Source organism: Prevotella communis (genome assembly GCF_022024175.1).
GTDB classification, from domain to species: Bacteria; Bacteroidota; Bacteroidia; order Bacteroidales; family Bacteroidaceae; genus Prevotella; species Prevotella communis.
The window spans coordinates 3,056,591-3,171,933 of the sequence record NZ_CP091794.1; the positions used below are offsets into that span (position 1 = coordinate 3,056,591).

Annotated in this window: 104 protein-coding genes and 8 tRNA genes (2 of these 112 running past the window's edge); 38 read left to right on the plus strand and 74 right to left on the minus strand. The window is 48.9% G+C overall.

The genetic code is table 11. From position 1 onward, the window contains the following. A protein-coding gene (locus tag L6466_RS12215) for a protein-disulfide reductase DsbD family protein (protein ID WP_237802705.1) crosses the window boundary here: on the plus strand, positions 1 to 841 show its final stretch. Its footprint begins 1,223 nt before the window's first position; the window shows 841 of its 2,064 coding nt (coding positions 1,224-2,064); its start codon lies off the left edge, out of view; it ends in the stop codon at positions 839 to 841. Positions 842 to 980: 139 nt separating this feature from the next. Here the strand turns inward: L6466_RS12215 and argC are convergent, their stop codons facing one another. Then, positions 981 to 1,952 carry an N-acetyl-gamma-glutamyl-phosphate reductase gene (gene argC / locus L6466_RS12220; protein ID WP_237802704.1) on the minus strand — a complete coding sequence of 324 codons (972 nt, stop codon included), beginning with the start codon at positions 1,950 to 1,952 and terminating at the stop codon, positions 981 to 983. Between the two features lie 140 nt (positions 1,953 to 2,092). Here argC and pyk point away from each other — a divergent pair, with 140 nt between their 5' ends. After that, positions 2,093 to 3,538, plus strand: coding sequence for a pyruvate kinase (pyk, locus tag L6466_RS12225; RefSeq protein ID WP_091851013.1), 1,446 nt, complete (start codon positions 2,093 to 2,095; stop codon positions 3,536 to 3,538). Between the two features lie 87 nt (positions 3,539 to 3,625). Here pyk and L6466_RS12230 read toward each other — a convergent pair whose 3' ends face one another. The 20 genes from L6466_RS12230 to rpsU form a co-directional block, all read right to left on the minus strand. Next, positions 3,626 to 4,828, minus strand: a complete 1,203-nt coding sequence (locus L6466_RS12230; protein ID WP_237794623.1) for an argininosuccinate synthase — start codon at positions 4,826 to 4,828, stop codon at positions 3,626 to 3,628. A gap of 7 nt (positions 4,829 to 4,835) precedes the next feature. Next, the gene (locus L6466_RS12235) at positions 4,836 to 5,453 is read right to left on the minus strand and encodes a GNAT family N-acetyltransferase (RefSeq protein WP_091814709.1); all 618 of its coding nucleotides are present in this window, start codon (positions 5,451 to 5,453) and stop codon (positions 4,836 to 4,838) included. Between the two features lie 21 nt (positions 5,454 to 5,474). Next, positions 5,475 to 5,951: an arginine repressor gene (argR, locus tag L6466_RS12240; RefSeq protein WP_091814713.1), complete on the minus strand. Its 477-nt coding sequence runs from the start codon at positions 5,949 to 5,951 to the stop codon at positions 5,475 to 5,477. Positions 5,952 to 6,105: 154 nt separating this feature from the next. Then, the gene (rpoC, locus tag L6466_RS12245) at positions 6,106 to 10,437 is read right to left on the minus strand and encodes a DNA-directed RNA polymerase subunit beta' (protein ID WP_091814716.1); all 4,332 of its coding nucleotides are present in this window, start codon (positions 10,435 to 10,437) and stop codon (positions 6,106 to 6,108) included. Between the two features lie 41 nt (positions 10,438 to 10,478). Then, positions 10,479 to 14,291 (minus strand): DNA-directed RNA polymerase subunit beta, encoded by a 3,813-nt coding sequence (rpoB, locus tag L6466_RS12250; RefSeq protein ID WP_091814719.1) that lies wholly within the window; start codon positions 14,289 to 14,291, stop codon positions 10,479 to 10,481. Between the two features lie 149 nt (positions 14,292 to 14,440). Beyond that, complete coding sequence (rplL, locus tag L6466_RS12255) at positions 14,441 to 14,821, minus strand: 50S ribosomal protein L7/L12 (protein WP_091814722.1); 381 nt, start codon at positions 14,819 to 14,821, stop codon at positions 14,441 to 14,443. 51 nt (positions 14,822 to 14,872) lie between these two features. Beyond that, positions 14,873 to 15,388, minus strand: coding sequence for a 50S ribosomal protein L10 (rplJ, locus tag L6466_RS12260; RefSeq protein WP_091814724.1), 516 nt, complete (start codon positions 15,386 to 15,388; stop codon positions 14,873 to 14,875). 20 nt (positions 15,389 to 15,408) lie between these two features. After that, entirely contained in the window at positions 15,409 to 16,101 is a 693-nt protein-coding gene (rplA, locus tag L6466_RS12265; RefSeq protein ID WP_091814727.1) for a 50S ribosomal protein L1, read from the minus strand. Between the two features lie 23 nt (positions 16,102 to 16,124). After that, complete coding sequence (gene rplK, locus L6466_RS12270; protein WP_091814730.1) at positions 16,125 to 16,565, minus strand: 50S ribosomal protein L11; 441 nt, start codon at positions 16,563 to 16,565, stop codon at positions 16,125 to 16,127. A 90-nt stretch (positions 16,566 to 16,655) separates the two neighbouring features. Beyond that, entirely contained in the window at positions 16,656 to 17,201 is a 546-nt protein-coding gene (nusG, locus tag L6466_RS12275) for a transcription termination/antitermination protein NusG (protein WP_091814733.1), read from the minus strand. Between the two features lie 19 nt (positions 17,202 to 17,220). Then, complete coding sequence (gene secE / locus L6466_RS12280; RefSeq protein WP_091814736.1) at positions 17,221 to 17,409, minus strand: preprotein translocase subunit SecE; 189 nt, start codon at positions 17,407 to 17,409, stop codon at positions 17,221 to 17,223. A gap of 19 nt (positions 17,410 to 17,428) precedes the next feature. Further along, positions 17,429 to 17,501: transfer RNA gene (locus L6466_RS12285), tRNA-Trp, on the minus strand. Positions 17,502 to 17,589: 88 nt separating this feature from the next. Further along, positions 17,590 to 18,774, minus strand: a complete 1,185-nt coding sequence (gene tuf, locus L6466_RS12290; RefSeq protein WP_091814739.1) for an elongation factor Tu — start codon at positions 18,772 to 18,774, stop codon at positions 17,590 to 17,592. A gap of 72 nt (positions 18,775 to 18,846) precedes the next feature. Further along, positions 18,847 to 18,918 (minus strand) — tRNA-Thr (locus tag L6466_RS12295). Between the two features lie 10 nt (positions 18,919 to 18,928). Then, positions 18,929 to 19,001: transfer RNA gene (locus L6466_RS12300), tRNA-Gly, on the minus strand. Positions 19,002 to 19,019: 18 nt separating this feature from the next. After that, positions 19,020 to 19,102, minus strand: a tRNA-Tyr gene (locus tag L6466_RS12305). Between the two features lie 49 nt (positions 19,103 to 19,151). Further along, positions 19,152 to 19,225 (minus strand) — tRNA-Thr (locus L6466_RS12310). A gap of 102 nt (positions 19,226 to 19,327) precedes the next feature. Continuing rightward, positions 19,328 to 19,627, minus strand: a complete 300-nt coding sequence (hpf, locus tag L6466_RS12315; RefSeq protein ID WP_091814743.1) for a ribosome hibernation-promoting factor, HPF/YfiA family — start codon at positions 19,625 to 19,627, stop codon at positions 19,328 to 19,330. A 37-nt stretch (positions 19,628 to 19,664) separates the two neighbouring features. Then, positions 19,665 to 20,543 (minus strand): tyrosine-type recombinase/integrase, encoded by an 879-nt coding sequence (locus tag L6466_RS12320; RefSeq protein ID WP_237802703.1) that lies wholly within the window; start codon positions 20,541 to 20,543, stop codon positions 19,665 to 19,667. 86 nt (positions 20,544 to 20,629) lie between these two features. Then, positions 20,630 to 20,821 (minus strand): 30S ribosomal protein S21, encoded by a 192-nt coding sequence (gene rpsU, locus L6466_RS12325; protein WP_028902393.1) that lies wholly within the window; start codon positions 20,819 to 20,821, stop codon positions 20,630 to 20,632. An 828-nt stretch (positions 20,822 to 21,649) separates the two neighbouring features. Between rpsU and L6466_RS12330 the strand changes: the two genes are divergently transcribed. The 5 genes from L6466_RS12330 (at position 21,650) to L6466_RS12350 (ending at position 26,869) form a co-directional block, all read left to right on the plus strand. After that, positions 21,650 to 22,399, plus strand: coding sequence for a helix-turn-helix domain-containing protein (locus L6466_RS12330; RefSeq protein ID WP_237802702.1), 750 nt, complete (start codon positions 21,650 to 21,652; stop codon positions 22,397 to 22,399). Positions 22,400 to 22,493: 94 nt separating this feature from the next. Then, positions 22,494 to 23,621 (plus strand): aspartate aminotransferase family protein, encoded by a 1,128-nt coding sequence (locus L6466_RS12335; protein ID WP_237802701.1) that lies wholly within the window; start codon positions 22,494 to 22,496, stop codon positions 23,619 to 23,621. A gap of 90 nt (positions 23,622 to 23,711) precedes the next feature. Next, positions 23,712 to 24,491 (plus strand): pyrroline-5-carboxylate reductase family protein, encoded by a 780-nt coding sequence (locus tag L6466_RS12340; protein WP_091818836.1) that lies wholly within the window; start codon positions 23,712 to 23,714, stop codon positions 24,489 to 24,491. A gap of 104 nt (positions 24,492 to 24,595) precedes the next feature. After that, positions 24,596 to 25,153: a helix-turn-helix domain-containing protein gene (locus L6466_RS12345; protein WP_091818844.1), complete on the plus strand. Its 558-nt coding sequence runs from the start codon at positions 24,596 to 24,598 to the stop codon at positions 25,151 to 25,153. Between the two features lie 48 nt (positions 25,154 to 25,201). Next, on the plus strand, positions 25,202 to 26,869 hold the full coding sequence (locus tag L6466_RS12350) for an AMP-binding protein (RefSeq protein ID WP_237794606.1): 1,668 nt from the start codon (positions 25,202 to 25,204) through the stop codon (positions 26,867 to 26,869). A gap of 3 nt (positions 26,870 to 26,872) precedes the next feature. On the opposite strand, the gene L6466_RS12355 is transcribed toward L6466_RS12350, so the two are convergent. Then, positions 26,873 to 27,769: an AEC family transporter gene (locus L6466_RS12355; protein ID WP_237802700.1), complete on the minus strand. Its 897-nt coding sequence runs from the start codon at positions 27,767 to 27,769 to the stop codon at positions 26,873 to 26,875. A gap of 123 nt (positions 27,770 to 27,892) precedes the next feature. On the opposite strand from L6466_RS12355, the gene proB reads away from it, so the two are divergent. From proB to L6466_RS12380, 5 genes are read left to right on the plus strand one after another with little or no spacing between them, the layout of a single operon-like run. Then, positions 27,893 to 28,663 carry a glutamate 5-kinase gene (gene proB / locus L6466_RS12360; protein ID WP_091818833.1) on the plus strand — a complete coding sequence of 257 codons (771 nt, stop codon included), beginning with the start codon at positions 27,893 to 27,895 and terminating at the stop codon, positions 28,661 to 28,663. Further along, positions 28,657 to 29,913: a glutamate-5-semialdehyde dehydrogenase gene (locus L6466_RS12365; protein WP_237802699.1), complete on the plus strand. Its 1,257-nt coding sequence runs from the start codon at positions 28,657 to 28,659 to the stop codon at positions 29,911 to 29,913. Before proB ends, L6466_RS12365 begins: the two co-directional genes overlap by 7 nt. Before the next feature lie 37 nt (positions 29,914 to 29,950). Further along, positions 29,951 to 30,916 (plus strand): Rossmann-fold NAD(P)-binding domain-containing protein, encoded by a 966-nt coding sequence (locus L6466_RS12370; RefSeq protein WP_091818831.1) that lies wholly within the window; start codon positions 29,951 to 29,953, stop codon positions 30,914 to 30,916. A 22-nt stretch (positions 30,917 to 30,938) separates the two neighbouring features. After that, positions 30,939 to 31,991, plus strand: a complete 1,053-nt coding sequence (locus L6466_RS12375; protein WP_176756887.1) for a TerC family protein — start codon at positions 30,939 to 30,941, stop codon at positions 31,989 to 31,991. 9 nt (positions 31,992 to 32,000) lie between these two features. Beyond that, positions 32,001 to 33,026: a threonine aldolase family protein gene (locus tag L6466_RS12380; RefSeq protein WP_091818829.1), complete on the plus strand. Its 1,026-nt coding sequence runs from the start codon at positions 32,001 to 32,003 to the stop codon at positions 33,024 to 33,026. A 22-nt stretch (positions 33,027 to 33,048) separates the two neighbouring features. On the opposite strand, the gene L6466_RS12385 is transcribed toward L6466_RS12380, so the two are convergent. From L6466_RS12385 to rpmH, 6 genes are all read right to left on the minus strand, one after another. Then, a complete protein-coding gene (locus L6466_RS12385) occupies positions 33,049 to 33,714 on the minus strand; it encodes a NigD1/NigD2 family lipoprotein (protein WP_091818828.1) in 666 nt (221 codons plus the stop codon). A 74-nt stretch (positions 33,715 to 33,788) separates the two neighbouring features. After that, on the minus strand, positions 33,789 to 35,009 hold the full coding sequence (locus L6466_RS12390; RefSeq protein ID WP_237802691.1) for a 1-acyl-sn-glycerol-3-phosphate acyltransferase: 1,221 nt from the start codon (positions 35,007 to 35,009) through the stop codon (positions 33,789 to 33,791). Positions 35,010 to 35,012: 3 nt separating this feature from the next. After that, a complete protein-coding gene (locus L6466_RS12395; protein ID WP_091818826.1) occupies positions 35,013 to 36,002 on the minus strand; it encodes a D-alanine--D-alanine ligase in 990 nt (329 codons plus the stop codon). An 8-nt stretch (positions 36,003 to 36,010) separates the two neighbouring features. After that, positions 36,011 to 37,105 carry an RluA family pseudouridine synthase gene (locus L6466_RS12400; protein ID WP_091818825.1) on the minus strand — a complete coding sequence of 365 codons (1,095 nt, stop codon included), beginning with the start codon at positions 37,103 to 37,105 and terminating at the stop codon, positions 36,011 to 36,013. Between the two features lies 1 nt (position 37,106). Beyond that, positions 37,107 to 37,751, minus strand: coding sequence for a PASTA domain-containing protein (locus L6466_RS12405; protein WP_091818824.1), 645 nt, complete (start codon positions 37,749 to 37,751; stop codon positions 37,107 to 37,109). Between the two features lie 223 nt (positions 37,752 to 37,974). After that, entirely contained in the window at positions 37,975 to 38,130 is a 156-nt protein-coding gene (gene rpmH / locus L6466_RS12410; protein ID WP_091818823.1) for a 50S ribosomal protein L34, read from the minus strand. A 196-nt stretch (positions 38,131 to 38,326) separates the two neighbouring features. On the opposite strand from rpmH, the gene efp reads away from it, so the two are divergent. The 6 genes from efp to L6466_RS12440 all read left to right on the plus strand — a co-directional run bounded on the left by efp (position 38,327) and on the right by L6466_RS12440 (position 44,049). Beyond that, a complete protein-coding gene (gene efp / locus L6466_RS12415; protein ID WP_091818822.1) occupies positions 38,327 to 38,893 on the plus strand; it encodes an elongation factor P in 567 nt (188 codons plus the stop codon). Positions 38,894 to 38,926: 33 nt separating this feature from the next. Continuing rightward, the gene (locus L6466_RS12420; protein ID WP_091851037.1) at positions 38,927 to 40,027 is read left to right on the plus strand and encodes a glycosyltransferase family 2 protein; all 1,101 of its coding nucleotides are present in this window, start codon (positions 38,927 to 38,929) and stop codon (positions 40,025 to 40,027) included. Continuing rightward, the gene (gene radC, locus L6466_RS12425; RefSeq protein ID WP_237802688.1) at positions 40,024 to 40,713 is read left to right on the plus strand and encodes a RadC family protein; all 690 of its coding nucleotides are present in this window, start codon (positions 40,024 to 40,026) and stop codon (positions 40,711 to 40,713) included. Before L6466_RS12420 ends, radC begins: the two co-directional genes overlap by 4 nt. A 22-nt stretch (positions 40,714 to 40,735) precedes the next feature. Then, a complete protein-coding gene (locus L6466_RS12430) occupies positions 40,736 to 42,877 on the plus strand; it encodes a M3 family metallopeptidase (protein WP_237802687.1) in 2,142 nt (713 codons plus the stop codon). Positions 42,878 to 42,961: 84 nt separating this feature from the next. Beyond that, positions 42,962 to 43,282 carry a metal-sulfur cluster assembly factor gene (locus tag L6466_RS12435; RefSeq protein WP_091818818.1) on the plus strand — a complete coding sequence of 107 codons (321 nt, stop codon included), beginning with the start codon at positions 42,962 to 42,964 and terminating at the stop codon, positions 43,280 to 43,282. A 2-nt stretch (positions 43,283 to 43,284) separates the two neighbouring features. After that, on the plus strand, positions 43,285 to 44,049 hold the full coding sequence (locus tag L6466_RS12440; protein WP_091818817.1) for a UDP-2,3-diacylglucosamine diphosphatase: 765 nt from the start codon (positions 43,285 to 43,287) through the stop codon (positions 44,047 to 44,049). Between the two features lie 90 nt (positions 44,050 to 44,139). Here the strand turns inward: L6466_RS12440 and L6466_RS12445 are convergent, their stop codons facing one another. The 4 genes from L6466_RS12445 to folP form a co-directional block, all read right to left on the minus strand. Continuing rightward, positions 44,140 to 45,330, minus strand: a complete 1,191-nt coding sequence (locus tag L6466_RS12445; protein ID WP_091818816.1) for an acetate kinase — start codon at positions 45,328 to 45,330, stop codon at positions 44,140 to 44,142. 133 nt (positions 45,331 to 45,463) lie between these two features. Then, positions 45,464 to 46,474, minus strand: a complete 1,011-nt coding sequence (gene pta, locus L6466_RS12450) for a phosphate acetyltransferase (protein ID WP_091818843.1) — start codon at positions 46,472 to 46,474, stop codon at positions 45,464 to 45,466. Between the two features lie 99 nt (positions 46,475 to 46,573). Then, complete coding sequence (gene cdaA, locus L6466_RS12455; RefSeq protein WP_237802686.1) at positions 46,574 to 47,350, minus strand: diadenylate cyclase CdaA; 777 nt, start codon at positions 47,348 to 47,350, stop codon at positions 46,574 to 46,576. A gap of 9 nt (positions 47,351 to 47,359) precedes the next feature. Beyond that, positions 47,360 to 48,151 (minus strand): dihydropteroate synthase, encoded by a 792-nt coding sequence (folP, locus tag L6466_RS12460; RefSeq protein ID WP_237802685.1) that lies wholly within the window; start codon positions 48,149 to 48,151, stop codon positions 47,360 to 47,362. Between the two features lie 141 nt (positions 48,152 to 48,292). On the opposite strand from folP, the gene L6466_RS12465 reads away from it, so the two are divergent. Further along, on the plus strand, positions 48,293 to 49,636 hold the full coding sequence (locus L6466_RS12465; protein ID WP_091818842.1) for a UDP-N-acetylmuramoyl-tripeptide--D-alanyl-D-alanine ligase: 1,344 nt from the start codon (positions 48,293 to 48,295) through the stop codon (positions 49,634 to 49,636). Here the strand turns inward: L6466_RS12465 and L6466_RS12470 are convergent. Then, positions 49,631 to 50,695, minus strand: a complete 1,065-nt coding sequence (locus L6466_RS12470; protein ID WP_237802684.1) for a pectinesterase family protein — start codon at positions 50,693 to 50,695, stop codon at positions 49,631 to 49,633. The two genes, L6466_RS12465 and L6466_RS12470, sit on opposite strands and share 6 nt — an antisense overlap. Before the next feature lie 67 nt (positions 50,696 to 50,762). Next, a tRNA-Phe gene (locus L6466_RS12475) sits at positions 50,763 to 50,838 on the minus strand. Between the two features lie 149 nt (positions 50,839 to 50,987). Between L6466_RS12475 and L6466_RS12480 the strand changes: the two genes are divergently transcribed. Continuing rightward, positions 50,988 to 51,060: transfer RNA gene (locus tag L6466_RS12480), tRNA-Pro, on the plus strand. Between the two features lie 169 nt (positions 51,061 to 51,229). On the opposite strand, the gene L6466_RS12485 is transcribed toward L6466_RS12480, so the two are convergent. Next, a complete protein-coding gene (locus L6466_RS12485) occupies positions 51,230 to 51,439 on the minus strand; it encodes a hypothetical protein (RefSeq protein ID WP_237794584.1) in 210 nt (69 codons plus the stop codon). A gap of 468 nt (positions 51,440 to 51,907) precedes the next feature. Continuing rightward, positions 51,908 to 53,713, minus strand: a complete 1,806-nt coding sequence (locus L6466_RS12490) for a helix-turn-helix domain-containing protein (protein WP_237802683.1) — start codon at positions 53,711 to 53,713, stop codon at positions 51,908 to 51,910. 466 nt (positions 53,714 to 54,179) lie between these two features. Between L6466_RS12490 and L6466_RS12495 the strand changes: the two genes are divergently transcribed. Further along, on the plus strand, positions 54,180 to 55,415 hold the full coding sequence (locus L6466_RS12495) for a VapE domain-containing protein (RefSeq protein WP_237794575.1): 1,236 nt from the start codon (positions 54,180 to 54,182) through the stop codon (positions 55,413 to 55,415). A 116-nt stretch (positions 55,416 to 55,531) separates the two neighbouring features. Beyond that, positions 55,532 to 55,972 carry a DUF6078 family protein gene (locus L6466_RS12500; protein WP_237802682.1) on the plus strand — a complete coding sequence of 147 codons (441 nt, stop codon included), beginning with the start codon at positions 55,532 to 55,534 and terminating at the stop codon, positions 55,970 to 55,972. Between the two features lie 15 nt (positions 55,973 to 55,987). Here the strand turns inward: L6466_RS12500 and L6466_RS12505 are convergent, their stop codons facing one another. Together L6466_RS12505 and L6466_RS12510 are read right to left on the minus strand one after the other, a co-directional pair. Next, a complete protein-coding gene (locus tag L6466_RS12505; protein WP_237802681.1) occupies positions 55,988 to 56,908 on the minus strand; it encodes a helix-hairpin-helix domain-containing protein in 921 nt (306 codons plus the stop codon). Between the two features lies 1 nt (position 56,909). Beyond that, complete coding sequence (locus tag L6466_RS12510; protein WP_237794566.1) at positions 56,910 to 58,307, minus strand: sodium-dependent transporter; 1,398 nt, start codon at positions 58,305 to 58,307, stop codon at positions 56,910 to 56,912. A 96-nt stretch (positions 58,308 to 58,403) separates the two neighbouring features. Between L6466_RS12510 and L6466_RS12515 the strand changes: the two genes are divergently transcribed. Next, positions 58,404 to 58,814, plus strand: a complete 411-nt coding sequence (locus L6466_RS12515; protein WP_237802680.1) for a VanZ family protein — start codon at positions 58,404 to 58,406, stop codon at positions 58,812 to 58,814. Here the strand turns inward: L6466_RS12515 and L6466_RS12520 are convergent. The 19 genes from L6466_RS12520 to L6466_RS12610 form a co-directional block, all read right to left on the minus strand. Further along, positions 58,787 to 59,272 (minus strand): CYTH domain-containing protein, encoded by a 486-nt coding sequence (locus tag L6466_RS12520; RefSeq protein WP_091818802.1) that lies wholly within the window; start codon positions 59,270 to 59,272, stop codon positions 58,787 to 58,789. The genes L6466_RS12515 and L6466_RS12520 overlap by 28 nt on opposite strands. Positions 59,273 to 59,275: 3 nt before the next feature. Further along, the gene (locus L6466_RS12525) at positions 59,276 to 59,425 is read right to left on the minus strand and encodes a hypothetical protein (RefSeq protein ID WP_176944324.1); all 150 of its coding nucleotides are present in this window, start codon (positions 59,423 to 59,425) and stop codon (positions 59,276 to 59,278) included. Positions 59,426 to 59,451: 26 nt separating this feature from the next. Further along, positions 59,452 to 60,573, minus strand: coding sequence for a peptide chain release factor 2 (gene prfB / locus L6466_RS12530; protein ID WP_091818801.1), 1,122 nt, complete (start codon positions 60,571 to 60,573; stop codon positions 59,452 to 59,454). A 3-nt stretch (positions 60,574 to 60,576) separates the two neighbouring features. Then, positions 60,577 to 62,385, minus strand: coding sequence for an AMP-dependent synthetase/ligase (locus L6466_RS12535; protein ID WP_237802679.1), 1,809 nt, complete (start codon positions 62,383 to 62,385; stop codon positions 60,577 to 60,579). 66 nt (positions 62,386 to 62,451) lie between these two features. Further along, positions 62,452 to 64,503 carry a beta-galactosidase gene (locus L6466_RS12540; protein ID WP_237802678.1) on the minus strand — a complete coding sequence of 684 codons (2,052 nt, stop codon included), beginning with the start codon at positions 64,501 to 64,503 and terminating at the stop codon, positions 62,452 to 62,454. Positions 64,504 to 64,625: 122 nt separating this feature from the next. Next, entirely contained in the window at positions 64,626 to 66,122 is a 1,497-nt protein-coding gene (locus L6466_RS12545; RefSeq protein WP_091818798.1) for an L-fucose/L-arabinose isomerase family protein, read from the minus strand. Positions 66,123 to 66,234: 112 nt separating this feature from the next. After that, positions 66,235 to 67,563 (minus strand): cell division protein FtsZ, encoded by a 1,329-nt coding sequence (gene ftsZ / locus L6466_RS12550; RefSeq protein WP_091818797.1) that lies wholly within the window; start codon positions 67,561 to 67,563, stop codon positions 66,235 to 66,237. A 32-nt stretch (positions 67,564 to 67,595) separates the two neighbouring features. Next, positions 67,596 to 69,035 carry a cell division protein FtsA gene (gene ftsA / locus L6466_RS12555; RefSeq protein ID WP_237796629.1) on the minus strand — a complete coding sequence of 480 codons (1,440 nt, stop codon included), beginning with the start codon at positions 69,033 to 69,035 and terminating at the stop codon, positions 67,596 to 67,598. A gap of 22 nt (positions 69,036 to 69,057) precedes the next feature. Then, positions 69,058 to 69,792 carry a cell division protein FtsQ/DivIB gene (locus tag L6466_RS12560; RefSeq protein ID WP_237802677.1) on the minus strand — a complete coding sequence of 245 codons (735 nt, stop codon included), beginning with the start codon at positions 69,790 to 69,792 and terminating at the stop codon, positions 69,058 to 69,060. A 24-nt stretch (positions 69,793 to 69,816) separates the two neighbouring features. Further along, positions 69,817 to 71,196, minus strand: coding sequence for a UDP-N-acetylmuramate--L-alanine ligase (murC, locus tag L6466_RS12565; RefSeq protein ID WP_091818795.1), 1,380 nt, complete (start codon positions 71,194 to 71,196; stop codon positions 69,817 to 69,819). 9 nt (positions 71,197 to 71,205) lie between these two features. Continuing rightward, positions 71,206 to 72,318, minus strand: coding sequence for an undecaprenyldiphospho-muramoylpentapeptide beta-N-acetylglucosaminyltransferase (murG, locus tag L6466_RS12570; protein ID WP_091818794.1), 1,113 nt, complete (start codon positions 72,316 to 72,318; stop codon positions 71,206 to 71,208). After that, complete coding sequence (locus tag L6466_RS12575; RefSeq protein ID WP_091851094.1) at positions 72,315 to 73,592, minus strand: FtsW/RodA/SpoVE family cell cycle protein; 1,278 nt, start codon at positions 73,590 to 73,592, stop codon at positions 72,315 to 72,317. Before L6466_RS12575 ends, murG begins: the two co-directional genes overlap by 4 nt. A 2-nt stretch (positions 73,593 to 73,594) precedes the next feature. Beyond that, on the minus strand, positions 73,595 to 74,926 hold the full coding sequence (murD, locus tag L6466_RS12580; RefSeq protein ID WP_091851097.1) for a UDP-N-acetylmuramoyl-L-alanine--D-glutamate ligase: 1,332 nt from the start codon (positions 74,924 to 74,926) through the stop codon (positions 73,595 to 73,597). Beyond that, positions 74,923 to 76,194 (minus strand): phospho-N-acetylmuramoyl-pentapeptide-transferase, encoded by a 1,272-nt coding sequence (locus L6466_RS12585; RefSeq protein ID WP_091818791.1) that lies wholly within the window; start codon positions 76,192 to 76,194, stop codon positions 74,923 to 74,925. The genes murD and L6466_RS12585 overlap by 4 nt, the downstream gene beginning before the upstream one ends. A gap of 31 nt (positions 76,195 to 76,225) precedes the next feature. After that, positions 76,226 to 77,680 carry a UDP-N-acetylmuramoyl-L-alanyl-D-glutamate--2,6-diaminopimelate ligase gene (locus L6466_RS12590; RefSeq protein ID WP_237794550.1) on the minus strand — a complete coding sequence of 485 codons (1,455 nt, stop codon included), beginning with the start codon at positions 77,678 to 77,680 and terminating at the stop codon, positions 76,226 to 76,228. Positions 77,681 to 77,689: 9 nt separating this feature from the next. After that, a complete protein-coding gene (locus tag L6466_RS12595) occupies positions 77,690 to 79,819 on the minus strand; it encodes a penicillin-binding protein (RefSeq protein WP_237794547.1) in 2,130 nt (709 codons plus the stop codon). A 13-nt stretch (positions 79,820 to 79,832) separates the two neighbouring features. Continuing rightward, complete coding sequence (locus tag L6466_RS12600; protein WP_237802676.1) at positions 79,833 to 80,345, minus strand: FtsL-like putative cell division protein; 513 nt, start codon at positions 80,343 to 80,345, stop codon at positions 79,833 to 79,835. A 3-nt stretch (positions 80,346 to 80,348) separates the two neighbouring features. Continuing rightward, on the minus strand, positions 80,349 to 81,263 hold the full coding sequence (gene rsmH, locus L6466_RS12605; protein ID WP_237794539.1) for a 16S rRNA (cytosine(1402)-N(4))-methyltransferase RsmH: 915 nt from the start codon (positions 81,261 to 81,263) through the stop codon (positions 80,349 to 80,351). Between the two features lie 3 nt (positions 81,264 to 81,266). Then, positions 81,267 to 81,716 (minus strand): division/cell wall cluster transcriptional repressor MraZ, encoded by a 450-nt coding sequence (locus L6466_RS12610; protein ID WP_091818786.1) that lies wholly within the window; start codon positions 81,714 to 81,716, stop codon positions 81,267 to 81,269. 281 nt (positions 81,717 to 81,997) lie between these two features. Between L6466_RS12610 and glsA the strand changes: the two genes are divergently transcribed. After that, positions 81,998 to 82,819 (plus strand): lyso-glycine lipid O-acyltransferase GlsA, encoded by an 822-nt coding sequence (gene glsA / locus L6466_RS12615; RefSeq protein WP_237794532.1) that lies wholly within the window; start codon positions 81,998 to 82,000, stop codon positions 82,817 to 82,819. Between the two features lie 31 nt (positions 82,820 to 82,850). Then, positions 82,851 to 83,840, plus strand: coding sequence for a glycine N(alpha)-acyltransferase GlsB (glsB, locus tag L6466_RS12620; protein WP_091818784.1), 990 nt, complete (start codon positions 82,851 to 82,853; stop codon positions 83,838 to 83,840). A 74-nt stretch (positions 83,841 to 83,914) separates the two neighbouring features. Here the strand turns inward: glsB and dgt are convergent, their stop codons facing one another. Then, entirely contained in the window at positions 83,915 to 85,249 is a 1,335-nt protein-coding gene (gene dgt, locus L6466_RS12625) for a dGTP triphosphohydrolase (protein WP_237794530.1), read from the minus strand. 140 nt (positions 85,250 to 85,389) lie between these two features. Between dgt and dut the strand changes: the two genes are divergently transcribed. From dut to L6466_RS12645, 4 genes are read left to right on the plus strand one after another with little or no spacing between them, the layout of a single operon-like run. Then, on the plus strand, positions 85,390 to 85,824 hold the full coding sequence (gene dut, locus L6466_RS12630; protein WP_091818783.1) for a dUTP diphosphatase: 435 nt from the start codon (positions 85,390 to 85,392) through the stop codon (positions 85,822 to 85,824). Positions 85,825 to 85,850: 26 nt separating this feature from the next. Then, entirely contained in the window at positions 85,851 to 87,548 is a 1,698-nt protein-coding gene (locus L6466_RS12635) for a tetratricopeptide repeat protein (RefSeq protein ID WP_237794526.1), read from the plus strand. Then, positions 87,545 to 88,396: a lipoprotein insertase outer membrane protein LolB1 gene (gene lolB1 / locus L6466_RS12640; RefSeq protein WP_091818781.1), complete on the plus strand. Its 852-nt coding sequence runs from the start codon at positions 87,545 to 87,547 to the stop codon at positions 88,394 to 88,396. The genes L6466_RS12635 and lolB1 overlap by 4 nt, the downstream gene beginning before the upstream one ends. Positions 88,397 to 88,425: 29 nt before the next feature. Further along, positions 88,426 to 89,901, plus strand: coding sequence for a murein hydrolase activator EnvC family protein (locus L6466_RS12645; RefSeq protein WP_091818780.1), 1,476 nt, complete (start codon positions 88,426 to 88,428; stop codon positions 89,899 to 89,901). Here the strand turns inward: L6466_RS12645 and L6466_RS12650 are convergent. The 4 genes from L6466_RS12650 to L6466_RS12665 form a co-directional block, all read right to left on the minus strand. Beyond that, a complete protein-coding gene (locus tag L6466_RS12650; protein WP_237802675.1) occupies positions 89,891 to 90,955 on the minus strand; it encodes a M20 family metallo-hydrolase in 1,065 nt (354 codons plus the stop codon). The two genes, L6466_RS12645 and L6466_RS12650, sit on opposite strands and share 11 nt — an antisense overlap. Before the next feature lie 122 nt (positions 90,956 to 91,077). Continuing rightward, positions 91,078 to 92,241: a hypothetical protein gene (locus L6466_RS12655; protein ID WP_237802674.1), complete on the minus strand. Its 1,164-nt coding sequence runs from the start codon at positions 92,239 to 92,241 to the stop codon at positions 91,078 to 91,080. A 15-nt stretch (positions 92,242 to 92,256) separates the two neighbouring features. After that, positions 92,257 to 92,934 carry a hypothetical protein gene (locus L6466_RS12660; RefSeq protein WP_237802673.1) on the minus strand — a complete coding sequence of 226 codons (678 nt, stop codon included), beginning with the start codon at positions 92,932 to 92,934 and terminating at the stop codon, positions 92,257 to 92,259. After that, positions 92,931 to 93,428 carry an RNA polymerase sigma factor gene (locus tag L6466_RS12665; protein ID WP_237802672.1) on the minus strand — a complete coding sequence of 166 codons (498 nt, stop codon included), beginning with the start codon at positions 93,426 to 93,428 and terminating at the stop codon, positions 92,931 to 92,933. Before L6466_RS12665 ends, L6466_RS12660 begins: the two co-directional genes overlap by 4 nt. Positions 93,429 to 93,489: 61 nt before the next feature. Here L6466_RS12665 and L6466_RS12670 point away from each other — a divergent pair, with 61 nt between their 5' ends. After that, positions 93,490 to 93,585, plus strand: coding sequence for a DUF5053 domain-containing protein (locus tag L6466_RS12670; protein WP_237813112.1), 96 nt, complete (start codon positions 93,490 to 93,492; stop codon positions 93,583 to 93,585). A 176-nt stretch (positions 93,586 to 93,761) separates the two neighbouring features. Here the strand turns inward: L6466_RS12670 and tnpC are convergent, their stop codons facing one another. The 3 genes from tnpC to L6466_RS12685 form a co-directional block, all read right to left on the minus strand. Beyond that, positions 93,762 to 95,321, minus strand: coding sequence for an IS66 family transposase (gene tnpC / locus L6466_RS12675; protein ID WP_237793648.1), 1,560 nt, complete (start codon positions 95,319 to 95,321; stop codon positions 93,762 to 93,764). 63 nt (positions 95,322 to 95,384) lie between these two features. Beyond that, positions 95,385 to 95,768 (minus strand): IS66 family insertion sequence element accessory protein TnpB, encoded by a 384-nt coding sequence (tnpB, locus tag L6466_RS12680; RefSeq protein ID WP_237793647.1) that lies wholly within the window; start codon positions 95,766 to 95,768, stop codon positions 95,385 to 95,387. Then, the gene (locus L6466_RS12685; RefSeq protein WP_237802671.1) at positions 95,756 to 96,175 is read right to left on the minus strand and encodes a hypothetical protein; all 420 of its coding nucleotides are present in this window, start codon (positions 96,173 to 96,175) and stop codon (positions 95,756 to 95,758) included. Before L6466_RS12685 ends, tnpB begins: the two co-directional genes overlap by 13 nt. Positions 96,176 to 96,753: 578 nt before the next feature. On the opposite strand from L6466_RS12685, the gene L6466_RS12690 reads away from it, so the two are divergent. Together L6466_RS12690 and L6466_RS12695 are read left to right on the plus strand one after the other, a co-directional pair. Next, positions 96,754 to 97,575 carry a hypothetical protein gene (locus L6466_RS12690; protein ID WP_237802670.1) on the plus strand — a complete coding sequence of 274 codons (822 nt, stop codon included), beginning with the start codon at positions 96,754 to 96,756 and terminating at the stop codon, positions 97,573 to 97,575. Next, positions 97,572 to 97,970, plus strand: coding sequence for a hypothetical protein (locus L6466_RS12695; protein WP_237802669.1), 399 nt, complete (start codon positions 97,572 to 97,574; stop codon positions 97,968 to 97,970). Before L6466_RS12690 ends, L6466_RS12695 begins: the two co-directional genes overlap by 4 nt. Before the next feature lie 162 nt (positions 97,971 to 98,132). Here L6466_RS12695 and recO read toward each other — a convergent pair whose 3' ends face one another. Continuing rightward, a complete protein-coding gene (recO, locus tag L6466_RS12700) occupies positions 98,133 to 98,888 on the minus strand; it encodes a DNA repair protein RecO (protein ID WP_091816421.1) in 756 nt (251 codons plus the stop codon). Positions 98,889 to 98,993: 105 nt separating this feature from the next. Between recO and L6466_RS12705 the strand changes: the two genes are divergently transcribed. From L6466_RS12705 to gyrB, 3 genes are all read left to right on the plus strand, one after another. Further along, positions 98,994 to 99,068: transfer RNA gene (locus L6466_RS12705), tRNA-Glu, on the plus strand. Between the two features lie 170 nt (positions 99,069 to 99,238). Next, positions 99,239 to 99,493: a 30S ribosomal protein S20 gene (rpsT, locus tag L6466_RS12710; RefSeq protein WP_091816424.1), complete on the plus strand. Its 255-nt coding sequence runs from the start codon at positions 99,239 to 99,241 to the stop codon at positions 99,491 to 99,493. 132 nt (positions 99,494 to 99,625) lie between these two features. Next, positions 99,626 to 101,602: a DNA topoisomerase (ATP-hydrolyzing) subunit B gene (gyrB, locus tag L6466_RS12715; protein ID WP_237802668.1), complete on the plus strand. Its 1,977-nt coding sequence runs from the start codon at positions 99,626 to 99,628 to the stop codon at positions 101,600 to 101,602. 97 nt (positions 101,603 to 101,699) lie between these two features. On the opposite strand, the gene L6466_RS12720 is transcribed toward gyrB, so the two are convergent. From L6466_RS12720 to L6466_RS12730, 3 genes are all read right to left on the minus strand, one after another. Continuing rightward, positions 101,700 to 102,578, minus strand: a complete 879-nt coding sequence (locus tag L6466_RS12720; RefSeq protein WP_237802667.1) for an AraC family transcriptional regulator — start codon at positions 102,576 to 102,578, stop codon at positions 101,700 to 101,702. 193 nt (positions 102,579 to 102,771) lie between these two features. Next, a complete protein-coding gene (gene buk / locus L6466_RS12725) occupies positions 102,772 to 103,842 on the minus strand; it encodes a butyrate kinase (protein ID WP_091816432.1) in 1,071 nt (356 codons plus the stop codon). 21 nt (positions 103,843 to 103,863) lie between these two features. Continuing rightward, positions 103,864 to 104,700, minus strand: coding sequence for a phosphate acyltransferase (locus L6466_RS12730; protein ID WP_237802666.1), 837 nt, complete (start codon positions 104,698 to 104,700; stop codon positions 103,864 to 103,866). A 98-nt stretch (positions 104,701 to 104,798) separates the two neighbouring features. On the opposite strand from L6466_RS12730, the gene L6466_RS12735 reads away from it, so the two are divergent. The 3 genes from L6466_RS12735 (at position 104,799) to L6466_RS12745 (ending at position 109,800) form a co-directional block, all read left to right on the plus strand. After that, the gene (locus L6466_RS12735; protein WP_237802665.1) at positions 104,799 to 106,313 is read left to right on the plus strand and encodes a glycoside hydrolase family 30 protein; all 1,515 of its coding nucleotides are present in this window, start codon (positions 104,799 to 104,801) and stop codon (positions 106,311 to 106,313) included. Between the two features lie 92 nt (positions 106,314 to 106,405). Then, positions 106,406 to 108,814 carry a beta-galactosidase gene (locus L6466_RS12740; protein ID WP_237802664.1) on the plus strand — a complete coding sequence of 803 codons (2,409 nt, stop codon included), beginning with the start codon at positions 106,406 to 106,408 and terminating at the stop codon, positions 108,812 to 108,814. Positions 108,815 to 108,927: 113 nt separating this feature from the next. Then, positions 108,928 to 109,800, plus strand: a complete 873-nt coding sequence (locus L6466_RS12745) for a helix-turn-helix domain-containing protein (protein ID WP_091816443.1) — start codon at positions 108,928 to 108,930, stop codon at positions 109,798 to 109,800. 1 nt (position 109,801) lies between these two features. Here L6466_RS12745 and L6466_RS12750 read toward each other — a convergent pair whose 3' ends face one another. The 5 genes from L6466_RS12750 to L6466_RS12770 all read right to left on the minus strand — a co-directional run. Further along, positions 109,802 to 110,410, minus strand: coding sequence for a DUF3109 family protein (locus tag L6466_RS12750; protein ID WP_237802663.1), 609 nt, complete (start codon positions 110,408 to 110,410; stop codon positions 109,802 to 109,804). Beyond that, positions 110,404 to 111,069 carry a uracil-DNA glycosylase gene (locus L6466_RS12755; protein WP_237802662.1) on the minus strand — a complete coding sequence of 222 codons (666 nt, stop codon included), beginning with the start codon at positions 111,067 to 111,069 and terminating at the stop codon, positions 110,404 to 110,406. The genes L6466_RS12750 and L6466_RS12755 overlap by 7 nt, the downstream gene beginning before the upstream one ends. Beyond that, the gene (locus tag L6466_RS12760) at positions 111,066 to 111,674 is read right to left on the minus strand and encodes a RasGAP domain-containing protein (RefSeq protein WP_091816451.1); all 609 of its coding nucleotides are present in this window, start codon (positions 111,672 to 111,674) and stop codon (positions 111,066 to 111,068) included. Before L6466_RS12760 ends, L6466_RS12755 begins: the two co-directional genes overlap by 4 nt. Then, positions 111,674 to 113,194 carry a 2,3-bisphosphoglycerate-independent phosphoglycerate mutase gene (gene gpmI / locus L6466_RS12765; protein WP_091816454.1) on the minus strand — a complete coding sequence of 507 codons (1,521 nt, stop codon included), beginning with the start codon at positions 113,192 to 113,194 and terminating at the stop codon, positions 111,674 to 111,676. Before gpmI ends, L6466_RS12760 begins: the two co-directional genes overlap by 1 nt. Positions 113,195 to 113,343: 149 nt before the next feature. Continuing rightward, on the minus strand, positions 113,344 to 115,343 hold the 3' portion of the coding sequence (locus tag L6466_RS12770; protein WP_284438425.1) for a TIM-barrel domain-containing protein. It continues 964 nt past the right edge of the window; the window shows 2,000 of its 2,964 coding nt (coding positions 965-2,964); the start codon falls outside the window, past its right edge; it ends in the stop codon at positions 113,344 to 113,346.

The window sequence follows — 115,343 nt, forward strand, 5'->3', positions numbered from 1 at the left end:
CCCCACGTGGCTGAAGCAGGCACCGAAGTCGGGCTCATGGATGACCACCCTGAAGGTTGTCCTTGGTTTCGTCGAACTGGCCTTTGCCTTGAAATTCCTCTCCGTGGCTGATTTGGCCTACGGCTGGCATATCCTCGACCGCGAGGTATTCCTCTCACTCTGGATTGTTATCTTTGCCCTGCTCGGAGCCTACCTCTGTGGCTGGCTGAAATTCCAGGAAGACGAGGTTGGCGGCGACATCCGCAAACCCATGCCCGTGCTGTGTATCATGGGCGGACTTGTATCACTGGCTTTCGCCGTCTACATGGTACCCGGTTTGTGGGGCGCCCCCTGTAAGGCCGTCAGTGCCTTTGCCCCACCAATGAACACACAGGACTTCAACCTCAATACCAAGACCGTTGAAGCACAGTTCACCGACTATGAAGCCGGTATGGCTGCTGCCCGCGCTCAGGGCAAGCCAGTCTTCATCGACTTCACCGGCTTCGGCTGCGTCAACTGTCGCAAGATGGAGGCTGCCGTATGGACCGACCAGCGCGTAGCCGACCGTCTCACCCGCGACTACGTACTCATCTCACTCTTCGTGGACGACAAGACACCACTGGCAGAACCTCTGGAGGTTACCGATGAACAGGGCAATACCAAGACCCTACGCACCGTGGGTGCCAAGTGGAGCTATCTGCAGAGCCATAAGTTCGGTGCCAACGCCCAGCCCTACTACGTCATCCTCGATCCCGTCACTGCCAGCCCCCTCAGTGGCAGTCGTGCCTACGACGAGGATATCCCCGCCTACCTGGACTTCCTCAATGGCGGTCTGGAGCGCTACCGCGAACTCACGAAATAACGACCAGAATTGCATATTCAACCAACGGCAAGAACTTTATAATTCTTGCCGTTTTCCATTTGATGTAACTGAACGCCTAAATAAAACGATAAAGGGGTGAACGAATTGTTCACCCCTATGATTTTATGTATATGTGCGTTTAGAATGCGCTGGCTTTGAGTCGGAGACCTGCGGTCTCGTCGATGCCGAACATGATGTTCATATTCTGCACGGCCTGACCAACGGCGCCCTTCAGAAGGTTGTCAATGCAGGAAATCATGAGGAGCTGATCCTCGTACTTCTCTACATAGACCACGGCCTTGTTGGTGTTGACCACCTGCTTGAGGTCGGGACTCTTAGTGACGAAATGGGTGAAGGCGGCATCCTTGTAGTAGTCGGCATAGATCTGCTGCACCTCTTCCAGGGACTTGTCGCACTTCGCATAGGCGGTAACGAAGATGCCGCGCGCAAAGCAGCCGCGCTGGGGGATGAACAGCACACGACCGTCGTAGCCGGGAGCCAGTTCCTGCACCGTCTGGTTGATCTCCAGCAGGTGCTGGTGGGTGAAGGTCTTGTAAACCGAACAGTTATCGTTGCGCCAAGAGAAATGGGTGGTGGCCCCGGGCTTCTGTCCAGCACCGGTGCTGCCGGTGATACCGTTGACATGGATATCGCCGCTGATAATGCCAGCCTTCAGGGCAGGCAGCATGGCCAGTTGGATACAGGTGGCAAAGCAGCCGGGGTTAGCCAGGTGCTGGGCCTTGCTGATGGTATCGCGATGGGTCTCAGGCAGTCCGTAAATGTAGTCGTGCGTGCCGGCAATGCGGAAGTCCTGTGCCAGATCGATAATCTTCACGTTGGCGGGGATGGTGTGCTCCTTGAGGAAGGCCTCGCTCTTGCCGTGGCCGAAGCAGAAGAAGACCACGTCGACCTGGTCGAAAGGCATCTGGTCGGTGAACTTCAGGTCGGTCTCGCCTACGAGTCCCTCATGGACGTCGCTCACGGGGTTGCCTGCGTTGCTCTCAGAATTGGCAAAGACGATCTCTGCCTGGGGATGGTTGAGCAGCACACGGATGAGTTCACCACCAGTGTAGCCTGCAGCTCCCAGTATTCCAATCTTTATTCTTTCCATTGCTGTTCTAGGTGCTAAAAATTGTTGTTTTTATGTTCGTTTGAGGCGCAAAGATACTAATAAATCTACAAAGTGGCAAACTTTGTGCCTGTTTTCCGAGGATTTTTTGTACCTTTGTACCAAATTCAAAGGTATTAGCTATGAAACAGACAAAAATCGTTGCCTCAATTAGTGACAGAAGATGTGACCCGGAGTTTATACGCGCGCTTTTCAACGCCGGTATGAACGTGGTGCGCATGAACACTGCACACGCTTCAGAGGAGGGTATCCGCCAGATTGTGAAGAATGTGCGGGAAGTGAGCCATCACATTGGCATCCTGATAGATACGAAGGGTCCTGAGGTGAGAACGACCGCCTGTGACGAACCGATTCAGTACAAGACGGGCGACGTGGTGAAGATTTTCGGACGTCCCGAGATGAACACGACGCACGACATCATCAACGTGACCTACGCCAATTTCGCGGCTGATGTGCATGAAGGCTGTCATATCCTCTTTGACGACGGTGCCATCGACATGCAGGTGATTGGCATCAGTGGTCCACAGGTGGTGGCCCAGGTGCAGAATGACGGTGTCCTGGGGTCCAAGAAGAGCGTGAACGTGCCCGGTGTGCACATAGACCTGCCTGCGCTCACCGAGAAGGACCGTAAGAACATCATGCTGGCCATAGAGCTGGATATCGAGTTTATTGCCCACTCGTTTGTGCGCTCGGCTGCCGACGTGAAGGCCGTGCAGGATATCCTCGATGCCAACAACTCAGATATCAAGATTATTTCGAAGATAGAGAATCAGGAGGGTGTCGACAATATCGATGAGATCATTGCAGCATCGTATGGTATCATGATTGCCCGTGGTGACCTTGGTATTGAGGTGCCCATAGAGCGCATCCCCGGTATTCAGCGCCGCATCATCCGTAAGTGTGTGCAGGCCAAGAAGCCTGTTATCGTGGCTACCCAGATGTTGCACTCCATGATTCAGAATCCCCGTCCTACGCGTGCCGAGGTGACTGATATCGCCAACGCCATCTATTACCGTACGGACGCGCTGATGCTCTCGGGCGAGACAGCTACGGGTAAGTATCCGGTGGAGGCTGTGACGACGATGGCGCAGATTGCCGAGCAGGCCGAGCGTGACAAGTTGCGCGAGAACGATATCGAGATCCCGCTGTCGGCCAACTGTGACATCCATGAGTTTATGTCGCACAGTGCTATCGAGGCTACAGAGAAACTGGGTGTAAAGGGTATTATCACCGACTCACTGACAGGTCTTACTGCCCGTTCGCTGGCAGCTTTCCGTGGTCCTAACCCTGTGCTGGCTATCTGTTACAACGACAAGCTGCAGCGTCTGCTGGCGCTGAGCTACGGTGTGATTCCCGTCTATCAGAAGGGTCATATCGACAGCGAGACATTGTTTATGGCCGCAGTACGTATGTTGCGCCAGAAGGGTTATGTGGAAGACGATGACAAGATTGCCTACCTGAGTGGTAACGTGCGTGAGTGCGGCGGTACGAAGTTCCTGGAGATCAATACAGTGAAGGAACTGTTCTGCAACAAGTACCGTTTCCACCTGCCCAAGGCAGAGGAATAAGTACGGGACATACATGAGATAACAAATCAACGGGGATGCATCACCAGATGCACCCCCGTTGTAGTTTTATGAACTCTTTGTGTCGGATCATCTCTTCTCGTCCTTGTGGATACCGTAGTACACGCGGAGTGGCGTAGAGCTGACCTTGATGAAGCCCTTGGCCTCGTCGGCAGTCCAACCAGTCTGGGTCTCACCATACTCGCCGAGTTTAGACTTCGTCAGGTCGTTGGCAGAATCGATGCCTACGGTCTCGAAACCGAAGGGACGGAGCTTCAGGATGGCGGTACCGGTGACATTGCGCTGAGAAGAGGTGAGCATCGCCTCGATATCAGGCATCACGGGCTCCAGGTACTGACTCTCGTGGAGGAACATGCCGTACCAGTTGGCCACCTGGTCCTTCCAGTACTGCTGCCACTTAGAGAGGGTTGACTTCTCCAGCAGGCGGTGGGCCTCAATGATGAGCTTAGGAGCGGCAGCCTCGAAACCTACGCGGCCCTTGATACCGATGATGGTATCGCCCACGTTGGCATCACGGCCGATGGCGTAGCTGGCACCGATCTCCTCAATCTTCTGGATAGCCTTGATCTTATCGTCGAACTGCTCGCCGTTGACAGCCACGATCTCACCCTTATCGAAGGTAATCTTCAGCAGGGCTTCCTGTTCCTTGGCCGTGACATGCTTCAGGTAGGCATCCTCGGGAAGGCCCTGAGTGGGGTCGAGCAGTTCGCCACCGCAGATAGAGGTGCCCCAGATACCTACGTTGTAAGAATACTTCAGTTTGGTGAAGTCGGCAAAGAATCCATGCTCATTGAGGAAGTCGACCTCTTCCTTACGCGTGAGCTTCTTGTCGCGTGTCAGGGTGATAATCTCCACGCCGGGAGCCATCACGAGGAAGGTCATGTCGAAACGGATCTGGTCGTTGCCGGCACCGGTAGAACCGTGCGCAATGGCATCGGCACCAATCTCATTGGCATAGCGGGCGATGGCGATAGCCTGGAAGATACGCTCACTGGAAACGGAGATGGGGTAACAGTTGTTACGCAGCACGTTACCGAAAATCATGTATTTCAGTGACTTGGCGTAATACTCCTGTGTGACGTCGAGGGTCACGTATTGCACGGCGCCCAGTTTGTAGGCGTTCTCTTCATTCTTCTTCAACTGTTCAGCGCTGAAACCGCCGGTATTGGCACAGGCTGCATATACTTCGTACCCGTCCTGGGCCAGTTTCATCACGGTGTAGGAGGTGTCGAGACCTCCGCTGAATGCTACTACGACTTTCTTCTTGCTCATACTTCTTTTATCTTGATTGTTCTTCTAATTCCTGTAAATGCCTGATACGTGAGAGTACGTCCTCACTGAGTTTGCACGGCAGGTGTTCTGTGGGGTCGAACAGCATGGCGGTGCAGATACAGAACTTGCGGTTGCGCTCTTTCAGCACGGGATAGTTCACACAGCCCTCGCAACCTTTCCAGAAGGCCTCGTCGTCGGTCAGGTCGCCGAAAGTCACAGGCTGGTAGCCCAGGGCGGTGTTCATCTTCATCACGGCGGCACCGCTGGTCAGCGAGAAAATCTTGGCGTGGGGCCAACGGGTGCGGGCCAGCGTGAAGGTGAGGTCCTTGATGCGCTTGGCGATGTGGAGACCGCGGAAATCGGGATGTACGATAAGACCCGAGGTGGTCACGTATTGTTGGTTCTCCCATGTCTCGATATAACTGAATCCAGCAAAGCGACCGTCTTTTGTCAGGGCGATAACGGCCTTGGCCTCGGCCATCTTCTTTGCTACATATTCGTGAGTGCGCTTGGCAATACCTGTGCCGCGTACCTTAGCTGCCTCGGCGATGGTGTCGAGGATGGTGTCTACATAGATCTCGTGCTCAGGACGGGCTACAAGTACTTCAATTTCTTCTTTTTCCATTTCTTATTTAAGGGTCAACATTTATTTCAAATTGGGGACGACCTCCTTCAGCGCCTCGGTGATTTCCCTGTGGCTCACGCCTTCCTTGATGACGATAAAGATATTGTCGTCGCCGGCAATGGTGCCCAGAATCTCGGGGATGTCGCTGCGGTCAATGTTCCAGGCAATGGCACTGGCATAGCCAGGACGCGTCTTGATGACGCCCATGTTGCCTGAGAAATTGATGCTGATGAAACCTGGCATCTGCATCATCTCGCGGACAGAAGAATGGGTGCTTACGCGCTTGTACATGGACTCGTTGGGGAGTACGTAGACGTAGTTGCCGCTCATGGTGGCAGCCTTGGCAACCTTCAGTTGCTTCAAGTCACGGCTCAGCGTGGCCTGTGTCAAGTTGAAGCCCTCGTTCTGCAGTGCGTTCAACAACTCTTCCTGACTACCCATCTGCTGGCTTGAAATAATCAGCCTCAATGCTTCCAATCTATTCTTCTTATCCTTCATATTGGTATATTTATTCAGATTTGCGATGCAAAAGTACAACTATTTTTGCATATATCCAAATTTTTATGCATAAACTTTGGCTTTTGTGCATAAAAAAAAGATGCGTCCGGTGAAGAACGCATCCTTTTTGAATATGAATTAAATATGTATACTTTTATTGCTCGTCGATCACTGCATCCTCGGCAAAGTCGAGCACGTTTTTGCGGTTAGCCTGCATACGCTCGTACTCCTCCTTGGAACCTACAATAATCTTCTCGAACTCACGCAGACCGGTACCGGCAGGAATCAGGTGACCGCAGATCACGTTCTCCTTCATACCCTCCAGGAAGTCCTGCTTACCGCGGATAGCGGCCTCGTTGAGCACCTTCGTGGTCTCCTGGAACGAAGCAGCCGACATGAACGACTTGGTCTGCAGAGCTGCACGGGTGATACCCTGCAGGATCTGAGTTGACGTTGCGGGCACTGCATCACGCACCTGAACGGTACGCAGGTCACGGCGCTTCAGTGAGGTGTTCTCATCGCGCAGACGACGGGCTGTTACGATCTGACCCTTCTGCAAGGTCTCAGAGTCACCGGCATCGGTAACCACCTTCTTACCCCAGATACGGTCGTTCTCTTCAGCGAAGTCGAGCTTGTCGATGATGTCGCTCTCGAGGAATGAGGTATCGCCCGGGTCGTTGATCTGCACCTTGCGCATCATCTGACGTACGATGATCTCGAAGTGCTTGTCGTTGATCTTGATACCCTGCAGACGGTACACGTCCTGTACCTCATTAACGATATACTCCTGCACGGCGGTGGGACCCTTGATGGCGAGGATGTCGCTTGGGGTGATGGCACCGTCTGACAGAGGTGTACCTGCGCGCACGGCGTCGTGCTCCTGTACCAGGATCTGCTTTGACAGAGATACGAGGTACTTGCGCTGGTCGCCAGTCTTTGAGGTAACGATAATCTCACGGTTACCACGCTTTACCTTACCCATGGTTACCTCACCGTCGATTTCTGATACGATAGCGGGGTTAGATGGGTTACGAGCCTCGAACAGCTCGGTAACACGAGGCAGACCGGCGGTAATATCACCACCCTTGGCAGCTGCACGAGGAATCTTGACGAGGGTCTCACCAGTCTTCACTGTTTGACCGTCCTCAACAACTACGTGACCACCCACAGGGAAGTTATAGGTACCAATCTTCTCACCGTTGGCATCGAGGATGTCACAGGTAGGAACCTTGGTCTTGTCCTTAGACTCGGTAACGATCTTTTCTGTCAGACCGGTGGTTTCGTCGGTCTCGGCACGGAAGGTAACACCTTCAATAACGTCGTTGAACTTCAGGGTACCTGCGTACTCGGTTACGATAACGGCGTTGAAGGGGTCCCACTGGGCAATCTTGTCACCCTTGGCAACCACGTCACCATTCTTGAAGTAGAGTGAAGAACCGTAAGGCACGTTGACAGTTGACAGCACAATCTTGGTGTTGGGGTCAACAAAACGCATTTCACCCAGACGGCTCACTACCATCTCACAATCACGTCCTTCCTCATCGAATGGTACGGTACGAACCTCTTCGAATTCGATACGGGCTGACTCGTACTTACATACGATAGTTGCGTTTGCTGCGGCGTTGGCAGCCACACCACCGGCGTGGAACGTACGCAGAGTCAGCTGAGTACCAGGCTCACCGATAGCCTGTGCGGCAATCACACCTACAGCCTCACCCTTCTGTACCATGCGGCGGGTAGCCAGGTTGCGTCCGTAACACTTCATGCAGACACCCTTCTTTGACTCACAAGTGAGCACAGAACGGATTTCAACCATCTCGATCTCAGCCTTCTCAATCATGTCGGCCTTAGCCTCGGTAATCTCCTCACCGGCAGGTACGATAACCTCACCAGTCTTGGGGTTCACCACGTCGTGCACGCTGACACGACCCAGGATACGCTCAGACAGTGAAGAGATAACCTCGTCGCCACTCTTCAGGGCTGTGCACTCCAGACCACGCAGTGTACCACAGTCTTCCTCATTGATAATCACATCGTGAGAAACGTCAACCAGACGACGGGTCAGGTAACCAGCGTCGGCGGTCTTCATGGCGGTATCGGCAAGACCCTTACGGGCACCGTGGGTAGAGATGAAGTACTCCAGCACAGACATACCTTCCTTGAAGTTTGACAGAATTGGGTTCTCAATAATCTGGTGACCCTCGGCACCGGCTTTCTGAGGCTTAGCCATCAGACCACGGATACCAGAGAGCTGTTTGATCTGGTCCTTACTACCACGGGCACCAGAGTCAAGCATCATGAATACGGCGTTGAAGCCCTGGTCAGCCTCGGTCATCTCCTTCATCAGGATGTTACCGATATCGTTGTTCACGTGGGTCCATGTATCGATAACCTGGTTGTAACGCTCGTTGTCGGTGATGAAACCCATGTTATAGTTGTCGGTAATCTGCTGCACCTCTTCATTACCCTTGGCGATAAGCTCTGCCTTCTCCTTAGGAATAATGATGTCGTCGAGGTTGAACGACAGACCAGCCAGGTAGGCCATGCGGTAACCCAGGTTCTTGATACCATCCAGGAACTCGCAAGCCTCGGCGAAACCTACGTTCTTGATAACGTCGGCGATGATGTCGCGCAGACTCTTCTTAGAAATAACCTTATTGACATAGCCTACCTCCTTAGGAACGATGCCATTCACGATGACACGACCTACAGAAGTCTCTACCTGATGACGTACCTTGATGCCGTCAACCACATCGTCAACCATCACCTTCACCTGGGCGTGCAGGTCGCACTTACCCTCGTTGTGGGCGATGATAGCTTCCTCCGGACCGTAGAATGAGAGACCCTCACCCTTGGCACCTGGACGAATCTTGGTGATATAGTAAAGACCGAGCACCATATCCTGTGAAGGCACGGTGATAGGTGCACCGTTGGCAGGATTCAGGATGTTGTGGCTCTGGAGCATCAACAGCTGGGTCTCGAGGATAGCCTCGTTTGACAGGGGAAGGTGAACAGCCATCTGGTCACCGTCGAAGTCGGCGTTGAACGCGGTACATGCCAGTGGGTGCAACTGGATAGCCTTACCCTCAATCAGCTTGGGCTGGAAGGCCTGGATACCCAGACGGTGCAGTGTTGGTGCACGGTTCAGCATCACGGGGTGACCCTTCATCACGTTCTCCAGGATATCCCAGATCACGGGCTCACGACGGTCAACGATCTTCTTGGCGCTCTTCACCGTCTTCACAATACCGCGCTCGATGAGCTTACGGATGATGAATGGCTTGTAGAGCTCGGCAGCCATCAGCTTAGGCAGACCGCACTCACCCATCTTCAGCTCAGGACCTACGACGATAACCGAACGGGCTGAGTAGTCAACACGCTTACCCAGCAAGTTCTGACGGAAACGACCCTGCTTACCCTTCAGTGAGTCAGAGAGTGACTTCAGAGGACGGTTGCTGTCGCTCTTCACGGCCGATGACTTACGGCTGTTATCGAAGAGTGAGTCTACAGCCTCCTGCAGCATACGCTTCTCGTTTCGCAGAATCACCTCAGGAGCATGAATCTCCATCAGGCGCTTCAGACGGTTGTTACGGATAATCACACGACGATAGAGGTCGTTCAGGTCGGATGTGGCGAAACGACCACCATCCAGGGGCACCAGAGGACGCAACTCAGGAGGAGTCACGGGCAGTATCTTCATAATCATCCACTCAGGACGGTTGATACCTTTCTCTACTGATGAACGGAAGGCCTCTACTACCTGCAGACGCTTCAGAGCCTCGTTCTTACGCTGCTGTGAAGAGTCGGTATTGGCACGGTCGCGCAGTTCGTATGACAGTGAGTCGAGGTCGAGCTGCTGAAGCAGGTCGTAGATAGCCTCGGCACCCATCTTGGCTACGAACTTATTGGGATCGCTGTCGTCCAGATAGTAGTTATCCTCTGACAGCTGATTGTCGATGATATCATTGTACTCCTCCTCAGAGAGCAGGTCGAACTTCTGTGAACCCAGCAGAGGATTGCCTTCGGCATCCTTGCGGCCCTCGAGGGCACCTGGCTGAATCACAACATAGCGCTCATAGTAAATGATTGCGTCGAGCTTCTTGGTGGGCAGTCCCAGCAGATAGCCAATCTTGTTGGGCAGGCTGCGGAAATACCAGATGTGGGCAATGGGCACTACCAGTTCGATGTGTCCGCTGCGCTCACGGCGCACCTTCTTCTCGGTCACCTCAACACCACAACGGTCGCACACGATACCCTTGTAGCGGATGCGCTTGTACTTACCGCAGGCGCACTCATAGTCCTTGGTAGGACCGAAGATACGCTCACAGAACAGACCGTCGCGCTCGGGCTTGTATGTACGATAGTTGATGGTCTCAGGCTTCGTAACCTCGCCAAATGAATTCTCAAGGATCTGCTCGGGTGAAGCAAGACCGATGGTAATCTTGGTGAAATTATTTCTTGTCTTTGAATCTTTCTTGAAAGCCATATTTCAAATTATCAATTTTCAATTTTCAATTATCCATTCACTTAGTCGAGAGTTACGCTCAGACCCAGACCACGCAACTCGTGCAGCAGCACGTTGAGTGACTCAGGAATGCCTGGTGTTGGCATGGGCTCACCCTTCACGATAGCCTCGTAAGCCTTAGAACGACCTACGGTATCATCAGACTTAATAGTCAGAATCTCCTGAAGCACATGGCTGGCACCAAAGGCCTCCAGTGCCCAGACTTCCATCTCACCAAAACGCTGACCACCGAATTGGGCCTTACCACCAAGAGGCTGCTGAGTGATGAGTGAGTACGGACCGATAGAACGGGCGTGCATCTTGTCCTCAACCATGTGACCCAGTTTCAGGAAGTAGGTGATACCTACTGTTGCAGGCTGGTCGAAACGCTCACCGGTCTCACCGTCATACAGGTGGGTAGAGCAGAGGCGTGGCAGACCTGCCTTGTCGGTCCATTCTGCGAGGTCTTCAAGTTTTGCACCGTCGAAGATAGGTGTAGCGAACTTCACGCCGAGACGCTTACCGGCAGCACCGAGGATAGCCTCGAAGATCTGACCGAGGTTCATACGAGAAGGCACACCCAGAGGGTTCAGTACCAAGTCTACGGGACGACCATCCTCGAGGAATGGCATATCCTCCTGACGTACGACCTTAGAAACGATACCCTTGTTACCGTGACGACCGGCGAGCTTATCACCCACACCGATCTTACGCTTCTTGGCAACGTAAACCTTGGCCATCTGCAGAATGCCTGAGGGCAGTTCGTCACCAATGGTGATGGCAAACTTCTTACGCTTCATCTCAGCATCCAGCAGTTTGTACTTCTTCATATAGTTGATGATGAGCTGACCGATAAGTTCGTTCTTGTGCTCGTCATTTGTCCACTTGTTGGTCTGGATATCACCGTACTCCAGGTTCTTCAGGGCTGTCATGGTGAACTTAGAACCCTTAGAGATAACCTCTGCACCGGTGTAGTCCTTCACGCCCTGTGAGGTCTTACCCTTTGTGAGCTCCATCAGCTTGTCAACCAGGATGTCCTTCAGGTCGTCAACCTTTGCCTGGTACTCCTCGTCGATCTTAGCCAGCACAATCTTATCCTGCTGCTTGGTCTGACGGGTCTTGATGGCACGGGCAAAGAGCTTCTTGTCGATGATGACACCACTCAGTGATGGGTTGGCCTTCAGTGAAGAGTCCTTCACGTCACCGGCCTTGTCACCGAAGATGGCGCGGAGCAACTTCTCCTCAGGTGAAGGATCGCTCTCACCCTTAGGTGAAATCTTACCAATCAGGATATCTCCTGGCTCTACGCGGGCACCGACACGGATCACACCGTTCTCGTCGAGGTCCTTGGTGGCCTCTTCGCTCACGTTAGGAATATCAGAGGTGAACTCTTCCACACCACGCTTGGTCTCACGTACGTCGAGTGAGTACTCGTCCACGTGTACAGAGGTGAGCACGTCCTCACGGACAATACGCTCGTTGAGCACGATAGCATCCTCATAGTTGTAACCCTTCCAAGGCATGTAAGCCACGAGCAGGTTACGACCCAGTGCCAGCTCACCGTTCTCAGTGGCATAACCCTCAGTCAGGATATCACCCTTCTTCACGCGCTGGCCCTTGTTACAGATAGGACGCAGGTCGATGGTCATGTTCTGGTTGGTACGGCGGAACTTAGGAATACGGTATTCCTTCATGGCGGGTTCGAAACTGACGAACTCCTCGTCCTCTGTACGGTCATAGAGGATGCGGATGGTTGTAGCGTCAACATATTCAATCACACCGTCACCCTCGGCGGTTACCATGGTACGAGAGTCTTCGCAGACCTGCTTCTCGATACCGGTACCTACGATAGGTGCCTCGTTGTGGAGCAGAGGTACTGCCTGGCGCATCATGTTAGATCCCATCAGTGCACGGTGAGCATCGTCGTGCTCCAAGAAAGGAATAAGTGATGCAGCGATAGAGGCAATCTGCTGGGGAGATACATCCATGAGGTTAACCTCTGTGGGAGGTACCACGGGGAAGTCGGCATCCTGACGACATTTTACGACAGGACGGATAAAGGTACCATCGTCGTTCAGAGGTGCGTTACCCTGACCGATGATGAAGTTCTCCTCTTCCTCAGCGGTGAGGTAGACGATACCGTCATCATTCAGGTTGGCCACACCATTCTCTACCTTACGGTATGGTGTCTCGATGAAGCCCAGCTCATTGATCTTTGCATAGACGCAGAGTGAAGAAATCAGACCGATGTTAGGTCCTTCAGGGCTCTCGATAGGACACAGACGACCATAGTGTGTATAGTGTACGTCACGAACCTCGAAACCGGCACGCTCACGACTCAGACCGCCAGGACCCAGGGCAGAGAGACGACGCTTGTGGGTCACCTCGGCCAGAGGGTTCGTCTGGTCCATGAACTGTGACAATGGGTTGGTTCCGAAGAACGAGTTGATAACGCTTGAAATGGTTTTTGCGTTAATGAGGTCCATCGGGGTGAACACCTCGTTGTCACGCACGTTCATGCGCTCACGGATGGTGCGGCTCATACGGGCCAGACCGATAGAGAACTGATTTGACAGCTGCTCACCAACGGTGCGCACACGACGGTTTGACAGGTGGTCAATATCGTCAACGGCAGCCTTTGAGTTAATCAGCTGAATCAGGTATTTGATAATCTCAATGATATCTTCCTTGGTCAGAACGCGGACATCCATCTCGGTGTCCAGTCCCAACTTCTTGTTGATGCGGTAACGACCTACATCACCCAGGTCGTAACGCTTGTCTGAGAAGAACAGGTTCTGGATAACTTCACGTGCACTGGCATCATCGGCAGGATCTGCATTACGCAGCTGACGGTAGATATAGAGCACAGCCTCTTTCTCAGAGTTACTGGGGTCTTTTGCCAGTGTGTTGAAGATGATTGAGAAATCCTGAGCCGTTGCCTCATTCTTGTGAACCAAGATAGTAGCAGCACCGCTCTCCAGGATGTCCATGATGTTATCTTCTGTAATCTCAGTCTCACGATCCATGATTACCTCATTACGCTCGATAGAAACTACTTCACCAGTATCTTCATCTACAAAGTCCTCGTTCCAACTCTTCAGCACACGGGCTGCGAGCTTGCAACCGATGACTTCTTTCAATCCTTTCTTTGTAACCTTTACTTCCTCTGCCAGGTCGAAGATCTGCAGAATGTCCTTATCGGTCTCGAAACCGATGGCACGGAGCAAGGTAGTAACAGGCAACTTCTTCTTACGGTCGATATAGGCATACATCACGTTGTTGATGTCTGTTGCGAACTCAATCCATGAACCCTTGAAGGGGATGATACGGGCTGAGTACAGCAGCGAACCGTTGGCATGTACGCTCTGACCGAAGAATACACCGGGTGAACGGTGCAACTGTGATACAACGACACGTTCTGCACCGTTGATAACGAATGTACCGTTGGCCGTCATGTAGGGGATAGGACCAAGGAATACATCCTGAATCACTGTACCGAAATCCTCGTGATCGGGATCCGTGCAGTAAAGTTTCAGTTTAGCCTTAAGAGGTACGCTATAGGTCAGACCACGCTCCAAACACTCGTCGATGGTGTAACGGGGTGGGTCAATATAGTAATCCAGGAACTCAAGTACGAAGTTGTTACGCGTATCTGTGATAGGGAAGTTCTCGGCGAAAACCTTATACAGACCGTCGTTCTTGCGTTCCTCAGGCGGAGTGTCCAACTGCAGGAAGTCCTTGAAAGACTTTAATTGTACATCGAGGAAATCCGGTAACGGCATCGGGTTCTTGACGCTGCCAAAGTTTACTCTGTTGTCTATTACTTTCGAAGTCATAAATGAATAATGTGGGTTATTGTTTTCTAGTGAAACTAGCTTTACTAGTCATACCTAGTTAAACTAGTTCTGACTAGAAGAGACAAGAAAATGGTCGGGAACCCTCTACTGGAGAGCTCCCAACCATAGTGTTATTGTTGTTTTCTGAATTACTTCAGCTCAACCACGGCACCAGCGGCCTCGATGGTCTTCTTCAGGTTCTCAGCCTCTTCCTTGCTCAGACCCTCCTTAACGGTAGCGGGAGCACCGTCTACGAGATCCTTAGCTTCCTTCAGACCAAGACCGCAAGCTTCCTTAACAGCCTTTACAACCTGCAGTTTAGCAGCACCGGCCTCTTTCAGGATAACATCGAAAGATGTCTTCTCCTCAGCTGCGGGAGCAGCGCCACCAGCAGCAGGACCAGCAGCTACAGCAACGGCTGCAGCAGCAGGCTCAATTCCATACTCGTCCTTCAGGACTGTTGCCAACTCGTTAACTTCTTTTACAGTAAGGTTTACCAACTCTTCTGCAATAGCTTTGATATCTGCCATTTTATTTAAATTTTTTAATTGTTTTTAATGTTAATGAATTTACTTTTTCGCTTATTTGTTACGCTCAGCGATAGCGTCAAGCAGACCGTGGACCTTGCCACCGGCGTTCAAGCCAGAAACAACATTCTTGATCGGCGACTGCAGCAGAGCCACAACTTCGGCGATAAGCTCGTTCTTGCTCTTGATAGCAACCAACTCTTCCAGTTTGTCAGCACCAACAAAGATGCTTTCCTCAGCATAGGCACCCTTCAATGCGGGGATACCTTCCTTCTTATATTCCTTGAGGAGTTTGGCGGGAACATTAGCTGTGTTTGCGAACATCACAGCAGTGTTGCCCTTCAAGCAGTCATACAGGGGAGAGAAATCAATCTCCGAAGCCTCAAAAGCCTTGTGGAGCAGGGTGTTCTTTACGACCACCATCTTGATTTCGTTCTTGAAGCACTTACGACGCAGGTCGCTTGTCTTCTCAGCATCCAGTCCGGTCAGGTCAACCAGATAGAAGTGAGGATACTGCTTCAATTTCTCTCCAAGTTCTACGATAATAGTATCTTTTATTTCCTTTTTCATTTGTCTAATCTTTTAACGAGTTATTCAACTGATTTAGGATCTACCTTGATACCCTTACTCATAGTGCTTGAAAGGAAGATACTCTTGATATAAGTACCCTTAGCAGCGGCGGGCTTCAGCTTGATAATCGTAGAGATAAACTCTTTTGCATTCTCAAAGATCTGATCAGCATTGAAGTTGATTTTACCAATTGACGTGTGCACGATACCGGCCTTGTCAACTTTAAAGTCAATCTTACCCTGCTTAACTTCCTTCACTGCTTTTGCAACGTCCATAGTAACAGTGCCACTCTTGGGGTTAGGCATCAAACCGCGAGGACCGAGAACACGACCCAAGGGACCCAACTTACCCATGCATGAGGGCATTGTAATGATTACATCAATATCGGTCCAACCGCCCTTGATCTTTTCGATATATTCATCGAGACCAACATAGTCGGCACCAGCTTCCTTAGCGGCAGCCTCCTGATCAGGAGTACAGAGGGCGAGCACACGAGTTACCTTACCAGTTCCGTTCGGCAGTGATACTACACCGCGAACCATCTGGTTGGCCTTGCGTGGGTCAACGCCCAAGCGTACATCGATATCAACAGAAGCATCGAACTTGGTTGTGGTAATTTCCTTCACCAATGCGGCTGCTTCCTTCAAAGAGTATGCTTTCCCTGCTTCAACCTTATCAGCTACCAACTTTTGATTTTTTGTCAGTTTACTCATTGTCTTAAAATTGAAGTTATTTGTTATTCACCAGGGAAATCCCCTTTTACAGTAATACCCATACTGCGAGCCGTACCAGCAATCAGCTTCATTGCAGACTCAATTGTAAAACAGTTGAGGTCAGCCATCTTGTCCTCGGCAATAGCACGTACCTGATCCCAGGTTACAGTAGCCACCTTCTTACGGTTAGGCTCTGCGCTTCCGCTCTTTACCTTGGCAGCCTCGAGCAACTGAACAGCTGCGGGAGGAGTTTTGATGACGAAACTGAATGACTTGTCGGCGTAGTAAGTAATAACGACAGGAAGAATCTTACCTGCCTTATCCTGGGTTCTGGCGTTGAACTCTTTGCAGAATCCCATGATATTGATACCCTTTGAACCCAATGCAGGTCCTACGGGAGGTGAGGGATTCGCAGCGCCACCTTTAATCTGTAATTTGATTAATCCAGCAACTTCTTTAGCCATTTCTGTTTGTTAATTTTGAATGATTTGCATATAAGTCGAAGAGTGGAAGCCTCTTAGACCGTATACTAGAACGGCGCACGTAACTACGCTCTATTCTTTCTCTACTTGATTAAATCCAAGCTCCAAAGGAGTCTTGCGTCCGAAAATCTTTACTGTTACCTTCAGCTTGCGCTTCTCAGCATTAATCTCTTCAATCACACCGCTGAATCCACTGAAAGGACCATCGGTCACCTTAACGGCCTCATCAAGGACGTAAGGTATTGTAACCTCTTCCGTGCGGATAGCAGTATCTTCTACTGTACCGAGGATGCGGTTGATGTCAGCCTGACGAACGGGGCTAGGATTATCCATACCACCGAGGAAGCCAAGCACATTAGGAATGAAGCGGAGTGTGTGAGCAATCTCACCATCGAGACGAGCTTCCACAAGCACATAGCCAGGGAGGAACAATTTCTCCTTGACTACACGTTTGCCATTACGCAGCTGGGCATATTTCTCTGTGGGCAAAAGAATCTGACCGACTGCGTCAGCCAGAGCCTGATTATTTTTCATCAATGCCTCTAGATACTCTTTTACTTTGCCCTCTTTTCCGCTAACAGCTTTCAGGACATACCATTTCTTTCCAGTCTCTGCCATTTCCTATCTCTATAGTGTATTAGCCTGGATATACCAAACTCATCAATTTCTCAAATGTCAAATCCATGCCGAACACCACCAAGGCAATAATAACTGATGCTGTCAGTACAAGCACTGCACTGCCAGTCAATTCCTTCATCGTCGGCCATGTTACTTTGTGAGCTAACTCATCGTAGCACACTTTGCAATAGTTGAAAAACTTCTTCATCTTCTATTCTTTCTTTTTGCACGGGAAGGAGGACTCGAACCCACGACCCTCGGTTTTGGAGACCGATGCTCTACCAACTGAGCTATTCCCGTAAGTAAGCCCCCACCCGTAAGCGGGGGCTTGATTTTTATCGAATCCTAGTAACAACTAGCTTTCGCTAGTCTTACTAGTTTCCTAGTCTTAGTCTTCGTATACCTCTGTGATCTGGCCAGAACCTACAGTACGACCACCCTCACGGATAGCGAAACGCAGACCCTTGTTCAGAGCAACGGCATAGATCAACTCAACAGTAATCTCAACGTTGTCACCAGGCATTACCATCTCAACACCCTCTGGCAGAGTGATCTCACCGGTGCAGTCCATGGTGCGGAGGTAGAACTGAGGACGATACTTGTTTCCGAATGGAGTGTGACGACCACCCTCTTCCTTCTTCAGTACGTAGATAGAAGCCTTGAACTTCTTGAATGGCTTGATCTGTCCGGGATGGCAGAGCACCATACCACGCTTGATCTCGTTCTTGTCGATACCACGGAGCAGCAGACCTACGTTATCACCAGCCTGACCCTCATCCAGGATCTTACGGAACATCTCGACACCAGTTACAACTGAGTTCTTGTCCTCACCAAGACCGAGCAGTTCAACAGCATCACCAACGTGGATAACACCAGTCTCGATACGACCAGTAGCTACAGTACCACGACCTGTGATTGAGAATACGTCCTCAACAGGCATCAGGAAAGGCTTGTCGGTAGCACGAGGAGGCTCCTGAATCCAAGTGTCGCAAGTATCCATAAGCTCCATAACCTTCTGCTCCCACTTCTCAACGCCGTTCAGAGCACCGAGGGCAGAGCCACGAATGATAGGAGTCTCATCCTCGAACTCATACTGCTCCAGAATCTCGCGGACCTCCATCTCAACGAGCTCCAGCATCTCCTCATCCTCAACCATATCACACTTGTTCAGGAATACAACCAGACGGGGAACGTTTACCTGACGAGCGAGCAGAACGTGCTCACGAGTCTGAGGCATAGGACCGTCAGTTGCAGCAACTACGAGGATAGCACCATCCATCTGAGCAGCACCAGTTACCATGTTCTTCACATAGTCGGCGTGTCCCGGGCAGTCCACGTGAGCGTAGTGACGCAGCTTGGTCTCGTACTCAACGTGAGCGGTGTTAATAGTAATACCACGCTCCTTCTCCTCGGGAGCATTGTCGATCTGGTCGAATGACTTCACCTCAGAAAGACCAGCCTTAGCCAGTACAGTGGTGATAGCAGCGGTCAGAGTTGTCTTACCGTGGTCAACGTGACCAATAGTACCGATGTTTACGTGCGGTTTGGTGCGCACAAATGTCTCTTTTGCCATTGTTTTTTGTTTTTATAAAATTTGTTTATATTACGTGTTGTTTTTGCTCCTCCTTACAATCCTCAGAGAGAGAGCTGTAACTGAGAGTTGAACTCAGGACCTCTTCCTTACCAAGGAAGTGCTCTACCACTGAGCTATTACAGCATGTTTATAGAGCGGAAAACGGGGCTCAAACCCGCGACCCCCAGCTTGGAAGGCTAGTGCTCTATCAACTGAGCTATTTCCGCAAAAACATCTCTTGAGAGTGGGTGCTGATGGATTCGAACCACCGAAGTCGAAAGACAGCAGATTTACAGTCTGCCCCATTTGGCCACTCTGGAAAACACCCAAATCTTTGCGTCCCAACTAGTCGCGCGCTTGCTTTTTCGCTCCACTTGAGCCTCTTGTCGGATTCGAACCAACGACCCCGAGATTACAAATCACGTGCTCTGGCCAACTGAGCTAAAGAGGCTTTTCTAAGCAGCCGCTCTCTCTTCAGATTTACGACCTGTTGGAAAACGGCTGCAAAGTTACGACTTATTTTTGAATTACCAAAACTTTTCTAGAGTTTTTTTTAGTAATTTCTCAATTTTTCCTTGAATTTCTGCAGTTGAGCCCTCATTGAGTCAACGCAGAGGTCTATACTTTCTTCAAATGTGTCGCTTGTCTTCTCTACTCTCAGTGTATTTCCGGGTACCGCAACTTGTATGCTGGCTTCCTTATTCTGGGCAGTAGCAGGCTTTACGACCTTTAATTGCACCTCAACTTTCTGTATATCTTCGTACGACTTTTCTAACTTGGCGACCTTCTTTTCGATGAACGCCTCTAACTTCTCGGTAGCGTCGAAATGGATCGACTGAATCTTAATTTCCATAGTTACCTCCAATTTTAAAAAGTTAAACTATAAAGCTCTAGTCCCTCGGAAGGGCCTCTTTGTAAACTCGCTTTAACTGCTCGAACGTTGTGTGCGTGTAAATTTGTGTTGTCTCCAGGCTTTCATGCCCCAGGAGTTTCCTTACGCTTTCCAGTCCTGCGTCGTGGTTGAGCATGGCTGTTGCAAAACTGTGTCTCAGTACGTGGGGTGATTTCTTCTTCAGCGTTGTTACCTTCGCCAGGTTCTCCCTCACTGTGCTGTAGACCTCTGCTTCGGATATTCTTTCTCCTTTGTTATTAAGGAAGAGTGCTTCCGAGCGTTTTACTATCTCCTCGTCGCGGCAAGCTATATACTGCCCCAACTGCTCTGCCAGTTCTTTACCGAAAGGGATGATGCGCTGCTTGTTTCTTTTGCCGGTAACCTTAAGTTGCATGGCATCCAGATCCACGTCGCTATCGTTTAGCCCTATCAGTTCGCTACGTCTAAGTCCTGCCTCGTAGAGTATTATAATAATTGTACGCGCACGTACATCTTTATAATCAACTCCCCATTCCGTTTTATCCAGAAGTTGGTTTATCTCCTCCTCCTTTACGAATTGCGGCAGTGGCTTCCGCTTCTTGGGACCGGTTATCATGTGAGCCGGATCCTTGTTGACCAACTTTCTTGCGAGGGCGTATCTGAAAAAAGAGCGCAGGGCCGATAGCCCTGTATTCACGGTCGAGGCATTGTTGCCCCTGTCCATGAGACTCTCCATCCATCCTCGGATGACGTCGGCATCTACCGATACCCAACTGAGCCCCTCCTCTGTTTCCTCGAAGTATTTCTGGAAGTCTCGCAGACTGTCCTCATACCTTTTTACTGTCAGCTCGCTGCGATTTCGCTCGTAGCGCAGATAGTCGAGAAATTGGTCAATCATAAAGCGTTGCACTAACTTATCATAGTTTTCGGCAACGAATTTACGGAAATTTTATGAATCTACCAAATTTTTCGAGAAAAAAATGCTTATTCCTCGTTTGTACGGAGCTGCTGTACGTAAACGGCGTGCTCCATCTTCAGGCGCTTCAGGACAGAAGGCTTGTCGAATTGCTGACGACGACGCAGCTCTTTCACAACACCTGTCTTCTCGAACTTTCTCTTAAACTTCTTGAGGGCCTTCTCGATGTTCTCGCCTTCTTTTACTGGTACAATAATCATACTGTTTTTTGACTTTAAAATGTTAAATGGTTAAACTTGAATTACTTACGTGCACACATAGGTACACAAAAAGTGGGTGCAAAGGTACAAACATTTCGTGAATTGACCAAGTTTTTTGCCAACTTTTTGATGTAAATGGCTGATTATTACCACAAAATAACCTTCCTGAGTGCTATTTCAGTCCGATTTACGTGCTATTTTTAACTGTTGTTGATACAAAAAAGTGCTGCGCGTTACAGTTGTTACAGATTACAGTTAAATCTCAACTACATATACCCTCAAAATGGCTCAAAAAAAATGTAAATACTATTTACTATTATATATAATATATATATTATATATAATAGTACTTTCAATTTAGCCAAATTTATAGCTTTAAAACCTAACTGTAATCTGTAACACTGTAACGCGCTTAATCACAAAAACCACACGCTTAACCTTTTCTTGTTTTTTGACAAAGATTGCTCTTCTATCTCATTTTTTATGAGTACCTTTGCATCGTCAATAAGGGATAAATATTGCGCCCTAACTAGCGAGAAAAATTTTCCTAGTGCACGAGGAAGTTTGGAAGCACGAAGGCACTCTAGAGCCCCGAAATTGACAAAGGTAAAAAGATTAAACATTAATAATTCTTGGCAAGCCCCCCCCCTGACACGGGAAAACGAGCTGAGATTGTTGGTAAGACAGACTCTTTAGTTAATTTATGTGAATACATGAAAAATTTTCGCATTTCATCTTTGGTTTTTGCTTTTTTATCCATAAATTTGCAAAACAACAACATAATCTCACAAAGAGATAAGATGAATAACTTAACTAAAGATTAAGACTATGAGAAAGAAGACCATCCTAACCGCCACATTACTATTCATAGCAACAACCGCCTGCCAGGCACGCACATTGACGATTGCCGAGGCCGACACCATCATTGTGATACTATCGTGCATCATCATACTGCTTCTGGTAACTGGAGCTTTCGGCGTGCATTATAGCAGAATAGTATATCGTCGCAACGAGCAGTTGAACCGCATACTCAATGCGCTGAACGACTACCGCGCCATCGTGGGCGACAAGGACATGTCGCTCGACGAACTGGAAAAGCAGCTGAAGGAGAAGCAGGTCAGCCAGAATGCCAACAAGCCCATCCCGACGGAAGAGGCGCAGACCTTCTTCGTGAAGATGGATGCACGCGTCAACAAGGAAAAGCCTTTCACGGATCCCGATTTCGATCAGCAGGCGCTGGCTGATTTCATGGAGGTAGACCTGGACACATTCTGCAAACTGGTGCCGCGCTATGCCGACCCCGACAGAACACTGGAGTATATCAACTCCCTGCGCGCAGAGTATGCCACAAAGGTGCTGATGGATCCCACGGAGTGCTCGCTGGACAACATCGCCAGCAGGAGCGGCTTCAAGAACACCGCCACCTTCAACTCGGCATTCAAGTTTGCCTTCGGCGTGATGCCTGACGAATACCTTGACAGCGTGAGCCAGATGTTCAAGAAGAAGGGCAAGAAAAGCATCTTCGCAACCATCAGTAAAATTTTCCTCACCGTGTGGACATTTTTACTTACGTCATGAGAAACGCCTGAAATTCAAAAAAAACTGCAAATCGTTCGCTAAATCGGAATTTTTGTATAACTTTGCATGCAGATAACAACAAAAACGTAACAATATGCAATTATTTGACGTTTATCCCCTTTTCGATGTGAATATCGTGAAGGGAAAAGGATGCAAAGTATGGGACGATAAAGGTCAGGAATACATGGACCTTTATGGCGGTCATGCCGTTATCAGCATTGGCCACTGCCACCCCCACTACGTAGAGAAAATGGCGCAGCAGTTGCAGACACTAGGCTTCTACAGCAACTCCGTACAAAACAAGCTTCAGGCCGAACTGGCAGAACGACTGGGCAAGATTAGCGGATACGAGGACTATCAGCTGTTTTTGGTGAACAGCGGTGCCGAGGCTAACGAGAATGCCCTGAAGCTGGCATCGTTTAAGACGGGCAACGTGCGCGTGCTGTCTTGCGAGAAAGCTTTCCACGGACGTACCAGCCTAGCCGTCGAGGTGACCAACAACCCCAAGATTGTTGCCCCCATCAATGATAACCACCACGTACGCTTCCTGCCACTCAACGATATTGAGCCTTGGGTGCGCGAACTGACACGCGAGGGTATCGCTGCCGTTATCCTGGAGTGTATTCAGGGTGTTGGCGGTATTCAGATGGCCACACCTGAGTTTGCCCAGAAGTTGGCCTATGCCTGCAAGCGCTATGGTGCCGTACTGATCTGTGACGAGATACAGTGTGGCTACGGCCGAAGCGGCAAGTTCTTCGCTCACCAGTGGCTGGGCATCAAACCCGATATTATCACCGTGGCCAAGGGCATCGGCAACGGATTCCCCATGAGTGCCGTGCTGATTTCACCTGAGTTCAAGGCCGTCTATGGACAGTTGGGTACCACCTTCGGAGGTAACCATCTGGCATGTACCGCAGCCTTGTCGGTTATCGACGTGATGGAACAGGAGAACCTGGTGGAGAATGCCCGCGAGGTGGGTGACTACCTGATGGAGAAGATTCGCAACCTGAACAACGATAAGATTAAAGAGGTACGCGGTCGCGGACTGATGATTGGTATCGAGCTCTACACACCACAGAAGCCCGTACGCCAGCGCCTGGTTTACGAGCAGCACGTCTTCACAGGCTGCTCAGGCGAGAATGTACTCCGTCTGTTGCCACCATTAACCTTCACCAAGGCAGAAGCAGATGAGTTCGTAAAGCGTCTGGAAGCCGCTTTATGAGGGAAAAGGGAATAGTGAAAAGTGAATAATTTCTTTTAGTCGCGAAGCTTTGTAAAAGCGAGCAGAGCTCGAGCGGCTACCGCAATAAATATGAAAATTTCAGTGATAGGCGCAGGTGCCATGGGCGGCGCCACCGTAGAAGGCATGATCAAGGCCGACTACTTCGACAACAAAGACTTGATGGTAAGCGACCCTGCTGAGGTCGTACTGAAGAAATTCTCTGCACAGGGTATCCGTACCACTACCGACAACGCAGCAGCTGCAAAGGAGGCTGACGTGGTGATGGTATTCGTAAAGCCCTGGTTGGTAGAGACCGTATTAAAAGGTATCAAGGACAGTCTGAACCCCGAGAAGCAGATTCTCGTAGTCATCGCTGCCGGTGTGAAATCAGCCAGCATTCAGGAGTGGCTGGGAGCACAGTGTCCCCCGCTGTTCCTCTGTATCCCCAATATCGCCATTGCAGAACTGGCATCCATGACGTTCCTGGTGCCTGTGACGACTGAATCGTCACACACCGAGACTGTGAAGGCCATCTTTGATGCGATGGGTAATACGCTGATTACCGACGAGGCACACCTGGCAGCAGGCACTACCCTCGCCTCTTGCGGCATTGCCTATGCGATGCGCTATGTGCGTGCAGCCTCGGAAGGTGGCGTAGAACTGGGATTCAAGGCCGACCAGGCCAAGGAGATTGTAATGCAGACCATGTTGGGCGCCGTGAAACTGCTGGAGGCCAGCGGACTGCATCCCGAAGCTGCCATCGACCTGGTGACCACACCTGGTGGTGTGACCATCAAGGGACTGAACGAGATGGAGCATGCAGGCTTCACATCTGCTGTGATTCGCGGATTGAAAGCAGGAGTAAAATAAGGGTATAGGGAAAAGTGAAAAGTGAAAAAATTCTTTTAGTCGCGAAGCTTTGTAAAAGCGAGCAGAGCTCGAGCGGCTACCGCTTTGAAAAGTAAAAAATGATTATGGACGAACAACTGAAACAGATTGGTGAGCGTTTGCGCGGACTGCGCGACGTACTCGATATCCCCGTGAGCGAGATGGCCGAGACCATTGGCATCTCATCGGATAAATATGAGAAGATTGAGGCAGGCGAGATGGACATCACTATCTCGAACCTAATGAAGATAGCCCACAAATACGGTGTATCAACAGAGGAGCTGATCTTCGCGGAGGCACCTCACATGAAGTCATACTACGTGACACGTAAGGGGCAGGGTATGAGCATCGAGCGTACGAAGGCCTATAAATACCAGAGTCTGGTAGGCGGTTTCGTGAACCACAAGGCCGACGTGTTCATCGTCACCGTAGAACCCAAGCCCGAGGCACAGGTGGTCTACAAGAACTCACACCCAGGTCAGGAGTTCAACCTGGTGCTCGAAGGAAAGATGGAACTCTATATCGCCGGCAAGACCATCGTACTGGAAGAGGGCGACAGCATCTATTTCGATGCCACCAAGCCCCACGGCATGCTGGCCATGGGAGACAAGGCCGTCAAATTCCTCGCCTTTACAGTAGAATAGTCGTAATAACGCGATGACGTTATATCATTATAACGAAAGAAAGAAGAAATGATTGAAAGATTCCTGAAGCAGACGAGCTTCACCTCAGTGGAGGATTACAACAAGAACTTGGAGTTCATCATCCCCGAGCACTTCAACTTTGCTTACGACGTGATGGACGCATGGGCCGAAGAAGCGCCCGAGAAACTGGCACTGCTCTGGACTAACGACCAGGGCGAGGAGATACGTGCCACCTATAAACAGTTGAAAGAGCAGAGCGACCAGGCTGCAGCCTATCTGCAGTCGCTCGGCATTGGCAAGGGCGATCCCGTGATGCTGATCCTGAAGCGTCGCTACGAGTGGTGGATTGTGATGCTGGCCCTTTGTAAGATTGGTGCCATCGTGATTCCTGCCACCCACATGCTCACCAAGCATGATATTGTCTATCGTAACACACGTGCCTCTATCAAGGCCATTATCTGCGTGGACGACCCCTACGTGACCGGACAGATCCAGCTGGCCATGAACGAGAGTCCCTCAGTGAAGCAGTATATCGCCATTACAGACCACGGAAAACCCATTCCAGAAGGTTTCCGCGACTATCAGTCGGAAGTGGTAAAGGCGCCTAAGTTTGAGCGTCCAGCCTTCGTCAACAACAACGAGGACACAATGATCATGTACTTCACCAGCGGTACTAGTGGCGAACCTAAGATGGTGGCACACGACTACCTCTATGCCATGGGACACCTGACCACGGGTGTATTCTGGCACAACCTGCACGAAGGGTCCCTGCACCTGACGGTGGCAGACACAGGTTGGGGTAAGGCCGTATGGGGTAAGTTCTACGGACAGTGGTTTGCCGGTGCTACGGTATTCGTGTTCGACCACGAGAAGTTCAATGCCGACACACTGTTGCGCCAGATGGAGAAATACAAGGTGACCAGTTTCTGTGCACCTCCCACCATCTACCGTTTCATGATCCGTGAAGACCTGTCGAAATACGACCTCAGCTCACTGCAATACTGCTGCACGGCCGGCGAGGCACTGAACCCCGCCGTCTATGAGAAGTTCTACGAGAAGACCGGCATCCGCATGATGGAAGGCTTCGGTCAGACCGAGACAACCATGACGCTGGGCACCTTCCCCTGGATGACGCCCAAGCCCGGCTCAATGGGTATTCCCAATGCCCAGTACGACATCGACTTGCTGCGTGCCGACGGTACGCCTTGCGAAGATGGTGAGAAGGGCGAGATTGTGGTGCGCGTAGGCGACAAGAAGCCTGTAGGCCTGTTCAAGGGTTACTACCGCGATGAAGAGAAGACCCGCGAGGCTTGGCACGACGGCATCTACCATACAGGCGATATGGCCTGGCGCGATGAGGACGGCTACTACTGGTTTGAGGGACGTATTGACGACGTCATCAAGTCATCAGGCTATCGTATCGGTCCGTTCGAGGTAGAGAGCGCCCTGATGACCCACCCCGCTGTTGTGGAATGTGCTATCACCGGCGTGCCTGATGATGTGCGCGGTATGGTAGTGAAAGCTACGGTAGTACTGGGCAAAGAGTGGAAAGACAAGGCTGGCGATGACCTGATTAAGGAACTGCAACAGCACGTCAAGAAAGAGACAGCCCCCTACAAATACCCACGTATCATCGAGTTCGTGGATGAGCTGCCGAAGACTATCAGCGGTAAGATACGCCGCGTGGAGATTCGCCAGAAGGATGCCTCGAAATAAGCTTTAGAAGAGAATTACCAGCAATGGTATCGTAAGCATTGATAGCAGGGTTGTGATAAACGTCAACTCTGCTATTAATGTAGTATCACGTCCGTACTTCAGACAGAGAATCGTGCCATAGGTGGCCACCGGCATTGCAATCACCACGGTATTGATATTGGCCACAAAAGGATCGAAGCCAAGGCCACGGCACAGGAAATGCACACCCAGAGGCAATACCGCCAGGCGGAGGAGCGTGGTGGCATACACAACAGGCGTACCCAACAAGGCACGAAGGGGCAGCTGCGACATAGACGAACCAATAATCAGCAGGGCAGCAGGTACGGTGATATTACCTATCATTGTCAGGGGCTGACTGACATAGCCGGGGATGTTGTCGATGCCCAGGGCCACAATCAGCATAGACAGGTAGGCCGACAACATCGGCGTGCTGTATAGAACCTTCTTATTGAACCGTTCACGGTCGGAGCCCTCACCACCGGTAATCATCATGGTACCAATGGTAAAGACGGCAAACGTATTGACCACATTCAGCACGGCAGCATAGAAAACGGCCTGATGTCCGAAGATAGAAGCCACCACAGGGTAGCCCATGAAGCCTACATTGCCAAACACCATGGCAAAAGAAAGGATGCCACGATGCTCAATGCGCTTGGTCAGCAGACGGGAGAAGCCCCATGCCAGGGCAGTCAGCACCACATAGGTCAGGACACTGATACCCAGCAACGGCAGGATATACTGACGGTCGGGCAAATCGCCTGTCATAGACGAAGAAAGAATCAATGCCGGACACGTCCAGTTAATGACCAGACTGGATAACTTACGGTCGAAATCGCCTCCCATATATCTCAGTTTGCCTGCCGCGTAACCTACCACGACTATGACAAAAAGGGTTATCATAACTTCAAACATATTATAAAAGTGGTACTTTCTTAATCTTTTTCTTAATGAGGGTGCAAAATTAAAAATAAAAATTGTAATTTTGCAGCAGATTGTTATTTTTTATCGATAAAAGGATACACAATGAAGAGAAGAATAGTCATTAAGGTCGGTTCCAACGCGTTGACACGCCCTGACGGCCGACTAGACGTCACACGTATGTCGGCACTCGTCGACCAGATTGCGTGGCTGCGCACCAAAGGGTGCGAAGTCATCCTGGTATCATCAGGTGCCGTGGCTTGCGGACGTCGCGAACTGGATATAGAACATGAGCTCGACTCCGTAGAACAGCGTCAGTTATTCTCAGCCATGGGACAAGCCAAACTCATCGGCCTCTACTACGATCTCTTCCGCGAGTATCATATCCATGTAGGTCAGGTGCTCACCATGAAGGAGAACTTCCAGCCTGGCGAACAGTACCAGAACCAGCAGGCTTGTATGCGTGTGATGCTCGAGAATGGCGTCCTCCCCATCGTCAATGAAAACGACACCGTATCCGTAACGGAGCTGATGTTCACCGATAACGATGAACTGTCAGGTCTTATCGCGCAGATGATGCAGGCCGACACGCTCATCCTGCTGTCGAATATCGATGGTATCTATACTGGCAATCCCGCCGACCCACAGTCGCAGCTCATCAAGGAGGTAGCGCCCGGCACAGACCTCTCACAGTATATCCAGACCGAGAAGAGTTCTGCCGGCCGTGGCGGCATGCAGTCGAAATATGCCACTGCCTCTAAGATCCAGGCTTCAGGCATCCGCGTCATCATTGCCAACGGCAAGCGTGAGAACATCCTGGTTGACCTGATGGAACAGCCCAACACCACACCACATACTATTTTCAAGACATGCTAAAGGATATTTTTGAACGTACCAAGCGCGCCAGCAAAACGCTGGCCTTACTCAGCGATGAGCAGCGCAACGAAATATTACTGGCTGTGGCTGATGCCATTATCGCCCAGAAAGAGAGAATCCTGAAAGCCAACGCTGAGGATCTGGCTAAGATGGAGAAGAGCAACCCGCTGTATGACCGTCTGCAGTTGACCGACAGCCGACTGAAAGGTATTGCAGGGGATATGCGCAACGTAGCCACCCTGCCCTCACCTCTCGGCCATGTCACCAAACAGAAGACACTGCCCAACGGACTGCGTCTCTGCAGGGTAAGCGTGCCTTTCGGTGTGATAGGCATGATCTACGAGGCCCGCCCCAATGTAACGTTCGACGTCTTCTCACTCTGTTTCAAGAGTGGAAACGCCTGCGTACTGAAAGGCGGCAAGGATGCCGACTGCTCTAACCGTGAAGAGGTGGCACTGATTCATGAGGTGCTGGAGAAATACGGCGTATCAACAGATGTGGTAGCCTTGCTACCCGCTACGCACGAAGCCACCGGCGAGATGCTCAATGCTGTGGGCTATATCGACCTCTGCATTCCCCGTGGTGGCAGAAAACTCATCGACTTCGTACGCGACACGGCCCGTGTGCCTGTTATCGAGACCGGTGCCGGCGTGGTAAACACCTACTTCGACAAGGATGGCGACCTGGAGAAAGGCAAGGCTATCGTCAATAATGCCAAGACACGTCGTGTCAGCGTATGTAATGCGCTGGACTGTCTACTGGTGCATGAGAGCCGCCTCAGCGACCTGCCAGCCATCGTCGAGCCACTGTGGGAAAAGAACGTTATCATCTATGCCGACGACAAAGCTTTTGCAGCGGTAGCAAACTCTGCACTCTACACTCTGCACTCTACACTCTTACAGCATGCAACATCAGAAAGTTTCGGCACTGAGTTTATGGATTATAAGATGGCGATCCGCACCGTTGCCTCACTGGAAGAGGCACTCGCTCATATCGACCAGTACGGTAGTGGACACAGCGAAAGCATCGTGACAGAGAACGAGGCCACAGCCCGCCAGTTCCAGCAGATGGTAGATGCCGCCTGCGTCTATTGGAATGCCCCTACATCATTCACCGATGGCGCACAGTTCGGCCTGGGTGCCGAGATAGGTATCTCTACGCAGAAACTAGGTCCTCGCGGTCCTATGGCACTGGAAGAGATATGCACCTACAAATGGCTGATTGAAGGCGAAGGACAGACGAGACCGTAATTAAGAATTGAAAATTGAGAATTGATAATTGAGAATTATGAAGAGCTTTATAAATGTACAAGACCTGGGCCCATTGGACAAGGCAATGGCTGAGGCATTTGAAATCAAGAACGACCGTTACAAGTATCAGCATCTGGGCAAGAACAAGACGCTCATGATGATATTCTTTAATAACTCGCTGCGCACCCGCCTGTCCACACAGAAGGCAGCTATGAACCTGGGCATGAATGTCATTGTGCTCGACGTGAATGCCGGTGCATGGAAGTTGGAGACAGAGCGTGGCGTCATCATGGATGGTGATAAGAGTGAGCACCTGTTGGAGGCTATCCCCGTGATGGGTTGCTACTGTGACCTGATTGGCGTACGTTCATTTGCAGGTCTCACCGACCGCGAGTACGACTATGCCGAAACGGTGCTTCATCAGTTCATCAAGTACTCTGGCAAGCCCGTCTTTGCTATGGAGACAGCCACCGTACATCCCCTGCAGGCCTTTGCAGACCTGATTACCATTGAGGAGCACAAAACGGTAGAACGCCCCAAAGTAGTTCTCACCTGGGCGCCTCATTGCCGCGCGCTGCCACAGGCTGTGCCCAACAGCTTTGCAGAATGGATGAATGCTGCCGAGGATGTAGACCTCGTTATCACGCATCCAAAGGGCTATGAACTCGACCCGAAGTTTGTGGGTAATGCGTGTGTGGAGTACGACCAGAAGAAAGCCTTCGAGGGTGCCGACTTCATCTACGCCAAGAACTGGTCGAACCCCGGCGTCACCAATCCTGCCGACTATGGTAAGATAACCTGCGAGGACCGCTCGTGGACGGTAGACACCGAACACATGTCGTGGACCAACAACGGCAAGTTCATGCACTGTCTGCCCGTACGCCGCAACCTCATCGTGACCGACGACGTCATCGAGTCAAAGAACTCGTTGGTTATCCCCGAGGCTGCCAACCGCGAGATTTCGTGCTCGGTAGTACTGAAACGAATGCTGGAGGCACTTTAAAATTGACAAACAATCATTGATTATGGATATTCTTCCCCTCTGGGCGTGGCTTCTGTTCTACGTCTTAGTATTTATCATGCTGATTGCCGACCTGAAGATGTTCGGCAAGAAAGGCGAACACGAGGTAAGCATCAAGGAGGCCCTGAAGATGACTTTCGTCTGGATAGGCGTGTCATTGGTCTTCTGTGCAGGCATCTACTTCCTCTATCCCGTAGAACCTCACGAGAAAGCAATGGAATTTCTGGCAGGTTATCTGATAGAGAAATCACTGTCGATGGATAATCTCTTTGTATTCCTGATGCTGTTCTCTTTCTTTGGCGTTGAGAGGAAATACCAGCATGAAGTGCTCTTCTGGGGTATCTTTGGAGCCTTGGTACTGCGCAGCATCTTCATCTTTGCCGGCGCTGCGATGGTAGAACAGTTTGAATGGGTACTGGGTCTCTTCGGTCTGTTCCTGCTCTATACAGGTGGTAAGATGTTCAGCCATAACGACGAACAGCAGAGCGACCCATCGCAGAACATCATCGTACGACTGTTTAAGAAATTCTTCCCTGTCACCGATCAGATGCACGGCGAGAAATTCTTTATCAAGGAAAAAGTAAAAGTGAATAGTGAAAGGCAACGGGTAGGCGACGGAACGTCGGGAATAAAATTTGCTACCGCCACAAAAGCAACACCTCTATTCATCACTTTATTGGTTATTGAGACCACCGACGTAGCATTTGCCGTAGACTCCATTCCTGCCGTATTCTCCGTGAGTCGCGATCCTTTCATCGTGCTCACCTCCAATATCTTTGCTATCCTCGGTTTGCGTGCACTCTATTTCGCACTGGCCGCCGTAGCCAAGTATTTCACTTACCTGAAGTATGGACTGGGCATCATCCTCATCTTCGTAGGCATCAAAATGCTGCTGGCGATGAACGAATATATCAACGCAGGAGCAGCATGGCTGGGCTATGATCTGAACATGCCTCACATTGAGATTCCTACGGTATGGTCGCTGGCCTTTATCTTCGGAACCCTGACGCTGTCAATGGGATTGTCATACCTTATATCAAAACCAAATAAGAACTAATTAAAAAAAATGGTTTCATTTGAATGTGACTATGATAACGGGGCGCATCCTTTAGTACTGGAAGCCCTTGTAAAACACAACAATGCACGTCCTACGCCCTACGGCTTCGACGAATTCTCTGAGCGAGCCAAGCGTCGTATCCGCCAGGCTTGCGGACTACCCGATGCGCAGATATTCTTCCTCACAGGAGGTACGCAGACCAATGCCACTACAATCGACTCTATGCTCTATCAGTATGAGGGCGTCATCTGTGTGGGCACAGGACATATCAACGTACACGAGGCGGGTGCTGTAGAGTTTACGGAACATAAGATTATCACCCTTCCTGACAACCACGGTAAGATGGAAGCCCGTGTGCTGAAGAAATACCTCGACGACTTCATGGCCGACGGTAACAGGAATCATGCCGTGCATCCCGGACTGGTATACATCACCTTCCCCACAGAACTAGGAACACTCTATACGGCGCGTGAGTTGGACGACATCTATCAGGTTTGTCGCAACTTTGACATACCTCTTTATATAGATGGTGCCCGTCTTGGCTACGGACTGATGGCTGAGGGATGCGATATCACCCTGCCCTATCTGGCTCGTCATTGCGACGTGTTTTACATCGGTGGCACAAAGATTGGTGCCCTCTGTGGCGAGGCTGTGGTATTCACACATGGTAATGCCCACAAGCACTTTTTCTCTATCCAGAAGCAACACGGTGCCGTGATTGCCAAAGGTGCACTGATAGGCCTGCAGTTTGAAGCGCTGTTTACTGATAATCTCTATTTCCAACTGGCCCGTCATGCCATAGAGAAAGCCATGCAGATGAAACAGATGTTTCAGGAGCACGGCTATGAGTTCTACCTTGACTCGCCAACCAACCAGCAGTTTGTGATTCTGCCCAACGAGAAGATACAACGTCTGGAGAAATATGTACAGTTTACCCACTGGGGCCCATACGACAATCATCATACCATCTGTCGCTTCGTTACCAGTTGGGCTACAACCGACGAAGATATGAATACATTAAGAGACTGCCTGTAAAAGCAGTCTCTTTTATTTTTCCTTATATCTTGATGCGCTTCTCAACCAGTCCGTTGTAGGTATTGACATCCAACCAGACAGAGTCAACACCAAACGATTGCAATGGTACGCTGACATAGATACGCTGTGAATAATATTCGGGCATTCCTGCCTGATCATGATAAAGCGTCAGATGAAGCGTCTTGGTACCATCAGTATTCTGATAGAGTGAATCACGGCGAAAGCCAATCTTATGCACAGCCTCCTCATCCTCTGTATAGCCTTGCATCAGATAGAGCGACAGATTCAGGTATTGTTTCGACTTTCCCACCCAGGCACTCTCAAAGCGTACCGGGTCGGTCTTCATGTCCTTCATCTGATGGGGCGAGACAACAAGCACCCTGTTCAGTCCTTTCACCTCAGCTTTATCGCCATCCTTGACATAATAGAAAATGGCACGATAAACCGTATCGGCTTTGGGCATCAGGTTTGATGAGAAAGGATTAGTCACAGAGAACTGCACACCATCATCGGTCACAAAACGCGTAACCTTCTTGTCAGAGGCCGTAAAGCCATCACCCATCTCCGCTACCATAGCCGACAGTTCACCCTCACCCTTCTCGTAGACATCCTGGGTACAGGAAGAGTTGAGAATGGAGAGCTGGGAACTGAGAAGTATGACCAGAAACTGATGAAAGACCTTCCTCATTGTGCGGTAGCAAATTATTCACTTTTCACTATTCACTTTACCTTATTCACTTTTCACTATTCACTTTACCTTATTTACTTTTCACTATTCACTTTACCCTTATTAATCGCAGGGTTGGCATACATCTCCAGCATCTTCTGACGCAGGAAAGCCTCATCCTTATCAGCCAGTTTAATCTTGTCCAACTGTCCATTCAGATAAGTCTCAAAGCGCTGACGGTCAGCAACAGTATAGTGAGCGCACTGCTCCGTATTCCCATTCAGCTCATCCAAAGCGATATAGTTGCAGGGATAGAGCGTGTAGCCACGATGAATCTCACGGTCCATGCGCTGCGCCAACTGAGCAAAGAACTCATTCTTGGGCAGTTCACTAAGTTCATCAATCCACTGATTGACAGGTGTTCCGCAATGATACTTCACCCTGCCCTTGTAACCAAAGATGCCCGCCTTCATATTGTCAAGGTCATCCTGCTTACTCTTCTTAAAAGCGGGGTTATCACGTTTCTGCTGGAACTCCTTTGCCTTCAGATAATCACAAGGATCAAACTCATAACTGATGGTCAGCGGCACAATATTCAGCTCCTTCAGGTCACCTCCCATGGCCATCATCTTCAGTACCGACTCCTGCGTACGGTCGTCAGAGTCCTTGGCACGTCCCTCGCGTTGCGCAATCCAAATATTCTCGCGCTTCTTGGTGACAGCAAAATGGATATAACGGCTCATCAGCTGACTGCTCTCAAACATCTCGTGAGCCGTCAGTCCACGACGAACCGTAAAGGCCTTGTTCATACGTACCAGTCGCTTAATCCACGGATAAATCAGCAGATTGTCGCCAATACCAATCTCCACTGTGGTGGGATAGCCATTCTTAAACAACAGCAAATCAAGGAAAGCAGAATCAAGCACGATATCACGATGATTGCTGACAAACGTGTAGCGCTTGTCAAACTGTGAACTGAGAGGTGAGCGCTCGAACTTGTTCGCTTTGCTTGCAAAGAATTGAGAGGTATGATTAGTTTTTAGCGCTGCGTCATCAAACGTACATCCATCCGTATGCTTGCGGATGATATACTGTACCACGGGCTTCATAAACCGCTTCTGGAAATCAAGGGGCGACTTCACCCCAATGAAAGCCAGACGCAGCAAACCGTTACGAAGAAATTTAGGCAGCCAGGGCGCAAATCCCTTCATGATAAGATTAAACTGGCGGTCGTTCAATAGGTCATTGAACGCCTGCTTCATCTCCTCAGGCTCATAGGGCCTGATATCATTAAACTGCTCTATTCCTTCTACCATACCTTAAAACTGATTTTCCACGATATCCGTCAGTACATCTGTCATTGAGAGACCTGCGGCACGTACCTGCTGAGGGATGAAGCTGGTTGGCGTCATACCCGGAGTCGTATTAATCTCAAGCATGGAGATCTGCTGGTCCTTCGAGATGATGTAGTCAATACGGATGATACCATTACAATGCAGGATGTCATAGATATGACTGGTAATCTCTGCCACACGCTTTGCTGTATCCTCGGGGAGACGAGCAGGCGTAATCTCCTTCACCTGACCATTATACTTAGCGTCGTAGTCGAAGAAATCATTCTCGCTGACCACTTCCGTTGCAGGGAACACCACCGACTTATTCTTCGTCTTGTAGCAACCGATAGAGATTTCAGTACCCTCCAGGAACTGCTCAATCATTACCTCGTCGCTCTCCAGGCTGGCCTTGCGTATAGCAGCAGCCAACTGATCGGGCTTCACCACCTTCGAAACGCCAAACGAACTACCATCGTTAGCAGGCTTCACAAAGCAAGGCATACCTACGATGTCAATTATCTCCTTCTTGCTGATTTTCTTTTCCTGTCCGCGACGTACCAGCACGCTATCAGCCACCTTCACGCCAAAGCCACGCAGGTAGTTGTTCAGCACGAACTTATCAAACGTCAGAGCCTCAACCAGCACGCCACTGGTGCTATAGGGGATGTGCAGGATCTCCAGGAAGCCCTGCAGGATGCCGTTCTCACCCGGTGTGCCATGAATGGTGATATAAACATAGTCGAAAGTACGTTTTTTTCCGTCCTCCTTGAATGAAAAGTCGTGAACAGTCATACGGGTAGTAGTACCGTCGTGCAGGAATACCTGCCAGTCGGTGCCCTTCATCTCCACCACATAGACATTATAGCGTTCTTTGTCGAAAAACGAATAAAGACCCTGAGCTGAGCGCAGAGAGACATCGTGCTCAGAAGAGTCGCCACCACAGACGATGGCAATTGTGCGTTTCATTTGTTGCATAGTGTATCTTAAATTATTTCCTTTAATTCTTGAGTTTTCAATCTGTTGCGCCATTTCTCTATCAGAGCCCCCATATCATCGGGCAGCGGACTGGTAAAGTCCATCTGTTCACCGGTACGAGGATGCACGAAGCCCAGCGTACGGGCATGAAGCGCCTGACGCGAACAGAGTTTAAAGCAGTTTTGGATATATGCCTTATACGAAGCTGTGCGCTCACCACGCAGAATCTGGTCACCACCATAACGCTCATCGGCAAACAGCGGATGACCTATATGCTTCATATGGGCACGTATCTGATGGGTGCGGCCCGTTTCAAGCACACACTCCACCAATGTCGTGTAGCCATAGCGTTCCAACACTTTATAATGCGTCACGGCAGGCTTTCCCACTTCCGAATCAGTCGGGAACACCGCCATACGCAGACGATCCTTGGGGTCACGGCCTATATTACCTTCGATGCGTCCCTCGTCCTCCACGAAGTTGCCCCACACAAGGGCATTATAACTGCGATGGGTGTTATGATAGAAGAACTGTTTTCCCAAATTCGACTTTGCCTCAGGCGTCTTAGCCACCACCAGCAGTCCACTGGTATCCTTGTCAATACGATGTACCAGTCCCACCTGCGGGTCGTTAGGATCATAGCTTGGCAGATTACGCAGATGCCAGGCGATAGCGTGGACCAATGTTCCGTGGAAATTGCCGCATCCCGGATGCACCACCATGCCGGCAGGTTTATAGATAACCATCAGGTCGTCGTCCTCATAACGCACATCCAAAGGAATATCCTCTGGTTCTATCGTAGTATCGAAATGCGGACGATCCAGCATCAGAGTGATGATATCGCCAGAACGTACCTTGTAGTTGCTCTTGACCGGACGGTCATTAACAAAGAGGAAACCCGCCTCAGCAGCCTGCTGAATACGGTTACGCGAAGAGTGTTGTGTGTGTTCCGTCAGGTATTTGTCAATACGCAAGGGGACCTGTCCGCGGTCTACCTCGATCCGCAGATGTTCATAGAGTTCCTGGTCGCCATCAGGCTTCTCCTCACCTTCCAGCAACTCCAGCTCATCGTCCTCAATCAGCATTTCGTCTTCCATGCGCATGTTAATCTGTCACCTCCAGGAAATCATCAATATCACCGGCCGAGAACTCATCCTCTTCGCCGGTCACTTCTTCCATCTCGCGTTCCTCACCTGTAGCACCGTTGCCAATAACCAAGGTCAACTCCGATTCGCGGGGAATACTCTCGCCCGACATCAGGCTGCGACCTCTATACTGGATGCCATACACCCAGTCCTTCTCACCGTCAATGAGTTTCGGTGCAAGCAACTCAAAGCCAAGCGACTTCAAGCGAGCCTCAGCCTCACGATAGCTACAGTTATCAATCAAATCTGGAATCTTTTCACACGGCATCGTCAGCGAGTTGATCGTCACATAAATGATACGGCCACTCTTCACCTTCATGCCATAAGCAGGGTTTTGCTGGATAATGGCACCAGCGGGCAGGCCCTCCACATAAGAAGAATCGTTGACCACAACGACCAGACCTGCAGAATCCAACTTCTGAACAGCCTCTTTATGAGTTACTCCATATAGATTAGGCACCTCAATACCCTCACCGTGATGGGTGTAGCTGTTAAGCCACCACATCACACCGATACACAAGAGGACAATAACGACCAGCATAGCCAACAGATTTCCCCATAGGATAGGCGCCTTGATTTTCGCTGCAAATTCTTTTATACTCATTCTTTCTAATGCTTTCTAATTGCAAAGGTACGATTAAGCAAGCAAAAAAACAAAGAATTTCATTCTTTTTTTGTCGAGCATGAGTACCTTCGCCATATTTATATGGCAAAAGTACAAAAAATATCCGATTAACAATACTTTTTCAGGAAAAAAGTAAATAAATAATAAACGGGATGAAGCCTGATGCCTCATCCCGTCTATCGGTCGTGTACCAAGTAATGGTTTACTTTCCGTGACGCTCGTCAGAAACGGTCAACTTTTTGCGGCCCTTTGCACGGCGAGAAGCCAGGACGCGACGGCCATTCTTTGTGGCCATGCGCTCGCGGAAACCATGCTTGTTTACGCGGCGACGATTGTGCGGCTGAAATGTTCTTTTCATTGCTTTATTATTTGTTTATTTTGTTGTTATTCAGACTAAAAATATGGTACTACACCACATTTCGGGCTGCAAAATTACACAAATCTTTTGAATTACACAAATTTTTCTCAAAAAAATTATGGATTATGAATCAAGAATTAAGAAATATTTCGTACCTTTGCACCCGAAAATAACAAAATACATTATTTATATTTATATGATTAACTCACAAGACATTAAGAAAGGTACCGCCATTCGCATGGACGGCGCCATTTGGGTTTGCATCGACTTCCAGCATCGCAAGCCAGGTAAGGGCAACACCATCATGATTATCAAGTTGAAGAATGTAAGCGATGGCCGCGTGCTGGAGCGTCGTTTCAACATTGGTGAAAAACTGGAGGACGTTATCATCGAGCGTCGCCCCTACCAGTATCTGTACGAGGACCAGTCTGGCCGTATCTTCATGAACCAGGAGACCTTCGAGCAGATTCCCATCGACAACGAGTTGGTTATCGGTCACGAGTTCATGAAGGAGAGCGACATCGTGGAGGTTGTTTCTGACACTACCGATGGTACTATCCTCTATGCTGAGATGCCCGTTAAGACCATCTTGCGCGTTACTCACTCTGAGCCCGGCATCAAGGGCGACACCGCTACCAACACCCTGAAGCCCGCTACTCTGGAGACTGGTGTTGAGGTTCGCGTTCCCCTGTTCATCAACGAGGGCGACCTGATTCAGGTTGACACCCGCGACGGTTCTTACCTGGCTCGCGCTAAGGAGTAATCCAATTGACAATTGATAATTTGTAATTGACAATTGAAATATTCTATCATCGTTCCGGTCTACAATCGTCCTGATGAAGTGGATGAACTCTTAGAGAGTCTCTGTCATCAGGAAGTGAAGGACTTTGAAGTCATCATCGTTGAAGACGGTTCGAAGAAACCATGCAAGGATGTCTGCGACAAGTACGCAGGCATCCTTGATTTGCATTATTACTTCAAGGAAAACAGCGGTCCCGGACAGAGCCGCAACTATGGTGCAGAGCGTGCTCAGGGCGACTGGCTCATCGTACTAGATTCTGATGTAGTATTACCAACAGGCTATCTGAAGGCTGTCGATACCGAGCTCACATCTTCCATCAGCCATCAGCCATCAGCCATCGACGCTTTCGGCGGTCCCGACGCTTCTCACCCTTCATTTACTCCTGTCCAGAAAGCTATTTCGTATAGCATGACATCATTCTTTACCACAGGTGGCATTCGCGGTGGTAAAGGTAAGAAACTCGACAAGTTCTTCCCCCGTTCCTATAACATGGGCATCCGCCGTGAGGTCTATCAGGAACTGGGAGGCTTCACAAAGATGCGCTTCGGTGAGGACATCGACTTCTCTTATCGCATCGTCGAGGCCGGTTATAAAACCGCCCTCATCCCCGAAGCGTGGGTATGGCACAAGCGTCGTACCGACTTCCGCAAATTCTTCCGTCAGGTATACAACAGCGGTATTGCCCGCATTAATCTTGAGAAGCGCCATCCTGGCACGCTGAAACTAGTCCATCTGCTGCCCACCGTCTTTACGCTTGGCGTTATCGGCTGTCTGCTGCTGTTCGCACTTGGAGCCGGACTCTATATTGAGGGAGAGTGGCTCGATGCCAACGGACTGCGCCCTGACGACAATATGCATCAAGGCGTAGGCTTTATGTTCTGCGTCCTGGCCATGCTGCCTTTGTTGTTCTACAGTACCGTCATTTTAATCGACTCCAGTATCCGCAACCGTAGTCTCTGGGTAGGCCTGCTTAGCATCCCTGCTGCCTTTACGCAACTGATGGGCTACGGTCTCGGTTTTATTGAGTCATGGTGGAAACGTTGCATCCTGAAGAAAGATGAGTTTACGGCTTTCGAGAAAAACTTCTATAAATGAACAACAAACTCAATATCAACCAATGGGCTGAGGAAGACCGACCGCGCGAGAAGATGGAGCGATTGGGCGCTCAGGCATTAAGCGATGCTGAGTTGTTAGCTATTCTGATTGGCTCTGGTTCGCCCAGGGAAGATGCCGTATCGCTGATGAAACGTATCCTTGCCGACTGCAACAACAACCTGAACACGCTCGGAAAGATGAGTATTCGCGACCTGTGCCAGTATAATGGCGTGGGACCGGCAAAGGCCATCACCATCATGGCGGCCTGCGAACTGGGCAAGCGCCGACAGATGGAAAGTGCAGAGGAGAGGCCCGACCTGGGTACTGCCACGAGGATATACAACCACATGCATCCCGTGATGCAGGACTTGGACGTAGAAGAGTTCTGGATTCTGCTGATGAACCAGAACTTCCGTCTCATCAAAAAGTTGCGTATTGCCCATGGCGGCATATCAGAGGTTAGTGTTGATATACGTATCATCATCCGCGAGGCCGTGCTTTGCAACGCCACCGTCCTGGCCGTCTGCCATAACCACCCGTCAGGCAACCTCAGACCCAGTCTAGCAGACAACGAACTGACAAAGAGTATCCTGCAGGCCTGTAACGTGATGCGCATCAAATTCATGGATCACGTCATCATCACAGACGGCAGCTATTACTCTTACAAAGAAGAAGGAATCTTTTAAACCCACATAAACAAACAAAACTATGAAATTAACAAAGACACTTATGACATTAGGACTTGCATCGGCTATGATGATGCCGTTTAGCGCCTGTCAGAAAACACAGCGCGAGAATCCGTTATTGCAGGAGAGCACACTTCCCTTTGGTGCTCCTGATTTCACCAAGATTCAGACAGAAGACTATCTGCCTGCTTTCGAGTTTGCCATCCAGCAGACACGCGACAATATCCAGGCTATCGTTGATAATACTGACTCAGCTACTTTCGAGAATACCATCCTCGCCTACGAGGAGAGCGGACGACTGCTCGATCGCGTCAGTCGTGTGTTCTTCGCCTTGACAGAGGCCGACAAGACCCCTGAGATTGGCGAGATAGAGAAGAAGGTACAGCCCATGCTGACCGACCTTCAGAACGAGATTGCCTTCAATAAGCCTCTCTTCGAGCGTATCAAGAAGGTGCACGATAACGAATATGTATCTGAAAATAGCTATGCACGTCTCAACAGTGAAGACCGAAAGCTGACGGAGGAGATCTACAAGGACTTCGTACGTCAGGGTGCTCTTCTGCCCGATGATAAGATGGCACGCATGAAGGAAATCAACCTGCGCATCTCTGACCTGCAGCAGCAATGGGGCGACTTGTTGCAAGCTGCCGTGAACGATGCTGTGGTATGGGTAGATAAGAAGGAAGACCTGGCAGGACTCTCTGAGGCTGACATCGCCCAGTGCGCCAAGGATGCCGAAACACGTGGCGGCAAGGCTCCCTATGCCATCGTCATCGTCAACACTACGCAGCAGGCCATCCTCACCAACCTGGACAACCGCGACCTGCGTAAGAAGGTCTATGAGGCCAGCATCCACCGTGCAGACGGTACTAATAAGCACAACACTTATGCTATCGTGAGCGAGATGGCTAAGTTGCGTGCCGAGAAGGCCGAGATTATGGGCTATCCCAACTATGCGGCCTATTCTTTGGATAATACAATGGCAAAGACGCCCGAGAATGTCTATGCTTTCCTGAAGAATCTTATTGCGCAGTACACGCCAAAGGCAGATGCTGAGACGAAAGATATTGAGGAATATGCCCGCAAGACAGCAGGTGCCGACTTCAACCTGGAGCCTTACGACCGTTTCTACTATTCTGCCAAGATGAAGAAGGAGCTGCTGAACATCTCCGAGGATGAGGTAAAGCCCTATTTCAACGTGGACAGCGTGCTTATCAATGGTGTATTCTATGCTGCCAACCGCGTCTACGGACTCACCTTCAAGGAGCGTACAGACATTCCCCTCTATCATCCTGACATGAAGGCCTTCGAGGTCATCGACAAGGACGGTAAGTCCAAGGCACTCTTCTATACCGACTATTTCCGTCGCCCCACAAAGCGTGGCGGTGCCTGGATGGACGGTTTCCAGAAACAGAGTCGCCAGTGGAACCAGTTACCTATTATATTTAATGTATGCAACAGCGCCAAGGCCCCCGAGGGTCAGCCATCATTGCTGACTTGGGACGAGGTGACTACCATGTTCCATGAGTTTGGCCATGCCCTTCACGGCATTCTCTCAGACTGTCAGTATAATAAGTTGAGCGGTACCAGCGTAGCCCGCGACTTCGTGGAGATGCCCTCACAGTTCAACGAGTCATTCGCATCTATCCCCGAGATATTCGACAACTATGCACGTCATTACGAGACTGGCGAGCAGATGCCTGCCGACCTGAAGGAGCGCATGCTCAGCAGCATCAACTTCCAGTCAGCCTATGCTCTTGGCGAGAACCTGGCTGCCACCTGTCTGGACCTGGCTTGGCACATGTTGCCCTCTAAGGATGTACCTTCTGCCGAGGAGGCTGCACAGTTCGAGACCGAGGCCCTGCGTCAGATTGGACTGCTCAACAATCAGATTCCCCCACGCTATCGCACCAGCTACTTCAACCACGTTTGGGGTGGAGGTTATGCTGCAGGCTATTACAGTTATCTGTGGACCGAGGTGCTGGCTGTGAATATTGCTGATGTCTTTGCTCAACGCGGCGCCCTGAATCCTGCAACTGGACAGAATATGCGCGACAAGATTCTGAGTCGTGGTAACACGGGCGACCTGATGAAGATGTTCTCTGACTTCACCGGTATGGAGCAGCCCGATGCCTCCAGTCTGTTGAAGGCACGCGGACTCTAAAGAAAAAGGCAAGAATCTGAAAATTGCTAAAATTGCTGCAAAGATACGTGTATTAAATAAAAAATGCGTATCTTTGCAGCAATTATGTTACAAGAAGAAAAGACAAAAATAGAAGAGCGGATCGTGGATGTGCTGAAGACCGTCTATGATCCTGAGATTCCCGTCAACATCTATGACCTGGGAATGATTTACAAAATTGACGTACAAGACGACTCGTCAGTAGAACTGGATATGACCTTTACTGCCCCTAACTGTCCAGCCGCCGACTTCATCCTCGAAGACGTACGCACCAAGGTAGAGAGCGTAGAGGGCGTCAAGGGCGCCAACGTCAACCTCGTGTTCGAGCCTGCATGGGACCAGAGTATGATGTCAGAAGAAGCACGAGTTGAACTTGGATTCGACTAACAATGAAGAATATTTATTTTTTATCTGATGCCCACCTCGGTTCCTGGGCGATAGACCACAGGCGCATGCAAGAGCGCCGTCTGGTGCGTTTCCTTGACTCTATCAAGGATAAGGCAGCAGCCGTCTATCTGTTGGGCGATATGTTCGACTTCTGGTACGAATATAAATATGTGGTGCCAAAAGGCTTCACCCGTTTCCTCGGAAAGATATCCGAATTGACCGACATGGGTGTCGAGGTACATTACTTCACTGGCAACCATGATATCTGGGCCTACGAATACCTGGAGAAAGAGTGCGGTGTTATCCTGCATAAACAGCCACAGACAGTTGAGCTCTATGGCAAGATTTTCTACCTGGCTCACGGCGACGGGCTGGGCGATCCCAACAAGTCGTTCAAGGTGATACGCAGTATCTTCCACAGCAAGACCTGCCAATGGCTCTTCTCTGGATTGCATCCACGCTGGGGATTATGGTTCGGACACACATGGGCAAAACACTCACGACTGAAGCACGAGGCAAACGGCGTTGATCCTTATATGGGTGAAGACAAAGAGCATCTGGTGCTCTATACTAAGAAATACATCCAGTATCATCCTAATGTAGATTACTTCATCTACGGACACCGCCACATAGAATTAGACCTTCAGTTAACGAAAAAAGCCCGTGTACTGATATTGGGCGACTGGATCAGTCAGTTCACCTACGTGGTTTACGACGGCCAGCACCTGTTCCTGCAACAGTATATTGAGGGAGAAAGCAAGGTTTAAGGAAAAGGTAAAAATGAAAAGTGAAAAATTTGCTACCGCGCGATACAGATGCGGTAGCAAATTTTTCACTTTTCACTATTCACTATACCCTTAAAGCAGGTTCATCGTGTCGGTAGCAATCATCAGTTCCTCGTCAGTAGGAATGACAACAACCTTCACCTTAGAATCGTCGGCAGAGATAATAGCCTCCTCGCCACGAACCTGATTCTTCTGGTCGTCGAACTTCACGCCAAGGAACTCCAGACCCTTGCAAACCTCAGAGCGCATAGAAATCTGGTTTTCACCAACGCCAGCTGTGAAGACGATGACATCAACGCCTCCCATAGCAGCAGCATAAGCACCGATATACTTCTTAATACGATAGAAATACATCTGCTGTGCCAATACAGCCTTAGGCTCACCAGCCTTAGCAGCGTTCTCTACATCGCGCATATCGCTTGAACCACCAGTGATACCAGCTACACCACTCTTCTTATTAAGCAGGTTGCTCATACCGTCGGCATCCAAACCGAGCTTCTTCTCGAGGAAGGTAACGGCACCACCGTCGATATCACCGGAACGGGTACCCATTACAAGACCCTCCAGAGGTGTAAGACCCATTGAGGTATCGATGCACTTGCCATCAAGAACAGCAGCAACAGAACCACCGTTACCAATGTGACAGGTAATCATCTTGGTTCCCTCAGCCTTGATACCCAGGAACTCGCAGGCACGAGCTGATACATAACGATGAGAGGTGCCATGGAAACCATAGCGACGCACGCCATACTTCTCGTACAACTCGTAAGGAATAGCGTACATATATGCCTTTGCAGGCATGGTCTGATGGAAGGCAGTATCAAACACACCAACCTGGGGCAGACCAGGCATCAGCTCTTTCACTGCATTCACACCCTTCAGGTTAGCAGGGTTGTGCAGAGGAGCCAGGTCAGAGCACTCCTCGAAAGCCTTCAAAACCTCGTCGGTCAGCACTACAGACTTATTGAACTTCTCGCCACCATGAACCATACGGTGACCTACAGCATCAATCTCCTTCAGGTCTTTGATGACACCGATCTCAGGATCGGTAAGCAGAGAGAAGATGAACTTCACGCCCTCAGTATGCTCGGGGATATCGTGCATAATCTGCTTCTTCTCGCCATTGGCCAGCTTCACCTTTACGAAAGCATTGTCCAAGCCAACGCGCTCAGCACCACCACTGGTCATCACGCTCTTATCGTCCATGTTGTACAGGGCGTACTTGATTGACGATGAGCCACAATTCAATACTAATATCTTCATAATTATCGACCCCCTCCCAACCTCCCCCTGTATGGGGAGGAGTATTTACCAATAGGAGTTATAGGGGCATTCTTTAAATGATTATTCTAATTGTATCCACTCCCCTCCATACAGGGAGGGGTTGGGGTGGGTCTTACTTCTTAGCATCCATTGCCTGACAAGCTGTGATAGCTACCAAGTAGTAGATATCCTCTACAGAGCAACCACGGCTCAGGTCGTTAACAGGACGGGCGATACCCTGCAGGATAGGACCAATAGCAGTAGCACCAGCCAGACGCTGAACAAGCTTATAGGCGATGTTACCTACCTCCAGACAAGGCATTACCAGCACGTTAGCCTTACCGGCAATCTCTGAACCAGGAGCCTTCTTTGTACCTACAGAGGGAACGAGGGCAGCATCTGCCTGCAACTCACCATCAATCTTCAGTGAAGGATCGAGTTCCTTAGCCAACTTAGTAGCCTCAACAACCTTGTCTACCACCTCGTGAGAAGCACTACCCTTAGTAGAGAAGCTCAACATAGCCACGCGAGGATCAGCAAAGCCTGCCACACTCTTTGCAGTCTGAGCCGTGCAGACAGCAATCTGACTCAGTTGGTTAGCATCAGGCATAGGTGTCACAGCAACGTCACCGAATACCAGTACACCATTCTCACCATACTCGGGCTTATCAGTAATCATCAGCATTGCGCCGCTCACACAAGTGATACCAGGAGCACACTTGATAATCTGCAAAGCAGGACGCAGCGTCTCACCTGTTGTAGACAGCGCACCAGAGATCTGGCCATCAGCACCCTCTGTCTTGATAATCATACAACCCAGATAGAGAGGATCCTTTACCAGCTCACGAGCCTTCTCGATAGTCATACCCTTCTTCTCACGGAGTTTCTGCAGAAGCTGAGCCAACTCCTCGCTCTTCTCATAGTTCAGCGGGTCAATCAGAGTAGCCTTATCGATATGAGTCAGGCCCTTCTCCTTAGCCAATGCATGCACCTTCTCAGGGTTACCAATCAGAATCAGGTCTGCGATGTCATCTGCCAGCACACGATCGGCGGCAGTCAGGGTGCGCTCCTCTTCAGCCTCAGGGAGCACGATGCGCTGCTTGTTGCTCTTTGCACGCGCAATGATTTGTTCAATTAATCCCATAGTTTGTATTATGTTTAACATTTATTTTTAGATGCATGCAAAATTACAAAAAAATATCCGAACATCGGTCAGATACCCAGATTTTTTTTATTTCTCAATTCATTTCATTAACTCCGTCAGTTCTGCTTCCAGCTCCTCGGCAGAAAGCCGCAAATGGAACAGCCCGTTATGCGCTGTACTGATAGTACCCGTCTCCTCCGAAACGATGACACACAGCGCATCACTCTCCTGCGACATACCAAGCGCAGCCCTATGACGCAACCCTAGCTCCTTGGGGATATCCAAATCATGACTCACGGGCAGAATACAGCCAGCCGCTTTGATGCGGTGGTTACTGATAATCATTGCACCATCATGGAGAGGTGAGTTCTTGAAGAAGATATTCTCAATCAGTCGCTGGTTCACCTCGGCATCTATCACATCGCCTGTTTCAACGATATCGTCCAATGGCACGTTGTTTTCTACCACAATCAGCGCCCCCACCTTACCCTTTGCCATCTGAATGGCAGCCATCACAATAGGAATAACATTCTTCTTGCGCTGAGCCAGGTTGCGCTCCTCAGCATATCCAGGCGAGAACATACGCATCAGCGTGCGCATACGCCGATGAGCCCCGAGGTTATACAGGAACTTACGGATATCCTCCTGGAAAATCACAATGATAGCAATAACACCTACCGACACCAGTTTATCGAGGATAGTACCCAGCAGTTTCATTTCCAGAACCTGAGACACAAAAACCCATACCAAGATGAAGATCATGATACCCACAAAGATATTCAGCGAACGCGACTCACGCATCACCCTGTAGGTATAAAACAGTATCACTGCCACCAGCAGGATATCAATGATGTCCTTGATTCCGAATTCTATCATATATTGCGATTACGAATTTAGCGCTTTGAAAATCTTCACACACTCCACAGCCTCCTTCACATCGTGTACCCTCAGGATATCGGCACCTTTCATCAGCGAGATGGTATTCAGCACCGTTGTGCCGTTCAGGGCCTTACTCTGATCCGACTGCAGCAGTTTAAATATCATGGACTTTCTGGAGATACCCACCAACAAAGGCAAGCCCAGCACCTGCAGTTTCTCCATCTCATTCATCAGACGGTAGTTGTCCTCCACCGTTTTTCCGAAGCCAAAGCCCGGGTCTAGAATAATATCTTTCTGCCCCATATCGCGCAGCATCTGCACCTTCTTGGCAAAAGCCATCAGCGTGTCGTGCAGGTTCTTCTGTACCGACATCAGAATATATGGTACGCGCAAACGGGCTACCATACGAAACATCGCCTCATCCGCACCCTCACTCACATCGTTGATAATGTCAGCACCATATTCCTCCACAGCCATACGCGCCACATCAGGTCTGAATGTATCTATCGACAAGGGCACATCGGGTTGCTCACGTCTCACCACAGCCAATGCCATTCGCATACGTGCCATCTCTTCCTGCTCCGATACTTCTGTAGCACCAGGTCGTGTAGAGTAAGCCCCAACATCGATAAACGTAGCGCCCTGAGCCACGATTTCATTGGCTCTGGCGGCTATTTCCTTTTCAGTCTGTTTACGGCTGTCGGCAAAGAATGAGTCGGGTGTGGCATTCAGGATACCCATCACAGTAGGCTCCTTCAAGTCCAGCAGTCGTCCCTTTATATTCAGTGTATATTCCATAATCGACGGCAAAGGTACAAATTTAATTATGAGTTAAGAGTTAAGAAGTAAGAAAATTTTCCATATCAAGACATTTTTTCTTAATTCTTAACTCTTAACTCTTAACTTTTCCTTAACTTTGCATCAAATTTTATGAAGATTATGGACATTAAGGAACTATACAAGCTCTACCAACAGCATCCATGCATCACGACGGATAGTCGCGATTGCCCTGAGGGTAGCATCTTTCTGGCCCTGAAAGGCGAGAAATTCAATGGAAACCAATATGCACTGCAAGCCCTTGAAAAAGGCTGCGCCTATGCCATCGTTGACGAGGATATCGAGTCTTCAACTCTCAGTTCTCAGATAATCAAGGTTGATGATTGTCTGCAGACCTTCAAGGATATTGCCCGCGAACATCGTCGCCAGTTCAACATCCCCGTCATCGGTATTACAGGCACCAATGGTAAGACCACAACCAAGGAACTCATCAAGGCAGTACTCTCTGAGAAATATAACGTGCTGGCCACTGAGGGCAACTTCAATAACGACGTGGGTGTGCCCAAGACGCTGCTGCGCCTCAACAAAGAGCACGAGATAGCCATCATTGAGATGGGAGCCAGTCATCCTGGCGATATCAAGACACTGGTAGAGACAGCCGAGCCAACCTGTGGTCTCATCACCAACGTAGGCCGTGCCCACCTGCAGGGCTTCGGTTCGTTCGAGGGTGTCATCAAGACAAAGGGTGAACTCTATGATTATCTGCGCACACGTGAGGACGGACTCGTCTTTGTCAATGCCGACAACGACTACCTCTGCGACATGCTGACAGACGAGATGTGGTGCACCCCCTACTCTACCGACCCCGACAAGCAGTATGCTTGTATCTCCGGCGAGGTGGTCAGCTGCGACCCGCTCTTGAAGTTCCGTTGGCGCAAACCCCTCATGGAACTCGAAGAGACAGGTGCCTCACAGAAGTGGCATAAGGTGCAGACCAACCTGATTGGTGCCTATAACATTGACAACCTGTTGGCTGCCATTGCCGTAGGTATCAATTTCAACGTAGACCGCAAGCAGATTTGTCATGCGCTGGAGACCTATGTGCCCACCAACAACCGTTCTCAACTCACAGAGACGCCCTACAACCGTCTTATCGTTGATGCCTACAACGCCAACCCGTCAAGTATGGCTGCTGCGCTGGAGAATTTCCAGATGGTAGTACCTCACGAGGGCGAAACCAAGATGGCTATCCTGGGTGACATGCGTGAACTGGGCGAAGTCAGTCTGGAGGAACACCAGAAGACTGTTGACCTGCTGGCAGCATCAAGCCTTACCAACGTGTGGCTCGTAGGCGAGGAGTTCGGAAAGACCAACACGCAGTTCCGTAAGTTCAAGGATGTTGAAGAGGTGAAAGCCGAGATACAGAAAAATCGTCCCACTGGTCACCTTATTCTTATTAAGGGTTCCAACGGAACGAAACTCTATCAGTTACCCGAACTGCTATAATGCAGTCTTCAGGTACTGTTTCTTTATACGCGCTATCTGTTTCTCCAGATGGCGCGTTTTCTTATCTGGACGCCACTTGGGGAACACGTTCTTCACCGTATATTTTGCCGCCTCTTTCTCAGAGAAAACAGTTTCAATATAGCGACAGTCATCATTGACGACAAACTCAACCACATTGGACGAGGGAGTGATCACATTTCCATCGGCATCCATCGTGTGATACTCAAAAAACTCATTATCTACAGAACGAATACCCTGCGGTTCAAATCGGGTAGGAATGAGTTTTCCGGGTGTCTCCAACGTCGTATTCAGCCAGGCACAACGCGGATGCGTGTGCCAACCACGGGCAAAACCAAACAACGACACATCATTGCGTACCGTACAATGATCGAACACATATCCCCACTTTGTCGTAGATGTACGAGGAGCTGCAATCACATTCTTACCAGTGCCGTCCTCATTACGTTTCTCAGTGACTATCAGGCAGCGATTAAAATACACATCACCCGCGCCACAGATAAAATCCACCGTACCATGAATCTCAGAGTCCTCCATATAATGGCTACACTCCTCACTATGACTGTAATAGGTATCCTGATACGACAGCATCCTCACACGTTTGAAGATGGTGTAGTTGCCCTTATCCTGCCAACAAACGGCACGACCGGCAGGTCCACAACGGTAATAGTCCAACGCATTCTGTAGCGTCAGGTCCTGCAGGTAGGTATTCCATCCACGATTCAGAAGTGTTGCCGTCTTACTGATGCCTTCATTTTCCACCGCAGGGGCGTTTTTTATGATTACGCCCTCCATGCTCTCGCCCACCAGTGCGATGTTATGTCCCCATATCTGTGTCAGCGTGCGGTCACCAAGGTCATACACACCATTGGGAATAAACACAAACAGACGACTGGCTGTTGAGTCGATATTTTGCTTGTTAGCCTTATCGATGGCCTCCAGCAGGCTCTCTGCATTGCCAGCTTCCACCACAATCTGCGCTTCCATCGTGGAAACCACAGCCAAGAATACCAACGATATGATTTGTTTCAGATATTTCATGTTTTAGCTAATAGTACTCATTTAACAAAAATCGCCAACCTTCATCTCTAAAGATTAGCGATTTTTATGGTGGTACCTCCAGGAATCGAACCGGGGACACACGGATTTTCAGTCCGATGCTCTACCAACTGAGCTAAGGCACCATTTTCTTATCCGTGTGCAAAGGTACAACAAAAATCTGACATATCATAACTTTTTCTTGAAAAATTTGCTTAATCCATAAAAAAGCACTACCTTTGCACCTGCTTTTCTGGAAATATGCTGGCTTTTGCAGGCTATCCCGCAAAGCAATCGGGATGTAGCGCAGTTGGTAGCGCACTACGTTCGGGACGTAGGGGTCGGGCGTTCGAGTCGCCTCATCCCGACAATTACTAAGTCGGAAAACAGAGAAAGTGGCTGAAATCAACCACTTTCTCTGTTTTTATATGGAAAGCAGGTTAAGGCATCGTAAACCTATGACTCAGCAACCGTAAACCATAGAGTTATGATTCCTAACCAAAGTTGCTGTCCCGAAATTGCTGAAATTTTTGTCTGCTAAACAGTTAGCATCGACGCACGATTGACACCAAGTTGCACGGCACGGTCGATAAGTGCCTGGTTGCGGCGCACCTCGCGTACGATGACATCGTTTTTCTCTTTCAACTCATCACTCTTATGAAGCAGGTGAATGACCAGCACTCCTACTATAATGGCTAGCACCAACAAGGCTGAAGCCATCAGAATCATCAACATTGCCGTTTCCATATACATTTACCTTATTTATTAGACCTATGATGAACTGTGTCGAGTACAAACAAGCCTACGACCATGGCGAGAATCACCAGGGCGTAGATCAGCATGATAGTCAGGTTTGTCGTTCCCATATATTTTATGTTTATATTTTCGTTTTCGAATTGTCCTACATTGTTTTTAAATTAACCGAAGCTCCCAGACCAATCTTTTGTCTGTAGTCGAAATGTTTGTTGGTCTGGGCTCCGGTGTCGCAGCTGGCGTCTCGTCTCAAGTACGTGCTGCATCAGAAATTGTCAAAAAGGTTATCGTAGTATAGAATATTTAGATATAGATATATATTGAAAAGATTGTTTCTGAAATCCGATGCAAAGGTATAACAAAAAGTCCGTGCCCACAAGGGCACAGACAAATGGTCGGGTGGTTTCAGACAAATAGTCGGATAAAAAGACGGTTCGTCGGATGGTATCGACGAAATGTCGGCTACTTATCGCTGTTTAGCGTCTGTTTATAGGTGGTAGGCGTCATGCCATATTTAGCGCGGAAATTGCGTGTAAAGGTGTCGGCATTGGTAAAACCGCTGGACTGACTGACCACCTCCACAGCAATGTCGGGTTGGTCGTTCATCAGTCGGACGGCATAGTCGAGTCGCAGTTCACGGACATAGGCTGGCAGGGATACGCTGTCGCTACCCTGTGCGAAAGCGGCACCGATACGCTCCTTGGAAAGACCAGTATGCTCGATAAGAGTCTGACGACCGAAGTCCGGCTTCAGGAACAACTTTTCATTCTCTATCAAATCACGCAGACAGAGGAAGAGCTGTTCGTCGGTGAGTTCGGTCATGTCGGAAATAGAGAGCGACCCACTCCCCTCCATTACAGGGAGGGGCTGGGGGTGGGTCTGTTGGGCTTGGGTCTTCTGTTTCAGCTCCCTGTACTTCTTCTTATATTCCAATACCTCGTTAATCTGGTCCACGAAGATACGATTCTTCTTTTTTGTGTTGCGCCACTGATGGAAGATATAGACAGCAAAAGCCAGAATCAGCAGAGCCAGGATGGCAATGGCAATACTGATAGCCGTTACAAGACGATTCTCTGCACGCTGCTCCAGGATTTTACGCTCCTTGCCCTGTGTGTCGTAGATGGTGGCAAGCTCTGCCGACTCACTTCGTTTCTGTCGTACCAGGGCAGTATCATAGACCTCTGCTATCTGCATAGCCACACGCAAGGCAGAGTCCTGGCGACCAGACAGGTAGTTGGCACGGAATTTAGGCAGCAGATTTTGTCTGATGGTCTCCAAATCGTAATCGTAGCCCCATTCCTTGATAAACTGGTCCAGATTCGTATAGATATCGGCAGCCTCTCCATAGCGATTGGCCGCCATCAGGTAGTCACAACCATTGATGCGCCCCTCAAGTCCCTGTCCGTAGTCACTCCTGGCATATTGATCATAATTGTAGGCTGCCTCTTTACTCTGACCACGCATCTGCAGAAATCGCGCCCGGTGAAGGAAGACCAGCGCACGCAACGTCTTCACCTCTTTCTCTATCACCTTAGGCTCTTTCTCATAGAGCGTCACCAGCGAGTCCATGCGATCTACCCATACGCCAGCCTCATCCAGATGATGGTTGAGCAGACTGAAGGAGATATTCTCCAAAGTCTCAATACTCGCGGCAATAGGTCGGCAGGTGGAGTCGTTAGGCGTGCGAAGCACCCATTGGTAAGCCTCGTCATAGCTTTTCCTTGCATCGTCAAGACGTTCCAGCATCATCTGCGTGTCGCCCAGGCACAGATAGAGCGTCTGCATCTCTGTGGCGCGTTGCGGACTGTCCACGTCCTTCAGCTTATCTATCAATCGAAGGGCGGTACGCATCGCGTTATCATAGTCGCGATTGGTAGTCAGCATGATAACGAGGTTGGTACCTGCGTGTATATATTCCCAAAAATCCTCGGCGGGGGGATTGTCTATAGCTACGACACGACGGAGCACCTCTACACACTTGTCTGTCTGTCCCAATTGAAAATAGGCCACGCCACGATAACCGTCGGCACGTATCGGCGAGAGTTCTCCTGCCTCAGCCAGACTATCAGTCACAGCAAGGAAATATTCGAAATTGCCCGAGAACCTGGCGGCAAGAGCAATACTATCGCCACGTGTACGTTCCAGTTTGTAGGGAATGTCACCCTGCAACCTGTCACCCTTTCCACCACAAGCTGTAAGCACCAACGATGCCACAACGGCAACTATACCTATTATATATTTGTATCCTAAAACGCGGATTTGTTCCATTTTTTCCATTTTGCGTGCAAAATTAATCAATTTTCCACAAACAATCAAATGCTTTTTGTTTTTTCTACTTATATATATGATAAACCTCCCCCCTCTCACTCAAATCTCCTGAAACACCGATGCACAAAGGCACGGAGCCCAGTGAGAGGATATTTTGGCCTCTCACTCACCTCTCACTGGACCTCTCACTCTATCAAAAAAGCCAGTACGTAGGGGACGTACTGAGAGTCCGCGGACGACGTACTCGGAGTACGTCAACGACGTATTTTTTTTAGTCTGACGTGCCCCAGATTTTTTTGTCCAGAATAAAGTGTTAAATGTGCAACTTTTTGGGTAAAAGTCTTGCAAACCGGCCATTTTTTTTGTACCTTTGCGGTTGCATTCGTGGGGGTATCTGCGGGTGCAAGGATAACCTGAGACGGGGGACCTTAAAAAACCATTTAAAACATAATTTAAAAATCTTTTTATGAAAAAAAACGAAGTACTCATTAACGGTGGGGCTCTCAATGCTCCTGTCGTGTCTGCGCTCGCCGCAGAACAGTTTCTAACCGAGAACTACTGTTTCCGTCGCAACCTGCTGAACGGAAAGGTGGAGTTCGCCACAAAGCAGGCTGACGGTCAGGCATCTGACTATCGTCCGCTGACCCAGGAGGCCCTGAACAGCATCATCCTGCGTGCCAAGCGCGAGGATATCTGCGAGGGCAGCAATCCAAAGACGGACATTGTGGAATTTATCCATTCTGAAGAGGTATGCGCGTACAATCCTATCCGTGAATACCTGGACAACCTGCCACAGTGGGACGGACAGAACCATGTGGCCCAACTCTTTTCGCGCCTGCCAGGACTCAGTTCTGAGCAGTTGTCGTTCCTCTCTATCTGGCTCCGCTCAACGGTGGCCCATTGGCTCCAGATGGATACCCTGCACGGCAATGAGATTGTGCCTACGCTCATCGGCGCTCAGGGATGCGGTAAGACCACCTTCTTCAAGCGCCTGCTTCCAGCCAACCTGCGCCAGTATTTCCTGGACCATCTGAACCTGTCGAACAAGTTCGATAAGGAGATGGCCCTGACGAACAACCTGCTGGTCTGTCTGGATGAGCTGGAAGCTATCCGTCCCAGTCAGCAGGCATCCCTGAAGCAGACGCTCTCTAAGAGTAAGGTGAACGGACGTCCTATCTACGGATGTGCGCAGGAAGACCGTGCCCGCTTTGCCTCATTCGTATCTACAACGAATAATCCTCATCCGCTGTCGGATGCTACGGGTAGCCGTCGCTATATCTGTCTGCAGATCCCGCAGGGTCAGTATATCGACAACGCTGGCGAGATAGACTATGACCAGCTTTATGCACAGGTGGTCTATGAGCTGAGGGAGCAGAAGGCACCTTACTGGTTTAATAACGACGAGGTGGCGCGTATTCAGGAGCTCAACCAGGAGTATATGGAGCAGAAGGATATCGTGGAGATTATCAACCTCTGTTTCCGCAAGCCTGAGGAGGGTGACGCTGTTCAGGCGATGAACTCAACGGAACTGTTGCGCTACATGCGTAAAAAGTACCCTTCGCTTCCTGACAATCTGAGCACAAGGATTCGCTTGGGTCAGGCCATGAGTTCGCTGGATTTTGACAGCACCAGCCGAGGCCATGTATCCTATTATAGAGTTGCGTTAGTCAAACAAGAAACGAAAGCTATAAAGGCAGCCTGAGTGAGAGGGCAGTGAGAGGTGAGTGAGAGGTCAAAATACCCTCTCACCGCCCTCAAAGCCTTTACCACAGGGCATTTCAAGAGATTTGAGTGAGAGGTGGATATAAATCAAAAAACATGAAAGAAAAAGATATCTTCAAAGAAAAAGCCGAAAATGGCTATACTTTTTGTTTCGCAGACAAGTGTCCATTAAAGGAGCGTTGCCTGCACTATCTGGTGGGTCAGCAGATGTCTGACACCAGAAGTACTTACTCTTGTGTCAATCCCCGTTTTCAGGATGTAGGCACAGCCAACTGTTCCCTTTTCCGCAAGGCTGAGAAGGTGAAGTATGCCAAGGGCATGATGCACATCTTCAATGACGACATGCCCAAACGGGTGGAGCCATACGTGCGTCAGAGCCTCATCAGCAAGCATTGCCACACCTATTATTATGAGTATCGCAATGGCACGCGCCTCATCCCTCCTGCCGTTCAGGAGGAGATACGCCAGTATTTCCGTGAGGCCGGCTGGAACGGCGACATCATTTTCGACGGTTTCATCGAGGATTATGAGTGGTGAAAAGAAAACGTCTTCTTAGTAGCAGACATAGGGTTCCAGTCGCTTGATGGCCTCAGGAGAGAAGTCTGGCAAGAGACGCAGTTCGGACAAGGAATGAAGGGGACCTTGCAGACGACGATGGTCGATGATGGCCTTGGCCTGATAGTAATTGATATAAGGATGGCGCTTCAGTTCGTTTAATGACAGGCGATTGACATTCAGCTGATGCACATTGGATGCATTGACAGAGAAATATTTCTTTGCCTCTGAAGGGAAGTTTTCTATCTCGTCTAACTGATTGGTACTGACATAGCCTCCCAGTCTGCGTCCATACTCGGCAATCTTGCGCGAATAGTAACTGCCTATGCCTGGCACCTTTTTATACAAAGAGGTGTCGGCAGCATTCAAATCGATATGCTCACCCTCGGCAATCTTCACGGGAAAGCGCAGGGTGTCGCGCTGGTGCTCCACTCGTTGCTCTACTTGTTGCTCTTCACGTTGTTCTTCCTTTATCAGCGTGGAGGCAGGCAGATAGTCGGCAGAGATATGGATATAAGGTTCCAGCTCACGATACTGCTTCACCGTGAGGCCATAGAGACGGGCAAAGTCTTCCTTCTTGCGATAGATGCCGCCTGAAGCACGATACTTATAGATATTCCTGACTTGCCAAGGTTGCAGGCCAAGTCTGAGCAGTTGGGTGCTATCAGCTGTATTAGGGTCAAAGGCAAAACGCTCAAGGCGACGCGCGGGTTGCTGGTAGTAAGAGGGAGAACTAGTGGGACGAGTCTTACTAGTAGAACTAGTTGAGCCAGCAAAACCAGCATAACTAGTAGGTTCTTCCCCTTCGTTTTCATCCACAAAGAACATCAAGCCAAAGGCCACAGCAGCCACAGAGAGTAGAACCAGCAGGATACGACGATCATGACGGTTCAGATAAAAAAGATCACTAAGTTTCATGTCAAATCACACCAAACTGATGTAAGAAGATAAGTAGAATACAGATGGGACATACATAACGCACAGCAAACAGGTAGATTCCAAAGAATCGGCCACGCAATGTGCCTTCATTCGTAAATTCTTCTTTCACAATATGTTTTGGTACATACCAGCCCAGGAACAAACAGGTGAGCAGTCCGCCTGTAGGCAGGAATATCTGACCTGTGAGGAAGTCGAACCAACCGAAAAGTGACTGTCCGCCAAAGACGAGCCACTCACGCGTGTCGCCATACGAAAGCGAACAGAACACGCCTATCAGCGCACAAAGAACTGTAACAATAGCAGCACCCCATTTTCTGGATATCTTCAACTCCTCATGGAAGAAGGCAGTGCTAACCTCGTGAAGTGACATCAGAGAGGTGAGGGCAGCAAGCGACAGCAGGGAATAGAACAGCAATGCCACCAGCTCGCCTATCAGCGGAGCACCAGAGAATGCCTGTTGGAAAACATTAGGCAGGGTGATAAACACCAGGCCAGGACCAGAATACTGACCAGCCAGCTCTGGGTCGGCCAACTTATCGGCCGCATCAGGATAGCTGGCAAAGAAGGCTGGGAATATCATGAGACCTGCCAACACGGCTACCAGTGTATCGATAGCTACAATCTGCACGGCAGACTTCGTGAGATGGGTGTCGCGCTTGAAATAGCTGGCATAGGTACACAGGCAGCCCATGCCGAGACTCAGTGAATAGAAAGCCTGACCTAAGGCGCCAAGGAAGGTCTTGCTGTCAACGCCAGAGAAATCGGGATTAAACAGGAAAGATATACCTCGACCTGCGCCTGGCAACAAACACGATGCAACAGCGATGATGATCAGCAGGATAAACAGCAGGGGCATCATCAGCTTAGAGGCACGCTCAATACCTTTTTCCACACCTTTGGAGATGATGAAATGGCACATCAGCATGAATACAAGCATCCACAGGATAGGTTTCCAGGGATGCGCGGCAAAGGTATCGAAATAACTCTTTACGTAAGAGGCATCACCATTCAGATGACCGGCTACAGAGGCATAGATATACTGCAGGCACCAACCTGAAACAACAACATAATAGCCGGTGATCATAAAGCCGGTGAACACGCCAAACAGGCCAATCAACCGCCAAGGAGTGCCATTAGCCAACTTGGAATAGGCACGAGCCGTATTTGCCTGAGCCCTGCGACCAATGATAAACTCATTGAGCATACAGGGTACACCCAGGATAACGACGCATGCGATGTATATCAAAAGGAAAGCGGCACCACCGTTCTGACCTGTCATATAAGGGAAACGCCATACATTTCCAAGTCCTACAGCCGAACCGGCAGTAGCAAGTATGATGCCTAATTTAGTTCCGAAATTTGCTCTCTCTGTTGTCATCTTTCTATAAACCTGAATCCCTATTTTTTGAAATCGCTTGCAAAATTATAAAATATTTCGTACTTTTGCGCCCTGATTGAAAGTAAAAATACAAAAATGATACGATTTTTTAAGAAATATCCCCTCTCGCTGGTGTGTTTGGCACTTGTTTGGTATCTGTCTATTTGGTTCTTACCGCCTGACTATATCGAATTGCCCAGCATCAACTTCCTGGATAAATGGACACACTTCGTGATGTATGGAGGAACTTGCTCGGTTATCTGGTTTGAATACCTGCGCAGTCACCAAAGCCTTAACAAACAAAAACTATTCCTTTGGGCATGGCTTGCCCCAACCCTGATGGGAGGAGTCATTGAACTGGTGCAGGCCTATTGCACTACCAACCGTTCCGGCGAATGGCTTGACCTGGCAGCCGATGCCGTAGGGTGCACCTTGGCAGTAGGCGTGGGACTAGGTCTCAAAAAAATGTGGAAGAAGAGTCAGGCCTCGTTCTTCCACATTTTATAAGGATTCTTACGCAGGTGCGAATTATAATATCGCTTATCACCAGTGACTTCCTCACCGATGAAATCGGGCTTTTCGTAGGGTTCGTCAGGTGATGACAGTTCTACCTCGGCTATCACCAATCCATCGTTGTCGCCATAGAACTCATCGACCTCGAAGGTATGTTTGCCACTGGCAACAAGATAGCGGGTCTTATCGATAACGCCAGGTTCGCAAATCAGAAACAACTGTTCGGCTTCCTCAAGCGCTATTTCCTTCTCGAACTCATAACGACTCAAGCCGCCATCGAGCGAAGGACCCTTGATGGTCAGGAAGCCCTGATTATCACGGATACGAACACGTACTGTGCGTCCGTTTCCACTACTGATATAACCTTGCTTGATACGATAACTCTTGTGTGCGCGGCTTTTGAAATCATTGCCGCGCACCAAGAATTTCCGTTCTATCTCCATTCCGCTCATAGATTAAGCGAAATTGTAGATAGTGTAAGCACAGAAGGCGATGGCAAAAAGAATCAGGATTCCGAAAATCCAGTTAACTACTTTGCGTCCCTCTTTTTCTTGTTTCTCAGCGTAAGCCTTCTGCTTAGCGTTTAAATGCTTTTCTTTAGACATAGTAATATGAAATTTAATGTTAGGTATTAATCTTCATCACTTACTGGAAACTCCATGAGGTATGCCTTGATAAAGCCATCCAGCTTACCATTCATCACGCTGTCGACATCACGGGTCTCGAAATTGGTACGATGATCCTTGACTCGCTTGTCATCAAAGACATAAGAACGGATCTGACTACCCCACTCGATTTTCTTCTTGCCAGCCTCAATCTTAGCCTGTGCCTCAAGACGTTTCTTCATGGCACGGTCATAGAGTTGTGAACGGAGCAGCGCCATAGCACGCTCCTTATTCTTTGGCTGGTCGCGCGTCTCCGTATTCTCAATGAGGATTTCCTCTTCCTCGCCCGTATCAGGGTCGGTGTACCAATAACGCAGGCGCACACCCGATTCCACCTTGTTCACGTTCTGACCACCAGCACCGCTTGAACGGAAAGTATCCCACGACAACTTAGCGGGGTCAACATATACCTCGATGGTATCATCGACAAGGGGCGAAACGAAGACAGAAGCGAAGGATGTCATTCGCTTACCCTGCGCATTATAGGGTGACACACGCACCAAACGGTGCACGCCATTCTCACTCTTCAGGAAGCCATAGGCAAACTCGCCACCCTCTATCTGCATGGTGACACTCTTGATACCAGCCTCGTCACCGTCGAGCAAGTTACTGATTGTGACTTTATAGCCATGAGCCTCAGCCCAGCGCATATACATACGCATCAGCATCTGCGCCCAGTCCTGAGCCTCAGTACCACCAGCACCAGAGTTAATCTTGAGCACGCAGTCCATGGGGTCTTCCTTCTGGCGCAGCATATTCATAAGTTCCAGTTCCTCGATGGCATCGACAGCCTTCTGGTAGTCTTCATCCACCTCCTGCTCGGTCACCATCTCGTCTTTATAGAAATCAAAGGCCAGCTGCAATTCGTCGGCCTTGGTACGTACATCATTATAGCCATCAATCCATTTCTTGATAGCCTTTACCTTCTTCATCTGCTCCTCAGCACGCTTGGGGTCTTCCCAGAAGTCAGGCGCCTGAGTACGAAGATCTTCTTCTTCGAATTCAATCTGTTTCTGGTCTATCTTCAGATAGTGAAACAGTTTCTCAGCTCTGTCTAATACGTCTTTTAATTGATCCTGTGTTATCATTCTTTATTCCTCGTACATTTTATCAATCTCAGCCTTGTAGTTCTCGTTGAGTACGCGACGCTTGATTTTCAGCGTGTTTGTCAGTTCTCCACGCTCCATGGAGAAGCCCTTGGGGAGCAACGTGAATCGCTTCACCTGTTCGTAATGAGCCAACTGCTGCTGCAAGGTCTCAATACGCTCGCTGAGCATACGGATAATACGCTTATCCTTGCAAAGGTCCTCACGACTATTGAAAGCAATATCGTGGGTACGCGCATATTCCTCCAGTAACTTATACTCGGGCACAATGAGCGCAGAGACAAACTTACGCTGGTCGGCAATGATGGCTATCTGGTCGATATACTTGTCAACCAGGAGTTTTGACTCAATCATCTGCGGAGCGATATATTTTCCGTTTGACGTTTTGAAGAGGTCCTTGATACGGTCCTTCAGGAAGAGTTCGCCATCCTTGAGGTAACCAGAGTCTCCTGTCTTGAAATAGCCATCAGCCGTGAACGACTGGGCAGTGATATCATCACGGTTATAATAGCCTCGGGTAATGGTGGGGCCCTTCAGAAGTATCTCTCCCTCTTCACTAATCTTGATATCGATGCCCTGGATGGGGAAGCCCACAGAACCCACCTGGAACGGCTTTCCTAGGTGGTCGCACGAGACGGTAGCCAGCGACTCTGTCAAGCCATAGCCTACAACCATGTTCAGGCCAATGCTATGGACAAACTCCTCTACGTGAGAAGCTACGGTTGCGCCTGCCGTGGGGAAGAAATGAGCATTCTCAAGTCCCAGTTCCTTACGCACCAATGAGAATACGGTCTTATTGAGCAACTCATACTCCAAGTGCAGTGCCATAGGAGGCTGCTTGCCTGCTGCCAGATACTCAATATTATGCTTGCGACCTACCTCAAGCGCATGCCTGAAGAGCTTGCGCTGTACGGTACCACTGGCCTCTATCTTCTCTTGCACGCCATGATACACCTTCTCCCAGAAACGGGGCACGCTGGACATACACGTAGGATGCTGCTCACGCATAGACTTCTGAACCTCCTGTGGATAGGTATTCACAATCAGGCGAGCACCAACGGAGATACAAAGCAAAGCCCAGCCACGCTCAAAGATATGCGTGAATGGCAGGAAATTCATCACACGGTCGTTCTCGTCAACAGGCACATCCTTATGGTTTGCTTCCATGGCTGCATGGAACTGTCCCATAGAAAGAATAACACCCTTGGAGTCACCCGTTGTGCCACTGGTATAAAGAATATTGGCAATATCATCCATCGTAGCGTCCTGCTGGCGCTGCTCTACCTCGGTCTGACGAGTCAGACCCTCGCCCAGTTTCAGGAAGTCTGTGAATGACATCACGGTTGGGTCACCTTCAGGCAGTTTTACTGCTGAGTCGAACACGATGATACGTTCCAAGGAACGACAGGTGGGGAATACACGACGTGCCTTGTCGAACTGCTCCTGCTCACCCACAAAAAGGAAGCGAATCTTTGCGTCATTAACCATAAACTGTATCTGCTGCTCACTACTGGTAGCATAGAAAGGTATGGTTACGGCACGAATGCCCCATGCGCCAAAATCTGTGAATAGATATTGTACAGAGTTCTGAGAGAATACACCCAGATTTTCCTGCACATTTACGCCTAAAGCCAACATGGCATTAGACACTTGTTTTACAATGCCCGAGAACTGATTCCACGAGCATGATTTCCACTCTTTACCACTGAAGTTCTTGTAAATCAGCGCCTCGCGGTCGCCATACTTGGCAGCCACATCATACACCAATCGGGAAAGATGGCTGTTTATCTGCATAATAACCCATTTTATTTGTTGGTGCAAAAGTACTCAAAATAGGTCAGACTGCCAAATGTTTCGTCATTAAATATCCTTCTTCTGGATGATTTCGACATTGTAAACCTGTTCACCTGCCGTCTTATCAGCCTCACGGGGCAGATAGATGGGAGCGTCCGGCTGTAAAGGGAGTATGTGCAATTCCAGTTGGGAACAATTCTCAGGCAAGCGCCACAGACCATAAAGGAACGGACGGCCATAATAGAAATTATCGGCTATCAAATGACCGTTGGCATATAAGCGGGCACAGTCGCCACGATAGGAGATGGAAAGAAGTGATGCCCCTACCCCAGCTTTGTCAGGAGCCGGTATCTGTATCCTATAGACTGCAGCTTGCTGCCAATCCTGTTCGGATGGTGCCTCAGCCACCTTAGCCCTACCCTTCACAATCGTACGCAAAGGGCCTGCCTCCTTCACCTTTTCAGCAGCTAGAGCGATACTCTTTGTCTCTTCCTCTTCAGACAGGAAAAGACGTTCAGCCTCAGCCTTCGTGATCAGATAGATATTATCGTAAATGGGGTTCCTGGTGCCACGCGGTCTGACATTCTTCAGCGTCTTGCCATTTGTCATACAGATTGTTGAGGGGATGCCAGGAACCTGCATCATATAGACTTTTCCGTCACGACGGGCCACGAGTTGCGCCGTAGCATAACGGATACCGTCAACATTGACAGGGAAGATTGCCATACAGCCACTTGGAACAGTCAACTTAGGCAGTTTTACGCCACATGCTTCCAACTGCACATTTTTCTTGGCAGAGAGGTTATGGAAACGTTCGTAGTTATTAACGAAGATAAAGGCAGAAGCATCCTCTCCCTTTGCACTTCTTATAGCCCAGCGCAACTGGGTATCCTCACCTTTCTTCAGATCCTGTGGAGCAGGGAAAGAAGCCTCCATAGGTGCCAGAGTCTCACCCCAGTCATGCATGAAGAGATGAAGGGGACGCAACATATAATACTGGGGATAGGTCTGTCCGAACTCGCCCAAAGGAGCCTGGAAGTCGTAGGTCATCACAGGTAGGTCATTATTGGCCGTACCAGGCGATGTCTGACATTCATTCATCGTGTGGAGGAGTCCCTCTGGATTCGTACCGCCATGATACATATAGTATCCCAAGAGGTTTGAACCACTACCCAGTTTTACTAATGCCATGGAGTAAGCATCCTCAGGATAGACGTACGGACGACGATGATAAGCGGTAGCCATTCCACCTCCAAGTTCACAGGTGAAATAGGGATATTGCTCATCACCCTCATTGAGTTTCTCCTCTTGCTTTCCTAAGAGGTCGGTGCCTATGGCTGTAGAAGAACGGAAGCCTTTGAAATTAAAGGCCTTATAATAATTACCACAGCCTTCAGTCACCTCCTTATCCCAGAAGCCATCGGCATAGTCACCATAAAGGGGAAGCATCTCACCAAAGGGTACTGGCGTGCGCAGCTCCGGCCATCCAGTACGGGTATAAAACGGCAAATCGAAGCCTATCTTCAGAGCTATCTGTTTAAGGGCCATCAGGTACTCACCGCGTCCATGATACTCATTATCAAACTGTGCCGCAATGACCGGGCCGCCATCTTTCCACTGCAAGCCCTGCACCTGTGTAAAGATCTGACGATAGAGTGTTTCGACTAAGCCCAGAAATACTGGATTCTGTTCACGTAACTTACAGCCTTTAGCAAAGACCCAGTCTGGAATGCCACCATTACGTACCTCGCCATGACAAAACGGTCCCAAGCGCAGGACAACTGGCATCTGCTCCTTCTTACACACTTCCAGGAAGTTGCGCAACGAGCGCTGTCCATCCCAGCGGAAGATACCTTCCTGCTCTTCTATATGATTCCAAAACAGGTAGGTGGCAATAATAGTGACACCACCCTCTTTCATCTTCCTGACTTCGTCAGCCCATTCATTGACAGGAATGCGCGAATAGTGTATCTCGCCCATCACAGGACATACACGGTGTCCATCAATGAGGAGGCTCTGACTATCCCACGTTACAGTGGGAATATGCTGTGCCCTTGCATTCGTAAACGATAATACGAGTATGTATATTGTAACAGAAAATCTTAGTAGCTGATTCATCAGTTTACCTGTTTTTAAGTTTTCGCCTACAAAGGTACGACATATAAATAAAAAAAAGCAATCTGTCAACGATTTTTTGACAGATTGCTATAATTATTTTTACAGAACTTCCGTTCTATCGCTTATGCGAAAGGATTCTCTGTGGGATAGTAGTCACCCTTGGGGAAGTTGTAGTCAATCTCCTCAACGGGGATACCCATGTACTTCAGAACCTCCCACAGGTACTTACCAGCGTGCTCGAACATCACAGCTGCGTGGTGTGGGTAGTGCTTCTCGATGAGCACGTGACGGTAGAAGCGGCTCATGTTCTTGATACCGAAGATACCGATAGAACCGAATGAGCGAGTAGCCACAGGAATAATCTCGCCCTGAGCGATATAAGCACGGAGCTTCGTATCGGCTGTTGACTGCAAACGATAGATTGTAGCCTTACCAGGAGTCAGGTCACCCTCAAGTGTACCGTTAGTTACCTCTACAGGCAGAGCGCGGGCCATAATGCGCTGGAAGCACATCTGACAGTTGCAAACCTTAGAAGAAGCGGTGTTACCACAGTGGAAGCCCATGAAGATTTCCTTCTCTGTATAGGTATCGCACTCAAACTTCTTACCCTTGATGCTCTCCTCGTACATATCCTTAGGTACAGAGTTGTTGATGTCGAGCAGGGTTACAGCGTCCTCAGTGATGCAAGTACCAATGTACTCAGACAGAGCGCCATAAATATCAACCTCACAAGCTACGGGGATACCACGACCTGTGAGACGGCTGTTAACGTAGCAAGGTACGAAACCGAACATGGTCTGGAATGCAGGCCAGCACTTGTTAGCCATAGCAACAAACTGACGTGAGCCCTTGTGAGCCTCGATCCAGTCGGTGAGAGTCAGCTCATACTGAGCCAGCTTAGGCAGAACTGAAGGTATCTTATTGCCAGTGCCCAACTCGGCAGCCATATCCTTCACCACGTCGTCGATACGTGGGTCACCCTGGTGCTTCTGGAAAGCCTCGAGCAGGTCGAGCTCTGAGTTCTCCTCGATCTCAACGTCGAGATCATAGAGGGCACGGATAGGAGCATTACAAGCCAGGAAGTTGTTTGGACGAGGACCGAAGCTGATAATCTTCAGGTTCTGCAGACCGATGATAGCACGTGCGATGGGCAGGAACTCATGAATCATCTCTGCGCACTCACCTGCGTCGCCAACAGGCTCCTCAGGAATATAAGCACGGGTCTTACGCAGGCTCAGAGCCTGACTAGCGTTCAGCATTCCGCAGTAAGCATCGCCACGACCGTCGATCAGGTCGTTCTGAGTCTCCTCAGCAGCAGCGCAGAACATGGTGGGGCCTTGGAACCAGTCAGCAATCATGGTCTCAGAAATCTCAGGACCGAAGTTGCCAAGATATACACAGAGGGCATTACAACCAGCTTTCTGCACATCCTCGAGAGCCTGCTTAGCGTGAATCTCGCTCTCTACGATACAGATGGGGCACTCATAGATGCCATCCTTTCCAAACTTTTTTTCATACTCGGCGATAACAGCCTTACGACGGTTAACAGCCAATGACTCGGGGAAACAGTCGCGGCTTACAGCGACGATTCCAACCTTAACTACTGGTACATTTTTCATTTTAAACAGATATTATCTCTATGAATAATTTTAGGTTATACACTCATTCGGGTACTTTCGGATGCAAAGATACACTTTTCAGAGCGACTAGCCAAATAAATAAGAGATTTTTTTAAACAAAACTGATTACGCCCTGCTGTGTCTCTGGCGTTTCCGGACGCTGTATTTCTTCTACAACATTCTGATTACCAATGCTAGCCAGAATTTCACGTGTACGCTTATAAGTAGGCGTCTGTTCCACTGCAGAGATAACATCATCATTATCTAAATCTTCAGGACCGAAGATATAGATATTGGGACGACGCTTATGAATCCTTGCAGAATCACTGTCACCATAGTAATGTCCGCGTCGTTCTTCACGCTTGGCTGTACGTTCCTGTTCTTCTGCCAGTCTGTTTGCATCTTCCTTGGTCTGCTGACGAAGCAGTCGCTCTTCCATACCGTCCACATCCTGCATGCCGAAACCTGTTGCAAGAATGGTAACCTTGACGCGTTTGCCCAGTTCCGGATCAACAGCAACACCCCATTTGAACACGAAGTCATTGCCAAAGCGATCCATGAACTCATGAACATAGTTCATCTCCTCCATCATGAAATTATCCTTAGAATCCTTCTGGTGTGAGAACGAGATATTCAGCAGAATCTTCTTTGAATTGAAGATGTCATTATCGTTAAGCAACGGAGAATTAAGGGCATCGTCAATAGCCTTCTTCACACGATCCTCACCTTCGCCATAACCCGTAGACATGATAGCCACGCCACCATCCTGGAGTACGGTCTTCACATCATTGAAGTCAAGGTTCATCGTACCGTGGAGGGTGATAATCTCCGCAATAGACTTTGCTGCCACAGACAGCGTATCATCAGCTTTTCCGAAAGCATCGAGGAACGACAGGTCAGGATATATCTCGCGCAAACGTTCATTATTAATAACAAGCAAGGCATCCACGTGCTTTGACATCTCCTCAACACCGTCAAGAGCCTGGTCAATCTTTTTATTTCCCTCAAAGCGGAAAGGAATGGTAACGATACCCACGGTAAGGATATCCATCTCCTTTGACACGCGGGCAATGACAGGAGCCGCACCAGTACCTGTACCACCGCCCATACCTGCGGTAATAAAGGCCATACGGGTACCATCATTCAGCATGTTATGGATATCATTAATGCTTTCCTCAGCTGCTGCGCGTGCCTTTTCAGGACGGTTACCGGCACCAAGGCCCTCACTACCCAACTGCAGCTTAACAGGCACGGGAGAATCATTCAGGGCCTGATTATCCGTATTGCACACTACGAAGGTCACGTCGTGGATACCTTCTTTATACATATGATTGACAGCATTACCACCACCGCCACCAACGCCGATGACCTTAATGATGCTGTGTTTCTCTTCGGGAACGCCGAAATCGAGAATATCGTTTGTTTTATTGAAATCTTCCATATGAGTTACTTTTTTGAAGGTTGAATATTGAATTATTCCTCGCTGACAATGTCCTTGCCGAACTTAGTGAGACCTTTCTTGAATTTGTTGAACCAGCTGTTCTCCTTCTTCAAGCGACGTTGCTCTTCTTCCTGCAAACGTCTCATCTCCTCTTCGGCAGCTTCTTCAGCTTCTTTCTTACGACGAGCCTCCTCGGCAGCACGTTCTTCTTCCTGAGCCGTACGGATAGTACCGGTCTCAATCTCATGAATTTGACGCGGTCTGCGTTCCGGAGCAACCTGCTCCTCATGTTCCTCCTCATCAAACAGATTTCCATTAGGATCAATATCCCTGCCTGCGCAGTTGATATCACCCTTTATCAGCAGACCGAGTACGGTGTTATACATACCGTTGTGAGACCTGATCTGCTCGATGCTGGAATTAACTGTTGCAGTAACAAACTTAGCAACACGGATTTTATCAACATGAGTGTACTTCGTGAAAGCAACCTCAATATTCTTCATGTTTGCGCCGCCACCAGTCAGGATGATGCCACCCAGCAGTTTATCGTAGTATTCAGCAGGAATCTGATAACGGACATTCTCGATAATCTCCTCCACGCGAGCCTCGACAATCTCAATGAAGCGACGAGCTTCTATCTGACGGTCAGAATCGATAGAGTATTTCATCTCAGGATCAATATCATTATTATCCGTATAGGCAGAACCATAATTCAGTTTCATCTTCTCGGCATCACTCTCCTCCATCTGAAGTGAGGCAATATCCTTCGTGACATTGTTGGAGCCCAAAGGAATAACGACCAGATGACGGAGCACATTCTTCCAGAATACAGATACTGTTGTCGTGTCGGCACCGATATCAACCAGTGCACATCCAGAACGCTTCTCAGCCTCTGTCAACACCACATTTGCCAATGCCAGAGGAGCCAGATACATATCTGCAACCTTAATATTGGCTGCCTCAAAACATTTGTTCAGGTTCTGGAAGAACGATGTACGTTCAAGGATATTCAGGAAATTACCTTCGAGGTGATTGGCACGGATACCCACAGGATCCATCTGCAACTGCGTATCAACACGATACTCTTGCTCGGCAACATCCAGAATCTTCTTGTCAGGATAATCAAGCCCCCAGTTGGCATCCATCAGTTCCACCACCATCTCCTGTGTGATAATACAATCACCAGGGAAATCCTTCACAATAGTGTTCTTGACACTGCGAATAGACTGGCCACCGACACCCACGAATACCTGAGTGATACGTGTCTTCAGCTGTGTTTCCAGTTTCTTGACGATAGATGTCAGACACTGAGCAGTCTTGTCAATGTTGTAAACAACACCCTTGCGGATGAATGAGGACGAATCTTCCCGCACCAGTGCCAGGACACTGATGCTGCCATCGGGCTTTTTCTGTCCGGCAATACCCGTCACCTTGGATGAACCGAGTTCAATTGCAACGATAAAATCCTTAATTTCAGCCATAATATATTATCTTTTATTTTCTTTTACACACTATCTGATTATCAAACTCAACGCTGACACGAGAATATTTATTCCAGCCAGCCTGCATTAGACCATAACGATAGAATTTTTGCAGGCGCTCCAACTTCTTTTCCACACCATCCGGCTGACCGATATAGGCAATATGCCCACCCACACGAGGCACAATCTCCACCGAACCGTCAGTCAGCACATTCAACTGAACAATCTGATTCTTCCAGAACGGGTTGGAGAGAATGATATTGGCCATTGGCACCAGTCTTTTCTCTGCATATAGTTTATTGATGTGACCAGTCGCTATAATCAGATTACAGGAATAGTCTGTACTGGGCATTGGCTTTCCATGATTATCCACATAAAAGTCCTCTCCTTGGTCATTCATAACCCTGACCACAGGAATACGCTGACGGACATCGATACATACCAAGCCATTCTGCCCTTTATAGCACTGCACGTCTTCTATCAGTTCCTTAGACTGCAGCGTCTCCTCTATCTGTCGGAGATTTATCTTCTCCATCGACTGACCAATAGGGCTGATAGCATCATGATTGAGCATGAACTTAATATCGGCCTCACTGAGGAATCCTTCAACGACACTTTTCTCTATGTTGATACGAATATCCCGGCACACACGTCCGGCATCCGGCTTATTAAACGCCGTCATGGCCAGGACGAGATATACGCCCAGCACAATATTCAAGGTACCAAATGCAATTTTCTTCCAGTTCATCAACTATTCCACGATAAGAGCATTTTAGTTTTTATTACTCTGCAACACCTTGGCCATCTGTGGAACCTGGTTATCCAGGTCACCGGCACCAAGTACGATAAGGACATCGAACGAACGGCTCTTGATGAAGGACAGCACGTCATCCTTGTTGATGAGCTGCTTCTTAACCCCAGGGGCCAGACGATCGTAGATCAGCTGTGAAGTAACGCCTTCTATAGGCAATTCACGGGCAGGATAGATCTCTGTCAGAATCACTTCATCCAACTGACTCAGCGCATCAGCGAAATCCTGGTAGAAATCGCGGGTACGTGTATAGAGATGGGGTTGAAAGATAGCCGTGATATGACGATCTTTATATAGTTCACGAATGCTACGCGCACTCTGATAGATTTCTTTGGGATGGTGAGCATAGTCTGAGAGGAACACCAGCTTATCGGTCTTGATCTTAAAATCAAAACGGCGGTCTACTCCTCCATAGGTCTGCATACCATAACGCAACTCCTCTGCCGTACAGCCATTGAGTTGTGCCATTGCCATCGCAGCAATACCATTTTCAATATTGATAGGAATAGGCTGACCCAGTTGCACATTCAACACATTCTCGACAGGAGAGATAAAGTCGAACGTAATCTCACCATTCTCTATCTTGATATTCTCAGCATGGAAGTCACCCTCGTTAAGAGAATAGTCATAACGCTTCACACCATCCTGCAAGTGCTCCTTCATCTCCAAGTCGCGGTGAATAATCAGGGCACCACCAGGCTGGATCAACTCTGTGTAATGACGGAAACTCTCCAGATAAGCCTCCTTTGTACCATAGATATCCAGATGATCAGGGTCTGTCGATGTGATAACCGTCATCCAAGGTGACAGCCAATGGAAAGAACGGTCGAACTCATCGGCCTCGATCACCACATATTCCGAATCAGAGACAATATAATTGGTACCATAGTTTTTGGTGATACCACCTAGGAAAGCATTACAATCCAGATGACTCTGGTGCATGATATGTGCACACATGCTTGACGTTGTTGTCTTACCGTGAGTTCCTGCCACACAAAGTCCTTTCATCTGACGGGTCAGTGTACCCAGCACCTGCGCACGTTTCTGTATTTCAAAACCATTCTCGCGGAAATAGCACAACTCCTGATGCTCTGCCGGGATAGCTGGGGTATAAACCACCAGGCAATGTTCCTTGTCCTTACATGCATGAGGAATCAAATCCACGTTTTCCTCATAATGAATCAAGGCGCCCTCCTTCTCCAGACGACGGGTCAGATCCGAAGGTGTTTTATCATAACCTGCTACAATCAGGCCACGATGAATGAAATAACGTACCAGTGCACTCATACCTATACCACCGGCACCAACGAAATATACAGCTTTTATATCCTTTGCTTCCATTTTCTTATTTTACTCTGCTCCTGCGAGTTTTAATACTTCTTTAGCTATAACTTTTGCTGAGTTGGGATAGCCCATCTTCAGCACATTCTCACTTAATGACTCCAATAATGCAGCATCATTCACCACGTCAACAGCCATTGGAATCAGCTTCTCGGCAGCCTCATTATCCTTGACGCACAAGGCAGCGCCATTCTTCACCAACGCCATTGCATTCTTGGTCTGATGATCTTCTGCAACATTAGGACTTGGCACCAGTATAACGGCCTTTCCTATCAGGCAAAACTCAGAGATACTGCTGGCGCCTGCCCTGCTGATAACCAGGTCGGCGGCACGATAGGCAGCACCCATGTCTGCAATAAAATCGCTCACCACAAGGTTCTCAGGACAGCCCTCCTGTTCCAGTTTCTCAGCAATCTGTGCACTATAATATTTTCCTGTCTGCCAGATAAACTGAACACCAGAATGACGAATCTCATCCAAGTGTTGCAACACACTCTCGTTGATTGTACGTGCACCCAGACTACCTCCTACCAGGAGAACTGTTCTCTTGTCGGCCTGCAAGCCAAACGACTGAAGTGCTTCTTCACGGGTTATTTTCGTATCCAGCAATGACTGGCGAACAGGATTGCCTGTCATCATAATCTTATCCTTGGGGAAGAAACGTTCCATTCCTTCGTATGCCACACAGATCTTTGCAGCCTTGGAAGCCAGTTTCTTATTAGCCAGTCCAGCATATCCATTCTGTTCCTGCAACAAGGTAGGAATACCCAGACTATTGGCAGCACCCAAAGCCGCACTACTGGCATAGCCGCCTACACCCACAGCAACCTGAGGCTTAAATTCACGTAGCAGCTTCTTGGCCATTCGCTTACTTTTCAGATAATCCAAAGCCACGCCGATGTTTCCCGGTTTCCACAACGGACGCAGGAATCCACGAATAGGAAGGCCGACAATCTCATAGCCTGCCTGCGGTACTCGCTGCATCTCCATACGACCCTCGGCACCAACAAACAATATCTTAGCATCTGGACGCAACTCGCGTACAGCATTTGCAATAGACACGGCAGGGAATATATGACCTCCTGTGCCACCACCACTAATTACTACTCTTAATTCTTTCATACTTCTGCAGTTTTTACAGACTGGTCTTTACGTTTTGCACTACGGCTGACACTCAAGATGACGCCAATATAGGCACAGTTCACAATCGTCGATGTACCACCTTTCGAGACGAGAGGCAACGGCTGACCGGTGACGATACCAAAGTCAACAGCCACACACATATTGATGACTGCCTGGAACACCAGCAGCAACGTCAGTCCCATCACAAGAAAAGCAGGGAAGTTATTCTCACATCTACTGGCTATACGCGCAGCCCTGAACAAGAGGATGACATATAGGAACACCACGGCTATAGCACCAACCAGTCCCATCTCTTCAATGATAATCGCATAGATAAAATCGGAGAAAGCCTGTGGCAGATAATCACGCTCCACAGAGTTACCGGGTCCTTTACCGATGATACCTGATGACGCAATGGCAAAGTTGGCATGAGTCACCTGGAAGTTCTTATCGGTCACCTTGTACTCCTCGGCAGGAACATTCTTGTCTTCCTTACCTGCAATACGGTTCTTCCAAGTCCAGAAACGGTGGGTCAACTTTTCCCATCCAGATCTGTCTTTTTTCTCCGAACTCTTTACCACCTGTTCTGTCTGTCCGTTAGCCTGAGCCTGTTCCAGTTCCTGGCCTTCCTTATCTAATTTGGCCATCCAGAACACCAGTCCTAGGAATATAGCAACAAGCAAAACAAGTACACCCGTCAACTTACCCATCTGTCTCAATGGAACACGGGCAATAAACATCATGACAAAGATAACACTGAAGAGCAATACTGCCGTTGACAGGTTCTCAAGACCAATCAACATCGTAGCTGGTACCACCAACCAAAGCACATACTTCATGGCAGTGGGATCTGCACCACTCTCGTCCTCGCGCTGCATCGCACTGAGAATCTGCGCAGCCGTCAAGACCATCGTTCCCTTGGCAATCTCTGAAGGTTGGAACGTGAATCCAGGCAATTGGATAACGCGGTTGGCACCATTGATACTCTCACCACCTATCAATACCCACAACAGAGTGGCATAGGTAAGAACCAGCATCAAAGGCGTCAGCAGCTTGAAATATCTGCATGGGATATTCAGCGTGATGATAGCCACGCCCACACCCACAAGAATCATCGCCGTGTGATAAATCAACGGCATCATATAGTTATGGGTTTTATAGGTCAGCGTACTCGAGGCAGAGAACACCTCGACGATGCTGATAAGACAAAGGAACAGGAACACCGTCCATATACCTTTATCGCCCTTGAAGAGATTGCCAATTTTCTTTTCCATTCCTATAGATTTCTTACCAATTCCTTGAATTGCTCTCCACGATCCTCCATATTCTTAAAGAGGTCGAACGATGCACAGCATGGCGACAGGAGTACTGTCTCACCAGGGCTGGCCAACTCATAGCAAGCTTCCACACACTCCTTCATTGAGTGCGTATCACGAACGGGAAGGCCGAGCGCATCGAAGTTATCGTGCAGTTTCTTATTGTCAGCTCCAAGATATACCAATGCAGAACATTTCTCGCGGATGAGCGGTTTGATGGGATCATAGTCATTACCCTTATCCTTACCACCTACAATCAGCACCACCTTGGTTTTCATGGAGTCGAGTGCATACCAGCAGGCATCCACATTCGTAGCCTTGGAATCGTTCACATAATGAACGCCACGCACAGTAGCAACTTTCTCCAGACGGTGTTCCACTCCGGGGAAGTCACTGAGTGACTGGCGGATGATATCCTTCTTGATACCTGCGATATCACCAGCAATACCTGCAGCCAGCGAGTTATAGATATTATGACGTCCCGTCAGACTCAGCTGTTCCTGCTCCATGTTAAACGGTTCCGGCTGTTCAATGGTGTATTCTCCCTCAGAGATATAACCGATAGAGCCTTTCTCCTTCAGCTCAGAGAACGGATACTGAATAGCCTGGATGTCGTATTTCTGCAACTCACGCTGGATGATGGGATCATCATTCCAGTAGATGAAGGCATCGTCAGGTGTCTGATTCTGGATGATACGCATCTTGGCATCCACATAGTTCTGCATCTCAAAATTATAGCGATCCAGATGGTCGGGCGTGATGTTGAGCAGAATAGCAATATTAGCATGGAACTCATACATATTGTCCAACTGGAACGAAGACAGTTCGATGATATAATACTCATGCGGATCCTCTGCCACCTGCAGAGCCAACGAGTTTCCGATATTGCCAGCCAGACCGGCATCGTAGCCAGCCTTCTTGAAAATATGATAGACCAGCGAGGTCGTTGTTGTCTTACCATTTGAACCCGTGATACAAATCATCTTCGAATTGGTATAGCGACCAGCAAACTCAATCTCGCTGATAATGCCAATACCCTTCTCTACAGCCTTCTTAACCATAGGAGCCGTCTCGGGGATACCAGGACTCTTGATAATCTCATCGGCATTCAGAATCAGCGACTCCGTATGCTGTCCCTCTTCCCAAACAATCTGGTGGTCGTCAAGCATCTGCTTATAGCGCGGGGCTATCTTCGACATGTCTGAAACAAACACGTCAAAACCCTCTTTCTTCGCCAGAATAGCTGCTCCGGCACCACTCTCACCTGCTCCTAAAACTACAATTCTTTTCATCGTATCTTCAATGTTATAATAGTCAATGCCGCCAGGATAATGGTTGTTATCCAGAAGCGGATAGTGATTTTCGACTCGTGGAAAGGACGATGTGGCCAACCTTTCAGAATATAACGCGACGTTGAATCAAGCTGTGAGTCGAGTTTTCTGAACGTATCGTGAATAGGCGTTGCACGGAACACGCGCACACGCTGTCCTTTTTTCTTCATGAACTTAAACCACTGGGTCTGGATGATAACACTCAGGCTTTCCACGAAGAAGATGCCACATAAGATTGGCAACATCAACTCCTTGTGGATAATCACAGCACCCACACCGATAACACCACCAATAGTCAAAGAACCGGTGTCGCCCATGAAAATCTGTGCAGGGAAGGCATTATACCACAGGAAACCTACCATCGCACCGACAAAGGCACTCAAGAACACTACCAGTTCCTCACTATGAGGGATATACATGATATCGAAATAAGAGGCAAATCCTATATGCGACGATATATAGGCCAATATACCTAAGACGGCACCTATAACAGCTGAGTTTCCTGCACACATACCATCCATACCATCATTCAAATTGGCACCATTCGACACTGCCGTCACCACAAGAATAGTCATCAGGACGAAGACAATCCATCCTGCAGCCACCTTGTGCTTTCCTACAAACGACATCACGTCTGAGTAACTCAGGTTATGGTGTTTTATAAATGGTATCGTTGTCTTCAAGGACTTATGGGCCACAGATTCATGCTTCACCACTTCCGTTCTGTTCTGCTGCGGTACACTTACATTCTCGCGCATCACCACGTCAGGACTCAGATAGAGCACAATACCAACAATGAATCCGATAGAAACCTGACCCACAATCTTATATTTTCCCTTCAAACCTTCTTTGTTCCGACGGAATATCTTGATGTAGTCATCCATGAAGCCGAGGAATCCCAGCCATATCGTGGTGACCACCATCAGAATCAGATAGATGTTACGGATACGCCCTAACAGGAGTACAGGCACCAGAATACTGACAATGATAATGAGGCCACCCATTGTGGGCACACCTTTCTTCTCGACGCCAAAGGGATCGATAGACGGATCACGCTCAGTCTCGAAAATCTTGCGACGCTTCATCCATTTGATGAAGAACTCACCAAACCAGGCAGAGATAACCAGAGAGAAAATCAAAGCCAGAAGGGCACGGAAAGAGATATAACTCCACAGGTGACTTCCTGGAATATTGTATTGCTCTAAGAATCTGAACAGATAGTATAGCATATTCTCTATTTTTTACGTTACAATAAACTTCTTATGCCTCAAAGATTTCCTTTACCACCTCACGGTCATCAAAATGGTGCTTCACGCCCTTGATTTCCTGATAGTCCTCATGGCCCTTACCAGCAATCAGGATCACATCGCCTTTCTGAGCCAGCATACAAGCCGTACGGATAGCCTCCTTACGGTCAACGATACTCACCACCTTCTTCATCTGCTTCGAATCCAGTCCGGCCAACATATCATTGATGATATCCTGTGGTTCCTCGAAACGGGGGTTGTCACTTGTGATGATAACACGGTCACTCTGCTTGACAGCCTCTTGAGCCATCAGCGGACGCTTACCCTTGTCACGATTGCCACCAGCGCCACAGACGGTGATGATCTTTCCTTCCTTACCATCCAACACTTCATGAATGGCCTTCAGCACGTTCTCCAATGCATCAGGCGTATGAGCATAGTCAACGACAGCCGTATAACCCTCTGGCGAATGGATTGGTTCCAAACGACCTGCCACACTCTTCAACGTGCTGAGCACCAAGAGTATCTCCTCTGGTTTCTCACCCAGCATCACAGCGGCGCCATAGACAGCAAGCAGGTTGCTTACATTAAACTTACCAATAAACTGTACACCTACCTCATGGCCATCAACTTCCAGATACATACCTTCGAAATGACACTCTATGATACGTGCCTTGAAGTCGGCCATCGTACGGATGCTATAGGTCTTCACGGTAGCCTTGGTGTTCTGCACCATAAACATGCCATTCTTATCGTCAGCATTGGTGATAGCAAAAGCGCCCTTTGGCAACATATCAAAGAAAGCCTTCTTCGCATCACGGTAGTTCTCTACCGTCTTATGATAATCCAGATGGTCACGAGTCAGATTCGTGAAGATACCACCTGCAAATGTCAGTCCGCCAATACGCTTCTGGGCAATGGCATGACTGGAGCACTCCATGAAGACATACTGACAACCTGCATCTACCATTCGGTGAAGCAAGTTATTCAACTCAATAGGATCTGGTGTTGTATGACTGGCAGGCACAGGCTCACCCTCGATATAGTTGCATACCGTTGAGAGCAGTCCGCACTTATAACCCAGTTTGCGGAACATATTATATAATAAGGTGGCGATGGTGGTCTTGCCATTGGTTCCCGTAACACCGACCAACTTCAGTTTCGACGTTGGGTCACCATGGAAGGTGGTTGCCACCTGGCCAACCACGGCCTCCGTTGAGGCCACCTGTACATAGCATACCTGTGGCTGACGCTCATCTGGCATATCTTCACACAAGATAGCAGATGCTCCCAGCTCAATAGCTTTTTGGATATACTGATGACCATCTGTCTGTGTGCCTTTAATAGCCACAAACAGATGTCCTGCTGCAACTTTTCTTGAGTCAATATCAACATCCTTGATATCTACATCCGTAGATCCGGCGATGCTTTTGACTTCAATATTCTTTAATAGTTCTTCAAGTATCATATTTAATTATTATTTAAGTTCCAACATACATGACATACCAGTCTGAAGGGTGGTTCCAGGTGCAATACTCTGGCGAGCCACAAAACCCTTTCCGCTCAGTTTCACCTTCACGCCCAGACGTTCCAGCTGATACACGGCATCGCGCGCACCCATACCCGTCACATCAGGCATCTTTCCAGCCTTCACATCTACCGAGGCCATTGACACCTTAGACGTATTCACGCCCAATTGGCGCAACACATAGCCGGCAGCATTATTATCGCCCTTCAATACACTGGGAATCAGCACCGATGTTGAGTCACGGGCATCAGTCACACTCAGCTTCAGACTCTTGGCCATCACACCCTCTGAGATATGATGGAAGATACCACCCGACATCAAGCCACCAGAGGCAGGCAGACCCATTTTCTTGATACACACGATACAGGTGTACTGTGGATTATCTGAGGGGAAATAGCCACAGAACGACAACCAGTATTCCGTAGTGCCTGTCTTATAGCCACCCGCCTTTGCCACCTGAGCCGTACCAGTCTTACCTGATACCTGGAACGAATGCGAGCCAGCCTTTTTACCTAAGCCCTGACTAACCACATGACGCAGCACCGTCTGCATGGTCTTAATCGTCGACGGCTTTGCAATCTGTTCCTTGATAACCTCTGGCTGTGTTTCCGCTATCATCTGGCCTTCCCTCATGAATCCCTTCACGAAACGAGGGCGCATCATCTTACCATTATTTGCAATGGCATTATAGAAAGTCACCGTATTGATCGGTGCAATCTGCGTCTCGTAACCAATACTCATCCAAGGCAGCGTTGTCTTACTCCAATAGAGCGCCCTGTTAGATGTCTTTGTATCCGGCATACGGATTTTTGGAGGCAGATAACCCACGATAGGAAGTTTCAAATCCTGTCCGATACCTACACGATAGAGTCCCTCCACATATTTTCTTGGGTTAGAGCCATAATAATGGTCAATCACATAACTCACGCCAATATTACTACTCACCTCCAATGCACGAGCCACATTAATATCACCATAACCGCCACGATGCCAGTTATGATCCTTCATCTTAGCGCCATGCATATTCAAGATACCGCATCCTGTATGTATGACATAACTCGTATCTACCACACCATCATCCAGTGCCACCAGGAAAGAAGCCACCTTGAACACCGATCCCGGCTCGCAACGATAGCTGATAGCATCGTTGAAACGTTCATAATACTGACCATTCTCCGCACGGCGCATATTAACGATAGCCTTGATATCGCCAGTCTTCACCTCCATCAGGATTGTCACACCCATGGAAGCATCCCATTTCTTCAAACCTTCGATAAGCGCCTGTTCTGCCAAGTCCTGCATACCGACGTCAATGGTTGTCACCACATCAGTACCATCAACGGCAGGAGTCAACGTGAAGGGTACCACCTTGTTCAGCACCTTCTGCTTGCGCTCTATGCCATACTTACCACGAAGCAGGGAGTCGTAAGAGAGTTCGATACCAAAACGCGCAGTATCCTTTCCACCCTCAAAACTGCGTATATCACCAATGGTACGCTCTGCCAACGAGCCAAACGGACGTCGACGAGCTTCAAAAGACTCAGCATGGAAACCACCCTTGTTTGAAGGTAAATTAAAGAATGGCAACTGCTTCACCTCGCAGTATGTATTATAACTGATACGTTTCGGCCAGACAGCCCAGTGGCGGGCGCCCTCCGATCCGTTTCTCATAATTTTGTGCTTGCCTTCCTCCAAACGTGCCTTGAACTCCTCTGCCGAGCGTTCCGGGAAGATCACGTTCAATCCTCTGCAAAGACTATCCAAGTCGGCATACCAGATACTGTCGCGCTTACGCACCCACACCGTATCAGCATTTCCGCCTGCCTGATAGTCCATGAAGATCTTGTATTCAGGAATACTGCTGGCCAGCAACTGACCATCACAGCTCAGAATATTTCCACGATTGGGACGTACGCTGTCACTATCACTCTTCTGTCTGTTGGCCACGGTCTCCCAATACGATTTCTTTGCAGTCATCGTATAACCAGCCTTGACAATGACTGCGACACCAATAAGTGTCAGCAGCACGGCAACAGCCAGATAGCGCGGTAAAACTTTCTCACTCTTAAACTTACTCATAACCCATCACGTCTCAATCTTCCGGCACTTCAATAATATAGGGAGGTTGGTCACTCAGATGCAACAGTGTATCCTGATTCTCGTGCAGCACCCTCAGTACATTACTCTGACGGCACAACTCTGTCAGGTTACTGGAACTGGAGAGTGCTCTGTATTTTGCATCCACCAGGTCTTTCTCCAACTGATTAATCTCCAGCACATCCTGCTCGCACTGATAGCGAACACCAATATAAAACACGAAGAAGAACACGACGAACAGAATCAGGATGACATGATGACGAACCATCGCAAACAGGTAGTCGCCACCCAGAATCTGTTTCAGGGTAAGCGCACCTACTGGTGTCTCGTCATCCTCGCTTGTCGACTCCTTGATACGTTTCAAAGCCATCGCAGGCTTCTCAGCCTGACTTTGCGAACCAACAGCCTCTGTTGCAGCATCCTTCCCAGACACCACAGGATCCATTCGCTCTGGCTCAGCACCAGCCTCGACAATCATCTCAATTTCGTTATTCTCGTCTGTTTTCATTCGTTATACTTTTTCTGCAATTCTCAGCTTCGCACTACGGCTGCGCGGGTTAGCCTCCAACTCCTCTTCCGAGGCCGTAATCACCCTATTATTAATAAGGTGTAACGGCGATTTTACCCTTCCGAAAAAGTCCTGTTCAACCTTTCCTTCAGCATTACCTGCACGCATCACGTTTTTCACGATTCGGTCCTCCAGCGAGTGATAGGTTATGACACTCAACCGACCTCCGGGCTTCAACAGCTGACAGGCGCCTGAAAGCATCTCACGCAGAGCATCCATCTCATGATTCACTTCTATTCTCAAGGCCTGGAACAGCTTTGTCACTTCCTTCTTCTCACGCTCCCTTGGGAACAGCTTATCCGTCAGTTCCAGAAGTTGTCCAGTAGTCTGTATGGATATCTCCTGCCTTGCCTTCACAATGACAGAAGCCACCTTGCGTGCATTCTTCAGTTCCCCATAGAGATAGAAGATATCAGCCAGTTGTTCTTCTGTATAGTTATTCAGTATGTCAGCAGCAGTCATTCCTGCCCGTTTATTCATTCTCATATCCAGTGGCGCATCAAAACGAAACGAGAAGCCACGCGTCTCGTCGTCGAAGTGATGAGAGGAAACCCCCAAATCAGCCAGCAGGCCATCGATGCCATCCACCTCATAATAGCGCATCCAGTTCTTCAGGTAGCGGAAGTTACTTCTGATGAAAGTAAAACGGTCGTCATCCACAATATTCTGCTCCGCATCAGCATCCTGATCAAAGCTATACAGATGACCTTTTTCCCCTAGGCGACGGAGTATTTCGCGGGAATGCCCGCCACCGCCAAAGGTAACATCTACTAAAATGCTATCGGGCTGGATTGCCAGCCCGTCAACGCTTTCTGCCAAAAGAACAGGAACGTGATATGTCTCAGCTGTCTTAATCATTCGTCAAGGGGTTACTGTCATTATCGCCTTCAGTTTCTCCGCAAACTCCTCTTGCGGCAAGAATGGCTGTTGTGTTTTCTCCACAGCCCATATCTCGATAGCATCATTGATGCCTATGAACCTCACCCCCTGTTCAATGTCAGCCATCTGCAGGTAGCGCTTTGGTATCAGGAACCGGCCGTTACCGTCAAGCGTCAACACCTCAGCCTCAGATACATACTGACGAAGCACCTGCTGACCCACATCATCCCATTCATTAATTTTTTCCAGCAATGCATCCATACGGCGATTCCAGGTACTTTCAGGATAGAGCACAAGGCAACGTTGATGCACATCCTTGCGCATCACGAGCACCTCTTCGCCTGCAGCCTGCAACACCTTACGGAAGATAGCAGGCAGAAAAATGCGGCCTTTGGCGTCTGTCTTGGCTTCTATATTACCTAAAAATCGCATACGAACATTATTAATTAGAGAGTTTGGATGCAAAGGTAATCATTTTGCACCACAATCCCCCACATTTCCCCACTTTTTTTTCGCAAATCTGAAAATTTTCTTCTTTCTATACATTTTATTGTTCGATATTACACATCTCGTTCTTTTTGTGCATCTTTTTGTATACAATAAAAATCCTTAATATGTGCAAAATTATAAATTTTCATCTAAAAAAAACGACGAAAATGAAAGTTTTTGCGTAATTTTGCACGTTGATACTGAAAAAGTGTGAAAGCATAGTCATGGAGAAGACCATAGACATAGACAAGATTCTCAAGGATAAAATGGGCAAAAAAGCCCGTTGGGTGCCGCGTCCTCTGGTTTGGTGGCTCAAGCATATTGTCCACGAAGACCAGATAAACTTCCACCTTTGGAATGCACGCGACCTAAAAGGCACCCCATGGCTTAAATCCACGATTGACTATCTGAACGTAACCATCAAGGTGAAAGGCATTGAAAACCTGCCCGCAAAGGACGACCCTCGCCGTTACACATTCGTGAGCAATCACCCTTTAGGAGGTATCGACGGTATTGCCATCGGATCAGTTATCGGCGAACATTACGACGACAACTTCCGATACCTTGTCAACGACCTGCTGATGAACCTGCCAGGCTTGGCGCCACTCTGCATCCCTATCAACAAGACAGGCAAGAACGGTCGTGACTTCCCCGCTATGGTAGAAGCAGGATTCCAAGGCGACAACCATATCCTGATGTTTCCCGCAGGACTATGTTCACGTAAACGCCATGGTATTATCCGCGACCTTGAATGGAAAAAGACATTCATCACCAAAAGCGTTGAAACCCATCGTGACGTAGTGCCCATCTACTTCGAAGGCCAGAACAGCAATTTCTTTTACCGCCTGTCGAATATCAGCGACAAATATGTGAAGAAAATTAATATAGCCATGCTGTTCCTCTCCGATGAAATGTTCAAGAACACAGGCAGGACCTTCACCATCACCTTTGGGAAGCCCATACCCTGGGAGACATTCACCAAGGAAAAGTCACCGATGGAATGGGCAGAATTCGTAAAAGACAAAGTATATAAACTCTCAAAATAGAACAAACAGAAAAAGCAAACTAAACAAAATAATGGAACAAACAATCATTGACCCGATTCCCGTAGAGGTCCTGAAAGCCGAACTAAAGCCAGAGCTCCAGTTGCGCATGACCAACAAGAGCAACAACCAGATTTTTATCATCACAGCACACAATGCACCTAATGTGATGAGGGAAATCGGCCGACTACGCGAAATTGCGTTTCGCGAGGCAGGCGGTGGTACTGGCAAGGAGGTAGACATCGATGAATTCGACACTTGCGAGAACTGCTACAAGCAGCTTATCGTATGGAATCCAGAGGCCGAGGAGATTATTGGCGGCTATCGCTACCTGGAAGGCAACAAATGGGAACTGGACGCCAACGGACAACCCATTCTGGCCACCAGCCACATGTTCCATTTCTCAGACAAATTCCTGAAGGAATACATGCCCTACACTATTGAGCTGGGCCGTTCCTTCGTCAGCCTGCCCTACCAGAGTTCCAAGATGGGAGCCAAGAGTCTGTTTGCGCTCGACAACCTCTGGGATGGTCTTGGTGCACTCACCGTCATCATGCCCAACGTCAAATATTTCTTTGGAAAGATGACCATGTATCCCAGTTATATCCGCGAGGGACGCGACATGATCCTCTACTTCCTGAAAAAACATTTCGACGATAAGGAGAACCTTGTCATACCGATGAAACCGTTGAAAATTGAGACTGACGAGAACGAACTTGCAGCAATTTTCACAAAAAACGACTTCAAGGAAGACTACCGTATCCTCAACCAGCGCATACGTGCACTGGGCTATAACATTCCACCATTGGTAAATGCCTACATGAGTCTGTCGCCTACCATGAAGCTCTTCGGCACAGCCATCAACTATGGATTTGGCGATGTGGAAGAAACAGGTATTCTCATTGCGATGGACGAAGTACTGGAAGAGAAGCGCGTGCGTCACATCGACTCGTTCATCAAGGAGCACCCTGAAGCACTAAAGATTACCAGCGGTGCCAACAAAATCATCTACAAGGAGAAATAAGAAGATAAAAGAAAACATAAATAAAGTGCAGTCCAAAAGGCTGCACTTTATTGTATCTCCATGACGATGAAATCTTAAATTATCGGCAATGATATACCACAAATCTTCTGATAGACATCCAGGGCATATACATCAGTCATGCCACTGATATAATCCACCACCGCCATCAGTCGTGTTTCCAGATCATCACTACTGATATCATACTGACTGCTCACTCGTCCAATGAGCTGTTGTGAGTAATAACGCTCAGGATGCTCTATGGCCTCAACCATCAGCTCCATCAACGTTGCCATGATACGATAACCCGACAACTCTACATCCAATACTGGACGACTCTTATAGATCCGTTCAACCGACACCTTCGTACAGGCCACATAAGCATCGCGTTGCCTTTCTGAGATATTCTGTATCAATGAACCCCGGAATGTACCTTCCAATATCTTGTCCTCATGCTCCAGGAAAGTCTTCACACACTCATTCTCCAACTTACCAATCACACAGGCACGCAGATACTGCACCTTCTCATTCACATCCGTCAGCTGTTCATCACTGATACGGGAACGAATACGGTTTTGCTCGGTTTCATCGAAGAAATCAAGCATCAGCGTCGTTGTCTCCTCAAAGGACAGAATCTTCAGTTTGAAGGCATCCTCCAGGTCCATAATCTCATAACAGATATCATCCGCAGCCTCCACAAGATAAACCAGCGGATAGCGCGCCCAGCGTTCATGGCCAGGTGTTGCATCCAACTGAAGGATACCCAACTCCTTTGCCACCGCTTCGTAAAGTTCACGCTCCGAGACAAAGAAACCGAACTTTGCCTTGGGCGCAGCAATCGATGGAAACGGGTATTTTACGATACTCGCCAACGTACTATAGGTCATCGCAAAGCCTCCCTGACGACGGCCTTTAAAACTATGAGCCAGCAGACGAAAAGCATTGGCATTACCATCGAATTTCGTAATGTCGCACCAGAACTCAGGAGATACCCGTTCTTTCAAATAGAGGCCTTTTCCCTCCGTAAAGAATGTCTGGATAGCCTTCTCTCCAGAATGGCCGAAAGGCGGATTTCCCAAATCATGTGCCAAGCAGGCCGTGGCCACAATCTGTCCGATTTCAGGCAATAATGTATCGATGAAATCGTGATTTTTTGAACAAAGAGCCCTCGCGATATCATTACCCAGCGACATACCCACGCTGGCCACCTCAAGAGAATGGGTCAGTCGGTTATGCACAAAAACACTACCAGGCAAGGGGAATACCTGCGTCTTATTCTGCAACCTACGGAAAGGAGCCGAAAAAATCAGTCGGTCGTAGTCACGTTTAAACTCCGTACGGTCATCATGACGTTCCAGGTGCTTATGCTCTTGCCCCAGTCGCCTATTACTTATAAGTTGTTGCCAATTCATTTTCATCGGTGCAAATTTACGAAAAAAAATGATATCTGCTATCACAGTATCTGCAAAAATTTATAAAATAAGTAGTACGGATGATGGCTATTTGAAGATAAATCACTAATTTTGCACGCTATATATAAATATTGTGTAAGATGAAAGTGAATATTATCAACAAGGGCCATCAGCCACTGCCCCAGTATGCCACAGAACAGAGTGCAGGAATGGACCTCAGGGCCAACCTCGACGAGCCCGTTACGCTGAAGCCACTGGAAAGAAAACTCATCCCAACAGGATTGCATATTGCCCTGCCCGCAGGCTTCGAGGCACAGGTACGCCCACGCAGTGGACTGGCCCTCAAGAAAGGTATCACCGTTCTTAACACCCCAGGTACCATCGACGCCGACTATCGCGGCGAGATAGGCGTGGTTCTGATCAACCTGTCACAAGAAGATTTCATCGTCAACGATGGTGAGCGTATTGCCCAGATGGTGATTGCGCGCCACGAAAAAGCAGATTTCATCGAAGTAGAGATACTTGATGAGACTGAGCGTGGTGAAGGCGGGTACGGACACACCGGAGTAAAATAAAAGTTGAAAGTTGAGAGTTGAAAGTTATGATTAGGGTTACGGTCTTAAGCGTTATATTTCTATGCAGCCTGGGCATCTTTGCCCAGACCGATACAGAGCGTCGTTATGACGTACTCTTTCATGAGGCCATGCTTCAGCGCCAGAAGAGTCACCATGACGCCACGTTCGACCTGCTTACCCGATGTCTGGAGATCAAGCCCAATGCCCACGAAGCCTATTTCTTCCTAGCGCAATACTATAGCGAGATGAAGAATACAGACAAGGCTTTGGAACTTTTCAAGAAAGCATTCGACCTTTGTCCTGACAACATGACGTATATGGAGACCCTGGCACAGTCATATATCGCCAAGGAGAAATACGCCGACGCCATTACCGTGGTTGAGAAGATGTACAACCAGGACAAGAGTCGCCAGGAACTGCTGGAAATGCTCTACCGTCTCTACTACCAGGAGCAGAACTACCAGAAAGCCATCGACGTGCTGGATCGCATGGAGCTCATCGATGGCAAAAGCGAACGCATCACGCTGGCCAAAAGTGCCCTCTACATGGAGATGGACGACAACGAGAAGGCCCTTGCCGCCATCAAGGCACTGGCCGAGGAACACCCTTACGACCTCAACTATCGCACCCTTTACGCCAATTCCCTGATGACTAACGACAAGATGGATGAGGCCTTCAGCACCTTGGAAAAGATCATTGCCGAGGAGCCTCATAACGTCAAAGCCCAACAGTCATTAAGAAACTATTATATCAGGATTCAGGATACAGAAGCTGTCGATTCCATCACACGCTGCATCCTGATTAACAAGAATACGGAAATCAACGACAAGGTTTACCTGCTTCGCCAGCTGATTGCTGAGAACGAACAGGAAGGTGGCGACAGCACACAAGTCCTGAACATCTTCCGCGAGATACTGCAACAGCCCGACCCCGATGCCGATATAGCCGAACTGCGAGCTGCCTATATGGACCTGAAGAAGATGCCACGCGACAGTATCGCTGCTGCCCTGGAACTGGTGTTGCAGTTAGACCCCAACAGGACCTCAGCCCGTCTGCACCTGGCACAGTATGCCTGGGAGGACAATGATGACGACCGTATCATCAGTCTCTGTCAGGCTGCCCGTCAGTACAACCCTGAGGAGATGATATTCTATTACTATCAGGGAATGGCCTATTACCGCAAGGAAGATACCGACCATGCCCTGGAAGCCTTCAAGAACGGCATCAATGTCATCAACGACCAGAGTTCACCTGAGATCGTGTCCGATTTCTATGCTATCCTGGGCGACCTCCTCTTCCAGAAGAAACGCGAGGCAGAGGCTTTTGCCGCCTACGACTCCTGCCTGCAGTGGAAGCCCGATAATATCGGTTGTCTGAACAACTACGCCTATTTCCTCAGTCTCAAGGGCGACAACCTGGAGAAAGCCGAGGAGATGAGTTATAAGACCATCAAGGCCGAGCCCAAGAATGCCACCTACCTGGACACCTATGCCTGGATACTGTTTATGCAGCGACGCTATGCCGAGGCACGCATCTATATTGACCAGGCCACCCAGAATGCCTCAACGCCCAGTCCGGATATCTACGAACATGCCGGCGACATCTATGCCCTGAATGGTGACATGTCCACAGCCATCAGCTATTGGCAACAGGCCCTGGCAAAAGCACCCGACAACAAGTTGTTAGTAAAGAAGATCAAACGCAAAAAATACATCAAGCAATGAAATTAACAAACATCCTTAAAGTTGCCGCTTTGGCAATGCCACTTTTCCTGACCTCATGTCACACCAACAAGCAAGTGGTTAAAGAAGCTCCCGTCGTCTCTTCTGAAGAGAGTATGGAGAATGCTGCCATATTGGACAAAGTGACCGGTAACGCACAACCGGCACAATTCGTCACTTCCAAACTGAAGTTCTCTGTAGAATACGGTTCACAGCAGATGTCGCTCACAGGCAACCTCAGAATGAAGCGCGATGACGTTATCCAGATGCAGCTCATGGCCTTCGGCTTCGTAGAGGCTGCACGCCTGGAGTTCACCAAGGACTACGTGCTCATCATCGACCGTATCAACAAGCAATACCTGAAGGCCCCCTATAACTACGTGGATTTCCTGCGTAATAGCGGCATCAATTTCTACACCCTGCAGGCCCTTTTCTGGAACGAACTGTTCAAGCCCGGACTGCAGAAGGTAGACAAGAACGCACTGGCCAGCTACACTACCAGTATCGACGGCGATGATGCCATCATCAGTCTGGAGCAGGGTAAGATGAACTACAGCTGGCTGACCAATCGCCAGTCGGGCCGTATCAAGATGACCAACATCTCCTATCGCGACATACTTAAAGGCAATACCCAGCTGAACTGGGACTACCTGGAGTTCACCAAGATGGGTGCGAAGACCTTCCCCAACAACATGAAGGTGACGCTGACCACCCCTGAGAAAGAACTGAAACTGGGTATCCGCCTGAACTACCTGGGCAACGAGAGTGAATGGGAGACACGTACCAAGGTGTCTGACAAATACCACGAGGTAGATGTCGACCAGATTCTGCGCCGTTTCATGGCCCTGTAACATACCGAAATTATCTGAAAGCTGAATAAATGAGAAAGATCTGCATACTGCTACTGATGCTTATTGTCTGCATAGCTGCGCCGGCACAAAAGTCGAAGCGCAGGACTACGCAGCGCAAACAGACGACTACGAAAGTGCAACAAACCAAGAAGAAGAAGCAACCTACACAAAGGGAACAGTTGCAGGCAGACCAGAAAAGGCTCAAGAAAGATATCGAGGAGAAGAAGCGCAGAAAGCAGGTACTGGACCAGCAGGTGAAGAAGCAGATGCAGGATGTGCTGGTTCTCAACGATGAAATCAGCGAAAAACGTCGTACTATCGACACCATCAAGACCGACATCGACTCACTCAATAGGAACCTGGCTTTTCTTGAAGCGCAGATGGACACGCTCCAGAAAGAACTAAAGACTCGTCAGAAGCGCTATGCCAATTCCGTGAGATACATGCATCGTAACCGCAAGTCGAGAAACAAGATGATGTTTTTCTTCAGCGCGCAGAACGTCAACCAGATGTATCGCCGCACCCGTTTCATGAAAGAATATGCCACCTACCAAAGGGCACAGGGTGAAGCGGTAAAGGTAAAACAGCAACAGATCGAGGAGAAAAAACAGGAAATCAGCAATAGCAAGCAAGAGAAGAGCAACCTGCTGGTAAAAGGACAGCGCGAGCAGGCGGCTATGGAGCGTAAGCAGGCTGAGCAGAAGAAGATGGTAACCCAACTGCAGAAGGAGCAGCGCACCGTCCAGGACCTCATCAAGAAGGAACAGCAACAGGAGGCTGCCCTGAATGCTAAGATAGAGAAACTCATTGCCGAGGAGATAGCCCGCGAGAAAGCCCGCATAGAAGCCGAGAAGAAACGTAAGGCTGAGGAACTGGCACGCAAGGAACGTGAACGCAAGGAGCGCGAGCGTCGTCTGGCCGAGGCAAAGGCACGCGAGGAGAAGGCAAAGGCCGAAGCACTGGCTGCCAAGACTGCCAAGGAGAAAGCGGCTGCCAAGCAGAGGGCACAGGAAGCCGAGAACGAGCGTAAGACGGCTGAGCGCCATGTAGAACAGGCCAAGAAAGAAATCAGCACTTACACCAGCGCCGACCCCGACCAGAAACTCTCAGGCAGTTTTGCAGGCAACAAGGGGCGTCTGCCCATGCCTATCACAGGTGCCTATCAGGTAGTACGTAGCTTTGGCTCTAATATTGTGGAAGGTCTGGGTAATGTGCACCTCAGCAGTAAGGGTCTGCACCTGAAGGGACAGCCCGGTGCCAAAGCGCGTTGCGTCTTCGATGGTGTGGTCAGCAAGATTTACTCTACAGGTAATTCCTATATCGTGATGGTACGTCACGGCAAGTATATCTCCGTCTATTGCGACCTTGCCGCCGTCAGCGTTGCTGCAGGACAGAAGGTGACCACCAACCAGACGCTTGGCTCACTCGGCTCCAGCAACACCATGCAGTTCCAGTTGCGCAACTGGACAGAGTTGCTCGATCCGCGTCCTTGGCTCAGGCGCTAAGAATATCCAGATAAAGTGTTAATGCTTTTTCTATCTCGCTGATGCAGATAAACTCATCGGCACTATGACTGCGTGACGACTCGCCTGGTCCCAGTTTGAACGAGGGGAACGACATCAATGCCTGATCAGACAATGTAGGCGAACCGAAAGGTTTCAGACCCAAATCCACGCAACGCTTCACCAATGGATGGTCTGCAGGAATAGAAGATGAATGCAGACGGAACGAACGAGCCTTCAGTTCGCAGCGTTTCATGTGTTTCTGAAGGAACGCAAACACATACTCATTCTGATAATACTCATTGGTACGTATATCCAAAACGAAATGCAGGCTATCTGGTATCACGTTGTGCTGCGTGCCACTCTCCACCTGCGTCACCGTCATCTTTGTAGGCCCTAGCAGCGGACTCTCCTTACCAAATCGGTAATCACGTAGCCATACCAGGTCATCCAGCGCTTCATAGATAGCATTCACACCCTCGTTTCTTGCGGCATGACCGCTCACACCCTTCGCAAAACCATCTACCACCATCAGTCCCTTCTCGGCAATGGCTGGTTGCATACCCGTAGGCTCACCAACGATAGCCACGTCAATCCTGGGCAGCATAGGCAGCACATGCTCTACCCCATTCTTGCCCGACACCTCTTCCTCGGCCGATGCCAGATAGATAAGGTTATACGCGCGAGGCTGACTATTCAGGATACGAAACGCCTGCAGAAGCGTTACCAGTCCGCCGCCACAGTCATTCGAACCCAGACCAAAGAGCTTATCGCCCTCCATCAGAGGCTCATGCGGGTTCTTCGTCCATGTAGCCACCGGCTTCACCGTGTCGATATGCGCATTGAGGAGAATGGTCTGCCTGGCCTCATCATAGTTGTCCGACACCACCCACAGGTTATTAGCCTCGCGTCGTGGGTTCATCCCCCACGCGCGCATCTTCGCCTCCATCTTGTCGGCAGCTGCGGTTTCATCCCTGCTCACGCGTGGCGTAGCTATCAGTTCCTTCAGCAGTTCCACTGCATCATTCACATATCTGCTTTTATCCTCAATACTCATATCGACATAGTTTTAGAAAATACTTTCGTCTGCAAAATTACATCTTTTTCTTTAAAATGGATTCTTTGCAGGAATAAAAGTCCGAAATTATTTACTTCTATCCTGATAATCTATAGTTGTAATTATAGATATTCCTTTACTCCATTCTTCCAACTTTTTAGCTTATGCCAGTCTTTAGGAAGCCAGAAGTCGTTGACAGATTCAAGGACGAGGACGTAGGCTTTGGAACCGACATGGTAAAGAAGCACTCTACACGACAGATTCTTGTCAAAGGTATACCAATGCTTGGTATGAAATTCTGTGCGAATAACCCAATTGTTGCTGCTGAACATACCGCGCATGTCGCCGGAGTAGTCTTGTAAAGGACGATAAAGATAGTTCAGATTTCTATGACGATCGACATAGTTGCCTATCTCGGCGGACAATAGGCGGCGCAGGGTATTAGCCAACTCGGCTGTTTCTATCTCATAGACTGTACCGTGCGTCTCGCCATCAAGGTCGGGATGGGTGATGTCGCATGAGATTATTTCTGACTTGAAGTCCTCAACCTTTGCCCCCTTGTCGTGAGTAATCAGGATGGGATGGCTCTTGACACCGTCTGTTTGCAGCACTTTGTCAATCATTCCGGCAAACTCTTTGTAGTCCACGTAATAAACCGTGTCTTCGTCTTCCTCTTCTACGGTCAGTCTATAAGTAAAGCTGATTTCGCTTTTGGGCTGGAATCGGTTCTTTTTATAGGCTTCCATATCGTTGTTAGGAAGAAAACGCGATGGATTAGCTTTCAGGATGAATCCTTCCTTGGCTCCACCGTATTTGCTCCATTCTGGATTCGTCGATAGGTCTGGCATGTAAGTCTTATCCTGTTGGTTTGTGAAGTCTCTGAGTGCTACAGAGTAGAGCAGGCTGTCAATGCCGTTGCGGTGACTTTCCCAGATGTAGCACTCTGTTCCTTCCTCGGCTAACAGACGACTAGTGGAGCGAATCAGGTCGTAGCTCTCATGGCTGCGTCGCCACAGGTCACGTATTCTTTTGTCTTGCTCCGGCGTGACGGAAAGTATGTTGCCCTGCTGGTCCTGATACTTGATGGGGGCAGGGGAGTCGTCGTATAGCTCACAGCTGACGGTGACGATATACTCAGTCCTGAGACCATGTGAATAGTTTGCCTCAAAAGTTGCCACTCCAATGGAGTCCAACTGATCAGTTAACTTGATGACACGCTCGTTGAGGCCTTGCGCATTTGCCTGTAATGTTATGTATAATAACGATAATATCAATAAGTTTTTCATATTTGTTGCTCGTTTTTATTTGCTTGTTGTGAAGGCCAGCAGGTCATTGGTCAGCAGCTCGCCTCGCCTTCTAATTTCGTTTTCTATCTCTTTGTTGTCGGATGTCAACTGAAGTGCCGTAACTTGACGGTTATTCGACAACAGTTGGTCAACCATTTCGTCCGTCATATATTGTACGGGAGCTTTTTGCGGTTTAGAATTAACTCTTTTCTTACGATGACTTCTTTTCAAAGGCTGCTGTAGCACCTGAGGTTCTTCGGGTATGGTCGAAGATGTTTCCATTATTGGATTTGCATCGTTAGACTTACTCACTTGCGCCACCAACACATCCTGCGTCTCTGACTCTCCATCTTTATTAAAGATGTAGAACCCGATAATGAATAATATGCTCGCCGCAATGCCAGTCATCATCCACCTGATGAGTATCTTAGGCTTTGTGTTGACATCCTTTGGAAGCGTTTTTACTTTTTCCCAGCTGATGTTGACAGGCTGTGCTACCTCCGTTTCTGGTTCGATGTCAACCTTTCCGCTATCGAACAGGGCAAACATCTCCTTGTATTCCTGCCATTCATCGCCCACCTCGTTGGTGCGAAAGTATTCTGCCAACATCTGCTCCTCGTTCAGACTGGTTTCGCCAGCCATGAACTTATCAAGCATACGGGCAATTTCTTGTTTGTCATAGATTCTATTCATCGTTGGTTCCTCCTTTTCAGTTTATTCATTAGTTCGTTTCTTGCTCGAGCAAGCAAAGTTGATACGGATGTCTGCTTGATACCCAGGATATCTGCAATCTCGCTCAGTTCACGGTGTTCCAGTTGTCTCATCGTGAGCACGATTCGCGAGGTGTTAGGCAAAGCATCTATCTGATCGTTCATCCATTGCTCCAGTTCTGCATATTCCAAACGGTCGTACAGCGAACCTTCATCCACAAGCGGCATCATGCTGCCCACTTCCGCATGAGTGCGTGTCGTGCGCCATCGGTCTATGCACACATGTCTCGTGGTAATCGCCACCAGGCTCTTCATGCGAGTAGCATCGTCCATCTTCTCATGCAGATACCAGAGCTTTATCATCACATCCTGCGCAATATCCTCGGCATCAGCAGGTGCAGCCCCACATTTCAGGGCTACCGTAACGGCGTTCGCACGCATCTCGCTGGCTATATGTGTAAACTCTTCTTGCGTCATTCTATTTATATAACGAAAAAGATGGCAGATATTAAACAAAGAAATAATATTTTTTATAAAAATCGCAGGCAGTACCTCGTGGGCGGACTTATCAAAAACCTATTTTGGAAAGTCTAACTCGTGGCTGTATCACAAGCTTGATGGTATTCCATACTAACCCTCACACCCCACCCAATCGCAGAAAAAGCCTTTATACAAAGGGAAATCGGAGGGGTTAGTGTTATGCTAACAGTAACCCCAACACTCCCCCAAACACTAACCCCAACACTACACCCTCGTTATTCAGGACATCTTGGGGAGCAAGTAAGCGTATCCGCTCTAACGCCTTGCAGACTATAAGTCTTTCCATTTGTCTGGCAGCAGGGCTCTGTATTCCCTGATATCGGTGTTTGGCTGCATCAGCGCTGCCCTGTTGATGACATCTGAGATGTACTCGAAGAAATTAATCTTGTTGAGTCTACAAGAGCATGCCAGCGAATAAAACATGGCAGCACGCTGGGCTCCTTTGTGTGATCCGAAGAAGAGCGAGTTTCTCCTTGAGAGCGATATGTACCTGTTGAGTCTCTCAACGAGGTTGTTGTCCAAATGATAGTCTCCCCTGGTGAAGATATTTCCGATGGCTTCCCATTCGTTGAGCATATAGTGCACGGCAATATACTTGTCCGACTTGGGCAGCATCTCAGGGTCTGCCGCCATCCGGTCAAGCCTCTTGCGTATCTCTTTCAGTATCTTGGGGGCATACTTCTGTCTCCAGCGGAGGTTTTTCTCTACCGTCCAGCCGTCTGTCTCAATCCTATGATGATGCTCCATTTGGTAAAGCTCGTTTATAAGCCTGACTATAGTCTGTGCCTCACCGTCATCATCGCAGTCGAGAAATTTCCTCTTCACATGCTGTAGGCAGGAGAGTCTCGTAAGTTTTGCAGCCATCTTCCTGTAGGGATAGAATCCGTCTGACTGGAAGGTTCCTCCATAGTCGCCTATATAGTTAAGGATGACATCCTGTCCTCTTGATCCGTCGTGATAAAAATAATAGACCAGTCCTGTGTGCATGGCTGTCACTACCCAGATGTATCCTTTCTTCGAGCCCTTTCCGCCAGGCACCTTGACAAGTACGCGATGATAAGTCTCGTCGCCTGCCAGATAGTCGTCTTCCTTGACTGCCAGCCCCATCGCCTTGTACAGGTTCTCGAAGACGCCTTCCGTCTTGCGCAACAGTCCGTGAGCAGTACCCTTGTCCATATCGAAACCGTTCTCCGTAAAGTACTTGACGATACGCTCCACAGGCATGGAGTAGATGTAGCGCAGCTGGGCGATGCCTGCGATGAAGGAACCGTCGTAGTTCGAGCCCAGCAGGGGAGCTACAGGAGCCTTTCCCTCCATGACGGCTCCGTCCTGGGTATAGATACGTACGTGATATACCTTCTTGATGAAGCGCATGGGTACAAGGATGTAGCGTACCACGTCGTGAGTATCTATCAGACGTGCTTTCATCTCATCGAAGCATGAATCTGTAGGATAGACGTCCTCCTCCTCGACCTCCACCTCATAGTGATCCTTGCGTCTAGCTCCATAGTTGGTCCTTGCCCTCGGCTTCGGGGCGGAATCAGACTGCTGACTGTTTGAGTCTGGAGAAGTGGTACTTGATGCCGACACGGACGGAGTCTGTCTCTCCGATTTGTTCTGCTGTATCTTCGTCAGTCCCTTGATGACATTACGCTGTTTCTTCTCCTCCTGATTCTTCCGGATGAGCAGTTCCTCCAGCGATGACACCTTCTTGAAAAGCTCATCCACCTTACGGTTGGCTTCTTCAAGACGGTCATTTGCCTCCCTAAGCTGTTGCTGCAGGAAGGCATTCTGCTGCTGGAGCATACTGATAATCTCGTCCTTTTTCATATTACAAAGGTACAAAAAAAGAACGAGATTACCAAAGAAAAAACATACTGTTTTTTGTTTATTTTACTGATAGTCAGCTATTTGCGAAACCGCAAAGTTGTCAATTCTCAGTCTCCTGCGATATCTGACGCTTCGGAGGCTCACGCCCCGCATAATGGCAGAAAGTGTCCTGTAGGACATCTCTACGGCCTTCTGGTCAGGCCTGAAACGGGGTAGCTCAAAAGTCCCTTTCTCTAATCGCTTCTGATAAAGCAGGAAACCGTCACCATCCCAGCAAAGCAGCTTCACCATCTGGCGGTTCTTGCCAAAGAAGATAAAAACATCGCCGTTCAAGAGCGGGCGTCTCAGTTCATTACTTACAATTTTTGACAATCCGTTGATGCCCATGTTCATCCGCACATAGCGCTGGCACACATAATACTGTCTGCTTTCCTCTAATCCGAACATGGCACGCCCTCCCCGGAATAAAGTTTAAGGAATGAAACGACTGCTTCGGCACTTCCGCGACGAATATTGATCATCGTCCCGTCAGGAAGTGTCAGGCTGATACCCGTAAGAAGGTCACAAGGACGGATGGGAACATCTGGTTCAGATGCCAGACGGACTGGAAGAATCGATGGTGCTGACGACATAGATGGATCCAACGTGTCTGACTCATTACGAAACTTGAGAACGCGGCTCTTCGCATCGTGCACACTGTAGCCACGACCGTAAAGCCACTTCTCGAAACATCGTTGCTTTACGTGGACAGAACGAAGATATGCTGCAAGGCGCAAGCGAGGCTGCTTCTCTAATTCTGAAAGAAATTGATGCCAGGTCTTCTCATGACGGGCATCGGCTGTCTGTAATTCCATATTTGCATATCTGTTAAAATGAATATGCAAAGGTACCGACTTTTGGGATACGAGTCAAGACGTCAAAGCGGATACGCTTACGGGAGCAATCCATCTGGGTGGGGTGTTAGGGGGAGTGTTGGGTGGGGTGTTAGGGGGAGTGATGAAGCAACACCCCACCTAGCGCAAACACAGTACTTATCGCGGTTGCCGAAGTTTTCATGCTAAAAGGTGGAGTCTCGATGAGCAACTCGTCGTTTCTCTATCAGCAACTCGACGTTTCTCTACTCCTTAACTAGGAAAATTTTACTGGCTAACTAGAGAAATTTTACTGGCTAGTTAGAGAACCACCCAAATCAGGAAACGTCAGAAAACACCTTTTTTCTACGAGTTTACCGCGTCCATTTAGAAAGCATAGGTTAAGGCATCGTATTTTATGAACTTAGGCATCATAAACCTATGACTTGGCAACCGAAAACCATAGAGTTACGACCACAAACTCATTGAAACGCCACCACAAACTCATTGAGTTACGGTTCCTATAGAAAAAAGTCTCAGTAATATTTGCACGACAAAAATGATTTACCTATCTTTGCACTATGCAACGGATTAATCACCATGCCGAGGATAGATTGAAAAACGAAGTCGAATGCTCATCCATCACGTCATGTCGTATGGTGGGAGAAATCAAAGACATGTCCCGCTGCTCTCTGGATAATATGTATTACTCATTTGACGATAATTATACGACTCATTTTTCCTTTGACATCCAAAGGAGAATGATGATTTTTTCTTTTGATTATTATTATGATGATAATCTTCAGAAGGACGTCTTGAATCCTTGCAATTTGGTTATAAAGGATTGGACTTCGATACAATATTCGCTGGAGCCAGAAGACGAGTATTTTAAGTTAGAGAATTCATCTGTCATGCCTGAACTGGCGCTAATTCTTAAAATGAAACAAGAAGGAAATAATTTGTTTCTATATGCCATGAGTGATGACAATGAATATATCAATCTGAATATTCAGGATGCGACAGTATCTTTAGAATTAGTAGACATGACGAAGAATGTCAACGTATACAAATTGTCGGATAGCATAAGTGACCAGGCCGAAGAAGATGTATTTATGGCAAGAATTCCATATGTAAGAAATAAAGTCGAACTGCTAGAAGCATTGAAGTCTTCGGTACGAATTCCTTCGCATATCACATGTAATTGGGATGTCATGCCTAAGTTACTGGAGGATCCGTTTTGGCTTAGCAATTGGAGACAAGTAATCATTGCGCATGATGGCATAAGTGAGCTTCCTAAATCGGATTTATCTATGTACAGAAAGGTAATTGCTGAATGTAGAATGCACAGCATGCATACCCTTTTTGTTTTTAAAGACAACGATTATTCTCTTATGGAAATATGAAGTATTTAAGGTTTAAATATGACCTTGGTCCAATTCCAAAGTATTCTTTTCTCGAAAAAATACTTATAAAATTGGTGGAGATTGTAATTCCCAAAGCTAATCCGGATTTTGAGGAGTCTTACCATTATGTAGAAACATGGTATATAGAATATGATGAGACATATGAAAACGATGGGGTTTGTCGAGAAATAGGTCGAGACGTATTAGGGAGAGTTGTCGTTAAAACTCCAAATGACAGGAACTATGGCTTTTGGGCTGACACAAATATGGGGATTGATGATTTTATCGAGCAGATGCATTCAGAGTTCATTAGCCAAGAAGAGTTTGAATCTGCGTGGAATGAAGAACTCGTAAAGATAGACGAAAAAAAAACAAAATACAGAAGCCTGAAATGAAAAAGAGTTGTATGATTACCCATTTGATGGGGATATTAATGATAACTAGTATCTTCACAAGTTGCAAGAATGCCGATGTGAACAAAGGTGAACGTCAGGTGGATTCTTGTATGGTGACAGAAGGAAAAAAAGGACTCAACAGATATCAATGTTGAACGAAAATCATTGAAACAACTCCTGCAACACGGGGAGAGAACGGAGCTCAGGGAACTGAGGAATATGCAGGCGATAATACTGGATGAGAATCTCCAGGATACGATTACGATCTGCACGACCCAGACGGAAGAGATGCATGGTGGCATAGTCCATACGCATCAGCAGATGGATGCGACTGGCCTCCTGAGGCATCAGAAAGTCACGATGCAAAGGTGGCTGTTCGCAGAAGCAGGCAGCACGCAGGTCAAAATACAGACTGTTTTCACAATTCCGTAATTCCGTAGTGCCGTGATTCCGTAATTCCAGATTCGGATAGAAGCCCAGGAAGCGACTGAGACGCATCAGGAAGACAAGATGAAAGTTGGCAAAGTCGCGCTCGCGCCCGTCGAGCCATTCTATACTGGTACGCACATAGTCGAAAAGCGGTTCGTTGCGCTGTTCATCGCGCAGGGCATGATACAGGAACTCACAGACAAACAGGCCGATAGCCAGTTTGGAGGGGTCAGATAATAAAGAGGGAAGGGGCGACAGCAATGATGCCTCACTGATCTTCTGCAACTGCACCTGCTGACGGATATCAGCCTCTATATTTAATAAGGTGAGCGGCTGAAAATATTGCTTCTTCAACTTAGCCTGAGCAGTGCGCGGCAACTGCAGGGCAAACGACAACCTGCCCCACTGGCGGGTAAACATATCCACGATAAGTTTTTGCTCGCCATACTTCACCGAATGCAATACAATAGCCTCTGTTTTCGTCTTCACGGCGGCGAAATTAGCAAAAAAAATACAAAAACTTGCACTTTTCTTTAAGAAAATTTGGCAGAACAAGAAAAAAGTTGTACTTTTGCACCCGCTTTTAGCGTCGATGGTCCCTTCGTCTATCGGTTAGGACGAGAGATTTTCATTCTCTAAAGAGGAGTTCGACTCTCCTAGGGACTACCAAAAGAAATTAAAATCCGTCATCTGCGCTGTGGTAGCGCTACTCGAAAGAGGAAGGGGTGGCGGAGGATTTTTGTTAAAGGGGAAACCCTTTGCAGAAACCCGCCCAGGGCAGCCGGAAGGCGCAAGACCCATAAGCTTTAATAACAACAAAAAAAATTAATTAAAAAAAAATGGCAAACCACAAATCATCGGTGAAGAGAATTCGCCAGGACAAGAAAAAGGCACTGCACAACAAGTACTATGCCAAGACAATGCGTAACGCTGTTCGCAAGCTGCGCGCTATGACCAACAAGGACGAGGCTGTAGCCCTCTATCCTCAGATTCAGAAGATGTTGGACAAGCTGGCTAAGACCCACATTATTCACAAGAACAAGGCTGCTAACTTGAAGTCAAGCCTCGCTCAGCACGTGAACAAATTGGGCTAATAAGCTGCAAAAATAAACAGAAGCCGTACAAGTAAAACTTGTGCGGCTTTTTTTCGTGTTTTTTATCGAAAAAAAATTCGTTATTCTCACAACTTTTTTGTACCTTTGCACCAATTTAGGACATTAACAAAAATGGCAGAAGAACTGAATCAAACCGAACAGAACTATTCCGCGAGTAACATTCAGGTACTCGAGGGACTGGAAGCCGTGCGCAAGCGCCCTGCTATGTACATTGGCGACATTAGTGAGAAGGGACTTCACCACTTGGTGAACGAGACCGTCGATAACTCTATCGACGAGGCTATGGCCGGCTATTGCACCCACATTGAGGTGACTATTAACGAAGACAATTCTATCACAGTACAAGATAACGGACGCGGTATCCCCGTTGACGAACACGAGAAGATGCACAAGAGTGCCCTGGAAGTGGTTATGACCGTGCTGCACGCCGGTGGTAAGTTCGACAAGGGTTCCTACAAGGTATCTGGTGGTTTGCATGGTGTAGGTGTGAGCTGTGTAAACGCCCTCTCTACCCACATGAAGTCACAGGTATTCCGCAACGGCCACATCTATCAGCAGGAGTACGAGAAGGGTAAGCCCCTGTACGACGTAAAGATTGTGGGCGATACTGACAAGACTGGTACCCGTCAGCAGTTCTGGCCCGACGGCACCATCTTTACCACCACGCTCTATAAGTACGACATCATCGCCAAGCGTATGCGCGAGCTGGCCTACCTGAATGCTGGCATCACCATCACGCTGACCGACCTCCGTCCTGACGAGGAAGGCAACCTGCGCGAGCCCGAGGTATTCCACGCCAAGGAGGGCTTGAAGGAGTTTGTGCGCTATGTGGACCGTCACCGCACCCACCTCTTCGACGACGTCATCTACCTGAAGACAGAGAAGCAGGGTGTACCCATCGAGGTGGCTGTGATGTACAATACCGATTACAGCGAGAATATCCACTCATACGTTAACAATATCAACACCATCGAGGGTGGTACTCACCTGACTGGTTTCCGTATGGCCCTGACACGTACACTGAAGGCCTACGCTGATGCCGACCCACAGATCTCCAAGCAGATTGAAAAGGCTAAGATTGAGATTGCAGGTGAGGACTTCCGTGAGGGTCTGACAGCCGTTATCTCTATCAAGGTAGCTGAGCCTCAGTTCGAGGGACAGACCAAGACCAAGTTGGGTAACTCAGAGGTGGCTGGTGCCGTACAGCAGGCTGTAGGCGAGGCGCTGAGCAACTATCTGGAGGAACACCCCAAGGAGGCTAAGCTGATCTGCGACAAGGTGGTGCTGGCTGCTACAGCCCGTATCGCTGCCCGCAAGGCACGCGAGAGCGTACAGCGCAAGAACCCCATGACGGGTGGTGGTCTGCCAGGTAAGCTGGCCGACTGCTCTAACAAGGACCCCAAGACCTGTGAGATCTTCCTCGTCGAGGGTGACTCTGCAGGTGGCTCTGCCAAGCAGGGACGTGACCGTCATTTCCAGGCTATCCTGCCCTTGCGCGGTAAGATTCTGAACGTAGAGAAGGTACAGTGGCACCGTGTGTTCGAGGCCGAGTCTGTGATGAACATCATCCAGAGTATCGGTGTACGCTTCGGCGTTGAGGGCGAAGGCGACCGCGAAGCCAATATCGATAAACTGCGTTACGATAAGATTATCATCATGACCGATGCCGACGTCGATGGCTCGCACATCGACACGCTGATTATGACGCTCTTCTATCGTTTCATGCCACAGGTGATCCAGGGCGGACACCTCTACATCGCCACTCCCCCACTCTACAAGTGTACTTACAAGAAGTATTCTGAGTACTGCTACACCGAGCAGCAGCGTCAGATGTTCATCGACAAGTACGTGGCTGGCGATGAGAACTCTTCTGCCCTGCACACACAGCGCTACAAAGGTCTTGGTGAGATGAACCCAGAGCAGCTTTGGGAAACCACCATGAACCCAGAGAACCGCTTGCTGAAGCAGGTAACCATCGAGAATGCTGCCGAGGCCGACGAGATTTTCTCAATGCTGATGGGTGACGACGTAGAACCCCGTCGTGAATTTATCGAGAAGAACGCCACCTATGCAAATATCGATGCATAAGGTAAGGGCAAAAGTAATAGTGAAAAGTGAAAAATTTGCTACCGCGCTGTGATTGATGCGGTAGCAAATTTTTCACTTTTCACTATTCACTTTTCCCTTATTTCCTGTGCCTGAACTCGCTGGGCGACATGCCCATGTGTTTGCGAACATAAGAGCCGAAATGTGACATATTCGCAAAACCAAGTTTGCTGGAAATTTCCTTGACCGACAGATTACTGTTTCTCAGGTAGAAACGGATATCCTCACAAGTATACTGGATAACCCAGTCGGAAGCCGTCTTATTGCTGTATTTCAGGCACAGCATCGTGAGATACTTAGGAGTGATAGCCAACAGGCCTGCATAGGTGGCAATAGGCTGGCGCTTCACCTCGTTATTGGATATCATACTCAGGAAACGGTTAAACAGCATCTTACCCTGCGAGGGACGCTGATCATCCAAAGCACCATTCACCTCCTCCAGTTCGGCACACAAATCGAGCAGAAGGGCACGCAGCAACGCCTGCAAAGTATGATAAGAAGGGACGCGACGCCTGCTCTCTATCTTAGACTGCAACAGTTGATAGTAGAGGTCGATATTCTTCTCACAAGATTCGTCCAGCGACACCTTGTAAACCTGATTGATATAAACCATTTGATTCCATACCTCCATCCTGTCACGAAGCAGCGCCTGAATAATATGATCAGACAGGCAAATAGCCTTTCCGTCAAGGTCCTCGCCACGAACACTGTGCTCTACCTTCACATTAGGAGGACATACAAACACATCTCCCGAAACAAAGTCCAGCGTTTTCCCGTTGACCGTCAACGTAATCTGCCCCTGACTACAGAAGCCAATGAGCGTCGTTTTTGGTTTCAAAGGATAAGCCTTAGACAACACTTCCACATGGTCAAACATCACGACGTCACCGTCCTGATAGTCCACTACCGTGTTGCTAAAGTCAACATATCCGATTTGTTCATTACTTTTTTGAGTCATATAGCTATAGTTTTTGTCACGCAAATTTCATCATTTTTTTTCAGAAAAAAGCGAATTTTCCACAAAAATATTAGCCATATCAGACAATATTACCCAAAGGGGATAGAGATTTTTACATTTTGAACACGTAACACACACAAAAAGGGCATCCTTTTTTGAACATTTATAAAAGGAAATTGGTTTATAAAATACACTATGTGTAGATTTTCACCTCACGTTTGCCACGCAACACGTCCAACGCATTCAGTGCCAGAGCCTCCATCTCGTCCTCGCCAGGAAAACAATAGGTAGGTGCCAGAAACTCTATACGCTTACGCAAACGGGTAATCACATACTCAGAACGTGCCAGTCCGCCCGTCAGCAGGATAGCATCCACCTTACCGCAGAACACGGCCCCCAGTCCCACGATATTCTTAGCTACATGATAAATCATCGCATTCAGGATCATCTCGGCATGGGCGTCACCCTCAGCAATACGTTTCTCTATCTCCTTCACATTAGCCGTACCCAGATGGGCATTCAGTCCGGCCTTGCCAGCCAGTCGTTTCAGCAGTTGCTTCTCCGTATATTTCCCACTGAAACTCAGACGGATAAGGTCGGAAGCAGGCAGACTGCCAGCACGCTCGGGCGAGAATGGTCCTTCGCCATCCAGTGCATTATTGGCATCAACGGCACGGCCATGCTGATGGGCAGCCACCGAGATACCACCACCCAGATGACAGATAATCAGATCCAGGTCCTCGTAACGCTTACCTATCTCGTTGGCAAAGCGACGGGCTATGGCACGCTGGTTCAGGGCATGCCAGATACAGATACGGTTCATCAGAGGAGAGCCACTGATACGTGCATAGTCGTTGAGTTCATCCACCACGCCCGGGTCGGCTATAAATGAGCGACAGCCAGGAATGGTCTTGGCTATATCATAGGCAATCAGGCATCCTAAGTTACACGCGTGGTTGTGCATCGCAATACCGTTATAGGTATCATCGAGCATCTGTTGGTTGATCTCATAGACACCACCGGCAAGAGGCTTCACCAGTCCACCGCGACCAATCACAGCTTCGAACTCCATAGCCACATTCATATGGGCTAATTCTTTGAGCACCAACTGCTTGCGATAGTCCAACTGATTCAACACGTCGTCGCCGAACTGTGCCAGTTCTTCATTAGAATGCGAAATACTACGCAGCACCATCGGCTTCTCGTCTTCAAAGACGGCCATCTTGGTGCTGGTAGACCCAGGATTGATTACAAGGATAAACATAAGGCTTATTAGATTGGAGGTTTAGACGCAGGCAAGCGCTAAAGAATAGAACTTATTGTCGGCTGAGTCGGCACGCGAGGTGAGCACTACGGGCACCTGCGGACCTTGCAGGATGGCTGCCGTCTGAGCCTGACAGAAGAGTGTGATTGACTTGTAGAACACATTGCCGGCCTGGATATCAGAGAAAATCAAGCCATCAGAGCGTCCCTCCAAAGGAGATGTCAGGCCCTTCTTATGAAGAGCTGCTGGCGACAACGAGGTCTTCAGATCCAACGGGCCATCCACAATACAAGGGCCAAACTGGCCTGCATTGGCCTGCTCTACCAGCTCACGATACTCTACCGTGCAGGGGAAATGCTTGGGATTCACCTTCTCTGAGCAACTGATAAGTGCGATACGGGGTTCCTCAACACCCATATTACGACAGAGATCCAGCAGGTAAATGAGCTGCTGCTCGCGCTGCTCCTTCGTGGGATAGGGAATCACGGCCACATCGGTCATAAACAGCAACTTGTCATACTGCTCCATCTTGGCACAACACAGATGTGTGAGCACGCGACCCTTAGGAAGGATGCCAGTCTCCTTGTTCAGGATAGCCTTCAGCAGATTATCCGTATTCAGCAGACCTTTCATAATCACATCGGCCTTACCCTCGCGCACCAGCGCAACAGCCTCAGCAGCAGCAACATCCACGTCGTCATCATCCACGTAGATAGCCTCAGCAAAACCTGCCTTTACGGCACGCTCCACAGCGCCACTGGTACTTTCATCACGACCGCAAACTACAGCCACACGACGACGTACGCCACTGGCTTTCAGGTGCTCAACGAGCTCATCAAAACATTGTATTGCTTTCATATCCAACAAATCTTTTGGCAAAGATACGATTTTTTTCTCATACCAACACATTTTTTGCAGAAAAAATATTAACTTTGTACCCAACTAAATCCAATATAATGAAACTATTACTGACAACTACAATGCTTTTACTGTCAATGGGCGCAGAATCACAGACTTATACCATTGACACAAAGCACCCACAACAGACCATCGAACACTTCGGTGCGTCTGACGCCTGGTCTATGCAGACTATCGGACTATGGCCTGAAGAAGAGCAACAGCAGCAGATTGCCGACTGGCTCTTCTCTACTGAAAATGATGCCAACGGAAAGCCCAAGGGCATCGGTCTTTCACTATGGCGCTTCAACCTCGGAGCAGGAAGTGCCGAACAGGGGGACTCCTCCTATATTAATAAGGATACACGTACGGAGTGTTTCCTGCGTTTTGACGGCACCTACGACTGGACACGTCAGCCAGGTCAGGTAAAGTTCCTGAAGATGGCCAAACAGCGTGGTGTGCCTTATATCCTGGCTTTCCTGAATTCTCCTCCCGTTTATTTCACAGAGAACGAACGGGCTACGAATACTGGTCGCGGGGGTACGTTGAACCTGCGTTCAGAATGCTACGATGCCTTTGCACAGTTTATGGCGGAAAGCGTCAGCGGACTGGAACGTGAGCACGGCATCCACGTAGACTATATCTCACCCATCAACGAACCTGATGGTCACTGGAACTGGCAAGGCCCGAAGCAGGAAGGTTCTCCTGCCACCAACTGGGAGATTGCAGAGGTGGCACGTAAGACCAGTGCCGCCTTCACAGAAAAAGGGCTCACCACACAGATCATGGTCAATGAATCGAGCGACCTGCGCTGTCTGTTGGGCGTCTACAAGACCTCATGGGAGCGTGGCAACGCCATTGCGTCGTTCTGGTCGAAAGACAGTACGGCGACCTATCTGGGCGACACGCCCCTGGTGCCTCGCCTGATGCTGGCTCACAGCTATTGGACAAACACGCCCGTACCTTATATGAAGAAGATTCGCCAGGATCTGCACAAGACGCTGAAGAAATACAATGCCAAGTTCTGGCAGTCGGAGATCTGCATCATGAGCAATGACGAGGAGATTGGAGGTGGCGGTGGATATGACTTCTCCATGAAGACGGCTCTCTATGTGGCTCGCATCATTCATCATGACCTCTGTTATGCCAATGCAGAGAGTTGGTCATGGTGGCGTGCCTGTGGTGGCAACTATAAGGACGGACTCATCCGTGTGTTCGACCGCAGACATCAGGCAAGAGACAGCCGGTTGATGTGGGCACTGGGCAACTACAGTCGCTTTGTGCGTCCTGGTGCCGTGCGCTACGACATCTCTTCAAAGGAAAAGGAAGATCCCTACGGCGTGATGGTCTCGGCCTATCAGAACAAAGACGGCTCATGGGTCGTCGTGGCTATCAACTACAGCGAGCAGGAGAAACCCGTCTCCTTCAATGTAGGCAGGAGTTCGGCTTCGCCCACCTGGCAGCCCTATCGTACCAGCGATGCTGAAGGCGAGACGCTCAAGCCCCTCGCCCCTTGCGATGGAACAGCGACCCTTGCTCCTCGTAGCATTACAACATTTGTAAGTGAAAAGTGAATAGTGAAAAGTGAATAATTTCTTTTAGTCGCGAAGCTTTGTAAAAGCGAGCAGAGCTAGAGCGGCTACCGCATGAATTAATAATAAAAACGATGAAGAAACTATTGAAGCATCTTGCCCTTGCGGCATTGTTGATGGCAGCACCTGCTACGATGCAGGCGGCTGGCAAGCCTGGCACATTTACTACGGGCGACAAGACCTTCTTGTTGAATGGTAAGCCATTCGTAGTGAAAGCTGCCGAGGTACACTACCCTCGTATTCCTCGTCCCTATTGGGAGCACCGCATCCAGATGTGTAAGGCTCTGGGCATGAACACGGTGTGTATCTATGTATTCTGGAATATCCATGAGCAGAAAGAAGGCCAGTTTGATTTCACAGGCAATAACGACGTGGCCGAGTTCTGTCGTATCGCCCAGAAAAACGGCATGTATGTCATCGTGCGCCCTGGTCCCTATGTGTGTGCAGAATGGGAGATGGGCGGTCTGCCCTGGTGGCTGCTGAAGAAGAAGGATATCAAGCTTCGCGAACGCGACCCATACTTTATGGAGCGCGTAAAAATCTTCGAGCAGAAGGTGGGTGAGCAACTGGCTCCGCTGACCATCCAGAAGGGCGGTCCTATCATCATGGTTCAGGTAGAGAACGAGTACGGCTCGTATGGTGAGGACAAGCCTTATGTCAGTGAGATTCGTGACTGTCTGCGTGGCATCTATGGCAAGGAACTGGCATTGTTCCAGTGCGACTGGTCTTCCAACTTCGAGAAGAACGGCCTTGACGACCTGACATGGACCATGAACTTTGGCACAGGCGCCAACATCGACCAGCAGTTCCGCCGTCTTGGCCAGCTGCGTCCCAATGCCCCGAAGATGTGCTCAGAGTTCTGGAGCGGCTGGTTCGACAAATGGGGAGCACGCCACGAGACACGTCCTGCCAAGGATATGGTGGAGGGTATGGACGAGATGCTCTCAAAAGGTATCAGCTTCTCGCTCTACATGACTCATGGTGGCACCTCGTTCGGCCACTGGGCTGGTGCCAACTCGCCAGGCTTTGCCCCCGACGTGACCAGCTATGACTATGATGCGCCCATCAACGAGTACGGTCATGCCACACCAAAGTTCTGGGAACTGCGCAAGATGATGGAGAAATACAACGACGGCAAGAAGATGCCCGCTGTGCCTAAGGCTCCAATGTCCATCATCACCGTGCCTAAGTTCGAGCTGACGGAGTTCGCGCCCTTCATAGCCGCCATGACCAAGCCCGTCAATGGCACGCCCAAAACCTTCGAGGAGATGGACATGGGCTGGGGCACGATGATGTACTCAACCCGCCTGCCCGAGATAACATCGCAGAGTGTGCTCACCGGCGAGTTCCACGACTTTGCCCAAGTGTTTATCGACAAAAAATATATCGGCAAGATTGACCGTGTGAAGAACGAAAAGTCGCTTACCATCCCCGCCGTTAAGGAGGGTGCCGAACTTATTATTATCGTCGAAGGCATGGGGCGCATCAACTTCGGTCGTGCCATCAAGGACTTTAAGGGCATCGTCGGCGACGTGACGTTGACAACGGAGAAAAACGACATTGAGATGGTGCTGACGCCAAAGAACTGGATGAATGTGGCCATCCCCGATGACTACAAGACAGCCACGAAGGCACTTGACATGGTAAAGGGCGTCAACGACCAGGTAGCTGCCGGCAAGGCGAAAGGTAGTGTTCCTGCACTCGCCTTTACACAGGGCTATGAGGGCTCGAAGAAACTTGGCGACATCATGAAACCCGGCTACCACCGCGGCTACTTCAACCTGAAGAAGGTGGGCGACACCTTCCTGAACTTCGAGACATGGGGCAAGGGACAGGTCTATGTGAATGGTCATGCCATGGGCCGCATCTGGAGCATCGGTCCGCAACAGACGCTCTATGTGCCCGGTTGCTGGCTGAAGAAGGGCAAGAACGAGATTATCGTACTCGATATCGTTGGTCCTAAGGAGGCTGTGGTATGGGGCCAGGCTGAGCCTGAACTCAACAAACTGCAGCTGGAGAAGAGCAATAAGCACAACAACATAGGCGACAAGCCCGACCTCAACAGTGCAACTCCTGTAGCTACCGGTGCCTTCAAGGCTGGAAACGGCTGGCAGACCATCCAGTTTGGTAAGACCGCAAAGGGTCGCTACCTCGCCATCGAATGTCTCTCAACACAGAAGGACGGCGAACGTGTGGCCATTGCTGAGCTCTACCTGCAGGGACAGGACGGCAAGCGTCTGTCGCGTGAACCGTGGAAGACGAAGTATGCCAACTCTGAGGATGAGGGGGGCAACCACTTAGGCGATAAAGTCTTCGACCTGCAGGAGTCAACCTACTGGCAGACAGAGAAGGGGGCATCGGCACCCCACCTCTTGGTGATTGACCTCGGCTCAGAGCAGACAGTCAATGCGCTGGAGTATCTGCCACGAGCAGAACAAGGAGCACCAGGTTCTATCAAAAATTTCAAGGTGTACGTCTATTAATATTCTATAAAATGGCCAGCAGAAAATTTCTGCTGTCCATTTTCACTCATTATTTTTTTGATTTTTCCTTTTTTTTCTGTACCTTTGTAACCATAAAAATCCAAATACACGAAATGGACAAAATTCAAGAAACCAATATTCACATCATTAAGCGCTACTGCAAAGATCACTACATCGATAACGATCTGTTCTTGATTGACAATATCAAACGTATCCCCATTCCGGATTCTGCACGCCGCACAAACTTTATTATTATAGGTATGTGCACCCAAGGAGAAGCAAAGTATACAGTAGACACACGTGAGTTTACCGTTCGTGCTGGCGAGACATTTATTGTTTCCGAACGCCATGTCATCAACCAGTTCACCCTCTCAGACGACTTCGTGGCTATGAGTATGGTGATATCTGTGAATTTCTTCCATGATATTATACGTAACGTCAGCGAGATGTCTGCCCTGTTCCTCTATTCACGCAACCATCCTGTGATGCGATTTGACAAAAAGGAGCAAACAGTATTCAGAAACTATTTCGACGCCATCGACAGACGTATTTCAGACAAGGGTAATCATTTCCAGAAAGAACTGATCAGAGTGCTGATGCTGGCTATGTTCTACGACCTGAGCAACGTTATCTATCGCAATCGCAAGGGAAAGGAGAAGAAACAGTCACGTCCAGACGCCATCTTCACACAATTCATCAAGTTGGTGGAAGCGCACTGCAAGACAGAACGCCGCGTGAGCTGGTACGCCCAACAACTGGGTATTACTGCAAAATATCTGTCGGAGGCCGTGAAACATGTAAGCTGTCGCACGCCCAACGAGTGGATTGACAACTACGTCACACTGGAGATGCGCGTACTGCTGAAGAATACCACAAAGCCCATCAAGGACATCGCCAAAGAGATGAATTTCCCCAATCAGTCGTTCCTTGGAAAATACTTCAAGGAAAACGTGGGTATGAGTCCGTCAAAATATCGCAAATCCTAAATCACAGGTAACCCTGCTGCTTCAAATCTGAAGCCACATCAAAGAGTTCCTGATACCACTGCTCGCCAAAACGGCGCACCAGCGGACCTTTTAAGAACTGATAAACGGGAAGGTGAAGAGCCTTCCCTTTTTCACGCCCACACTTACAGATATCCCATTGATGATAGTTCAGGGCCACAGTACCATCAGAGAATGTCTTCTCGCGGATAGGATACAAGGCACAACTGATGGGCTTGCAAATCTTCTCTAAAGCGCAGAGGCAACAGTGTCCGACGGTTTTCCCTTCAGTTAATGTCAGGTCATCATAGAAAGTAAACACGCAGTCCTTACCTCCAACGATACTCGTCACCAGGTCACCTTCCTGATCAGTATAGGCCACGCCCTGCTTATCAAGCACAGCCTGAGCAGAAGCACTTAGCTTGCTCCATACCCCTTCCACATGATTCTCTATCTCCATCACCTCGTCAAGGGTGACGGGAGCACCGGCATCGCCTTCGATACAACAGGCACCCTTGCATACCTCAAGGTCACAACAGAATTCTTCCGTCAGGATATCCGACGAGATCAGTACACCAGCAACTTCTAATATAGGGGGGAGTTTGTTTACCATACGATTGGGGTTATACCATTTTCCTGGAGATAGGCATTGCAACGCGAGAACTGATGCTGTCCGAACCAGCCACCACGATTAGCACTCAATGGAGAAGGATGCACAGACTCCAGGATCAGGTTCTTCTGTTTATCTATCATATAGGCCTTTGAACGGGCAAAACCGCCCCAAAGCATATAGACCAGATGTTCACGCTCTGTTGCCAGCGCCTTGATAGCCGCATCCGTAAAATTCTGCCATCCCAGCGTACTGTGGCTATTTGCCATATGGGCACGCACGGTCAATGTAGCGTTGAGCAACAACACGCCCTGTTCTGCCCAGCGTGTCAGGTTTCCCGTAGGTGGTACAGGCGTACCGAGGTCATCCTGTATCTCCTTGAATATATTGATAAGAGAAGGAGGGAACGCAACACCATCCTGCACAGAGAAACTCAATCCGTGAGCCTGTCCTGGCTCGTGATAAGGGTCTTGGCCGATGATAACAACCCTCACCTGATCAAACGGACAGAGATTAAAGGCATTGAAAATCAGTTTTCCTGGCGGATAACACGTACCTGCCATATACTCCTGTCGCACCTTGTCTGTAAGCCCCACGAAATAGGGCTTCTCAAACTCTCCTTGCAGATGTCGTTTCCACGACTCCTCTATCTGTATATTCATAATAACTTATATATATCATCTATCATCTCCTGAGGAAGTGCCAGTCGTGGGTCATCACTATGGGCATTAATAGCCTCAAGAAAATGTGGCATTTCTTCCCTATATACCTCCTTCATGTGGTTATTTGAAGCGTTACCGTGCGTAAAAGAATAGGTAACGTTAGCCAGTCGGTCGGCCAGTTTCAGAAAAGGTGCATAGGGCGTTTCACGAATACCTTGATAGTAACGCTCGCCGGCTCTCTCAGCACGTGTTCGTCCTTTGTCATTAGTCAACGCATATACCATCTCTGCTGCGATATAGGCCTGGTCAGCGTCCATAAACAGTTGAGCAGCCTTTGTCACATCATTATACGTCATTCGTGCATCCTCGATGCTGTCATGATAGAAAGCACCAAAGAAAAGAGGTACGAAATCGTGCTCGCTCTGGCACACGAGATATCCGTACTTGAATACGGATTCAGCCACCATGTCAAGGTGGAACCCATAAGGGTGCACCTTGTCATAGTGCTGATTCACGCTCTCGTGCAACATGTGTGCACGGTCTCTTACCTCTTCGATATCGAGCTTGTGTTTTTCAATACAAGCTTGAAACTCCTGTTGAGTCATTAGTCACAAATCAGGTTTTCACCAGTCATATCCTGTGGCTGCTCCAGTCCCATGATATGCAGGATAGAGGGAGCCACGTCAGCCAAGCGACCATCCTTCACGGTAGCCGAATTATTATTGGTTACATAGATGAATGGCACAGGATTCAGTGAGTGAGCGGTGTTAGGAGTACCATCGGCATTGATAGCGTTGTCGGCATTACCGTGGTCGGCAATGATGATAGCCTCGTAATCGTTAGCCTTAGCAGCCTCGATCACATCCTTCACGCAGTTGTCAACAGCCCATACGGCCTTGGCGATAGCGTTGTAGACACCTGTATGACCCACCATATCACCATTAGCGAAATTTACAACGATGAAGTCGTACTTTGCCTCATTGATGGCGGCCACCAACTTATCCTTTACCTCATAAGCACTCATCTCGGGCTTCAGGTCGTAGGTAGCCACCTTTGGAGAGGGAACCAGAATACGGTCCTCACCCTCGTAGGGCTGCTCGCGACCACCATTGAAGAAGAAGGTTACGTGGGCATACTTCTCTGTCTCAGCGGTATGCAACTGCTTCTTGCCCTGCTGTGAGAGGTATTCACCCAGTGTATTCTCAACATTCTCCTTGGGGAAGAGGATGTGTACGCCAGTAAAGCTGGCATCGTATGGCGTCATGCAGTAGTACTGCAGACCAGGAACAGTCTTCATACCCTGCTCAGGCATATCCTGCTGGGTTAATACGATGGTGAGCTCCTTGGCACGGTCGTTACGGAAGTTGATGAAGATAACCACGTCGCCCTCCTCGATACAACCATTCACAGTGCTGTTATGGATAGGCTTGATGAACTCGTCAGTAACACCTTCTGCATAGCTCTCTTCTACGGCCTTCACCATGTCGGTAGCCTGCTTACCAGTGCCATTCACAATCAGGTCATAACCTTCCTTCACGCGCTCCCAACGCTTATCACGGTCCATCGCATAGAAACGACCTACGATAGAAGCGATAGCTGCGTCGTTGTCGGCGCAAACCTTAGTAACCTGCTCGATGAAGCCCTTACCACTCTTGGGGTCTGTATCACGACCGTCCATGAAACAGTGAACGAATGTCTGGTTCTTCAGACCGTAGTGCTTACCTACCTCAATGAGTTTGAACAGGTGTTCCAAAGAAGAGTGTACACCACCATCAGAGCAGAGACCCATCAGGTGCAGTTTCTTATTGTTCTCCTTGGCATAGGTATAAGCGGCCTTCACCTGAGGATTCTCTACAATAGAGCCATCCTTGCAGGCACGGTTAATCTTTACAAGATCCTGATAAACAATACGTCCGGCACCGATATTGAGGTGTCCCACCTCAGAGTTACCCATCTGTCCGTCGGGCAGACCTACATCCTCACCAGAGGCCTGAAGTTGAGAGTGAGCCGATGTAGCTGTCAACAAATCAAGGTAAGGTGTTGGAGTATTGAAAATCACATCACCCTTACCATGCTTACCGATTCCCCATCCATCGAGAATCATCAAAAGTGCTTTCTTTGCCATAATTTAATGCTTGATTATATATGATATTATTCCTTTTTCACCTTATTATATTATAAACGGCTGCAAAATTAACAATAAAATTCCGCATTCAGACCTTTTTATGCAATTTTCTGACTTTTCTTAGGTTAAAAGTGATGCATCTTCATTACTTACAGTTCAACAGTCACCTCTTTTCCCTTATACTCCACCAATCGTCCACTGGGGTTTTCTAAGTTCAGGTTCTGAGGCGCATCGGGCGTTATCAGGACAATATTGAAACGGCGGGTTTTCAGCATACCCGAGAACTGTCCCTTGCGGGCTCCGATGGTCACGCTATGAGTCGCATCATCATAATGAATATCTATCGTTGAGAACAGTCCCTTCTCATAGTTATAGTTTGTGCCCTCGTCCTCATAAAGCTGGAAATGTCCATCCTGACCTGCATAGACATAGAGGTTGATAAGCTGTGCTGCCTTCTCATCGCTCCATTGCATCTTAGGACCGAAGGGAATGATAGCACCTGCACGCACAAAGACCGGAATCTGCTCGTAGGGCGCATCCACAATCAGACGCTGTCCGCCCTCTATATACTCATTGGTATAGAGATTATACCAACCACACTGCTGGGGGAAATAGACGCTGCGATTACGGGCTTTATAATAGCCTACCGGGCAGGCCATCAGCGCAGGACCGAGCATCCACTGGTCGGCAATATCCTTCACCTCATGGTCACCGTTAAAGTCCATGATGAGCGCACGCATCAGGGTGTAATCGCGGAAATGTGCCCAACCTGCCAGCGAGTAGAGATAAGGCATCAGCTGGTAGCGCAGGTTATCATAGAAGACAAACGATTGGTAGGCCGGATGATTATCGGGTGCGATGTTCCATATCTCGCGCAGAGGCCACTGACCATGACTGCGGAAGAGTGGGATGAAGGCGCCGAACTGGTTCCAGCGGCATTGCAACTCACGCCACTCCTTCAGGTCTTCATTCTCCTGCCCCGTACGGTCATAGAGCTGTTGGGCCTGCACATAACGGTTCTCCACACAGAAGCCACCCTGATCCATGCCCCAGAAGGGAATGCCCGACATGGAGTAATTCAGTCCAGCCGTCATCTGTGCACGCATGTCCTCCCAGCGGGTGCCAATATCACCACTCCATGTGGCCGTAGAATAACGCTGTTCGCCAGCAAAGCCGCTACGGGTCAACAAAAACACACGGGGCTCGTCCTTCTTACCCTTCCACACGCCTCGCTGACCATGATAGATGGCATCAGCATTGACCAATGAATAAGCATTGAAGTACTCAGTAGACGTGCCAAGGGCCGTAGGACCACAGAGCGCCTTACGATACCACATAGGGGTGCAGTCGCGCACGTTGGGCTCACTAGCGTCCATCCACCAGGCATCGACCTTTTTGCCAAGCCCAGTATAAAGTTTCTCATCCATCTGGCGCCAGAAGACCTTACGGGCCTCTGGGTCGTAGGCATCATAGAAGCCGTTCTTATAACCAGGCCCTACCCAGTCGCGGATACCATCCGTGGGCGACTGGTTATACATCCACCCTTTTTCGTTTAGTTCCTTGTAGTTGGCTGTATTCACATAGAACTTTGGCCATACGGAAATCATAAAGCGACCATGCATCTGATGCACGCTGTCAAGCATCTGTTGCGGATCAGGATAGCGCGAAGACTCGAACTCGTGACTGCCCCACTGGTCCTCAGGCCAGTAGTTCCAGTCCTGCACTATATTATCAATCGGTATCTGGCGCTTGCGGAACTCAGCCAGCGTAGAGACCAGTTCTTCTTGCGTCTTGTAACGCTCCCGACTCTGCCAGAAACCCAGTGCCCACTTAGGATAAAGAGAGGCCTTACCCGTCAGGGTGCGGTAACCGGAGATGACCTCGTCAAGATTCTGGCCTGTCACGAAATAATAATCCATGTCCTGAGCCATCTCACACCAGATAGACAGCGACTCACGTTCCTTTTGACTACGTGGTTCGGCTACGCGCAAGCCGCAATACGACTCGCTGCCGTCGGGCTGCCACTCAATGCGCAACTGCTGTCGCACACCTTTGGCCATTTCCACATTAAATTTATAGGCATTGGGATTCCATGCTGTTCGCCAACGTTCAGACACCACCTCTTTTCCACCTATATACACCTTGATAT

Excerpts from the sequence above, each read along its gene's own strand:
- argC (WP_237802704.1), bottom strand. The coding sequence starts at position 1,952 with ATGGAAAGAATAAAGATTGGAATACTGGGAGCTGCAGGCTACACTGGT.
- pyk (WP_091851013.1), top strand. The coding sequence starts at position 2,093 with ATGAAACAGACAAAAATCGTTGCCTCAATTAGTGACAGAAGATGTGAC.
- L6466_RS12230 (WP_237794623.1), bottom strand. The coding sequence starts at position 4,828 with ATGAGCAAGAAGAAAGTCGTAGTAGCATTCAGCGGAGGTCTCGACACC.
- L6466_RS12235 (WP_091814709.1), bottom strand. The coding sequence starts at position 5,453 with ATGGAAAAAGAAGAAATTGAAGTACTTGTAGCCCGTCCTGAGCACGAG.
- argR (WP_091814713.1), bottom strand. The coding sequence starts at position 5,951 with ATGAAGGATAAGAAGAATAGATTGGAAGCATTGAGGCTGATTATTTCA.
- rpoC (WP_091814716.1), bottom strand. The coding sequence starts at position 10,437 with ATGGCTTTCAAGAAAGATTCAAAGACAAGAAATAATTTCACCAAGATT.
- rpoB (WP_091814719.1), bottom strand. The coding sequence starts at position 14,291 with ATGACTTCGAAAGTAATAGACAACAGAGTAAACTTTGGCAGCGTCAAG.
- rplL (WP_091814722.1), bottom strand. The coding sequence starts at position 14,821 with ATGGCAGATATCAAAGCTATTGCAGAAGAGTTGGTAAACCTTACTGTA.
- rplJ (WP_091814724.1), bottom strand. The coding sequence starts at position 15,388 with ATGAAAAAGGAAATAAAAGATACTATTATCGTAGAACTTGGAGAGAAA.
- rplA (WP_091814727.1), bottom strand. The coding sequence starts at position 16,101 with ATGAGTAAACTGACAAAAAATCAAAAGTTGGTAGCTGATAAGGTTGAA.
- rplK (WP_091814730.1), bottom strand. The coding sequence starts at position 16,565 with ATGGCTAAAGAAGTTGCTGGATTAATCAAATTACAGATTAAAGGTGGC.
- nusG (WP_091814733.1), bottom strand. The coding sequence starts at position 17,201 with ATGGCAGAGACTGGAAAGAAATGGTATGTCCTGAAAGCTGTTAGCGGA.
- secE (WP_091814736.1), bottom strand. The coding sequence starts at position 17,409 with ATGAAGAAGTTTTTCAACTATTGCAAAGTGTGCTACGATGAGTTAGCT.
- tuf (WP_091814739.1), bottom strand. The coding sequence starts at position 18,774 with ATGGCAAAAGAGACATTTGTGCGCACCAAACCGCACGTAAACATCGGT.
- hpf (WP_091814743.1), bottom strand. The coding sequence starts at position 19,627 with ATGGAAATTAAGATTCAGTCGATCCATTTCGACGCTACCGAGAAGTTA.
- L6466_RS12320 (WP_237802703.1), bottom strand. The coding sequence starts at position 20,543 with ATGATTGACCAATTTCTCGACTATCTGCGCTACGAGCGAAATCGCAGC.
- rpsU (WP_028902393.1), bottom strand. The coding sequence starts at position 20,821 with ATGATTATTGTACCAGTAAAAGAAGGCGAGAACATCGAGAAGGCCCTC.
- L6466_RS12330 (WP_237802702.1), top strand. The coding sequence starts at position 21,650 with ATGAGAAAGAAGACCATCCTAACCGCCACATTACTATTCATAGCAACA.
- L6466_RS12335 (WP_237802701.1), top strand. The coding sequence starts at position 22,494 with ATGCAATTATTTGACGTTTATCCCCTTTTCGATGTGAATATCGTGAAG.
- L6466_RS12340 (WP_091818836.1), top strand. The coding sequence starts at position 23,712 with ATGAAAATTTCAGTGATAGGCGCAGGTGCCATGGGCGGCGCCACCGTA.
- L6466_RS12345 (WP_091818844.1), top strand. The coding sequence starts at position 24,596 with ATGGACGAACAACTGAAACAGATTGGTGAGCGTTTGCGCGGACTGCGC.
- L6466_RS12350 (WP_237794606.1), top strand. The coding sequence starts at position 25,202 with ATGATTGAAAGATTCCTGAAGCAGACGAGCTTCACCTCAGTGGAGGAT.
- L6466_RS12355 (WP_237802700.1), bottom strand. The coding sequence starts at position 27,769 with ATGATAACCCTTTTTGTCATAGTCGTGGTAGGTTACGCGGCAGGCAAA.
- proB (WP_091818833.1), top strand. The coding sequence starts at position 27,893 with ATGAAGAGAAGAATAGTCATTAAGGTCGGTTCCAACGCGTTGACACGC.
- L6466_RS12365 (WP_237802699.1), top strand. The coding sequence starts at position 28,657 with ATGCTAAAGGATATTTTTGAACGTACCAAGCGCGCCAGCAAAACGCTG.
- L6466_RS12370 (WP_091818831.1), top strand. The coding sequence starts at position 29,951 with ATGAAGAGCTTTATAAATGTACAAGACCTGGGCCCATTGGACAAGGCA.
- L6466_RS12375 (WP_176756887.1), top strand. The coding sequence starts at position 30,939 with ATGGATATTCTTCCCCTCTGGGCGTGGCTTCTGTTCTACGTCTTAGTA.
- L6466_RS12380 (WP_091818829.1), top strand. The coding sequence starts at position 32,001 with ATGGTTTCATTTGAATGTGACTATGATAACGGGGCGCATCCTTTAGTA.
- L6466_RS12385 (WP_091818828.1), bottom strand. The coding sequence starts at position 33,714 with ATGAGGAAGGTCTTTCATCAGTTTCTGGTCATACTTCTCAGTTCCCAG.
- L6466_RS12390 (WP_237802691.1), bottom strand. The coding sequence starts at position 35,009 with ATGGTAGAAGGAATAGAGCAGTTTAATGATATCAGGCCCTATGAGCCT.
- L6466_RS12395 (WP_091818826.1), bottom strand. The coding sequence starts at position 36,002 with ATGCAACAAATGAAACGCACAATTGCCATCGTCTGTGGTGGCGACTCT.
- L6466_RS12400 (WP_091818825.1), bottom strand. The coding sequence starts at position 37,105 with ATGCGCATGGAAGACGAAATGCTGATTGAGGACGATGAGCTGGAGTTG.
- L6466_RS12405 (WP_091818824.1), bottom strand. The coding sequence starts at position 37,751 with ATGAGTATAAAAGAATTTGCAGCGAAAATCAAGGCGCCTATCCTATGG.
- rpmH (WP_091818823.1), bottom strand. The coding sequence starts at position 38,130 with ATGAAAAGAACATTTCAGCCGCACAATCGTCGCCGCGTAAACAAGCAT.
- efp (WP_091818822.1), top strand. The coding sequence starts at position 38,327 with ATGATTAACTCACAAGACATTAAGAAAGGTACCGCCATTCGCATGGAC.
- radC (WP_237802688.1), top strand. The coding sequence starts at position 40,024 with ATGAACAACAAACTCAATATCAACCAATGGGCTGAGGAAGACCGACCG.
- L6466_RS12430 (WP_237802687.1), top strand. The coding sequence starts at position 40,736 with ATGAAATTAACAAAGACACTTATGACATTAGGACTTGCATCGGCTATG.
- L6466_RS12435 (WP_091818818.1), top strand. The coding sequence starts at position 42,962 with ATGTTACAAGAAGAAAAGACAAAAATAGAAGAGCGGATCGTGGATGTG.
- L6466_RS12440 (WP_091818817.1), top strand. The coding sequence starts at position 43,285 with ATGAAGAATATTTATTTTTTATCTGATGCCCACCTCGGTTCCTGGGCG.
- L6466_RS12445 (WP_091818816.1), bottom strand. The coding sequence starts at position 45,330 with ATGAAGATATTAGTATTGAATTGTGGCTCATCGTCAATCAAGTACGCC.
- pta (WP_091818843.1), bottom strand. The coding sequence starts at position 46,474 with ATGGGATTAATTGAACAAATCATTGCGCGTGCAAAGAGCAACAAGCAG.
- cdaA (WP_237802686.1), bottom strand. The coding sequence starts at position 47,350 with ATGATAGAATTCGGAATCAAGGACATCATTGATATCCTGCTGGTGGCA.
- folP (WP_237802685.1), bottom strand. The coding sequence starts at position 48,151 with ATGGAATATACACTGAATATAAAGGGACGACTGCTGGACTTGAAGGAG.
- L6466_RS12465 (WP_091818842.1), top strand. The coding sequence starts at position 48,293 with ATGGACATTAAGGAACTATACAAGCTCTACCAACAGCATCCATGCATC.
- L6466_RS12470 (WP_237802684.1), bottom strand. The coding sequence starts at position 50,695 with ATGAAATATCTGAAACAAATCATATCGTTGGTATTCTTGGCTGTGGTT.
- L6466_RS12485 (WP_237794584.1), bottom strand. The coding sequence starts at position 51,439 with ATGGAAACGGCAATGTTGATGATTCTGATGGCTTCAGCCTTGTTGGTG.
- L6466_RS12490 (WP_237802683.1), bottom strand. The coding sequence starts at position 53,713 with ATGGAACAAATCCGCGTTTTAGGATACAAATATATAATAGGTATAGTT.
- L6466_RS12495 (WP_237794575.1), top strand. The coding sequence starts at position 54,180 with ATGAAAAAAAACGAAGTACTCATTAACGGTGGGGCTCTCAATGCTCCT.
- L6466_RS12500 (WP_237802682.1), top strand. The coding sequence starts at position 55,532 with ATGAAAGAAAAAGATATCTTCAAAGAAAAAGCCGAAAATGGCTATACT.
- L6466_RS12505 (WP_237802681.1), bottom strand. The coding sequence starts at position 56,908 with ATGAAACTTAGTGATCTTTTTTATCTGAACCGTCATGATCGTCGTATC.
- L6466_RS12510 (WP_237794566.1), bottom strand. The coding sequence starts at position 58,307 with ATGACAACAGAGAGAGCAAATTTCGGAACTAAATTAGGCATCATACTT.
- L6466_RS12515 (WP_237802680.1), top strand. The coding sequence starts at position 58,404 with ATGATACGATTTTTTAAGAAATATCCCCTCTCGCTGGTGTGTTTGGCA.
- L6466_RS12520 (WP_091818802.1), bottom strand. The coding sequence starts at position 59,272 with ATGAGCGGAATGGAGATAGAACGGAAATTCTTGGTGCGCGGCAATGAT.
- L6466_RS12525 (WP_176944324.1), bottom strand. The coding sequence starts at position 59,425 with ATGTCTAAAGAAAAGCATTTAAACGCTAAGCAGAAGGCTTACGCTGAG.
- prfB (WP_091818801.1), bottom strand. The coding sequence starts at position 60,573 with ATGATAACACAGGATCAATTAAAAGACGTATTAGACAGAGCTGAGAAA.
- L6466_RS12535 (WP_237802679.1), bottom strand. The coding sequence starts at position 62,385 with ATGCAGATAAACAGCCATCTTTCCCGATTGGTGTATGATGTGGCTGCC.
- L6466_RS12540 (WP_237802678.1), bottom strand. The coding sequence starts at position 64,503 with ATGAATCAGCTACTAAGATTTTCTGTTACAATATACATACTCGTATTA.
- L6466_RS12545 (WP_091818798.1), bottom strand. The coding sequence starts at position 66,122 with ATGAAAAATGTACCAGTAGTTAAGGTTGGAATCGTCGCTGTAAGCCGC.
- ftsZ (WP_091818797.1), bottom strand. The coding sequence starts at position 67,563 with ATGGAAGATTTCAATAAAACAAACGATATTCTCGATTTCGGCGTTCCC.
- L6466_RS12560 (WP_237802677.1), bottom strand. The coding sequence starts at position 69,792 with ATGAACTGGAAGAAAATTGCATTTGGTACCTTGAATATTGTGCTGGGC.
- murC (WP_091818795.1), bottom strand. The coding sequence starts at position 71,196 with ATGGAAGCAAAGGATATAAAAGCTGTATATTTCGTTGGTGCCGGTGGT.
- murG (WP_091818794.1), bottom strand. The coding sequence starts at position 72,318 with ATGAAAGAATTAAGAGTAGTAATTAGTGGTGGTGGCACAGGAGGTCAT.
- L6466_RS12575 (WP_091851094.1), bottom strand. The coding sequence starts at position 73,592 with ATGGAAAAGAAAATTGGCAATCTCTTCAAGGGCGATAAAGGTATATGG.
- murD (WP_091851097.1), bottom strand. The coding sequence starts at position 74,926 with ATGAAAAGAATTGTAGTTTTAGGAGCAGGTGAGAGTGGTGCCGGAGCA.
- L6466_RS12585 (WP_091818791.1), bottom strand. The coding sequence starts at position 76,194 with ATGCTATACTATCTGTTCAGATTCTTAGAGCAATACAATATTCCAGGA.
- L6466_RS12590 (WP_237794550.1), bottom strand. The coding sequence starts at position 77,680 with ATGATACTTGAAGAACTATTAAAGAATATTGAAGTCAAAAGCATCGCC.
- L6466_RS12595 (WP_237794547.1), bottom strand. The coding sequence starts at position 79,819 with ATGAGTAAGTTTAAGAGTGAGAAAGTTTTACCGCGCTATCTGGCTGTT.
- L6466_RS12600 (WP_237802676.1), bottom strand. The coding sequence starts at position 80,345 with ATGAAAACAGACGAGAATAACGAAATTGAGATGATTGTCGAGGCTGGT.
- rsmH (WP_237794539.1), bottom strand. The coding sequence starts at position 81,263 with ATGATTAAGACAGCTGAGACATATCACGTTCCTGTTCTTTTGGCAGAA.
- L6466_RS12610 (WP_091818786.1), bottom strand. The coding sequence starts at position 81,716 with ATGCGATTTTTAGGTAATATAGAAGCCAAGACAGACGCCAAAGGCCGC.
- glsA (WP_237794532.1), top strand. The coding sequence starts at position 81,998 with ATGGAGAAGACCATAGACATAGACAAGATTCTCAAGGATAAAATGGGC.
- glsB (WP_091818784.1), top strand. The coding sequence starts at position 82,851 with ATGGAACAAACAATCATTGACCCGATTCCCGTAGAGGTCCTGAAAGCC.
- dgt (WP_237794530.1), bottom strand. The coding sequence starts at position 85,249 with ATGAATTGGCAACAACTTATAAGTAATAGGCGACTGGGGCAAGAGCAT.
- dut (WP_091818783.1), top strand. The coding sequence starts at position 85,390 with ATGAAAGTGAATATTATCAACAAGGGCCATCAGCCACTGCCCCAGTAT.
- L6466_RS12635 (WP_237794526.1), top strand. The coding sequence starts at position 85,851 with ATGATTAGGGTTACGGTCTTAAGCGTTATATTTCTATGCAGCCTGGGC.
- lolB1 (WP_091818781.1), top strand. The coding sequence starts at position 87,545 with ATGAAATTAACAAACATCCTTAAAGTTGCCGCTTTGGCAATGCCACTT.
- L6466_RS12645 (WP_091818780.1), top strand. The coding sequence starts at position 88,426 with ATGAGAAAGATCTGCATACTGCTACTGATGCTTATTGTCTGCATAGCT.
- L6466_RS12650 (WP_237802675.1), bottom strand. The coding sequence starts at position 90,955 with ATGAGTATTGAGGATAAAAGCAGATATGTGAATGATGCAGTGGAACTG.
- L6466_RS12655 (WP_237802674.1), bottom strand. The coding sequence starts at position 92,241 with ATGAAAAACTTATTGATATTATCGTTATTATACATAACATTACAGGCA.
- L6466_RS12660 (WP_237802673.1), bottom strand. The coding sequence starts at position 92,934 with ATGAATAGAATCTATGACAAACAAGAAATTGCCCGTATGCTTGATAAG.
- L6466_RS12665 (WP_237802672.1), bottom strand. The coding sequence starts at position 93,428 with ATGACGCAAGAAGAGTTTACACATATAGCCAGCGAGATGCGTGCGAAC.
- tnpC (WP_237793648.1), bottom strand. The coding sequence starts at position 95,321 with ATGAAAAAGGACGAGATTATCAGTATGCTCCAGCAGCAGAATGCCTTC.
- tnpB (WP_237793647.1), bottom strand. The coding sequence starts at position 95,768 with ATGTTCGGATTAGAGGAAAGCAGACAGTATTATGTGTGCCAGCGCTAT.
- L6466_RS12685 (WP_237802671.1), bottom strand. The coding sequence starts at position 96,175 with ATGGAATTACAGACAGCCGATGCCCGTCATGAGAAGACCTGGCATCAA.
- L6466_RS12690 (WP_237802670.1), top strand. The coding sequence starts at position 96,754 with ATGCAACGGATTAATCACCATGCCGAGGATAGATTGAAAAACGAAGTC.
- L6466_RS12695 (WP_237802669.1), top strand. The coding sequence starts at position 97,572 with ATGAAGTATTTAAGGTTTAAATATGACCTTGGTCCAATTCCAAAGTAT.
- rpsT (WP_091816424.1), top strand. The coding sequence starts at position 99,239 with ATGGCAAACCACAAATCATCGGTGAAGAGAATTCGCCAGGACAAGAAA.
- gyrB (WP_237802668.1), top strand. The coding sequence starts at position 99,626 with ATGGCAGAAGAACTGAATCAAACCGAACAGAACTATTCCGCGAGTAAC.
- L6466_RS12720 (WP_237802667.1), bottom strand. The coding sequence starts at position 102,578 with ATGACTCAAAAAAGTAATGAACAAATCGGATATGTTGACTTTAGCAAC.
- buk (WP_091816432.1), bottom strand. The coding sequence starts at position 103,842 with ATGTTTATCCTTGTAATCAATCCTGGGTCTACCAGCACCAAGATGGCC.
- L6466_RS12730 (WP_237802666.1), bottom strand. The coding sequence starts at position 104,700 with ATGAAAGCAATACAATGTTTTGATGAGCTCGTTGAGCACCTGAAAGCC.
- L6466_RS12735 (WP_237802665.1), top strand. The coding sequence starts at position 104,799 with ATGAAACTATTACTGACAACTACAATGCTTTTACTGTCAATGGGCGCA.
- L6466_RS12740 (WP_237802664.1), top strand. The coding sequence starts at position 106,406 with ATGAAGAAACTATTGAAGCATCTTGCCCTTGCGGCATTGTTGATGGCA.
- L6466_RS12745 (WP_091816443.1), top strand. The coding sequence starts at position 108,928 with ATGGACAAAATTCAAGAAACCAATATTCACATCATTAAGCGCTACTGC.
- L6466_RS12750 (WP_237802663.1), bottom strand. The coding sequence starts at position 110,410 with ATGGTAAACAAACTCCCCCCTATATTAGAAGTTGCTGGTGTACTGATC.
- L6466_RS12755 (WP_237802662.1), bottom strand. The coding sequence starts at position 111,069 with ATGAATATACAGATAGAGGAGTCGTGGAAACGACATCTGCAAGGAGAG.
- L6466_RS12760 (WP_091816451.1), bottom strand. The coding sequence starts at position 111,674 with ATGACTCAACAGGAGTTTCAAGCTTGTATTGAAAAACACAAGCTCGAT.
- gpmI (WP_091816454.1), bottom strand. The coding sequence starts at position 113,194 with ATGGCAAAGAAAGCACTTTTGATGATTCTCGATGGATGGGGAATCGGT.